The following is a 115,343-nucleotide window of genomic DNA, read 5'->3' on the forward strand; positions in this document are numbered from 1 at the left end:
CTTCAAATGCGGCAAGGTCATCCTTTCCATCGTTAGCCACCGCACCAAAATCGGTTACAGAAACAGCGTTGGCCGGACGCGAGATTGCAGCAGGTACAGATTCAATTTCAAGAAAATCAACGCCATATTCAAGGCTATCCCCATTGGTCTTTTGAATACGAATCGTGTCTCCAGCTTTCAGAGGTGTATCCAGTTTCCAGTGAACTTCGTCAAAACGGAACAATGGACGTCCTGCGCTTGGCGTATCTCCCGGATGATCACTAGAGAAATACTGCCAGTTGTAATAAGAGGTCAGGGGAACGGTTTTGACCTTGCTGTCATTTACATACACATCCAGCGATCCATCCAGTCCCATACCGTCTGCCGAATCCGGCATCGTAAATCGCATGGTAACTCCGGCGCCGCCTTCGCCTTGTCTGACCGTCCATTGTGCGTAGGAATCATTGGTTGGCAGGGCAATATACTTCTGCCCCGAGGCTTCCGACGCCGTTAATGCCTGGTCAAAAGTTGGTGCTGACTTCAGCGTTGCACTACCTCCACGAGTAGCATCATCCGTATCGTACCTTGTGTACGGCATGCTTGCTCCGCGGGCAGAATATACAGTCAGCGCAGTTGTCGATACGTTGTTCGATTGTTTTACCTGGGCTTCATTACTATCAGCGGCAACGGTCGTTGTCACATTATAGTTTCCGTTTGCAGCTGTCCAGCTGCCGACATTGACATTGACGGATGCACCCGGAGCCAACACACCGTTATACGAGCCAGAGTACGTCTGAATCGTTGCTCCGGCAGCATTTTTGAGTCCAACTGTAACACCGTGCGCACCGCCTGCTGAAGGCTGATTTCCCTGATTTTTCAGATTAACAGTAAAAGCTACCGTGCTGTTTGCGGTAGGATTGCTCGGACTCCAAGAGACTGTTCCTACCAGATCCGAGCTTGTAATTGGTGCAATGATCAGAGCAGATGAATGCGTATAGTGGTTGTTACTTTCATTCTCTTCGATGATCTGATTTTTCTCATCCACCTTCGCGCTTAGCGTATATGATGCGGCGGTCCGGTTGCCGGCGTTAAGCGATACTGTTGTTGAAGCCCCGGCCTGAAGAGCATTTACAGATGCAGAACCAGCCAGCTCATTATTCAGATAAAAGTTGACGATAGATGCCGGAGATGCAGCAGAGCCCATGTTTTTAACTATGGCATTCAGCGTGATTGGACTGTTCTCCACAGGTGAAGAAGGCGTCCAGGACATGCCTGTAATCGTCAAGTCGGGATTCGGTGCAGCGGTGCCAAATACCTGAAATTCAGCAATTTGACCAGCTGGTGCGCCCGAGTTCGCTGTAATGTTTAATTGCAGACGTTTCACTGTTGCTGGAACGGGAATCTTCACGTTGTTACCTGAAGCTGGATTAAACGTGTACGATTGGGCAGACACCAAATTGCTGAAAGTGGTTGTGTCCTGGTTATGTCCAAGTACTTGAATCGTCTGCGTTCGTGTACTCCAAATCGGATCCGGGTTTAGTCTCAGTACAATGGCTGTAATCTGATGATTGGAACCAAGGTCCAGCGTCAGCGTGCTCGGATTGCTGCCTCCCTCCCAGTACGTATAGATATTATTATCGTTTGCATTCGCAGCGACATAAGACTGACTGCTGGAAGATGCCGTGATTACTTTACCGATTGCAATATTCGTTCCTTCCACAGGCGCTCCGGGTTCAGTCGGTTCAGGATTGGGTACCTGCGAAGGTGGACCGTAAATTTCAAATTCAGACAATTGAGCAGCGGGCCATTCAGTATTTCCGGTCACCATGAGACGAACATATCGTGTTTCTTTTGCTTCAAAATTAATCGTAGTCGTATTCTCTGCCAGGGATGGATCAAATATATAGTCCTTGGAAGCAACGATATCTGTGAACGTTGAACCGTTACTGCTTCCTTGGATGGTGATCGTCTGTGAGCGAGTTTCCCAAGCTGAAGGCAGCTTCAAGTTGATTTGTTCAATAGTCGTATTTGCTCCAAGATCCACTTGAATCCATTGCGGAAAGGCGTTGTTTGCACTCTCCCAATACGTCGTCTGATTATTATCAATCACATGGGCCGGGCTGTACGTTTGGTTATAGCTGCTTGCGGTAACCTGTTTACCCAGTGCAAGATTCTCCCCACCAGCAGCCGAAACTTTGGCAGGAAATCCTACATTCAGGAATACGTTGGAGACCAGCATCGTTAATACGAGTGACCATACAATGTATTTGCTGCGCATTTAATTCCTCCTCAGGATGCTATATAAACCGCTACTTAAAACATTCTCTGGGTCATTACGAGCGCAGTACCATCTTCGATCGCTGATATCCCCGGATTTTTTGAATCCCCTTCTCAAAGGGAATATCCGGTGAAGCTTATGCTTCCGATGCAGCATTCTTTCAGAAAGCTTTTAAGCGAGCACTCCGTTTCATAAGATCAGTCGGCTCTGCCTCACCTTTAACGCATGGAAGTTCCTGCGGGTTATATAGCATAATTTTTTTCAAAAAAAGGTGAAACTAAATTTCAGCTTATTTAACGTTCATATAACGCTCGTAAGCATCATTACGGATGGTCACCAACCGTTCAAGACCCATGTCATTCAGCTTTTTGACATAAGCATCCCACCCCTCTTCAATGCCACCTTTCGTTACCCATTGGGCACGCATCGTTGCCACATAACCATCAATATCCGTTGTCAGCGTTGGCAGCTCCTGAAACTCTTCTGCATTGTACATGACCTTAGGATAAGGCGTTGTCACATCTGCGCTGCCCAACTGATCGATTTGCAGTTTGAGTCCGTCTCCCGCCTCTGGATTGAGCTTGATGTTTTTTTCAAAGGGAGGGCTTACATATTTAGGCCCAAAATCGCGCAGCGATTGATCCCAGTACCAGGCATCGGCGCTTGTGCCTGCAGGAGGATCCATAAGTGTGTAGGTGCCATCATCATTTTTCTCAATAACAGTTCCGATCGCACCCCAGAAATTCTGAATGCTAGCTTCATTCGTATAGAATTGATCGGCCCAGCGTGCTGCTACTTCCGGAACCGCACAAGAACTTGTAATGAGCAATTCATTACGTGCCAGATTCATGCCGCCAGGGTCACCTGGCTGATAACGTTTGCCATCAGGTCCGGCAATAGGCGCAATCGCTTCATACTGGTCGCTCCACTTGCCAAACACCGCATCAGGGGTCCATTGGTTACTGAAGCCGACAATGGGAATGTCTGCATTTTGCCATTTGGCTGAGGTCATGGTGTTGTCTTGGGTGAACAATTCCTGATCGATCAAACCTTCTGAATACAATTGGTGTGTGTAAATAAGAGCTTCTTTATAAGCGTCCGTTGTCGGAAAATAGACTGGTTTGCCATCCTGAATGATCATGCTGCTCGCATTAATATCCGTGATCCCGAACGGATTCAGAAAGTCCATATTCAGACCCGTTTCCGTGTATGGAATTTCATCCGGTTTCCCGTTTCCGTTTGGATCTTTCTCCTTAAACGCTTTCAATACCTGATACAGTTCTTCTGTGGTTGTAGGTGCCTTCAACCCTAGTTTATCGAGCCATGCCTTGTTGATTACAGGTTGATTCCTGCTCTTCGGACGGGAAGGTAATCGGGTAGGCATAGAGTAAATTTTGCCGTCAGGAAATGTGCTTAGTTTCTTCATGTCTGGCGTCTCTTCCATCGCCGCCTTCAAGTTAGGCATATACGAATCGATGTATTCATCCAGCGGACGGAAATAGCTCAGGTTATTGACAATGTCCGAATCGCTGAACACCTGATCCCCCAGAATAATATCCGGAAGCGTACCACTCGCAAGCATAATCGATTTCTGCTCACCCCAGTCATTAGAGGACATGACCTGCCACTCAATTTTCACGTTGGTCTCCTTCTCCAAATCCTTAAGCCATTGGTTCTGGGTGAAGGTGTCACCCATGTTCCCCCAGCGCACCGTTAGTACTTTGAGTGTTACCGGATTATTGACAATCGGCAGTCCTTCTTTATTAAAATCGCTTGATATTGGAGTCTCTGCAACCTCGCTGCTATTACCACTGCTGCATCCAACAACGCTTACCAGCATCACTGTAACAAGCAGCAAACTATTTATTTTGGTGAAAAACTTCTTACTTATCTTCTTCCCCATGTGGGACCCTCCTTGATTCGTAATGAATGACATCTGCCTTATTCCTTCACTGCGCCGATCATCACCCCCTGATTGAAATACTTTTGGATGAACGGATAGACACACATGATCGGAATCGTGGCGATAATAATCACGGAATACCTCATTAGATTTGCAAGACGCAAGGCGACTTGTGCTGCCTCCCCGGTTCCCATGCCCGACTGCATCTGATTCGTAATGAGAATGTTACGCAGAATCAATTGAAGCGGATACAGGTTAGGATCTTTCAGATAGATGAGGGCATTAAAATATGAATTCCAATACCCTACGGCAATCCACAGCCCCAAAACTGCGATGATTGCTTTGGACAACGGCAGTACAACCAGCACAAAATACCGCAGATTACCACAGCCATCGATCTGGGCTGCCTCCCATAGATCCCCAGGAATGCTGGTCTGAAAGAATGTCCGGGCGACGATCATATCGAACACCACAACAGAAAACGGAAGTACCATGACGAGAAACGTATTGTAAAGGTGAAAATCGCGAATGGTTAGGAAGGTTGGAATTAAACCGCCACTAAAAAACATCGTAAAAATAAAAAACAGAGAGAAAAATTTTCGTCCAACCAGATCTTTTCTTGATAAGGCATAAGCCGCCGAAATATTAACAACAAGTCCGATAAGCGTTCCTACCACCGTGTATAGAATGGTATTACGATATCCGATCCATATATTTTCGTGCCTCAGCAGTTCCTGGTACCCCTCAAGAGTAAAGCCTTTGGGAAAGACCCATACCTGTCCGTTAGCCACAGAAGAGGGATCACTGAAGGAGGCAATGACTATAAAATAGATTGGGTACATGATTGCAATCAGAAATAGAATAGCAAAAGCGTACATTATAGCTCCAGCCACCGTCATGCGTGATCGTCGCTTCACTCGGGGAGTTCTGGTGGTTGCTGCCGTCTCCATAACGCTCATTTGGTTTTTCTCCCCTTCACCATAGACTGTTCTCACTGTATTTCTTGGACAACTGATTCACCAGAATCAGCAAAATGAAATTAATCACCGTATTAAACAGGTTAATTGCCGAGGAGAAGCTGTATTGACTGCTCAGCAAACCGATTTTGTATACATACGTAGACAGAATCTCACTGGAAAGGATGTTCAAGTCGTTCTGCATAAGATAGACCTTCTCAAATCCAACACCCAGCAGTCCGCCCATCCTTAGTATGAGCAGCGTGATCGCCGTCGGCAGAAGCATCGGAATATCAATATAACGAATCTTGTGCCACCTGCTTGCCCCATCGACCGTTGCCGCTTCATAGAGGCTTGGATCTACGGCAGACAACGCGGCAATATAGATGATGCTGTCCCAACCGACGTGCTGCCACACATCAGACCATACATAGACACTGCTGAACAGAGCCGATGAGCCCATCAAGTCCGGCGCCTGTGCTCCAAACAGCTGATACATATTGCCAACCAGTCCAGTGCTAGGCGAGAACAGAATTAGCATTAATCCGACCATGACTACCGTTGAAATAAAGTGGGGCATATAGGAGACGGTCTGGAAAAATCGCTTGAATCTCCCTGCTCTCATCTGGTTCACCATTAATGCAAGCATAATCGGTAGAGGAAATGTAGCCAAACTGTACAGGCTGATTATAAGTGTGTTACGTATCGTATTCGTAAATTGATAGGAATGAAAAAACTTCTCAAAATACTTGAATCCCGCCCATGGACTGCCCCCGATTCCTGAGGCCGGACTATAATCCTTGAATGCGATAATAACGCCGTACATTGGCTTATAAGCAAAAAGTAGTGTTAACACGACAGCCGGTAAAAGTAAAACGTAAAGCCCCCAATTGCGCCTGATTCTTTCCATTGTCTTTCCAAAGAATAGTGGGTAAGTCCGCACAGTTCTTTCTTCCCTCCTTCCAATATACTGATGTTTTTTTCCCGTTTGAATCTTTCATCTCAGGAATAACCTCAGTATAAACGGCTTCCCACTCTCTTTATCGGACCCCTTCGTACGGTATTCGGACTTCTGATGTTCCTTTCTGGGGTTGCCAGCGAGTAACCTCAATCTTGCGTAAGAAAACATATTGCAATCCAGACCTTCATGTGTGTATTCCGGACTTTTGAACTCGAAAGAAGCAAATCTTTATGTTTTTTTCAAGCAAAGGTTTTATACTATTTCTGAGATATTAAAGCGTTTACATTATGAAGCATTCAAGAAAGGGTGTATTGTTCTGGCAAACCTGGGCGCCATTAAACCCTATCCGATTCGGCATTATATTCGCATGATGTTCGTCATTTCATTTGTCGTGTTTGTTCTGGATCTGATCATCAGTGTCGCTTCCATCTCCTTGGTCAGGCAGCAGTCCGCCCAATACTTGCAGGACACCACGGATCTGTACATTAATCGCATTAATCATGATTTTGCCTACATTAATCATTTCATGGGATGGACTCTTGCCAATGACGAAAATCTAGAAACGATGAATACGTATGGTGTGAATAGCATTCCTTTTCTGAAGTCCAACGAGAAATTACATAAGCTTTTTGCCGAATTACAACGAAACTATGGCCAGTCGTACAATTTCTTTTATTATTTGGAAAACAGTGAATACTTCCTCAACTGTGCGCCAATAAGCATCTCTTATTCGGATTATTCTGAAGTGAAAAGACAGATCATTACTCTTACTCGTGATAAAGCTGTATATGAGAAGTTCTATTCCCATTGGACACCTATTCACGTGAATGGCACTTCATATCTGATCAATATTGTGCCGTACTACAATAGGTATCTTATTGCGTTGATCTCCGCAGATGATCTCATCGCTCCGTTACAGCAAATGAATCTGGGTGCGAGCGGATACGCCTCTCTCGTGGATGTGAATGGCATGCAGCTTTCCGGACCTGCCAGAGGAGAAAACAGCGTTGAAGCGAAGCCTTCGTTCATGGATGTGCTCCAGTCAAATAGCGTTGTCAGCAGCGACTTTTCCAACGCGGATTTTAGTGCACGCATGGTTATCAAATTCGGTGCATTTGAGAAAATCATGGTGGCTCAGCTGCTCATCATGCTGCTTTTTTTGATTGTAACCTCCTCATTAAGCGCAATCCTTATGTTTTTCAGAAAGAATCTCCTTGTACCCATTCAGCGTTTTTCCAAAAATCTTGCTCGAATAAACGAGGGGGATGAGGCGACAGATCATAAGAGCAGCCGGATTATGGAACTGGAACAGGTTAATGCACAATTCAAGGAACTGGTCGGCCAGATTAAGCGTTTCAAGATTGATCGCTATGAGCAGGAATTGGAGAAACAGAAAATACGTTTGGATTATATGAAGTTACAGATCAAACCTCACTTTTTCCTTAATTGTCTGACAAGCATGTACAGTATGGCACAGATGCAAATGTTTGAGGAGATTGAAAGTATGGCACTCGCCACGTCCCGGTATTTCCGTTATATCTTTCAAAGCGGAGATAATTTCGTTCTGCTGGAGAACGAAATTGAACATGTGAGAACGTATCTGGACATCCAGAAATCACGTTACCGGGATGCGTTCTCCTATCGTATTGCAACGTGCGAAACGATCACAGGTATCGCTGTTCCACCACTGGTTATACAAACCTTCATCGAAAATGCTGTCAAATACGGAGTCTCACGGGAACGGGAATTATGTATTACGTTATCCGTAAATGTAGAACAACAGGAAAATGGTGATCGAGTGCTGATCCATATCTCTGATACGGGACCTGGATTCAAGACAGAAATTCTTGAAGCTCTCATCCGTGGAGAAGCACTGGAACAAACAGGAGGCAACCGGATTGGCATTATGAATACCATTCAACGTTTGGAGCTGTTATACGGGCATGAAGCTGCAATTACGTTTGCAAACGACACAATTGGCGCTCGAATCACGCTTTCCTTGCCTAAAATGGTATTGAATTCAGAGCGTACTGGAGAGGTGATAAATCATGAATGTATTGCTGGTTGATGATGATTACTTTGTTGTCATGGCATTGGAGAATAAAATTGACTGGGGAGCCCTGGGAATTAATACGATCTTCACTGCCTACAATATTGCGCAAGCCAAAGAGGTACTGCAAAATCATCCGGTTCAGATTCTTGTTTGTGATATTGAGATGCCTCAGGGAAGCGGACTCGAGCTGCTCGCCTGGGTCCGTGATGAATCGTATAACATACAAACGATCTTTCTTACCAATTATGCCGACTTCAACTATGCGCAAAAAGCCATCGAATTGCAAAGCTTTGATTATTTTCTAAAGCCCATCGAATTCGACAAGTTGACTCTGATTATTCAGAAGGCAGTTGCCAAAGCCCAGGATCAGCAGTTTATTCAGAAGGCTATTTATGAAGGTGAACTTTGGCAGAAAAATAGAAGCAAGCTTATTGAGGACAGCTGGCGCAGGCTCATCTCCAGTAAAGTCTATCTGTCCAACTCCGCTGATGTTTCTGCATTTTTGACTGAGCAGCATCTGCCTTATGAGGCAACGGATTTATTTCTTCCTATGCTGGTTAATCTGTTTCCGTATGATGGTACGCTGGGCAAAACCGACAAAAACCTGTTTGATTACGCTTGTTTGAACGTGATGGTTGAACGGTTTCAAAACCGTTTGTTCTCTATTGAAGCGATATCCGAGATCAAGGATCATAACTGGATGGTTATTATAAAATGGAACAGGTTACCGGATGTACAACTTATCGAATTGATGTGCAGCGCCTTCATTCCGGAGGTAAACAACTACCTGAAATCGGATGCCTGCTGTACGATCGGCTTCTCCCTGCCGCTCGGGCAAATCCGTCATACGGTGAATGAGCTATTGTTGATGAATGAAGAGCGAATCAAACACCGCAACCAAACCTACTTGCTGGAGAACTATAAAAAGCCCGAATTAGATTATATCCCGCCTGATCTGGGATTGCTGGAGCAATTGCTGAATGAGAATCGTTTCCAATCCTTTCTGGATGAAACCGGTCGTTATATGCATCAACTTGTCCATGAAGGCAACGTAGGTACCGCTGTTCTCAGTCTGCTTCGACTTGATCTGGTGCAGCTTGTTTATGCCCAATTGAAAAGTAAGGGAATTGAAGTCCACAAGCTGTACATGGGCAGTACGAATGATCAATTGTTCATGCAGTCTCTGCATTCGATTGAAGATATGCAATCATACATTGCCTATCTGGTCAATACGGCTGCGGAATATTTGAATGTTTCCGAGCAGCCGACGTCGGTTGTACACGAGATCTCCCATTATATACGCACCCACTATGGAGAAGATCTGACAAGAAATAGCCTTGGAGACAGGGTCTATATGAACCCTGATTATCTCGCAAGACTGTTCAAGAAAGAGATGGGCATGTCCCTCGGCAATTATGTTATTCACATCCGTCTTGTAGCTGCCAGGCATCTATTGGAGACCACCACACAATCGATTCATTCCATTGCCGGACATGTGGGGTATACCAACTACTCACACTTTACCAAACTGTTCAAACAGGATACAGGATACAGCCCCAATGAATATCGTAAAAAGTATAGAGAAACGAGCTCATCGATTACGACTTATCAGTAGGCGGCATCTGACGATGCCGTCTTTCACCTTGACAATCAAGGATTTTCAATAAAAATAAAAGGATTTTCCTTTTATCTCGCTTAATCCTCCTTTAATCATCCATGTAGAGAAATGTTTTATTTCTATATGCTTATACGAAAGCCAAAGATTTTTAATCGGCAAAACACAAACAAAGGAGATTTTTTCTTGAACTCAAACACTGCTCTTATAAGAAAAAACGATGCTAGCATGTCGTCTTCCAAACGTTTTCCCTGGGTCGGGCTGCTGGCCCTGGCTATGGCAGGATTTATCTGCATTCTTACAGAAAGCCTGCCTGCTGGATTACTTCCGCAAATTGCACAGGATCTTGGAGTCACAGAAGCACTCGCTGGACAATTGATTACTCTCTATGCGGTTGGATCTCTTCTAGCCGCCATACCTTTGACAACTGCCACCCGCGGCTGGAGACGTCGGCCGCTTCTTCTGCTGTGCATTATCGGCTTTCTTGTATTTAACACGATCACCGCATTATCTTCCAATTATGTGCTGACGCTTGTCGTGCGTTTCTTCGCAGGTGTCTCGGCAGGTGTTCTGTGGGGGATGACGGCCGGTTATGCACGTCGTATGGTGCCTGATTCGCTGAAAGGTAGAGCGATGGCCGTAGCCATGATTGGCACCCCGTTGGCACTCGCGTTGGGGGTTCCGGTTGGCACGTTTTTCGGTGCTTATACAGGGTGGCGTTTCATTTTCGGAGCAGTATCTTTACTAGCTGTAGTCCTTATAGGGTGGGTGCTCTGGAAGGTACCGGATTATGCAGGTGAACCTGCGGGGGACCAACTCCCTTCGCTCAAGGTTTTCCTGATTCCCGGTGTACGGCCGATTCTGTTTGTCGTGTTGGCGTGGGTATTAACCCATAATATTTTGTACACTTATATTGCACCCTATCTTGCGGAAACTGCGTTTGCTCAGCGTGTGGATTTGGTTCTTCTTATTTTCGGAATCACCTCGGTTGTTGGCATTTGGGTGATAGGCATGTTGATTGACCGTTTTCTAAGAATACTGGTTTTAATCAGCATCACAGGATTTGCTTTGGCTTCTGTAAGCTTGGGAATCGGAATGAATCAACCTGCAATCATCATTCTTGGTGTTTCGGTGTGGGGGCTCACGTTTGGCGGGGCAGCTACTTTACTGCAAACGGCAATCGCACAAGCTGGGGGAAGAAGCGCAGATATAGCCCAATCTATGCTGGTGACCGCATGGAATATCGCAATCGGCGGAGGGGGCATTATCGGCGGATTTCTCCTCGAGCTGTTTGGAGCTGGATTCCTTCCGGGATCATTAGTTATCCTCTTACTACCCTCTTTGCTTGTAGCTTGGCTAGCTAAAAAGCATGGTTTTCCTTCCTAAAAAAATCCATAAGCATGTATAAGATAAAAAAAATGAATCCGCTGTAGAGCGGATTCATTTTTGGAGTTTATAGAAATACATCTTATACAAGCAAATTCGTTTCTCCAATCAGATTTTTATAAGCGATCGGTGAAGACATCGCGATCAGAGTCGTATAGGTTCCGTATTGATCGCACCGATTTTCAAATTCCTCCAGCTCCTGAGTGGTTTCCGTGAGGATCTTCAATAAATAATTATGCTCTCCACTTATCCGGTAACATTCCGTGACCTCCGGTGAAGAACGACAAAAATCAAGAAAAGGATAGCAATTCCGAGTCCGAACAAGCATATAGGCTGTGCATTGCTTACCCAATTTTTGCGAAGAAATGACGGTTCGGTATTCCTCGATAGTACCCTTTTCTTCCATGCGTTTTACACGTTCAGTTACGGCTGGCTGAGACAGCCCTACCAACTTTCCTAAATCTGTCATTGATAATCTCGCCTGGTTCTGTAGATGGAGCAGGATGTTTTTATCGATTTCGTCCAAGAAAATTGCCTCCCTTTATTTTAAAAGTTATTTCATTTAAATACCTTTAGAATTATCGTAAAGTTCTTAGACTAACTTGTTTGCTATATGTAAGGTAACAGAAATTATTTATATAATAAACACACTTGCTATAAATAATCAAGTGAATTACATCAGGAAAGGATGAGAAACATGAGAAATATAGATTTGGAATTGGTGCATAAAAGCGTCAACGATGTAATTGAACGCACACTGGAGGAAAAAAGGATCGTGGGTACCGTCGTTCAAATTGCATTAGGCGGAAATCTCATTTACAGCAGGCCTGCTGGTTGGGCCGATCGCGAGCAGAAACGGCCGATGCAGGAAAATGCTTTGTTTAGATATGCTTCGGTAACTAAGCCGATCGTGTCAACGGCAGCCTTAGTATTAATTTCGCAAGGGAGATTGCACTTGAACGATCTGGTGGAAAAATGGTTGCCCACCTTTCGTCCAAAACTGCCAAACGGACAGTATGCTCCCATGACCGTACACCATCTGATGACACATACCGCAGGCTTAACTTACCGTTTCTTCCAGGAAAAAAAGGGAACTTATGAGCTTGCCGGGATATCGGACGGCATGGATCTTGCGGGCATTACACTAGAAGAGAATCTGCAAAGACTTGCTTCTGTCCCACTTCTATATGAGCCGGGGAAAATGTGGAGGTATTCCATAGCAACAGATGTGCTCGGAGCGGTCATCGAAAAGGTTACTGGAATGCCGTTAAGTGAAGCTGTACGGCTGCTTGTAACTCATCCGCTTTCCATGATGGATACAGATTTCAAGGCCGTGGACACGGACAGATTGACTGCGGCATATGCAGACAGCACTGGAGAGCCCCGTCGCTTGCATGATTTTGATACCGTTCCTTTCGTCGAGGGGACGGCAGGGTTCATCCTTTCACCCAATAGGTTTACTGATAAGACTGCTTACCCTTCTGGAGGAGCCGGCATGATTGGCAGCGCAGGAGACTTTCTTAAACTGCTGGAAGCTTTGCGACAGGGAGGGCATCCGATTCTGCCGAGGCCTCTTGTCACGGAAATGACAACCAATCAAATTGGTGACCTTGTGATGCCCTATTGGCCGGGGAGAGGTTTTGGACTTGGTTTCACGCTGCTAAAAGACTCAGCAGAAGCAAATACACCTGAATCGCCAGGTACGTGGCGGATGGGCGGTACCTATGGTCACTCCTGGTTTGTTGATCCGAGTGAAGAGCTTAGTGTTGTAGCGTTCACCAATACGGCGCTTGAAGGAATGTCAGGCAGGTTTACAACGGAGCTGTGCGAATCTGTCTACAAAGGTATTCGAGAAGGATGTAAAGAGTAAGAAAGTAATACAATCCGTAGTTAACTAAACGGAGAATGAATACATTAAAACAGCCGCAATCTAAGACTTTATTTCTCCAGTTCAAGACTGCGGCTGTTTTTATATTGCAGCGATTCTTCCAGTGAATCGTAGGAAAACGTCACGTACATGGACATGTTTTTCTTCGCATGAGGCATCTGCCTTGTTCGATGTGGCGCAAAATCCTCTACTTAAGAAAGCTGCAGTGGATCCTAGGATCTCCTGCAGCTTTTGTAATTAATAGGCTCCATGTAGTTTAAAGTGATTGCTCACTTTGAATAATATAATTAACTATTTTTTGAGCATCGTATCTAACCCAACCTAATAATGCAGAACCTCGTGAAGTTTGCCAAGGTAATCCAATAAAGTATAGCACTTTCACAGGAGACACCCCTTCTCTATGTATAATAGCGCATCCTGAATCAATGGCGTTAGCAATATCAATCCACTCATCATTTCGTTTGAAACCTTGCTATAATCTACTCTCTTCTTGCACCTTATTTATTTTAGTCTAAAACAAAATAAACACTTCTATTATAAAATAAAAGTCGCTCATTAATGTAATAGGGTAAAAGCAAACAGAGCACTCTCCAGGAGAGCGCTCCTAGTAATTCACTTATAGTTGATGCTGGAATTAACTTTTGTAACGGTATTCATTTTATTTAGGATGACCAATGCAAATATTGCAATCGCAATCCCTACAGCACCAATCCATGTAATCGACGTGAGAGAGATCGTTTCAATAGCTATCCCTCCCACTCCAGCACCTGCTGCCATAGCAAGCTGCATCATGGACTGATTAAGACCAAGCATAACTCCTGATGCTTCAGGTTCGATTGTCGTTAAATGATATTGCTGCGTTGGACCGGATGACCATGCTGAGAAGGACCACAACAAAAGTACGATCATTACACCAAGTAATGTATGGGTCACAACGGACAACAGGATCAGCATGACAATGTGGAGTGCCAATCCACCAGATAATGTTCGATGAACGCCCCAGCGGTCCGTACTGAAGCCGCCGATTTTGGAGCCAATCATGCTGGCTATACCAAATATAAGCAATGCGCCGCTGAGATATTTATCACCTAGTCCCGATACTTCAAGCAAATAGGGAGAGAGATACGTATAAGCGATGGAGTAACCTCCAAGCCAAAAGAAGGTAATCGATAATCCCAATGCAACTTTAGGCTTTTTCAATAAACTTAGCTGCTGTCTTAGCGGAATGGGCGCGTCCCCCTTAATACGCGGAATGGCGAAAGAGAGAATGATCATTGCAAGGATCCCCAAAAGTGCAATCCCCCCAAACACGGATTTCCAACCAAGAGTGTCGGCTGTGATTCGTCCAAGAGGTACACCAACGATTAATGATGCCGTGAAACCCATAACCACTGTGGCTATAGCACTTGCTTGTTTACCTGCAGGTGCTATTTTAGCTGCAATATTTAAAGCAGTGACCACAACAACTCCTGCACCAATCGCCATAATGATACGAGCAACTACAAACAGTCCATATCCTGGTAGGGTAAATGCGAGGATATTAGAAATCACAAATATTCCTAGGCCAATAGTGATTAATTTTCGTCTGTCCATACTCGCGGTTACTGCCATTAGAATTGGAGTGAATATAGCATAGACCAGAGAAAAAATGGTGATTAACTGACCAGCTGCAGCCAGTGAGACATCAAAAGACCCAGCTACCTTATCTAAAATGCCAGATAAAATATACTCAGAAGTCCCAACCAAAAAACTAACGATAGCTAAAATATAGACTTTCAAACTCGATGACATATATAATACAACTCCTTTAATAAAGTATAAAAAATGACATATAGATAAATGTGGATATGTATAATTACAAATAAACATATAACGAATTGTCGAAATGATTGGCGAAGAAAAAACTGAATTCTTGGTAAGAACTCAGTAATGACTTACATATCATTCATCATATAACGAGCCAACTGTTTTATGGCTTCCTCGTCTCTCTGATAATACGTAAATTTGCCTATCCGTTTTGTTGTAATCAACCCTGCCCGCTGTAATATCGTAAGATATTGAGAAGCCGTTGACTGTGTCATGTTAAGCTTGTCGGTTATTTGACTTACACAAACCCCTACTTCCTTCATATCCACTCCTTCATGGGGTTTGAAATGCACGTATGGTTCTTTGAGCCACTGTAAGATCTGTAACCTGGATTCATTCGAAATAGCTTTAAATACTTCAATTGGATTCATAACATTTATTATATCGATCATTTGCGATATGTCAATTTAATTTTCTTAAAACATATAAACCATGGAAAGTACCAATAAAATAACTGCGGTATAAAGTCTTTTGAGCTAAAATCCAGATTTTTTTAGACGTTGCTACAGTTCAACAAAAACTATCGGAACCTACGAAAAAAAGGTTCCGATAGTTTTGTTTTTTTCAGTCTTATTCAGATACCGGATAATCATGTCCGGCAAGATCAATAACAGAACGAGGCTGCTATACAAACCAAATGTATAACTACTCGCATAGTCCAAGCCGAAGCCTTCATTGAACGTAAACGTGATTAGATGAATCAACATATTCGTAAAACAGAAAGCATAACTTCGGATCATGTAATTCCGGTGTTTTACGATTCGTTTCTTTTTAATATGCACAATCGCCATAACTGTCATGACCGGCCAAATGATGTTGATTATGTTAAATGCGATGCTGTTGATTTTGCCGCCTGTGGAATAAGGAGCCATGTACCCGGATGTCAGCACAACCATCATCACAGAAACGACATAGACATACCCGTTGATCCGATGAATCTTCCGGTGTTTCTCCAGCATGAAGCGTGAAAAATTGACTAATCCTGCTGCCATTGCTAAACATGCAAATGCAACATGAATGTACATGATTTTCAGCCATACCGGAAGATTCAATTCACGCTTCAGCCCGGTCTTGTGACTGAGAAATACGGTTGCTTCCGGATCGAATACGTAGTGCCTAACTAGCGAATACAGAATGAAAATGATGCTGACCCCGACCAAAACGCGGTAGGCCATGTTTGTTTTTTTCATAAATGAACCTTTCCATTTCTAATTTCATCTGTCGTTACATTGAAGCTCAATCAATCTAAGCGATGCCCAGTCAGTTTCGATGCTGGCAAGAAGCCAGCCTTGGCAGTTCCAGTCATCACATCCCCTTGCACGATTACCTCAAAATAAAGCTGTAACTTCATCGGTTTGCTCACCCGAAGATCCCACACTAGTTTATCACCCTGAACCCGGGGATGAATGAGTTCCACAGTCTCACCATCTTGCGTAGCTGTGCCCCGAATGCTGCCGTTATCTGTATGAATCACTAACCTAGTTTCAAGTTTTCCAATTGGTGTTGAGATGATGACTTCCCATTTCCCTTCGTAAAGAGGCTCAGAGGCATGCACCTCATCTATGGCAACCGGCGCGAATTTTATTCCCTTTTCTTTTCCTGTCGCGTCCATGTCATCCGCCCGCACCACCCCTTCTGCTTTCCATACCGTTCCCCGCCGCTCAAATTCAAATAGCTGTTCCACAGCATGTGCAATGCGAGGGCCTAGTGTACGTTCCACTAAGTATAACGCAACATCAAGTCCAGAAGTCACACCACCTGCACTCACCAAATTACCGTCATCTACAATGCGTGCCTGAATAGGAAATGCTCCAGTAGCGCCCAAAACTCCCATGCCCATATGATGCGTAACTGCATGCCTGCCTTCAAGCAAACCAGCCATGGCAAGCAGAAGCGAACCGCCACACACCGTAGCAATTAGGACGTCTTCTCGCTCCAATGCTTGTCTAATTTGTACAGAAATTTCTGTACCAGCAGCACGGTTTAGAATAATTGGAATTGAATTAGCCTCCTCTCCAAAGACTTTACCGGATGAGCCTGGCACAAGGATCATGCCCCCACATTCAGGATCCAGTTTCCCTGTTGCCTCGATCTCCAGCCCTTGAATGCCACTTGTGACGTGCCGTGGCCCTTCCGCGGTGACTAATTCTACCCTCAGGGCTTCTTCGGCATACATCGATGCCGCAATAAATACTTCATAAGGCGCAATTGCATCCAATAGATCAAAACCATCAAACAACACAATTTGAACATTCAGCATAAATATGTCCTCCCTATGATTTCGATCTTGATGCAGGGGATTCTCCCTGTTCCTTTTAAAAGGATACCAACAAAACCTCTCGAAAGAAGGCGCACACTCGCCACAAAACCATCAACAAAATATCACAAAATTATAAACATTCATTGGTTTTCAATACGACCATGTTACACTAGGTTTTGAAGGTGGGATACGTATGAACGATTCAATTACTGTGCTTATTGTTGACGACGACATTAGCATTGTCGAATTATTAAAAGACTTTTTGGAACACGAACAATTCCGCGTCATCACGGCTTGCAACGCTACTGAGGCCTGGGATACCCTCCAGCATTGTGCCATTCAATGTATTGTTCTGGACATCATGATGCCTGGACAGAACGGCTTCGATTTGTGCCGCCAGATTCGCAAAGTAAGTCCTGTGCCGATTTTGTTCTTAAGCGCCAAAAGTGATGACGTGGATAAAATTAGAGGGCTTTCGCTGGGTGGAGATGACTACATTGTGAAAACGGCTTCGCCTGGCGAAATTGTCGCTAGAGTCAAGGCCGTATTAAGACGTACCTCTTCCCCAGCTCAGACCACGGTAGAATCTTTGCTGGAAAACGGTCATCTGCAATTAAACCTCGTATCAAGAGAAGTATTTGTAGAAGGCAACAAAGTCATGTTTACCCCCAAGGAATATGAATTGTTGCTGCTGTTTACCCAGCACCCCAAGCAAGTATTTACGTATGATCAATTGCTGGACAAGTATTGGGCTGGCATTGGCGATAGACATACGGTTCGTGTGCATGTAAGCCGCCTGCGTGAGAAGATCGAAATCGATCCGGCTAATCCGCAATATCTGGTGAACGTTTGGGGCGTGGGATATCGCTACGAAGGAGGTTCACGTGAGAACGTTACGGATTCGTAAACTCATGCTGCTTTTTCTGCTGTTCATCCTGCTGTTACCTTGGCTCCTCTTTTTGACCACTCATTATATCGAAACCGGAACCTTACGATTTTCCGCAGCTCCACTGGTGAATGAAGAACAACAAATGCAACAGAATGAGATCATTGGGCAGATCGAAGCGAATATGAACCGCTGGAGTGTACCCGAATGGCAGGTGCAGTTGAAAGGCCTGTTGGATGATACAAACATGAATGTTTCCCTGTTCTCCGCTGCCGGACAGGAGATTTATCGTACTAATGCGGACCATAACAATAGATATTCATCTGTTGAACGATATACATTGCTGGCAGATGGTCAAATAAAAGGGAAAATCGAACTTTACATTCCTAAAACAAACCAGCTCCAAGTGTTCTCCATCTTTATCGGATTTTTGCTTGCCTTGTTTGTCATCAGCATGGCGATGCGGCATTTTTTGATCAAACCGCTTGAGAGGCTTAGTACAACTGTGCGATTGCTTGCTTCTGGGGATTGGAATGTGCCTATTCCTGCTTCACACATCAAGGAGATTGCCGATGTCCGGGATGCTTTCGACGAGATGGTGCAAGGATTGCAAACGTCTCACTTGAAACAAACGAGCCTCGAAGAAGAACGTCGTTTCGTCATCGCCGCTGTGGCACACGATCTTAGAACCCCACTCTTTGCACTGCGTGGATACCTCGAAGGACTTGAGCTGGGGATAGCCCAATCACAAGAAAAAACAGCGAAGTACGTCGCCGTATGCAAAGAAAAAGCATTACAGTTGCACCGTTTGGTCGAGGATCTATTTACGTTTTCCAAAATGGATTATAGCGAAGTTATGCTTATCGAAGAAGTCGTAAACCTGCACACTGTTCTGCAGCAATCGGTAGAAAGTGTGGCGCCATCGGCTCAGCAAAAGAATATCTCAATAAACTTGCATTTAACAGGTACATGCATTGTTCGCGGCGACGCTCACCTCTTAGAACGCGCGATCAGCAATTTGTTAGATAATGCAGTCCGATACACGCCTGATTTCGGAAAAATTATAATAGAGTGCAACAGCATAACCGACCAAGTCAGGTTTACAATTCGGGATACGGGTTCAGGATTTGCAGAGAATGAACTGAAGCGGGTATTCGAACCTTTATTTCGAGGCGAATTGTCCCGGAACCGTTCTACTGGAGGCAGCGGTCTGGGCATGGCTATATCCGAACGCATCATTCGGCGACATGGAGGCGAACTTATGGCCGACAACGATACCCGCGGCGGAGCGCTCTTGTCGGGATGGCTTCCATCCGTGAAATAATAATGTAAGAGGCTGACAATTGATTGATAGAGAGCGGTCCATTAATCAAAAAATAGCAGCTGATCAAATAGATCAGCTGCTTGCTTAGTTTTATTAAGCTATCGTTTCTTCGTTAGTTGAATGACACACTCTCTCCAATTTGCGAAACTGAGTATCTTGTCCAAAGATCAATAATCTAAGTCTGTTATTATTCGATGCAATATAGTTTTGCCATCTTCATCCTTGGCTCGGGACAAGAACTTGTACCGAAAAATAAAAAAGCCGCTAAAATAGCGACTTCAATGGGACCATGTTCTTGTCCCTCAACATTTTTCTTTTCTCCTTAGCGGATTAAACGGATTAGAGAAGGTATTAGTTGTCGGATAATTAAAGGGTCTGTTTGGATATCGTCCCGAAGTATTCCACAACTACCTCACGGAATTCGAGAGCAGCCTGCGATATGTACCTACTCCTGTGCCATAACAAAGCAATCTCCCGTACCAACTCATGATTCTCTACTTTGAGATATTTGATATGTTCCCCAGAATACCTTGCTGTACTTGGTATAAAGGCTATGCCAATCCCCGCTTCCACTAGAGAACTTAGCCTTGCAGGTTCATCACCTTCGTACACATATGTAGGTGTAAATCCAGCCGATTTGCATATAGAATCCACCAGATCGCGAGTACCGTAGCCTCTTTTCACCCCAACAAAAGATTCATCCCTTAGCTCAGTCAAAGATATGCTGTTTCGGTCAGCAAGCCGATGCCCTTTGGGAACAGCTACAAGGATCGGGTCGATGAACATGATTTGACATTCAATGTCTTCCCCTCGTATAGGAGGTGAGGACAAGCAAAAATCAACCTCTCCTCTATGAAGAAGCGTAACCATTTCCTGCGTGGTGAGCATTTGCACATGAAATTGGATATCAGGTCGCTTGTTCCGAAACTCTCGAAGGATCTGAGGCAATGTACTTGCGGTGGTCACCGCCAATTCGAGTGTGCCATGTTCTGCGCTGGATAAATCGCTAATCTCCTGCTTCCCCTGTTCTAATTCAAACAATGCCCTTTCTGCACGGCGATAGAATCTGCTTCCAAACTCATTCAATCGCAGTTTCCTCCCTACTCGATCGAATAAGGGGACTCCCAAATCCTCTTCCAAGCGCCCAATCGTTTTGCTTAGTGATGATTGAGTGACATGCAGACTTCGTGCTGCTTCGGTCATATGTTCCAAACGAGCTACCTCGAGAAAATATTTCAGTTGTAGAAGTTCCATTTTTCACCCTCCGCTCATTCCCTTGAGTCAATGAAATTATAACATAAAATGCATTGGAATAAATAAATGATTTCAAGTACGATGATGACACTAATATACAGAGTGGGGGATTGAAATGAGTATTCGCAGTAGGTGGTTAATGATTTCCGTTGGACTAGGGATTCTTTTGAACCCTTTGAATTCATCAATGATTTCAGTTGCTATTCCAAGGCTGCAAAATGTGTTCCATCTCGACTTTACAGTGGTATCCTGGATTATTTTTTCGTTCTATATTGCGAGTGCTATCGCTCAACCGATCATGGGAAAAGCCAGCGATTTATTCGGTAGGAGGAGGATATTTCTTAGCGGACTTGTTGTATCCTTCGTTGCATCATTATTAGCTCCACTATCCCCAAACTTTGGATGGCTCATCGTGTTCCGTATTGTGCAATCCGTCGGAACAAGCATGATGGTTGCGGTTGGAATGGCCATTGTGCGAATTCATATTACGGAGAAACAAGCAACTGCACTGTCAATGTTGTCCATATTCCTATCCGGAGCGGCAGCGATTGGCCCCTTTATTGGCGGGGTCATCATTCACTTGTGGGGCTGGCCTGCTATCTTTTTGGTTAATATTCCTTTCGTGGTAACAAGCTTTTTAGTAGCTTGGAAGCATATTCCTAAGGATGATCCGTCCACGACATCAGTTTCTCGCAACATGTCCTTTCGCAAATGGTTTGAATTGATTGATGCATCAGGAGTTCTGCTATTCACCGTGGGTCTGGTTGCTCTGCTCGTTGGATTATTGTCCGCAAAATCATCTGGTCAAATTTCATTTAATAACGTTATCGTCGGACTGATTGGCTTCGTTGGACTGGGAGCTTTCGTGCGTCATGAGTTAAAAGCAAAGGCACCCTTTATACCTTTACGCACATTCGCTAAATATCCTGCAATGACTTGGATCAACGTCGAATTCATGATCGTTAACCTGCTTTTTTACTCTCTCTTTTTTGGGCTTCCCTCCTACTTGCAAATCGTACGTCATGTCAGCGAGTTTCATACAGGGATGCTCATGCTAAGCTTAGGCTTGTGCTCACTCATTGCTTCTCCAATAGCAGGAAGCTGGATCGATAAATCAGGACCCTGGCCAGCATTGCTTATGTCCGGAATGCTGATGACATTGGGGTCCGTGTGGATCGTAACACTGGATCAGACTTCACCGGTTATCAGCGTGTGTCTGGCTTTAGCTGCATTCGGTATTAGCAACGGGTTGAACAGTGTCGCTATGCAAGCAGCCTTATTTAGAAGTTCACCAAAAGAAATTATTGGTGTAGCATCTGGAATATTCAATACTTCAAGATACCTGGGAACCATTCTCTCTTCTTTGCTGATTAGCATTGTAATGGGAGATAACTTCAGCTTCGAAGGATTTCGAATACTTGGAATGATCCTCACGTTAATTGCATTGTCATTGGTATTCATGAATTGGCGGCACAAGGAGACAGGGCAGTTGCATGAGTCCTAGTTATCTGACAGATGTAAATTATCCTTTGTTACTCAACAGAAAGCGGCAGCTGATCGTGAAAATCGGCTGCCGTAATTTCTTGTTGAGCTCAAAGATACCCATTGTAATTTCCCGAGATGTTGAGCATAAGCCCATTCGTTTGGGTTGATCTGACTTATCAATGACAATTAAGTTACCAATTACAAAAGTTACTTCATGCACAATATATAAACCTGCTATTAATCTTCTGTCAGGACTTGAAATTAGTTCTCTCCAAATCCAAGGATCAGTAACTTCAGATACACAACTAATTAATACCTTCCATGCATCATTCGTTTTATATTTTCAAAAATAACGTTCGTAAAGAGAAGCAATGCAACGTATTTCATCTCGGAATTGCACTCTTTTTCTTCTCCAATTGGCTTCATAATCTTCAGGTGTTCCTTCTCTATTAGGGTAAGGAATATCTAAGTCGAATTCTTTTAAAGTAGGCAACTTGTGAATCTCCTTTCCCAGCTAGCCTGAACTAAATCATATGACGAATTTATTTACTAATCCTATTCTTAAGTTCTGAAAAAATAGGCGTCTTATGACCGACCGGCTCCTACACGACATTGAAGTAAAGTTCCCCTGTTAGTTGAATCATTTCATTGATTTTGCTAAGGCGATCATTTCCTCTCTAGTTAATTCTCCGCTGTCAATTTCAATAAAAGTATCATTGTGGACCCATCGTAGGTATCCACCTGGTACATGGTTGACCCATGGTTCATAACGCCCTTCAAATCCATTCATGTTAATTTTCTCACCACGTTCACTAAACTTAAAATCCTCGACTACAGTTCTGGTTGTACTTGTTTGTTTACGAACATCAATGGTAGTAATTACTCGGTTTATTTTATATTCAAACGCCTTATGTTCTTCAATTCCAAATAAATATGTCTTTCCTGATTCATCAAAGAAATGAAGTCTAACTTCTGAAACGGATTGACCTGGAATAAACGGATATGGTTCCTTAATTTCCAATCTATAGATTTGGTCTACGGAAGAAGGTGTGAATATTTTGAAGTCTGCAACAAGTTTCAGCCTGTCCAATTCAACATTTGATAACGCTAACGCAGGTTTAGCTGATGCAATGTATTGGTTAGTGTTGATCTCAACAGAAAATATAAAAATGAAAATCATTGAAATTATCCATTTAAACAAAGGCATTCCCTCCTCGTTGAGAATATTATGCCCTTGTTAAATTTAACTAACCTGCAATGGGACCATGTTCTTGTCCCTCGACACTCGCTGTATATTCTTCTATGGACATTTCTCAATACCACGACGATATTACAACAAAAAACCGTTAATATTAAAATTAACAGTTTTAAAGTTTCGATATTTTTACATATGAATAAATTATTTTGAGATTTCACACAATGTAGTTTATTTGCTTATTGATAACTATACTTAAGAGCTATTTTGGGGAACGATTGATATCTCATCTCAACGATTTCTTTCCCGAGAGGAACACTGATCTCCTTACTTCTCTACCCTGCTATTTTCCATAAGCGCAAAGAAAGACACGTACGCCTTCTGTGATTATATGTTTGGTTTGTTCTTCCTCCAATTCGCCTGCTTTTATCGGTTGATCAAATACCAACAAAAACGTTAAGGCAGCGAAGTGCTTTGTAGCCATTACAGGATCGGGTACATCAAGTAGTCCGGTTTGTCCAAACTCGGTAAACCTCCTGATAATCCCCTCTTCCGTTGCGTTATCCAGCTTTTCTAAAAACGAGTCTGGTAGGTTGGCGGCTTCCATAGTAACCAGACGGATCAAAGCGCTGTAATCGGACGAACCATTCGCAGAAGCTACGAATTGTTCGCAGAATAAGATGAGCGCCTGCTCCAGATCCTCGAAATCCCAGAGGTAGTCTGATATCCCTTGCTTGATCATGTCCAGAACCGCCTCACTGGTTTCTTCCACAACGGCAAGCAGTAGGTTCTGTTTGTCGCCATAATAATCATAAACGGTCCGTTTGGAAACTCCCGCTTTAGCTGCGACTGCATCGACGCTGGAACGATCAAACCCATCTGAGAGAAACAGATCTCGTGCTGCCGCAATAATTTTGGCTCGTTTGTCTGAAGAGCCTTTGCGGATTTTTTTGTTTTCCGTATTATCCATCCTTATGTTTCCCCCCTATAGGTATACTATCAAAAATGAGTTCCACTTTACAAACTACACTGCACGGTGTAGTATAATCGATGTAATTTATCATTATTAATGATCAAGGAGGAATTTATCCATGAAAAACGCTCAGTCTTTTGTTGATGTTCTCATTGTCGGGGCCGGACCAACAGGTCTTACACTTGCCTGCGACCTTGCCCGTCGAAACGTCGACCATCGTATTATTGAACGAAGCGCCTTATATAACGAAGCGTCTCGTGCCAAAGCAATCCAGCCCCGCTCGCTTGAGGTTGTTGATGATTTGGAGGCCGTTCGTTACATTATGGACACAGGTGTTGTGGATTTGCCTGTTCGTTACTATACCGAAGATGGCAGGAGTGTCGATAAGCCTGCTATTACCGTTGCAGCCAGCGCAGAATTGGAGACACCCTATCGTCATCCGGTCTGGATTGCTCAGTATGATGTGGAAAAAGCATTGCGCGACCGCTATGCGGCGCTTGGCGGTCAAGTCGAGTTGGGCGTGGAAGCTGTAGGGCTTGAACAGGATGTGGATAGTGTGACAGTAACCTTGAATACACCGCTAGGAGAAGAGCACATTAGCGCTCGTTATGTCGTCGGGGCTGACGGGGGCAAAAGCAATATACGCAAGTTTATTCACTTACCGCTGGTTGGGGAAACACACGATCAGGAGCGATGGTATCTTGGCGATGTACGATTGGAAGGGTTGGATCGCGATCATATTCATATCTGGACATCTTCGGAGGGGATGATTGGGGTGACACCACTGCCGAAATCCGATATTTGGCAGCTGCAGGCTACAATTCCGGCAGATATCGAAGAACCTGAGCAGCCATCACTAGTGGCATATCAAGCCATGTTTGACCGCCGGGCCGGGGCGGGACTTGTTCGGCTCACGGATGCTTCCTGGCTTTCCATCTACCGGGTCAACGTTCGCATGGTTGAATCTTACCGCAATGGCCGGGTCTTCCTCGCTGGCGATGCTGCTCATGTCCATTCGCCGGCGGGCGGTCAAGGCATGAATACGGGGATGCAGGACGCGTACAACCTCGGCTGGAAGCTGGCGACTGTCATACGCGGAGCGGACTCCGCCTTACTCGACACGTACGATGAGGAGCGCCGCCCAGTAGCTCAAGCCGTGCTTGAGGACAGCACGAAGAAGATGCAAGGGGTCATAGGAACAGCGACTGAAGGCGGAGGATTGTCCCAATCTTTGAGTACCATATCCGACGATCTGACGAGTGGACTTCTCATTTCCTACCGGTCAAGTCCTCTTACACGCCCGTCTGCTCGAACGAATGTTACCCGTTCATTGCCCGGCGATCGTGCACCTAATGCCGAGGGTCTGCAAGGTATTGGGTTTGCAGGAAGTGTATTTGACCTGCTGCGTGGCCCAAATTGGACGCTTTTGGCTTTTGTAAACCGCACAGATCATCTTACTTTGGAAAACTTCGCCTACGACGAACTCCTTGTGCATTACATCCTTCCATCTCATGTGGAAAAAGTGGAAGGCATAATAGATACCGCTGGGAATGCCTATCGGATTTACGATGTAGCAAGTAATGAATTCGTATTGATTCGTCCCGACGGTTACATCGCACTGCGGGCCTCCATTAATGATACCGCATCGATTTCGAATTACTTGAATTCCATTTATCGCGCGAATTGATTTGGTCAAGGCCAGCGGAATTCGTTCCAACATCTCATATGGCTGCCGGCTCTTATATTCGTTTAATTAAGGTTATGGAAGGACTGTTACTATGGAAGATATTATTCGAACCGTTAACTTTACAAAGCAATACGGAAATAAAGTCACTGTAGATCGCGTTTCGATTTCCGTTAAGAAAGGAGAAATCTATGGATTCTTGGCTTGAACGGTGCAGGGAAAACAATTCATAGACAAATTCATTGTGGCATGTCCAAGTGTAAACGGGGCGCATCCGTTCCCTGAAATCACGTATCAGCATGCTTTTATCTAGTCACATGATCTCCATCGTGACGCTACTTGGATAATTATCTAATCCGATATGACACCAAGTTCTTGTTCATTTCGGCAATGGTACAATGTTCTTGTCTTCAGCTTGGGACAAGAACTTGGTTCCTTAAAACAAAAAAGCCGCTATAATAGCGACTTGGAATAAAACAATGTTCTTGTCTCGCGACAAAAATCTCGTATAACTTAACAAAGGTTGCCACCAGATATATTCTTCTCCATTTGTTGCATCAGATTTCTTAATATCAGACGGTCTTCCTCAGGTATGGAGTGAAGCAATTTTTCTTGTTGCTCTCTCCACTTTTTATCAACTGGTTTTTCTAATTGTCTTCCTTTTTCCGTCAGATAAATACGCATGACTCGCGCATCTTGTACATCACGTTTACGATATATAAATCCGTTATGCTCCAGTGATTTAACCATATTTGTTACTGTTGGAGGCTCACATTTTAAGTGTTCACATAGCTGCATCTGTGTTACTCCGTCACCCATCCACAGACGATACAGCAAATTATCTTGCCCTACATAGAGATTAAGTTCCCTCAGTGATTCACTATAATTTCGACGCATTTGGGAGGAAATCCGATCTAAAGACTGTCGAATGTCACAGTCTACTGCATCTGTCATGTATTATCTCTCCCTTTATGCTAATTAATATTTAGTAAACTAAATGTATCACGACGTCATTTTAGGAGTCAATGTACTTTCAAGTTAAACTTATTCTAGTGCTAAAGACATCATTTATAGCAAATTTCTATGCTGGAAATCGTACTGTGTGTGACCAAAATTTTAAAAAAACGACAGATAGACATTATTGCGTGTCCCCATCTGCCGCTTCTTCTAAATTAGTATCAGAGTTATTGATTTAGGAATTATACATTTCTCTATTTAGGGTGATGATTTCTTTATGCGAATATCCAACAGAAGCCGTGATTAGCTTCTCCATAGCTTTGTCCCGTAGAAATGGGGCTTGTTCTTTATTTGCCTTTTGAAGTGCTTCATTTAATTCCTCTTTGGTTAGTTCTGTGCAATATGCTGGTGTTCCTGGCTGCTGTCTCCATGAATTATTTAAATTCCCACTATCGACCGTATCGAAACCTAATTCGCTGACGATGCTCATCATGGTTTGCTTTTGCTGAATGTCATCACCGGCAATAGCTACCGCAATGCGATGACTGCTACCTTCCGGTGTACCCTCATGTTCTAAAGTATAGGCTAACAAATTGTTAAAAGCTTTGATAATTGATCTGCCTAATTGTTTTGTAACCCAGACACTTTCAACCATCCCGTTCTCGATCTCATCAATTTTCACTCCCATTTGAGGATAATAATTGGAAGTGTCGACGACAATAACTTCATCCGCCGCTTTTTCAACTACACTACGAATAGTAGGTAGTGCATGAAGAGGAATAGATATGATGAGAACATCAATATTGGAAATGACATCTACTACCGTTACAGGTTTAGCGTTAATCGGTTTCCCTTTCAATCGTTCTATATCACGAGCATCTGCAATTTTCACGTCATGGTTATTATTCACCAACTTTTTTGAAATAGATAAAGCAATGGGGCCTGCCCCGATTATTCCGAATCTCATTTTTTTCGCTCCTTTTTGAAATTCTATTTTGTGAGTTTGATATTTGGGTAATACCTCATTTAGTTAGCAGACTAAGTAAATATGAATGTTAGTTTACTTTATAGTGGATTCATAAATGGTCAGCTATATGCTGTGCGGTGTTACTTTTTGGCAAATCCTTGTTTGTTCAAATAGTCCATCATTTGAGGTAGGATACTTCTTTGTAGATGATCCTGAATGTGGTCACTCCATCCTGTTACTTTTTTCACTGTGAAAGGAGCTCTTACCGGACGATTCTCATAGTACTTCAACATCGTTTCGTCATAGCTAGCCAATTTATCTTGATCGAGTGCTTGATACTGATTTTCAAGTAAAACCATAGATTGAGGCAGACGAGGTTTCAGTTCAGGTTTATTCCCCTTAGGGCTACCTATGCTTAATCCTACCAAGGGAATCACATACTTTGGTAAGCCCAACAACTCTGTTAATTCTTCAATATTAGCTCTAACTGCACCAATGAAAACACCGCCTAGTCCCATGGATTCAGCTGCAGTTAATGCATTTTGTGCCATGAGCCCGGTATCGAATGAACCAATCAAGAGGAATTCAATATATTCGATATCTACATCCGGAGCAATTTGATGGTTTCGATTAAAATCGGCACAGAAAATCCAAAACTCTGCCGCTTCTTCAATATAAGGTTGATCAACACAAAGCTTTCTCACCTTTTTTCGTAGAGCCGGATCCGTGATACGAATAATGGACACGGCTTGCAGAAGACTGAACGATGAAGTTTGACTGGCGGCCTTAAAGATCGCATCGACTTGTTCCTCAGCCAGGGGTTGCGATGTGTACGAACGAAACGATGTATGATTATGAAGCAGCTCCAGTGTGTGATTCATTAAAATCTCTCCTTTAATGGTTTATTCCAATTCCCGCATCCCATATTCATATGGAACGCCCATATTCTCTCGAAGGGTTTTCCCTTCGTAATCGGTGTGAAACAGACCACGTTCCTGTAAGATAGGTACAACCAGCTCTACAAAATCCGCAACACCATCAAAAGCTATATCGGGGACGACTGAGAAACCGTCACACGCTTCAGCCAGAAACCATTCTTCCAAAAAATCAGCAACTTGTGATGGTGTTCCTGCAACGACGGGATGATAATTAATGACACCATGAGCAAGAACATCGCGAACAGATAGCCCTTGCTGCAGTAATTTCAAGGCTTTTGGTGAACGTGGGTCCACTCGTTGAGCATATGCATTTTTTAACAAGTCAGGAGGTAGTGGTTTATCAATATCTACCGAGTTTACCGACAAAGGTAAACTGATCATTGAACCGAGATAACTTACCCGACTAGGAATCTCCTGAGGATTAAAGCTCATAAGCTGTTTTCGACGTGTCAAGGCTTCTTCTTCGGTTGAAGCTAGCGAAAACATAAAACCCGCAAACATCTTGATATCATCAGGTTTTCGCCCAAAATGAACGGCACTTTGCCGAATCGCTTGTCTTTGTTCACGAGCAGATTCGATATCATATGGATTCGCGTACACGCCCGAGGCATATCTCCCGGCTAATTCTAATCCCTCACCGCCTCCTCCCGCCTGAAAAATAACAGGTTGGCCTTGTTCAGAAGGGGGAATTGGCAAAGGACCACGAGAAGCATAATATTGACCTTGAAGGTTAATTGGCTTGATTTTGTCCATATCAGCGAATTGTCCTCCTTCGACATCAAGTGTCCAAGCATCCGACTCCCAACTCCCCCACAAAGCCTGAACAATTTGTATACTTTCATGTGCTTTGTCATACCGTTCTTTACGGTTGGCAACTTTTGCACCAAAATTTGCAGCCGCTGAGGGGTCGGATGTAGTAACCGCATTCCAACCTACACGTCCATGACTAATTACATCCAGTGCTTTGAACTGACGCGCAATGTTGTATGGATAGTTGAATGTCGTAGAGAGTGTAGCAACAAGTCCAATGTGTTTCGTTTCTCGGGCTACGGCCATTAGAGCCAACGTATTTAGCTTGCTAACTATGACATTAAAAAATATAATAATTACTTAGCATGCTAAATATAAAACCATAAAATTATTCTTCTTTCTTTTAGAACAATATTAAATGGATTCATTTTGGTTGTTGACTCAAGCATAAGTGCAATCGTTTCGTTTGCACAGAGGGCAATTTAAATGAACATAGTACATTTTTCTGTACCTATAGAATAGGAATGATGTCAATGCGGGTTTGTAATGAAGGATTTGAACAAGAGTTTATCAATGAAAATAGTGATATGTACGCGATAGCCTTTACGCAGAATCTTCTTTCCGGACGCTGGAAGTATTTTATATTATGGTATCTAAAAAATGAAACACGTCGTTATTCAGACATCAAAAAATTTCTTGGAGATCTCTCTCAAGGCTCGCTTACCAAGCAGCTTAAGGAATTAGAGAATGATGGCGTTATTCAACGTGATGTTTATCCGGTAGTTCCTCCACGAGTCGAGTACTCTTTGACAGAAAAGGGAATGAAGTTACTTCCAATCCTTGAAAAGATGAAGGACTTCGGTAAAGAATTCGGTGGAAACAGGTAATTTGAATGGACGTTGTTTCGAAGGTGACTTTTCTAGTTTTTATCGATATACAACGAACGTAAACAAATCAAAAAAACCGCCAGTAAAGTCTGGCGGGAAAAGTAAAAAGTGAACTCTTACACTAAGAAAGCCTTGGAGATAATGACCAATAAAATAAAGAGTACGAGTATTGCCCCAATGGACGTAAAGCCACCATAACCTCCACTTACTCCTCCTACATTACCGTTACCATATCCAACTTCACTCATGCTTCCATCCCCCTCTTTGTGGTATGGGATAGATTATTCAGGTATATCCATTTTGACAAGGCTCTATAAAAAAAAGGCGACCAACCAATTGGTAAGCCTTCTTCGATCAACTATGAATGGGAATCTTCTTTATCATACCTGCACACATAGTAGGTTGTTCTTCAAACTGACCATCCCATCGAATCACTCTGCAGTTATTTGACTGGTAATTGCCCTTTTTTAATTGATAGCCACTTCATCCATGCAATCTATCAGGTTTTACATATATTATGCTATGTCTACAACGTTAGGAGGTGAGTATCTCATGACAACATTTTTGGATGCTCGAACATCGCAAAACGCAAGTTTAGCTAACTCTATCTCTGTACCCATTCTAGTTATTAATACGCCTCAGTTATTCGGACAGATTGGTCTACTGACAGCAGGTGCTGGGACAAACCCACGTGTTCAGTTTAAAGGAACGGTTTCCGTTACACTTCCGTTAGCTCTTGCTGGAATAACGATTAGAGTCGTAAGAGGAACCCTTGCAACTGACCCTGCAGTCTATTCTGCCACGGCTACATTTGGGCTAAGCGTCTTAGCGCCACAGGTCATCACTTTTTCAGGAAACGACTTCAATCCACCTATCATTCCCCAATTGACGTACACGGCGTTTATCAGTTCCAACCTATTAGGCACCGTGCGTGTGGGGCCGGAAAACTTCGATGGATTTCTTGTATCCGATTAAAGAAAGTTTATTGATAGGAGGAATTGCCATGGTACGTACACTAGATGCTCGTACTTCTCTCGGATCCAACGGTGTTACTCCACTCAATGCTCCACTTGCATCCAATACGCCGACTCTTGTAGGTATCCTGGGACTCAATATCTTTAATCCAGGGCCACTAATTCGCACACAATTTAACGGCACATATCGCATTTCTGTTGCCAATTTGTCTTCTATTCCTTCTGCCGTTCGATTTGAAATTTATAGATCCGCTTCAAATTCAGGAACTCCAGTCTATGTCGTCCAACAACCTGTGTTTCCTTCGGAAGGAAGCATCTTAGCGAGCTTTGAAGGATCCGATTATAACATTCCAGCTCCCCCATCTGGCCAATTGATCTATTCATGTTATGTCACTTTTGTTCCAGTTTCATCATCCGAAGTAGCTACACGTGTGGGGCCGGAATGTTTCAATGCCGTTGCATATAGTGATGATTGAAGTCGATCCACTCCTAAATAAGAGAGGAGGACTACCATGGTCAAAACGCTAGATGCACGTACTTCTCAAGGCTCCAATGGACGAAACATTTTAACGCCTAGTTTTACAAATGGAGTTCCTTTACTCTTTGCTCAATTAGGATTACAAGTAAATAACCCAGGTGCATCGGTCCGTACCATTTTTTCCGGTATAGTCGAACTTACGGCCAATGATTTGCCTATTAACGGAAATCTTGTTATCGATGTATACCGGGGATTAGGAGCCTCACAGCAGCTGGTTTATCGTGCTGGTACGATAGTAATTGCTAACGAATTCTTTAGTCCGTGTGTATTCAGCTTTACGGGCTCAGAATACAATGTTCCCACTTCGGGAAGTGGACAAATCATCTATTCAGCTTACGCAGTATTCACTTACAATCCTTTATTTAGTGTAAATAACGTCAGATTGGGACCAGAAAGTTTTAATGCAACGATGTATTCAGATGATTAAGGTTACGAAAACGTATAGCTAAGTTACGTTAGTCTGTTGTGCCAAATTAGCTGTACAAGCTCTACAATAATATGATAAGTACCACTTCAGAATAAGTGCAAATTTAAATCAAAATAAAAATATTCTTCCTGTTAGTTTAACGAAAAGCAGCTGATCACATTGATCAGCTGCTTTCTAATCAGTATTGAGTTATCATTCCCCGTTAGTATTATCAATGCATCATCTCTGCAGTACAGAGGAGTTAATGAACAATGAGAACTGGGCAAATTGCCAGCTGTGAAACCTTGTGGCTGACACTTCCAAGCATTATTTCTTTTATGCCGCTTAGCCCACGGCTTCCAATAATAATGAGTTGCTGCTCAGTATCCCTTGCATATCTTAATATTTCATGTGCGGGGTTTCCCTTAAGATGAACTGTTTTCGGGTTAATTCCCGCAGATTCTAATTTGGATTTGCCTTGTTGTAATTGTTCCAAACTCGCTTTCTCTATTTCGTTCAATATTTCTTCCAAGAAATTCTCTGGTACATATGTCATGCCATTCGACACATATTCCTGGCTGACAATAATCAAGGTAACTTGAGTTGGTTTATTTCGGGCTATTTCAATGGTTGCATCGAGGATTTTGTTTGTTATTTCATCTTGATCAATGGCCACCATAATGTTCTCAAACATTTTTATCTTCCTTTCCGTGCAGCTCGTAGCTATATCGGTTACCTACAAAACGGTTTCTTGCGGCTCCTATACCAACTAAAAAGAGTAAGACCGAAGCACCAAGCAGAATGAAAAGTGGCTGTTTCCAACTGTTTGTCGCATCATGCAGATATCCTATAAGGGCAGGACCGACTGCGGCAAGAAGATATCCGATCGATTGCGCCATGCCTGACAGTTCGGCTGCTTGATGCGCATTTTCAGTACGTAATCCAAAAAACATCATGGACAAACTAAAGGCAAAGCCTCCCCCGATTCCGAGTATTATGATCCACAATAATATGATATCGGAACTTCCATAAAGAAGTCCGAGCGTTCCCGTCAAAAGCAAAGTGGTTGTGATGACCACTAACAAACGTTGGCTAGACATACGCCCAGCAATAACGGGGACAAGAAATGTAAATGGAAGCATGGCTAACTGCATGATTGAGAGGTACCATCCGGATTGGTTGGAGTCGATTCCTTGTTGCTTTAAAATTTCAGGCAACCACGCGATCAACACATAGAAAACCATAGATTGTATACCCATAAACAAGGTTACTTGCCAGGCAAGAGGGGAACGCCAAACATTCACATCGTTACGGTCCTTCTGTTGGCTCGTCGTCGCTGTTTGCCTTGTTTGATTTCTTAATTGGGGTAACCAACAAAGGATCGATAGGAAACTTAGAATCCCCCATATTCCCAATGCTCCCTGCCATTTTAAACCTGCGTTCACGGCTAGCGGTACACTGATTCCTGATGCAATTGCTCCACATAAACTCATTGAAATGGAGTAAAGCCCTGTCATGGAACCTATTTTATTTGGGAAATCCCTTTTGATAATACTGGGCAATAATACATTACATATCGCAATTGCGAACCCAAGAATTGCAGTCCCAATATACAGATTAGCTGCGCCAGATAAAGAACGTATTACAATACCAACCGTCAGAAATATGAGTGCAATCAAAATGATGCGTTCAACCCCATACATTCGTCCTAATTTGGGTACTACAGGCGATAATAAAGCAAAGGCAAGTAAGGGTAGCGTTGTTATGAGGCCGGCTAATGTATTTGAAATTTGAACGTCATCCCTTATGAGACTCACTAAAGGCCCGACCGAGGTTAAGGGAGTACGTAAATTAGCTGCAATCACAATAATGCCGAGAATGATAAATCCTATAGAGGATGGTATGGTTTTTTTATTTTGTGGGTTCGGCATTCTTCAATTCTCCTTTCTGTATTCATACGTATGGTTTGTTTCCTGCTGATTGAAAAAAGAGGCAATATCATCCGCGCGGACAACAAAAGTATATTATAATATATTGTTATTTACAATAAGTATTCTATAATATATTTTAAATCGTATAGAAACAAAAATACAACTCTGAATTCCCGTCATAGAATTCGGAGTTGTATGATAAGTAAAATTTTGATTTTTAGAAACCATACTTTAAGGAGATATGGAGCACTGTCTCGCTATTCGTATGATTGGTGTAAGAGTGAGGACTATCTGCACGAAAACTGATCGTATCATATTGATTCAATGTATGAATCTCTTCGTTGACTTGAATTTCAATGGAACCCGTCATTACTGTTGCAATTTCAGTTGTATTCACATGATGGCCTTCAGGGTGATACGAGCTCTTCGGCTGTAAGTAAGCCCGACACATTTCAATACCGTTGCTTTTAAAGACGGGTTCAATGATCCAATTTTTTTGATCATTAGAAAATCGCAGTCCTTCGCCTGCTCGATACAAACTCACAGGGTCTTCTGATTGGAACAACGCCAATAGCGGTAAAGATATACCTTTTGAAATTTTCCATATCATCGCCAAAGTGGGATTTGTTTCGCCACGTTCGATATTGCCCAGAGTAAGTTTGCTTACGCCTGTTAATTCCGCTAAGTCATCCAAGCTCATATTGTTTTCTTTTCTGTACTTTTTCAAGGCACTGCCCATTTGTAATACCATTTGTTTTGATTCATTGACTTCATCCATTAAATATTCACCTCAACAAAAACTGTTATAGCTAGTATATTGTTTATCTGAATGCTTTTCCATACTTCCCTCACGTTCCAAGGAAGAGGTGTTGCTGGATCGCTGGGATTCATCAATATGAAAAAACTCCCCTCACAGTATCAGGCTGGATTATTTCACCTGTCTACTGTATGGGGAGAATACAGATTACGGGAATAAGCTCTTCATGTTGTAATAACCAATTGGCTCAATGTGACATGAAAAGTTATCCGTATTGTTAAGCTAGGTACACTTTCATATCAGGCTTTACTGTGAAGGGTAACTAAGTAACCGTCTGGGTCTGCAAATGTAAAGGTTCGCCCGAATGGTCCATCGATTGGTGCAGATGTGATTTTTACGCCTGCTGCAACAAGCTTGTCGTGGATTTCTTGCGTATCAGGGGCTTGAAGCCACAGAGCGACACCAAGTCCAGGCTGACTACCTGAACCGAGCTCTACTCCTGGCATTAAGTCACGAAGGGCAAATGCAATAGGCTTTGTTTCAAAGACTACCGCATGAGGTGGTCCTGCCTGTGAGCGAACCAGTCCAAGATATTTTTGATAGAATTCTGCAGAGCTTTCAAGATTACTCACTTGAAGTGAAATGAAGTCGGGTCCAATTGCTGACATAATGTTTATGTCCTCCTTTGTTATTAGGGGTTGTTATGTTATTTGTTGTAATTTATTTCTCAATGGTACTCTTAACTCGCTCTCTCGTGGATCATTCGCCATCGCCTTGAAAAAGTGTAGGTCATCCTCCCTCTGTGCACCCTTCGTTTATTATAAAGTCATGTAAATAACCTCTCTCTCACTTTGTATGTCTCGATTATATAAACCCGTTACTGCCAACAGTATGTCAGTAGCACTTTTCAATTTTTGATTTCTTTTCTTACCTGGTCTTGGTAAGCTTCAGGTTGTCGGACACGAAAAGGCACAAGTTCTTCTTGTCCTTGTTACGGAACACGAACTTGTACCGATTTCTGTAGTGATTGATGAACGTTAATTCAAAGCTGCCGCTGAGCTTCGGCGCTGATAGTGTCAAAGACCAGAGAGGATTTGCCTGAACCCGAAACACCGGTGAAGACCGTGATTTTTCGTTTCGGAATGCGCACACTCACGTTTTTCAGGTTATTTTCGCGTGCTCCTTCAATGATGATTTCATTGACGTTCATAGCCTCACCTCGGATTTAATTTTCATCTAAATGATAAATTAGTTGTACAACACCCGAAGAGAACGTTCTCGTATTCACCATTTTTAAATTCAACCTCTGTTTTATATCAACAAACAGTGGTTTTCCTTCTCCCAAAACAACAGGGTGGACTGATAATCTAAATTCATCAACAAGCCCTAAATTGATAAAAGTTGTAATAAGACTTGCTCCACCATATAGCCAGATATCTTTACCAGGCATACTTTTTAATCTATTTACTTCTTCAGAAATACGATCGTTTATGAATATTGCTTTATGGTATTTCCCCATTTGTGTCCTAGAAAAGACATATTTCTCTTTACTATGAAATAATCCCCATAATTCTTTATCGGAATCCGTGGGTTCTTCTGGAGTGAAATTCCCCCATAAATCATAGCTTTTTCTCCCAAATAAAATGGTATCAATTTGATTTAAAAACTGATCGAACCCCATCTCTGCATCCATAATGCACCAATCAACTTCACCATTCTTGCCTTCAATAAAACCATCTAGCGTAACCGCCAAATCTAAAATTATTTTTCGTTTCATATTTTGCTGCTCCTTTCTTTAATGTAACACCATTATAAATCTTAATTACGTCAAATTATGTCGCATTTAAAGCAGATCTATTATTCTTTCGGTCATCACAGATTTTATTTCCTAAGGTGTCCTTCTCCATTAGAATACGATTCAGCTGATCATGGCAGTGGATCGGGGGGCTTTAGTTGAGTTTTACAACATTTTACTTTTTGTTTAAAATTGTTTGATACCGCGTTTTCCGAAGATATTGCTAAAAACAGGTTATGAAAGGTGGTTTAACAATGAAGATTCTCATCGTTGGCTATTTTAGCGAAACCTCAAAATCAACTATTTCAAGGTATTTTCCACAAGACTGGAACGTTGTTATTGTCCCGCCCGGACAAGAAATGCTGCATCATATTGAAGATTGCCAGGTAATCATCCCTGAACATATTAAAGTGGATCACAGCCTGCTTTCTGCCGCAAAAAAATTAAAATTGGTACAGACGGGTGCAGGATTTGATAATGTAGATATTCTTGCCTGCACACAGCTTGGCATTTGGGTCGCTAATGCTGCAGGGGTGAATGCACAGGCAGTGGCCGAGCACGTAATGGCAATGATAATGTCCTTTTATAAAAACATACCGTTTCTTGATTCGTTCATGAAAAACAAGATGGATGAAAATCAATTGGACTATACAGGGAGTGAATTAAAGGGCAAAACGATTGGGATTATCGGTTTGGGCGCTATCGGAAAAAAGGTAGCTGCGTTTTGCAGGGTTTTTGATATGAATGTGCTTGCTTATGCAAGAAATGCCAATGTACAATCGGGTGGTTTTGTAAAAATGACGGATTTCGATACTCTTGTAAGCACATCGGACATCGTCACTGTACATATTCCTTTGAATCAGCAAACCAAACAACTGATCAACAAAGCGGTGTTCAAGAAAATGAAGAATACTACACTTTTTATCAATACAGCCCGCGGCGGGATTGTCAACGAAAGAGACTTGATTGATGCATTAAAAAACGGGGACATTGCAGGTGCATGTTTGGATGTGTTTGAATCTGAACCGCTTCCTATGGACAGTGACCTCAGGAATCTGGGTAATGTAATACTCACCCCCCACACAGCAGGATTGCCTGATGGTCGGAAATTTCATAAAAATAGATATGATTTCTTTATAAAGAATATAAAACGTGTTGAAAATGGTGAAGAGCCTGAAAGCAAGCTTAATCAGATATTGTAGCTTTCGTGCAATAAAAATGGGCTATCGGACGCAGTTCGAGTAAATACTCGTGTTCTTGGCTTGGCATTTGCGAATTTCATCTTCTTCTTACCTCCACGATTCGAACTCATTGCTGACCTAACAATGTCCTCAATCTCAATGGGCAAGTGCAGATGTTGTTCTTTGAGATATAAGACTCTTTAGACGCTAGGATATCCTATTTGTTAGAGTTAGTTTAAAAAAAGCGCCCTACGAATCAGGGCGCTTTTTGTTCTTAGTCACTTGATTATAAAAGTTCAAGCATCGTTTTAATTTTGGAGTTTAACTTTAAAGTGTTAAGGATGAGTTGCAATGCTTCCGCTCTTGAGGCTGTGCCTTTAGCATTGATTTCCCCATTTCCATTCCCTTGAATAACACCCGCTTGGGCTACCATTTGAATTGGATTGGAATGATCAATCTTGTTTTGGGTTACCCCTTGGAAATCAACGATCTTAGATAGGATCATGGCCATCTCTTCGCGTGTAATTGCCTTATTTGGTTTGAATGTTCCATTGCCGTTTCCACTAATAATACCTGCTTGTGTAAACTGTACAATGGCGTCTTCTGCCCAATGATCTTTAATATCTTTTAAAGTAACCTGCTTCGTCCCACCAACATCGAAAATACGTGATAATATCCCTACGAACTCACCACGGGACATATCTTGATTAGGTCTAATCGTCTTGTCTTCATAACCTTTAATAATGTTCAACTTAGTGAAAATATCAATGGTCTGTTCAGCCCAATGGTTTTTAATATCAACCGGGCTAAATGGGTTGCCTTGATTTTCAAGAGCATTATTAATTTTTGATTCTAGAATCTGTGTTGCACTAGTTCCAGGTTTAAATATATCTTTCTTATAACCACCATCAGTTGCTGTCGGTGCCGGCGTTGGTTCCGATGCTGGCGTCGGTGACGGTGCTGGTGTCGGTGTCGGTGACTGCGCTGGTGTCGGTGTCGGTGACGGCGCTGGTGTCGGTGTCGGTGACGGCGCTGGTGTTGGTGTCGGTGACGGCGCTGGTGTTGGTGTCGGTGACGGCGCTGGTGTTGGCGTCGGTGACGGCACTGGTGTTGGTGTCGGTAACGGCACTGGTGTTGTAGATTCGCCTGCAAAAATCAACTTGTAGTGAACAGGGTTCAGCAATTCATCTGAAGCAGTAACACTGTAATTTTCAATGAAGAACGGATATATTTTGTATACGCCACTAGTCATCATAATACCATTATCGAGAACCTGTAATGCTTTTGCAGTATACGTAACAATCATGGATTGATCAGACGCACCCCTAGGTATATCGAACGTTATTGTCTTTTTATCTTCATCTATAACCCCAACATGGTTATCCAGCGAGAATGAAGTAATGATTTTATCTCTATTGATATATCTAACGTTTACGAAGAAATCACGAGTTTCAAACACACCATCCACATACACTCTTGCAGTCAATTTAACTACATGATCTATATCATCTAGCGTCCGATACACTCTACCACCGGAACTAATGATGGAAGGATCGCTTGATATCCAAGATATGGATGATCCATATTTCCCTCCTGTAGGCAAGCCTACCTCTGAACTTCTAACCCCATCGGCCGTGTCTCCATAATAATAAGTAATCTGTAACTCATCTAAGGCTTCACGAAGCTTGTCCTCTGGTGTAGGTTCTGCTTTGACAATGTTAAGGATAAACTCCTTCGTTACTGGCACTTCAGTTCCAGCTCGAAGTGTAGCCGTAAGTGTAACCTGCTTATCTCCACCAACATATGGAGGACGTTTAACGTTACCGTCGTTTGCAATAATCGTTGTATCAGATGAAGACCATGACAAAAATACATTCTCCATTTGAGTAGGCAAATTAATTCTTGAGGTTACTTTATCCTTAGTCTGACCACCGGTAAATGGTAGTTCTAATGAATCCTTAGTTTCTTGTAACTTTTGGTATGTTGCCCAAGTTACTGTGACAGGGAACGCACTCGAAACTTTCCCATCACGTGATGCAGTAATATTGGCTTTACCCTCCGTTCCCCCTGTCACAATTCCTCCGGGGGATACAGTTGCAACCGCTTCGTTATCTGAATTCCAAGTAGCTGTTGAACTGATATCTGTAATGGTGCCATTGTTCATCATGCCATTTGCCGTCAGTTGTAAGTCATGATTAGGCGAAAATTCAAATGGTCCTACAATATAGATTGAATTAGCCTGTGGTTCAGCGGCAAAGGCAATATTGCCTGCTCCATAAAAATTGTGGATACTAGCCGGTGGCAATACCATAGGCGATAACAGAAGAACCGAAAGAAATAATGACGTTTTTTTGTTCAGTTTCAAGCAGAAGACCTCCATAAGATGTTATATAATGACTCAGAAAAATGAAATAAATTCGCTTTAGTATAACAAGGCTCACTGAACAAATTCTGAACATTATAAGAGATCTAATACGAAAAATATATAAACGGTTTGTATCTGCTTAGTAATGATTTGGCAGAGATCCGATGTAGATATGAACATAAGTACGCCGTTTTTCGCTTTGAGCGGATGTGAGGCATAGTAAATTCTACCTTCATTAGATATCAGCATCTATCCAACGTATTGAAGAATTAGCTGGTACAGCGCTATGGAAAGTCCTAGAAGACTTGCTTTCATTTTAGATGGATGGTATCTTTTGCTGCTCGACAGGTATAATAAAATCAATAAAAATCCAATGGGTATCGATAACTTAAAAACACCTTCTGTTGTATTATGGGAATAAATTGGTGTAATGAACGTACTGATCCAAAAGTAAAAGAAAACGGTAAAACGTCTTGTTTCCAATTGTTTGCTCCACCTGATTAACAAGAATATAAAAACGATCCCGATAATCGTAATGTATAAAGGAGGAAGAAGAATAGCAACGTTCCCAAATCTTAATTCCAATTGGCATAGCCCTCCTCTTTAAAGTGATTTTCCACGTAGGATCCGGTGTGTTATAAAAGAAAGGTTTATTTTACCAAAATTAAGGTGTAATGTAAAAAACAATTTATAGTCTCTGTAGTTCTTATCTGTATATTTGTTTGTCTCTTTAATGTCTAAAAACGCTCTGAAACTAAGAGTAGCCCTATAAATGTTGTATTCCACTTGTTTCATAAATCTAAAAGAATATCGGCCACTACAACCTGAATAGTAGGAGTCCATACCACGGAAATCATTACCAATCACACATTTTTAATTACGAATTTAACTGCTTTCTTTATAATTCTTTGAAGCTGGTCTCTTGACCATAATCCATACTTTAGCCTGTTAGTCGTTTATAAGAGAGCACAAAAAAAGAGCGAGCCATCTTTTGGATGACCTGCTCTTTTTCTTCATGTAAAGCCTCCTCTTCATGACATTGCCAATGGGAGGTCTTCAAGTTATTAGTATTGGTTCGATTGTCCGCCATCAATAGGAATGACAGCACCATTAATAAATTCGGATTCGCCGGATAGCAGGAAGGCAACAAGACGGCCCACTTCTTCAGGTTTACCAAAACGTCTCTTAGGGTTTACGCTAACAAATTCTTTGCCGGCTTCTTCCCATCCTTCTTCGCCACCGATTTGTTTAAGGGAACCGACAACCATTGCAGTCATAATTGCCCCTGGAGCGATAGCGTTGATGCTCAGATTATATTGTCCGTACTCGATTGCTGCATTTTTGGTCATACCCGATACAGCGTGTTTACTTGCAACATACGCCGCCTGATTCAGAACTCCGCGAATCCCGCCAACAGAGGCAACATTGACAATGGAACCGGATTGTTGCTCTTTCATCACGGGAAGAACGTATTTCATGCCATAAAAGACACCTTTAAGGTTAATGTCAATGACTTTGTCAAACACTTTACTGTTATATTCAGCTGTAGGAGCCTGAGTACCTTCGATACCCGCATTGTTGTAGAACCCATCGATGCGACCGAACTTTTGAACCGTATCATCTACATATTTTTGAACAGCTTGCTCATCAGATACATCAGCAGTAAGAAGAAGAACTTCTGTCTCAGGTGCAATTTCCAGAATCAATTTCTTGGTCTCTTCAAGTGCAGGTTGATTAAGATCAACGAGAGAAAGCTTGGCACCCTCTTTTGCGATTTCAAGTGCCGCTGCTTGTCCAAGACCTGAGCCTGCTCCAGTAATTAAAACAACTTTTGATTCAAAACGTTTACTCATAATCCATACTCCTTTATTAAGTGAATTAACGAAATGTTCGTCTATTTTAGATGAGAATAGAATCCTCAATAAAAATACTTACATTGGAAATAATAAATCACAAAAAATTCACTTGCAATAATCAAACACCATCCCAAGTGTCCGCTAAACAACGTTTCATACTCATATGTTCACCCAAGTAAGCAAAAATAAACATTTGAAATATATTATGTTGAAACTGTCTCTGGATCCTCGCGAGTGCTCATCAAAAAAAGTCACTCAGGAACAAATCCTGAGTGACATTCGGCTATTCTGGCAACCACAATGCAAGGACTTCGGAAGGAGTCCAAGTATATATGGATGTGTGAGCTTGACGGCAAATATAAATGACCTCTTTGTAAAGAACACGATCCCCGATGTGGTATGGCGTATTCTCAGCCCAAGCCTTAGGTTCATCCGGTTCTACAACTGGAGGAGATGACTCAAGTGTAGTAACAGTAATCACGTTACTCGCTGCAGATACATTTCCAGCAGAATCCTTGGCTTTGATTGAAAATGTATACGTCGAGCTTGATTTCAGACCAGTTACCTCATAACTTGTCATTGTTCCATTTACAGTAGCAACCCGCTCTGATCCTTGGTAAATGTCGTAGCTGTTAACGGCCACATTATCCGTTGAACTGGACCACATCAGACTTACTGATGCTGCACTCACGGTATGTGCGTGAAGATTACTTGGAGCCGTTGGAGCAGAGGTGTCTGGTATGGTTGCAGAAGTTGTCTGCACCGTAATCTCCGAACTGAGAGGTGATTCATTACCTGCGGCATCAATCGCTTTTAATGCATAGATATAAGTTGTTCCTTGACTTAATCCACTTACATCATAGGATACAGACGTTCCTGGAATAGTCGTGATCTTATGTCCATTTTGATAAATTTCATAACTCATTACACTCACATTATCAGTCGAAGGATGCCAACGAAGTGTAAGTGATTTTGTCGTGATGTTGCTTGCTTTTAGATCGGTTGGAGCTGTTGGCGCTATTTCATCGGTGTTTGATCCATTTCCACTACCCGGTTTCGTTAAATTTACGTCAAGCGCTTGATAAAAGGCATTACCTGTATCAGCGATTTCCCAAACGCCGAGAATAACATGATAACCGGTACGATCTGCTGGTATTTCACATTGATGTGAGACCGATTTTTCTGGCAATTTACCGCCATCACTGTAGGTACAAAACAGTTCTAAATCCTTACGTTCAATCGGAGCATTAGGGTTCCAGTCTTTCTTGGTTATGTAATATTTCCACTCTTTTGTTGCATGTGCCGCTGTCAATTTCCAGGTAAATGTTTGGCTTCCTGTTTGCATGTCCAGCTTCGTCCAACGTTCTGCCGTTTGAGTATATAACTCCGGAAAAATACCTCCACCTGTAATTTCCCCATCTGATGGACCTCCTATCGGAAAGTTTCCTTTTGCTTCCACACTCTGTGGTTCATATTGAACCTGACCGCAGTTACTATTGAGATTCTGTTGGCATAAGTATGCACGACTGGCTGGTGACTCTAGGTAACCATGAGCTGAGATGACATTTGCATATACTAGCAAAAAAAATATACCAGTTGCAAATACCAGGATCGTTTTCGGTATAAAGGATGTTTTCCTTGCACCTGAGATCGAGACATAAGTTGACATAATAATCCTCCTGTAAAGTCTGATGATGTGAACAAGAAAATTTTATATAATTTTACATGGAGCTGTAAGAGAACAAAGTTCTAATTTCTTTTGGATAAAAAACCCTTGTATTGATATTTGTTTTGCTGAAAAACAGGAGAAAAGTCGTATTTTATATCTAACCATTTCAGTTTGTTCATTTATATTGAAGTCTCCCTTTATAGCTAATCTTGGCTAGTGATCTGATTAGGGTTATTTGAGTATAAAACCGCTGCATACCTTGCTTCGTTGACAAATAGAATTGCAATTGTTAGCATAACCTGAGTTACAGAGACAGGAGGTTATCCCTATTCAACCCCGAGAACGCCAGGAGAATGAGCGTAGCGTGCTGCGAGAAAAACGTCGTTTAAGCATCATTGAAGCTGCCATTTCTATTTTCACACATCAAGGATTCGAAAAGGCTACCATGCAGGAAATTGCCAAGGCGGCAAGCCTTGGCGTAGCTACTGTATTCCGCTATTTTCCCAAGAAAGAACATTTGATTGTTGCCGTTGCTTCACATATTGTTCAATCCGAAGTGGTTATCTTTGAAGAGATTGTGCATGGAGAAGGAACATGTTACGAAAAATTAAACGAAATATTCGATACCCTGATTTTCTTTCAGCAAGCTGAGCACCAACAAAACTCCAAGTTAATTGAAGCCTTTGAATGTTACGTAGCGCTTTCCAAAGAGCCTGTAGAGCATATAGAATTGTATCAAACGGAATATAGCAAAATTATTGCTCTGTTTACCGAATTGGCAGCACTGGGAGAACAGGATCATTCTGTCCGTGCCAGTTCAAATTCCGTCAACATTCTACTTACGATGATGAATGTATTCGGAACATTTTCCAAGAAAATGTCCATGCTAGAAGGTATCGATGCATTCAACACTCGTGTAGACCCATCCGAGCAATTCAACTTACTTAAATCTCTTTTTCTAGAGTCTTTGAAACCTTGAATTCAATTCGTATGAACGCTGTAAACTGATTCATGACATCCGACGGAGAAGGCGCTGCAGTTTTGGGCAGCCCCCTCATCCTCTACTTTTTACATCTGGTGAGTTCTTCCCAATAATAGTTTGATCAAAACCACTGGTGGCTTTATGGTTTTCTCTCATAACCGATTCGCCTTCTACATCGATGTTAGGCAATAAGCGATCAAGCCATGCCGGGATATACCAGGCGCTTTTACCAAGAAGGGTCATTATAGCTGGCACAAGTGTCATACGCACGATGAAAGCATCAACAAGTATGCCAAATGCCAGGGCTAATCCCATGGATTTGATAATGGTATCTTCGGCAAAAATAAAGCTGGCAAACACGGCAATCATAATCAAGCCAGCAGCAGTAACGACTGGCCCACTATGGATTATCCCGCTTTTTACCGATTGTCGTGCATCTCCAGTATGAGTGAAGTCTTCACGCATTCGGCTGACAAGGAATACCTCGTAGTCCATGGCAAGTCCAAACAGAATTCCAGTGACGAGAATGGGAAGGAAACTAAGCACCGGCCCAGGTTCAGGAATACCGAACATACTGGCCAGATAACCATCTTGAATGACCCAAACAATAAAGCCGAGTGTTGAACCTAGTGTAAACAGAAAACCAAGTACAGCCTTAATCGGTACAAGCAAAGATCGGAAAACGAGCATGAGCAGTACAAAGGCCAGACCAACAATCAATAAAGCGAACTTAGGTAATGCCTGTTGCAATTTCTCCGAAATATCAATGTTAACCGCAGTCCCACCGGTAACCATAATCTCGACCTGTTTATTGTTTTGTTGATCAGCTTTTTCACGTATAGTCTCCACAAGTTCAGTCGTTCGAATATCGTGCGGGCCTGTCTTGGGTAACACTGTAATGATGGCTGCATTTCCCGATGAACTCGGTATTGCGGGTGTTGCACTAGAGACATTCGGCAGATCGCTGATGTAAGCCGTTGCTTGAGCGATTGCTGCTTGAGGGTCGTCACTGTTATTAGCTTTAGCGACAATCACGAGTGGGCCATTGAACCCTTCACCGAATCCCTCAGCCATCAAATCATATCCACGGCGCTCTGTCGTTTCAGTTGATTTCAGGCCATTGTCCGGCAAGCCCAGCTGCATATGCAGAAAAGGCAAGGTACACATCGTTAAGACGGCAATACATAGAATGGTAGTAAGCCAAGGTTTTCTAGTGACAACTCGACTCCATGCGTTTTCGTTTGTTTTCTCTTTTTTGCTCCCTGACCATTTTCTCAGCCAACGATTTTCGCGAGACGGTCCAATGCGGTCTCCTGCTGCAGCTAATATGGCTGGTACGAGAATGATTGCAATGAGGACAGCTACAAATACGCTAATAGCAGCCGCTAGTCCCATCATTGTAATGAAGGGAATTTGTACGACGGATAAACCCACTAGCGCAATAATTACAGTCAGTCCTGCAAATACAACCGAGCCTCCTGCTGTTGCGTTAGCCTGGGCTATCGCTGTTTCTCTGTCATATCCTTCTGCCAATTGCTGACGGTATCGTGACATGATAAATAGTGCATAATCAATACCTACTGCTAAAGCAAGCATGACTGCTAACGTAATGGAGAATGATGACATCGATACGAAATTAGAACCAATAATGACAGTCATCAGTCCAATTCCGAGTCCTATGACCGCTGTAAGTATGGGTAGTCCTGCTGCTAGAAACGAAGTGAACGTGAACGCTAAAATCATGAAAGCAATAAGGATACCAATGACTTCGGATATGCCCCCAACTTCTATTTCAGAAAAGGCAACGCTGCCTCCTATCTCTGTTTGAATCCCTTCCTTACCGAGCCACTCTGCAATGTTCAACACATGCTCTTTCGAGGTCTCATCCACTTCACTGGCAGGTTTGGAATACGTAATGTCCGCATAACCAATCTTTTTATCTGCGCTGAGAGTCATTGACTCAAATGGGCTAGCTACAGATTTGACTGATAAATCCGTCTTTACATCTTTCAGGGCTTGCCGAATGTAATTTTTGTTAGCTTCGGAAGTCAATGTATCATCATTTTTCGTTTTGAAAATGAGCCTGATCTGACCACCGTCATCTGATGATGGAAATTCTGATTTTAGTACTTTCGCTGCCTGATCCGACTTCGTTCCTGGTATAGTCATTTCACCCGTAAACGAAGTACCCATACCAAGTCCTAAAGATGCAAGCACAATAAGAAGTGCTAGTCCCATCGTAATGACCATTTTCCGTTTTCTCGTTGACCAAACTCCGAGACGATATAACCATTTTGCCATAACTTATTTCTTCCCCTTTCACTTCCACAAAAATCCAAGAGCTATCTAAGGAAATGCTCTGTACCCTCATGTTAACGAAATAAAACCAAAAAAAAATCGTACGAAAGGGCAAGCCTTTCATGTACGATGGGGCATAGAAGGGATAGGTCATAACGGGCATACCATTTTTTATCTTTGATTACGAAAGGGTGCCTTACAAGTTATAGGTTTACAAGTGTAAGATCCCCTTTTCGACAGCTACTGCAACTGCTTCTGATCGCGAATTCACTCCGAGTTTGTTGTAAATGTTGGTGAGGTATGCTTTTACTGTTCTCTCGGCAATACCCATGTCAAAAGCAATATCTCTGCTGCGTAAACCACGAGCCACGGCTTGTAAAACGAGTAACTCTCTCTCACTAATCAGGGTTGACTCCTTGTCAATTAATAGTTGTGGCTGTGTTTTGGGTTCTTGAGCAGACTTCGTATGAAACGCAAAGACTCTTGACGTTATTTCAGGTTGAAGCAGTGTTTCTCCACGAATGGCAGAATCCAACGTTCGAAATAATTGTTCTCGGCTCGTATCCTTGAGCAAGTACCCTTTGGCTCCAAGAGAAAGTCCTTCGATCATCAAGTCATCTTCGTTGTAAGTCGTTAGAATAATCACAGGTATACGAATGTGTTGCTCGTTCATACGTTTCAAGGTATCCAAACCACTGAGTCCCCCCGGCATATTTAAGTCCAGGAGAATGACATCAGGCTGTTTGTCTAACATAATTCGGATAGCTTCTTCTCCTTCCTCAGCCTCTCCGACAATTAGATAGTTGTCACTGGTCTCCAATATTAATTTAAGTCCTTCGCGCACCACCCAATGATCATCGACGATGAGTATGTTATATTTCATTCAGATTTCTCCTTTTTCAAGTGGAACACGAAACAAAATAGTCGTTCCTTGTTTTCCGCTTTCAATCTCAATGCTGCCACCTATCAACCTGGCCCGTTCATTCATCCCGATCAAGCCATAGTGCCCGGATTGTTTTCCGATTCGGTCTACGCTAAAGCCCCTTCCGTTATCTCGTATAACAAGATGGAAATCTTCTTTCTCCATAGCCATGTGAATGGTTACGCTCGTTGCCCGAGCATGCCTGGCTATGTTCATTAGCGATTCACTTAAAATGTGCAATACGTGCTCCATTCCTACTTTGGATATGAAACTCGGCGCATTCCCGTCCAAAACAACTTCAATTCCGGTCGCCTGTTGGAAACGTAGCGTCTGTTCCTGTATTGCTTCTCCAAAGGTAATAGCCGGTGTGGCCTTGGTTCGAAGGTCATCAATGGCTTTGCGTGCATCAGCCAATGTTTGGCGTGCTTGGCCCATTGAACTGCGGATAATCTCGTGGGCGCGCGGAAAACTCCCTCGATTCATGTGCTCATCGACGGCCTCCAGCTGCATTATAATACCGGCGAGTCCTTGAGCCAATGTATCATGCAGATCTCTTGCCATACGTTGTCGCTCGCTTGTTAGCGTCAATTCCTCTACTTTTTGATGAGCCTTCTCCAGCTCATGCAGAAACGTTAATGTTCTAACACGGGCATTGACCTGACGATAGAAAAGCACCGCATAGGATACCACAACAACGATCATCATGAACAGTAATAGAATTAACAAGGCAACATCCATACCAGATCGTGTAAACAGGGTTACCGTGCAGAATAACAAATATAATACGAACGCAACTAACACAATTTTTGCCGTCTCATAGTATATGGCAAGGGTCTGTCCAATCAATACGGGAATTAAACCAATCAATACAGCAGGCATACCGTCTGGCATTAACATGGCACTTCCGTAAATCAACCCTGATTGAAGAAGTATGTAGAGTAATTTGGATCGTTGTATAAGTTTGTTTACTTCCCAGTACACCATGGTATGAATTAACATTGCAGCTACAAAGATAATACTGGGTACTAATATAGGGGCTGACATCGTTTGCAGGATCATAGTAGCCATGGCAACAAGCCAAAGCCAGATGATTATGGGAATACGTGAAGACGCAATCGGGTCCGTTTCTTCATTTATTCCGGCCGGATTCGTCTTCTTCCGTACTATTTTCATGGGATCACCTCTTGTATAAGTCATTATAGTCCAAATCACCACCTAAAAGATGTACGATCGTGCATGCCCTTTCGTACATCCCTTTTTATAATGAAAATCGTCCACAAGTTAGACTTATGGACGATAACTTTGAAGAATTATGCGAAACTTGCCAAAAGGGTCCTCCCTCCGGAAAGTTCCTATATTTATAGCAATTCAGAAGGTGAATTGAACCAATGATTAGAGTGTGATGCCACCATCTGCGAGGATGATTGATCCTGTCATATAACTGGAATAATCAGATGCAAGAAACGCAACGATCTGGGCGAGTTCTTCTGGCTCTGCATAACGCCCGATCCGCATATTCGGAAACTCTTCAGGCACGTAACCACTCTCCTGCAGCGATTGGGGAACCGCAGCCGTTAATGTTGTAGCTACCCCGCCTGGACAGATGGCATTGATACGAATACCTTTGCGTACATATTCAAGGGCCGCTGCTTTGGTCAAACCTGCAACGGCATGCTTGCTTGCGGTGTATGCAGCCAGACTGTGTTCAGCACGAATAGCCGTAGTGGACGCCGTATTAATGATATGCCCGTATCCCTGTTTATCCATAACCTGCAAGGCATATTTCATGCCTAAAAAGATCCCTTTCACATTCACATCCATGATCCGTGTAAATTCTTTCTCGGAGATATCCTGAAAACGTTGGAATTTCTGGAGTATGCCCGCGTTGTTGAATGCCACGTCAATTTTCCCATAGGCTTCTACTGCTTTTTGAATATAATTTTGAACATCGCTCTCTTTGGATACGTCAGCCTGTACAAAAGTAGCTTCGCCGCCATTTTCGCGAACCAGTGCTAACGTTTCTTCCCCTGTCTGCTCATTGAAATCAACCAGTACAAGCTTCGCTCCTCGAGATCCCATAATCACGGCGCTGGCTCTTCCAATTCCACTCCCAGCTCCCGTAACAACGATCACTTTACCTTCCAGAGAAATACCTTCTTTATTTCCTGTCGGTGCACCAATTTCTTGCTTCTGGACTGTTGCTTCAGTCGCAATGGCTGACAGTTCCTGCTTCAAAATCTGAAGTGTAGGCAAAGGAATATCTACCTGAGGCAATGCAGCTAGTTGATCCAACGTAAAGTTAGTGGCCATCTTGAACGTTGGTTCCTTCACGAATTCCGGCAAATGCTTTTCAAGTACAGCAAACGATTCTGCGTTGTTCAACAATTCACCAATTCGGATATTCTCGTCATAACTCATTAGGTTCATCTCTCCAATATATTGATAATTTAGGTTCGAACTATTATTTCGATTAGTATACGACTGGAAAAGCTTTGAGTCCCCGGATGATCATACCTGGCCTCCACTCCAGCAGTTTCGCATCCGTATTTAACCGAATCTCCGGCAGCCGTTGAAGTAAAGCGTTGATCGCAATCTCGCCTTCAAGTCTCGCAAGTGGAGCGCCAAGACAATAATGAATTCCTTTACCAAAAGCAATGTGGTCATTGACTTTACGAGTAATGTCAAACGTATCGGGGTTTTCATATCGACTGGAATCCCGATTCGCTGAGGATAAAGCGACCAGGATCATGTCTCCTTGGCGAATTTGGATTCCTTGAAAATCAACATTTTCCGCAGCCCATCGAACATTGCTAATTTCTGCCGGCCCATTAAATCGCAGCACTTCCTCAACCGCCGCTTGAATCAGATCCGGTTGATCCATAAGTAGTTGCTTTTGCTGCGGATGTTCCAGCAATGCCAGCATGCCGTTCCCTATCAGATTCACTGTTGTTTCATGCCCTGCTATGATGAGTACGAACACAAGTGCATATAATTCCTGCTCTGTTAGTTTGTCACCTTCTTCCTCTATACCGATGAGATCGCTGATGAGGTCCTGTTGAATATGATTGCGCCGCTGCGTGATAAGTTCTTGTAAGTAATTCACAAAAGCCTTCATCACTTCATCGCTCTCCTGGTTCATCTGCGGATTGCTGACACTCTCCATAATGGTATTGGACCAGGCTCTGAATTTGTCTTGATCCTTCAGCGGAACACCTAACATTTCACAAATAACGATAATGGGCAGCGGGAAAGCATAGTCCTCGATCAAATCAAACTCCCGAGTTTTTCCGGCCTGAATCTTGTCTAGCAATTCATCGCTTATTTCCACAATTCGTCCCCGCAGCCTCTCAATCATGCGGGGAGTAAATGCCTTCTGAATCAAGCGCCGCAGTCGACGATGATCTTCTGGACCAACACTGATCAGATTCCGTGAGATAATCGCCTGATGCGGAGGAAGGGACTCCTCCGTTTCATCGTTCCTGTTATCGAGAACCCCGGTTACAAAGCGGCCATCCTGCAAAATGTTGACGGCATCCTCATATCGGGTAACCATCCACGCAGCATGCCCACTTGGCAGTAATAGTCGATGGACAGGCTCTTCGGCACGCAGCTTTTCGTAGACTGGGAAAGGCTGCTGAATGAAAGAATGATCCATGAAGTCTACTTTGGACTTGGAACGACCTTGATTTTCATTGATAAACATCACATCACCCCTTAAAATGATAGTGTTAATATTACTAAAATATAAAGACTATCATATTTAACGATTCACTTTCAAATAAGTTCATTTGATCCCAGTAATACGCGATAACTTGCATCTTCCTAAGGTTTCAAGCGTTCTTCCAATTCTTTTACAATTTGAGGATACTTCTCATCCAAATCGTACTTGCGCAAGCAGAGATACGTAAGAACGAATATCACCAAAGGAAGATATACCGTCAGAACCAGGATGCTGGTAATCGCTGAATCCGCCTGTGTTACTAACGCTCCATCGTAGCTGCCCATGGCAAGAATCCAGCCGATCATCGCGGCAGCCAGGCCCGTACCAATTTTAACGCCAAAGCTGTTTGCGCTATTGACCATCCCAACTAAGCGTTTACCTGTCTTCCATTCACCGTATTCCACGGTGTTGTTCACCAACACCCCGCCGACAGCCATCATTGGAATGGTTGCCAGTGTCGCGATACCGCCAAGTACTATAGCTGCAATAAAGTTATATGGCATGAAGCAACGAATAAGTGATGAAACGATGCCAAGAATCATGCCTATCCGTGCAGTTCTGGTAAGTCCGAATTTCTTGATCATGGGTCCCACCATAACAAATCCCAAAAAAACCGGGACTAATCCAACTGCCCCCATGATTCCGATCAGGTTCTCATTCCCGAGAATATACTTGGTGTAATAGATTCCTGTTGAACCATTAAGCGTATACAGCATGTTGATCAATAACTGAGCAAATAGCATGATGACCCAGTATTTGTTCTGGAATAGGAGCTTGATGCTTTCCCAGAAGGGAATGTTATCGCTTTCAACAATACTTGCGCCAGCATTGTTTTCTTTGGATGCTAAGAAGGTCAGAATTAAGGAAATGAAAGATACAATACCCAGAACAACCGCAACGATAATCCATGCTTTTTGATCCCCACCAAGCATATTGGTTATTGGAATTAATGCGATAGCGATAATCATCCCGATAATATATCCAAAGATGGTTCGGGTAAGGCCCATTTTACCGCGTTCTTCTACACTTCTGGTACGGATCGCCATCAAGCTCCCGAAAGGGATCGCAATTCCCGTATACACAATGGCTGAAGCAAACGCTACTGTAGCTAAAGCATAGAAGGTTTTTACCGTTGATGATGCCTCGGTGGGCACTGTGAACAGTAATATGATAGATGCCAGGGTAGGTAGAGCCATCCATAGAATCCAAGGTCTAGCCTTTCCATATTTGGATTTTGTCGCATCCACGATTCTACCCATCAGCAAATCTGCTATTGCATTGATAAATTTGGTGATGAGCATGATCGTACCCACTGTGGCAGCTGCAATCCCTACCTTATCTGTATAAAAATAAGTTAACATCCCGATCAGTCCGTTGATGGAGTTTAAGGCAACTTGGGCTGCTCCGTCGCCTAAATAATGGTAAGGGCGCATTGTTTTCTGAATTCCTTGGGCATCAAGGCCTAATAGCCTGGACTTTTTATTTCCCTTTCCAACTGGTGGATTAAAAATATCCCGCTCTGCTTTCATTGCTGTTCCCCCTTATTCTTTCGCTTCATGGTACCGCTTTCAAACATTATTTTAGTCCTCCGCAAAACATAAATATGGTAACTTCATTATTTTTTTAGTAATTTTATGATGGAACTTCGCTTTTTTTATGCGCTATAATTTCGTTATTCAAAAACGAATTTCTGTAATACAAAATGGCGCTGCTCGTTTCCTGCAGCGCCTTCTATATTCTATCCTTTCCCCTTCACGCCTTGGAGGCATTCAGCATTTGAATGACGCTTCTAAATAACTGTTCAGTCTCCGGCGGAGTATTGGCCAGCATTTCGCTTACAGAAAAATCATAAGCATATTGGATCATTGGGTGATCCAGCATACCGGGAGCGTGCTCGTTTAACATTTGAACTGCTGTGGGCTCTTCCACAATCTCTTTGAGTGTGGAATCCATTGTAAACCTTTCTCTTTCGAGACTAGTTTCCGTCGGATATTCGAAACTGTATGATCCGGAACCAACCTCCAGAGGCACTGGTTTCTCAGGCAGTACGATAATTGCTGTTGTATTTGCTGGTATAGTTACATTTACAATTATTTTACCCGCCCTGCATGACCAAGAGCTTTTTATCTCTCCGTAGACCGATTCAAAAGCAGCATCTACCGAACTGATTCCTCGGATGAACTGAGGTTTTATTAGAATCTTCTTATAACCTGCTTCAATTGGATTAATTCCCGCGAGTTTTCTATACATCCATTCCCCAATGGATCCATAGGCGTAATGATTCAAGGAGTTCATACCTGATGTGTCGAAATCACCATTTGGCAGAATGGAATTCCAGCGTTCCCATATCGTGGTAGCCCCTTTTTTTACGGCATACAGCCAGGAGGGGAAATCCTCTTTTAAAAACAAGGTACCAGCAAGGTCATGCAGGTCATTGTCCGATAAGGCATGACACAGATATGGAGTACCAACAAATCCTGTCGTCAGATGGTTTTTATGTTTCGCAATATTGTTTTCCAGCGTCTTGAGGATCCGATCCTTGTATCTTTCCTCAGCAAGGTTGAAGTGTAAAGCTATCACGCAGGCCGTTTGAGTTTCGCTGACCAGTCTGCCAGTTGAAGAGATATATTCTGCATTGAAAGCCTGTTTGATCTGGCTATGCAATTCTTCGTAACGGACGGCATCTTCGGTTTTGTCCAGAAGCTTGGCTGTCTTTGCAACCAGTTCGGTCGAATACGCATAATAAGCGTTTGCTACCAGATAAACATCTGTAGCCCCTGTTCTTTCGTTACTGATCTCCTCTTTGTCTAACCCTAACCAGTCCCCATATTGATAACCAGTCTGCCATAATCCATTGGCTCCACAACGTGCAGTAATATAATCGATCCACCCCTTCATGCTGTCGTATTGTTCTCGCAGCAATCGAAGATCTCCATAGGTTTGGTACATGACCCAAGGGACAATAACAGCGGCATCGCTCCAGGCAGCGGCACCTTCCTGATTTCCAAGAATGTTAGGAATGACATGGGGAACCCCATATTCCTCCGTCTGTTCAGAGGCAAGGTCGCGCAGCCATTTCTTGAAAAAGGAAGCAACATTCATATTGAACGCGGCGGTCCCGGCAAATACTTGTGCATCTCCTGTCCACCCTAGACGCTCGTCTCTTTGAGGGCAATCCGTCGGTATATCCAAAAAGTTACCTCTTTGGCTCCACTGAATATTGCTTTGCAATTGGTTCACCATCGCATTGGAGGTCACGAAACTGCCTGTTTCCTCCAGACTTGTATGCAGCACGCAAGCTGTGAATTGATCGAGCTGGATCTCATCTACCCCTTCAATGGTGATATACCGAAATCCATGGAAAGTGAAATGAGGGCGGAAAATTTGATCTTTACCGTTACAGATCAATCGATCAATGGATACTGCCTGCCTTAACGTATCCGGATAGAAATTTCCTTCCTTATCAAGGACTTCAGCATGCCGTATGGTTATCATTTGACCTTTCCGTCCTTTTGTTCGAAGCTCTACAAACCCCGTAAGGATTTGCCCGAAATCAATGACGCATTCACCTTTAGAAGTAGTAATCAATTGAAGTGCAGGAAGCCTTTTTGTGATTTTGACAGGTTCACTTTCCTGAGCAACAAGGCGATTTTTATCGAAAGAAGCCGTTACCACTTGGAAGGACTGACTTTCATGAAAACAAGAATCATAAGTCTCGCCCATGTAAATTTCACTTGAACGGATGGGTCCGGTAGTCACCTTCCACGTTTTGTCAGTTACAATGATCTCTTTTGTTCCATCCGTATAGACAATGTGGATTTCCGCAAGTGCAGCAACTCTATCCCCGTAATGATTCGGAGTGCAAGTAAAACCAAATATGCCTTTATACCAGCCATTCCCCACCGTAATCTCTATTTTATTCTGACTCTCCAGCATTCCGTCCAAACGGTAAGTCTGATACTGCAATCGCTCGTTGTAATTCGTCCATCCAGGTGCAAAGTAGTTTTCTCCTACTCTTGTCCCATTGATCGCAATTTCATAAACACCGAGGGAAGTCGTATAGATTCGGGCTTGCTGAATATCCTTTTCGACAGAGAATTCTTTGTAGAAAACGGGTGGAGCACTTTCTTCGCTTGGGAATGGATGTGTAATCCACTCTGCCTGAAAGTTGCTGCCTTTCAGCAACCCGGTCTCAAAATGTCCTTCCATGGCAGCGTGATTACCTTGGTTATCCCAAACTTCGACTTGAACCTGATACAAAGTCGAGGCCAATAAACGAGGACCAGCGTATTCCACTAAAACGGAGACGTCTTCATCCCTCTTTCCAGAATCCCAGATTTTCTGCAAATCTTGTGTGACTATTATTCGGTAAGCGGATTGCATAACGTCCTGTTCAGTAGAACCTAATTTCCATGAGAATCTCGGGTTTATTGTGTCCAGTCCAACCGGATTTGGCATGTATTCAATCCGGAAATCTTTTAATTTCATGAGATAACCACCCTTCAACATAGATCGTGTACCAAAATGTTAACGCTTACTAAAATCATAAATAATTTTCCTTATACAATATGGTAATATCATTGTAATTTTGTAATTTTGATGTGATAAGATGATTAAAAAAAGGAGCCAAACACAAAATGGATCTAAAACGTCAATGTAAACTCATTGCAGAACTTTTTGATATGTCCATCTTCTTCGTAAGCTCCACCGGAGAGGTTCAATTCGAACTGTTGGGTAATCGAATACTTAATCCGCTGTATAAAAATGATAAACAATTCTTTTTTTCAGTGTTGGGCTTTGATCCATCCGTGTGTAAAGAAGATCCTTCGGTTGTAAGAACGATGTTTTTTGAGAACTACATTCTAATTCGTATTGGTAACGATCTGAACGATGAAGGAACCATCATTTTAGGACCTTCCCTTCCATTTAGCTTGATTGAACATAAAATCAATGGACTTATCAATGACACACATCTCTTTGCCAACCGGGAACAAGTATTTCATTATTATCAGTCTGTTCCTGTGATAACCCATGAGAGGCTAATCAACATCACGATCTTGGTTAATCAAATGTTTAATCATGAATTGATCGAAGCTGAGGATGTAGTACAGGACTATTTGCGCGGTATGTATATCAAGGAAAAAGAAATACAAGGTTCCATAAATTCTTCAAAAGGCTATGATGAGACGCTCCATCACAATCCACTGAATGAAAAGAAATTGTTAACGATCGTCAAGGAAGGTAAATTGGATATGCTTAAACACTTTACACAACTTGGTCATGAAAATACAGGAGTCCTGTCCAAATCAAGTCATATCCGTTCTAAAAAGAATCTTGGCATCATCGGTATAGCTCTTGCAGCCAGAGCAGCAATTGACGGGGGTCTCTATTCGGAGATTGCTTTTTCGGTAAGTGATGTTTACATACAGCGCCTTGAGGATCTACGGACCGATAAAGAGATCGATCAATGCTGCCTGGAAGCATTTTTTTCGTTAACCGAGAAAGTCTCTCAGGTGAAAGAATCGCAGCATTCTAAAATCGTAACACTTTGCAAAAATTATATATATAACCACCGTTATTCCAAAATTACACACGAGGAAATTGCTGAACATGCTGGTATCAGCCCAAACTATCTGTCTGTACTATTTAAAAAAGAAGTTGGGGTTCCCGTGAATGAATATATTCAACAGATCAAAATTGAGGAAGCAAAACATATGATTCAATATACAAGCACTCCCCTTTCTGAAATCGGGTCTCTTTTGAGTTTTACGGATCAGAGTTATTTCACCAAAATCTTCAAAAAACATTCAGGTAGAACCCCTAAACAGTATCAACAAACGCATCATATGATAGAGGAATAAGCCCGGGCTGGGCCGGGCTTATTCTAACGATCCATGTATTCAACGGTTAATCGCGGATAAGATGCTCTGTAGTGTTTCTTCTGTGAACTGACCGTTGCTCATGAGTGCTGCATTGTGCAATGTGGTACCCATAATTAATTCCTGCATTCCCTCACCCAGTCCTGCTTCATTCCCGTCATATTGCCCCATCGCACCCATAATTTCAGCTCCAACGGGATGTTGCAGCAATTCAGCGAATGTGGAATGCCTGGTAATTGGTTTGGTAACTATAACGCTCGATTCTACCTCTATCGTCTCAACGAGTTCAATCTCTCTTGAAGATTTTCCGACCATAATGTCGAATTTACCTGTCTCCACATGCCAGTCTTTCAGCTTAACATCGTAGTAAGCAAACGCTCTTTTGTCCAGTTCAAAATGTACGGTGGTCTCTTCACCAGGCTGAAGTGAAACTTTGGTGTACCCCTTCAATTCCTGAAGAGGTCGTGGGACCGTCGATTCCACATCACGTACATATAGCTGAACAGCATCTTTGCCCGCTGTTTCACCCGTGTTTTTAACTTTTACTGTAACCTTTACACTGCCGGTATCTTTGATCTGTTTATGACTAACCTGTAGATCACTATATTCAAATTGGGTGTAGCTCAAACCGAAGCCAAATGGAAACAAAGGCTCCACATCTCTTGTATCGTAATGACGGTAGCCCGTAAAAATACCTTCTCGATATTCGGCAGTCTCGCCGTCTCCGGGGAAATTCAAGTACGACGGATTGTGGATCAGTTTTTTAGGAAATGTCTCAGCCAGTTTTCCGCTTGGATTTACACTTCCAAAGAGAATATCAACGATCGCACCGCCCAAAGCCTGTCCTCCAAGGTATGCCTCCAATACAGCCTTAACTTTATCCAGCCAAGGCATTTCAATGGGACCTCCGTTGCTCAATACAACAACGATATTCTCTTGAACCTCTGCGACTGCTTCAATTAAAGCCCTGTGACTTTCCGGCAATTGAAGGTGTTTCCGGTCGAAACCTTCGGACTCATAACGTTCAGGCAGCCCGGCAAAAATCACTGCAACCTGTGCATTCTTTGCGGCAGCTACTGCTTCTTGAATCAGTTCTTCGTTTACACCGTCTTCGTCTAATCTATAACCAGCCGCATACGAGATGCTTGCACTGTCAGTGGCTGTTTTAAGGATTTCTTCATAGATGTTATCCAGCTTCGTCGGCATAATGTGTGAACTACCGCCGCCCTGGTAGCGCGGGTTCTGCGCGAATGCTCCGATAACTGCAATGGAATCTTCGGTGTTTAGAGGGAGAATGCTCTCCTCATTCTTGAGTAGGACCATGCATTCACTTGCCATTTTTCTGGCCAACTGGTGCTGTGCCTCTACATCAACCGATACGGACTTCCGCTGGCTATCTACAGCTTTGAATACAAGTGACAATAATCTCTCAACAGACTGATCCAGCACCTCTTCGCTCAGCTTTCCCGATTGAACAGCCTCAATCATTTTCTTGCATCCTATTCCGTTGCTGGAAGGCATCTCAAGGTCCAGACCGGCAGCTAGTCCCTGATCCCGTTCATTGACAGCCCCCCAATCCGACACCACTACGCCTGCAAATCCCCATTCTTCCCGGAGAATTTCAGTCAGTAACCGGCTGTTTTCGGAACAAAAGTCACCATTTACCCTGTTATAAGCGGCCATGACAGTCCATGGCTCTCCCTCTTTCACTGCATACTCAAAGCTAGCCAGATAAATTTCCCGCAATGTCCGTTCATCGACCACCGCATCGACAGACATTCGCTTATATTCCTGGTTGTTTACAGCAAAATGTTTGATGGAAGTACCCACGCCTTGGCTTTGTACGCCTTGAATATAGCTAGCTGCCAAAGTTCCCGATAAATAAGGATCTTCAGAAAAATATTCAAAATTTCGGCCGCACAGCGGGGAACGCTTGATATTCACACCAGGCCCCAAAACAATGGAAATATCCGCTGCCAATGCTTCTTGTCCGATTGCTTTCCCCATCGTATGGGCAAGTTCACGATTCCACGATGAAGCAACTCCACTTCCAGATGGGAAGCAGGTAGCCGGTACACTTTTGTTTAAGCCTAAGTGGTCCGCGCTCCCCTCTTGTTTTCTAAGTCCGTGAGGGCCATCTGTCATCATAATAGAGGGAATCCCCAGGCGGTCGATGGATATAGTGTTCCAGAAATCTTTACCTGAGCAGAGTTCTGCCTTTTCTTCCAATGTCATTTGACTGATCAATTCTTTCAAATTAGGACTCATTCGCTCTCCTCCATTGGTAAACATAAATAATGAAATCGGTTACTTCATAAGAGTAGATGATATGACCCTAAATATATGGTAAAATGGTTTCCTTTTTGGAAAAATGATATGTTATTTATGTTGTGTGAACTCCGTAAGTACTAACCTTAGCTCTGCTTCATAAACCAATTCATGATTACTCCATAGATTAACGGAATAGAGTGAGTCCATATTACAATTTGACAAAAAACTGCACCTCCGATCTGTTAGATGTTGTCTAACAATTGGGGTGCAGTCACACATTGGTCAGCAGCTTTCTTGTTTGTATTCAGTTAACGTTCTCGTCGTCTAACTTATGCAATAGGAGTACCGTTAGGGATTTCAGTATCCGGCGTTAATAGAATAACATCTCCTTTTTCCGGGACTCCGCCCAAAACTAATACCTCCGATTTGAATCCAGCAATGCGCCGAGGAGGAAAATTGACGATTCCTACAATTTGTCTTCCTATAATGTCCTCAGCCTTGTAACGGTTAGTTATTTGTGCACTTGAGGATTTCATCCCGATCTCCGGTCCAAAATCAATCTTAAGCTTAATCGCAGGGATCTTTGCTTCTTCAAAAAACTCCGCTTCCTTAATCGTTCCGACACGAATATCTAGTGCTGCGAAATCATCGATCGTTGCCAATGCTTGACCTCCCCAGTGTTGTATTTTAATGCGCTGGACGAAACGGTTTCAGGAGTCGAATCCCTTCCTCAATGGATCCCTCCATCAGTTCTAAGAGCTGAGGCACCAGTTCCTGCATGCGTGGGGCGCTCAGGTGTCGATCAAGGGCATCCCGGTTTTCCCAGCGCTCATAGATGATGAATGTACCAGGCTGGCCTTCTACCTCGTGAGCCTCATAGTCAATGTTACCCTGGTCGTTGCGTGACGGGGTGACAGCTGCAGTCATAAACGCCTTCATCTCGGCTTCTCTCCCTGCCTTGGCTCTCGCCTCCCAGATTACAGTAACGTAACGGTTATTTGTATCGTTCATGCTAATTCCTCCTAATTTATAAATAGAATAGTCACTGCATACCCAGAACGGGATAACGCTAGCCCCATCATTAGACCACCGAAAGATCCCCCTACAATAATGGCATGTTCAAACGGTTGTTGTGACATCAGTCATACTCCCGTTACTGCAGCTTCATCTGGCTGCGGAGCATCCGGTCGAGAAGTTTATCCGGGAGAATACGAACCAGTCGGGTCAGCAGTGCCGAATCGCGGCCAGCCGTATAGCGAGTGCGCGGATTACTCGCGTGGATCGCTCGTGAAACCACTTCTGCCACTTTCTTAGGAGGAATACCGCTCGTTGCCCACGATTCAGCCTGCGCCTTCACGGCGTCAAAAAGCCGATCATGGCGTCTGTGCTGATCAGGCGTCATCAACTTGGACAGCCGATCGGCTGTTGTAACCCCTTTCTCCGACAGGCTGGTGCTGACACCGCCCGGAGTAATCATGATAACTTTGAGTCCGAACGAGGACATCTCTCTGCGGAGGCTGTCATTGATCGCTTCCATCGCGTACTTTGCAGCTGAATAAATTCCGAAACCGGGCATTGAGATTTTGCCGCCAACGGATCCGATATTAACTACGCGTCCGCCGCTCTTCAGCAAGGCCGGAGTAAGCGCCTGAATAACCGCAACTTGCCCGATCACGCTGACTTCGATCTGACGACGAAACTCATCCAGCGGAACCATCTCAAGAGGTGCATTAACAGCAATGCCGGCATTGTTGACCACGGCGCGCAGCGGGCGACCAAGCGGATCTTGCTCCACTCGTTCGGCCAGCGCCCGTAGTGTGTCGATAGTGGTAATATCGAGAATCACCGGTTCGATATTTTTTTGTTTGATTTTGTCGGCATCTTCCTGACGGCGAACCCCCGCTAAAACGTGAAATCCTTCAGCCGCGAGCTGCTCCGCGGTAGCTCTGCCGATTCCACTTGAAGTACCTGTGACGACAACCATTTCTTGAGTTTTATATGGCATTGTAAACCTCCCGAGTTTGATAAGTTATGAATCACTGTATAGCACTGTTATACGGTCATTATAGCACCGCTATATAGAACTGTCTATAGCGGTGCTATATATTTTTCATATTGTAATCCTCCTGCGACCTGAACATCATTAATGACAAGCGCAGTGTGATATACTTCGACGCTCGCGACATAACGTAGCCTGAGGAATGAGCTCATCGAAACCTTTGAAAATGAAAAAGATCGCCATCCTGCTTGGATAGGCGATCTCTCTTATGTGCTACCATTTGTGGTTCTTCATCTTTACCATGAAACAAAACAAAGCCCACATAGGGGCTTTGTCTGGAGTCTCCAGGCTCCTTCATCGATCCCTCATTTTGAAGCAGAATCCGGCATTGGGATCAAGATAATCTGCATCACGCTTTCTCGAATGAGATCAACGACATCGGGCTGGGGTGGGGGGGCCTTGCGAATTTGGGACGTCACATACAGCCAAGAGGCCGTATTGGCAGAAGCCCAGACCAGATCTGCCGCAGCTTCGGCTGAAACAGCTAATTTTCCTGCGGCAGCAACTCTTTGAACATTTTGCACCAGTGCTTGGTGCGACTGATCTGCCGCCTCGATATGGGCGCCCTCAAGCAGCCGCCCCATCATTGCCGCATATATTCGAGGACGGGCTGCCGCGAAGCGGACATAGTCATCCCACCCTTGACGAAGCGCCATCTCTGGAATAGGTGACTCCACTGCGGCAATTTTGCTTTCGAATAACTGTTTGAACGCTTCCACTATAGCTGCACTCAGGAGTCCATCGGCATTACCGAAATGGTGGTAGAGTGTAGGAGCCGTAACCTGCGCGATCGAAGTGACTGCTCGCGTCGAAAATTGGGCTCCGCCCTCTTCTTCCAATACCTTAAGAGCAGCTGCTAATATTTTGTCATATGTGTTCATAACCTCTATTATAGCAGTGCTATATACGTATGTCCATGACAAGGCTGTACCGTATGACCATGTTCATCCTGTTTGAGATCACAACATATTGAAACACTGCCTCTTTTTGTTTTAATGGGTTCTAATTATCAAAAAGTAGGTGCAGGTAATTCTTCAATTTTCAAACGTAGTAAACTATACGGTTTTTGTCGCAGATCTTTTCCATAATGAAATCTTGCCTGTCTATGTAATTGGTTCACAATTACATATAAGTATTGATCCGGACCAATAGAAAACGTATCTGGCCATAAAATTCGGGGATCATGGGCGATGGTTTCCATAATTCCATTCGGCAATATCTTTCGAATACTATCGTTTTCATAATCTCCAGCATACACGTTTCCTTTGGCGTCCGTGACCATCCCATCCGATGCACCCTTCTCTCCCCAATAGTGCACAAGATCACTTAACTTGAAATCCGGTATCGTTCTGTCTCTTAATGATTCTGTTGAGATCGAGTATAGCTGGCGACTGGTTAACGGACAATAGAATAACATTTTTCCATCAGGGGAAATGGCTATACCATCAGAGGCCAACTGAAAGGGAGATGTCGAGCCATCTGCGTTTCGATTCATCAAAATTTTACCTTCCACTTTCGGTACAAAATACGGATCGGGTGAGGTCGAGCTTACTCCATGCAACCGCCTATACGCATTTCCGTTTTCTAAATTTACGACGATAATAGCGCCTGGACCATTGGAAGAAGAATCCGTTATATAGGCGAAACCTGCGTTACCTACACGAAAGTCAAACCGAACATCATTCAGATACGTTGTTGGCAGGACCACATCATCTGCAAATGTATATACTTTTGTTATTGTATTTGTTTCTAAATCTACTGCGACTAGTTTTGCCCCTCCTATAATTGGCTCAGAAAAATTTGGTGCAGCTGTGTCCAGTACCCACAGGGTTCCCCTTCCATCTGCAACAACACTTTGAACACTGATAAAGGAGATCGCGAGATTCAATGGGTTGATCAAATTCGTTTCTACATTAGGATAAGGCTGCAGCTGACCCTCAACAATTTCCGCTACCGTAAATCTAACGTCATCTCCCCATTTCGGAAAGCAAATAAAGATACGACCGCTTTCAGATACACTAACGCCTGTAGGCATAGCCCCGTAAAAGGAATGAACGAGTTCTAACTTACCAAAATATTCTTCCATAGGTAACATAGGCTGTATGATGTCCTCCTCAAACATAGTTGAATAGATATTACCTATAATTATGATCAAGACTTTTTCTAATGCCTGGCCCTTTAATCATTCTTTTTCAACCTCGATTTTGAAATTATCCGATTCCTATAAACACAAAAAACTTCGGCGTAAGCCGAAGCATGTTGACCGTAACTATGTGTGTTCTAGGAAAATTGCTTCCTCCGATCGTCAACGCAGCGTAAATTCTCATGCAGAGAGTATCGAAGAAAATACGGAATAGAAGTAAAAACTCTGCCAAGCTTATCAGTACTAGGACCGTTTTATTGTTGGTCCGGGAGACGTAATGCGTTTGCGGAAGTTTGCGCTTGATCTAAAAACTCATCTGCTCGGGTCAATTGCTGCCGGGCTTTTTCCAACGCTTGTGAATTTGTTGCATTAGATTCATTTAACGAGCTTATTGCCTGATTTAAAGCCGTAAACAGAAATAAGTATCGGATTAAGATTTTGTTTATATTCCTGCAACGGTCTGGGAATATATTGATCTTCCTCTTCCGCAATCCATTTTAGTATAAGATCAGATCCGTTGGAAAATCTAACGTTAATGAAAAAGGAGGTGATCATTTCTCCATGAACAAACCTACACTAGCGCCGCACGAATCGATGGAACTGCATGAAGCTTTAAACTTTAAAACGCTATGCATCGCTAAGTCAAAACTGATGCAAGGCCTGGTCTTTGACCAAGAGCTAAAAGCTTTAATGCAGAAAGACGTCACTGAGTCCATACAACAGATCGCCGAGCTGCAAGCCATTTACGCGAAAGCTCCTTTCCAAGCGTCTGTCCCGAGTAGTCCGACACCTATAATACATTAAGGGGAGCTCAAATGAATACCGATTATTTAGACCCGATTAACTCATTAAATATGCCGGAAATGGCAGATATGACTTTTGCCATGGACTTCCTTATTCGTGCCAAGGAAGGTGTGCGTAATTTGTCCATCGCCCTGACGGAAACGGCTTCACCAGATGTAAGAGCCCTGCTGCACACTCAGCTTAAACAAGGGATTGCTATGCACCAGGAAATCTCGGAGCTCATGATTCGCAAAAAGTGGTTCCATCCTTACGAGCTGAATGAACAGTACCAACTCGACCAGCTATCGGCGAATAATACGGTAATGATCGGGCAGATGAATCTGTTCCCGGGAGATACGTCGCGTAAAGGGATGTTTGATCGGACCCCAGATGAACATATTGGAGGACATAAAGCATGAAGGCGGTAACGTATCAAGGGGTTAAAAATGTCGTGGTCAAAGAGGTTCCGGATGCGAAGATTGAGAAACCGGACGATATGATCGTAAAGATCACCAGTACCGCCATTTGCGGTTCTGACCTTCATCTGATTCACGGGATGATCCCTAACCTTCAGGAGAACTATGTCATCGGACATGAGCCGATGGGGATCGTAGAAGAAGTAGGCCCTGGCGTGACCAACCTAAAAAAAGGCGACCGTGTAATCATCCCGTTTAACATCGCATGTGGAGAATGCTTTTATTGCAAAAATCAGCTGGAAAGCCAATGTGACAATTCCAACGAGAACGGAGATATGGGCGCATATTTCGGCTACTCGGGAACGACCGGCGGATATTCTGGCGGGCAAGCTGAGTATTTACGGGTTCCGTTTGCCAATTTCACCCACTTCAAAATTCCTGAGAACTGCGAACAACCGGACGAAAAGCTAAGCTTGATCGCTGATGCCATGACCACGGCATTCTGGAGTGTGGATAATGCCGGCGTAAAAAATGGAGATACGGTCATCGTTCTCGGATGTGGCCCAGTCGGACTCCTGGCCCAGAAATTCTGCTGGCTGAAAGGAGCAAAGCGGGTCATAGCCGTTGACTATGTCGATTACCGCTTGCAGCATGCGAAACGAACGAACAACGTCGAAATCGTAAACTTCGAACAAGATAAGAACATCGGCAATACTCTCAAGGAAATGACCAAAGGCGGAGCCGATGTTGTGATTGATGCAGTTGGCATGGACGGCAAGATGAGTGATCTTGAATTTTTAGCCAGCGGTTTGAAACTGCAAGGCGGCACTATGAGCGCATTTATCATTGCTTCACAGGCTGTCCGCAAAGGCGGCACCATCCAAGTCACTGGGGTATACGGTGGTCGTTATAACGGCTTCCCGCTCGGTGACATCATGCAGCGAAACGTGAATATCCGTTCCGGACAAGCTCCAGTTATTCACTATATGCCGTATATGTACGAGTTGGTTACGTCTGGCAAAGTGGACCCCGGCGACATTGTTACGCACGTCATTCCGCTCAGCGATGCCAAGCGGGGCTATGAAGTGTTCGATACAAAAACGGACAATTGTATTAAAGTCATCTTAAAGCCTTAAATATGGATAGATACTTGGGAGGACAATCCGAATGAATTCCAAATACGCATTGCATGAGGTGCTTGAGGTACATGAAATAGCTACATTCAAGACAGTTTGCCTGACTAAATCCCAGACCATGCAAGCTCTGGTAACCGATCCGGAACTCATGCAAATTCTGCAACAAGATGTGACAATATCACAACAGCAGCTTCAGGAGCTCGGTGAAGTGCTGTCTAAAGCGACTGTATAGGAGATAAAAAAATGAACCCAATATTAGAACGCATGTCAGGCCTTCATACGCTTACTGATGACGTAATCGCAATGGATTTATTGATAAACGCCAAGAGCGGAGTCAGAAATTACGCCATGGCTGTGACCGAATGTGCCACCCCCGAAATCAAGCAGATTTTGATGAAACAGCTCGATGAAGCTATAGTCTCTCACGAAAAGATATCAAATTACATGGTACAGCAAGGCTTATACCACCCCTACCATATTCCAGAGCAAATTCAGCTTGATCTGAAAAACATTCAAACGGCTATGAACATTCTGCCCTGACACCGTTTAACCACTGCCGGAGACTTCAGAGTGCATAGTGTACTGTGTCCATAATCCAGCAATGAAACAAGGGCGGATGTACTCCGCCCTTGTTTCTGCTGCGTCACGAAGCAAAACTTAAACTAGCGTTTCGTTCCTTTTCCTTCGTCGAACGCTTCGATTCAATTTTAAAGCAACTTAATTAACTCTTCTAACTCATCAACCAAAACTTTGGCAAGTTCAAAATTAGTCTCTTTTAAAGCCAATTCTATTTTCATTTCAACTGATTTTTTCTGTTGTTCCGTTTCCAGATAGTTTTCATCGAAATGACTCGTATATATCATCTCTCTAAATTCTTCAATACTCATTTTAGTAATCGTTTTGTCCTCAATAATCAAAACATAATCCATACCATTCACAACAGAATAGAAATCATGAGAAATCATGAGAATCGCACCTTTGTAGTCCTCAATAGCTTTTTCCAATGCGATTTGTGAATAGATGTCTAAATGGCTTGTCGGTTCATCAAGAAGCAACACGCCCGCTTGACTGGCAGCAACTTTAGCCAGTTGAAGCATGTTTTTTTCTCCACCAGATAAGGATTCTATCTTCTGATCAAGGATTTCTCCTTCGAAGCCATAGTCCAAAAGATGCGATCTAATCTCATCATACGTTTGAAACCCGGCATCAATAAAGTCGTTTAGTATGGTATTCGAATCCTTGAGCATTTCGCCTTGAAACTGAGATAAATAAGCCATTGTAGCATCAGCATGTATTCCAATGGAATCCTGATTATTTTGGAAGATTTCTCGGAGTAACGTCGTCTTCCCGGTACCATTTGGACCGATCAGGGCTACTTTATCAGTTGATTTGATCTCGAAATTCACATTTTCCAAAAGCAGCTCGTCAAATGAAACGCTATAATTATTGACTTTAACGACAACGGTGTCTTCGATTTCCTTATCGATACCAAAACGGATATTCGGCTGCTTAATATCGACAAACGGCTCTTTTATTCGACGTGCTTCCAATCTCTCTTGAAACTTGACTCTGGCTTTTAAAGCTCTGCCTCTTGAGGCTTCGGAATTATACGTGGCAATCTCTCTGAGATTGTCGATGATGTGATCGTATCTCTCAATCTCTTCAGCTTCAGCAACCGCGATTTCTTGCAGCTCGATCTTCGTCTGAAGTAGCGAGAAGTTGTACTCGATATATCGCCCGTCAAATTCTTGGATTTCCGTATTTTCAAGGTGTATAATTTTGTTGAAACAATGATTCAATAGATATCGGTTGTGCGTAACAACCAGCAGCATGCCCTTGTAGGAATTAATTAATTTTTTAAGCGAATTTAGGTTTTCAAAGTCCAAAAATACATCGGGTTCATCCATAATCATTAAGTCTGGACGATTAAGCATTTCCTTCATCACTTGGATAAGTTTGAATTCCCCACCACTCACGTCGGATATATTAAGATCTTTGAGCTTCATGAGGTTGGCCAGGTTTAGCTGCTTATTAATGGTGTTTTCGAAATTATCCCCATCCATCGCTTCGAATGCATCCAAAGCCGATTGAACCTTCTCCATCAGCGAATCCATGTCAGACGTGGTGGACATCTCCGCATACAGTGCTGTGATTTCATCTTGTATCTTAATAAATTCTTCTCCGATATATTCAAATACGGTTGTTTCTTTCGTTTTGTCGACTTGCGAGAACTGACTGACATACCCTATTCTGCATTCCGGGTCTATCTCTAACTTGCCCTCGAACAAATATCTTTCCGGATCTATCAGTATATCGACGAGTGTACTTTTCCCACTGCCACTTGTGCCTATAAAAGCGCAATGTTGTGCCTCTTCTAACGTAAATGAAACGTTGTTATATAGTTCTTTTTGGGGAAATGAGAAGGATAAGTTATCAACTTTTATCATAGTGTTACCTTTCTTTATAACCTTAATGGTGACTGTTATTAAATATATTATTGAACATAGACTTTCAGAGTAACACTGTTTACCAACTAGTTCAATCTATTTAACGATGTTCAGGAGTTGTTGCTCTTGAACCATAAGTTTTTTTTCATTTTAACTTCAGCAATAACGGGACCAAAATAGATACAAAAAGACTCCGCTCTCGAAGAGGAAGTCTTCACAAAATTCACCCATATTCATAAAAAGCTAATTTCATCTGTTTCCCAGTCACGTTTTTAAAATGTAATGACAATTTTACCTACAGCGTGGTGTGTTTCACTCAAAGCATGTGCATCATAAATCCCCTGTCTACTAAACGGGAATGTTGCCCCTACAATGGACTTTAACTTTTTGTCTTCCATCAGGTTAGCTATTTTCTGTAATTGCTCACCATCTGGCTGCAGCCAGATTCCCTTTGCTGATACGTGGTAAGACTTAGCCATATCATGATCGGGTTCACCAACAATAGTAATCAGTCTTCCGGTATTTGGTTTAAGCACTTTATAGCTGTTCTCAGCTACTACTCCACCCATCGTGTCAAATACTAAATCGATCTCTTTTAGAATCTCCTCAAATTTTTCCTTTTTGTAATCAATGACTTGATCTGCACCCAATGAATAGAGAAGCTCATGGTTTTTTTCACTTGCTGTTGTAATAACCTGAGCCCCGGCATACTTTGCTAATTGAATGGCATACATCCCTACTCCACCCGCACCAGCGTGAATAAGTACAGTTTCCCCTTCTTTTAAATGGCCATGAGTAAACAATGCCTGCCATGCCGTTAAACCAGCTAAAGGTACAGCAGCAGCCTCCTCATATGAGATGGAATCAGGTATCTTTGCCAGAAGATGCTCATCAACAGCTGTATATTCAGCATATGTACCGAAACGAGTGGTTTCAGGACGACTGAATACTCGATCCCCCACTTTCCACTTCGACACATTCGAACCAATTTCAGTAATGACTCCAGCCGCATCCCAACCTAAAATAATAGGGAATTCCCAATCAAACATTTGTTTTAAGTAACCCTCTCTTAATTTCCAATCAATTGGATTAATCGATGTAGCCTCAAGTTTTACAACCACTTGATTAGCTTCTGCCCTTGGTTTATCCACTTCCTGCTCAACTAACGCATCTTTATTTCCATATTGATTAATCACAACTGCTTTCATTTTTTGAACACTCCTCTAAGCTAATAGCATATTACGTACATTCCCGTTTATTTATTTGTATCCAATCACTACCTATTCATAAATATTGATCTTTGGTCTTGCTTATTCTTCAACAACCAATACAAAATTATACAAATAATCCAATTGAATGTTTAACTAAGGATCGAGCTTCGATACTGAAGCGAGAAGGAAAACAGGCTGTAAGATTTTAGTCAGTCTATTCCAAATACGGATCACCCACTCTGAAAAGTGGAAAAATCCAACCTAACTGCTTTTCTACCATTCTAGAAACATGTCTACAAACGAAAAAATACCTGCCCCCTCCCGGGCAGGTATTAAAGGTGAATCGTATGAATGGCTTACCAATGTCGAGCACTATATCTTAGTCCAGAAGGCTGTAGATCTGAATGCTCTCTACCTTGGCATCCTTGATATGAAACGACATCACATCCACATAGTTGGACGGCTCGTAACGGAAGTCATCCTCCTCATCAGGGGCTCCATCACCAAGCAGTTTCCCCTCAGGGTAGGCGTTTTTGAGTGTATCCAGGCTATCTCCTGCTTTGATGTTACGTACTGTTGCGTACTTAGGATCTGTAATTTCGATATGAAAAATGGAGTCTTGTTTTCCCTCCGGTATACTGATTGTTTTAATTTCCAGACCAGGATACGTATAAACTTTTTCTGTAAAACCGATTAACGTATCCATGTTTGTTCCATCGTCGGCAGTGTACGTATGGGATTTCAGGTTATCCGGTTTGCCCAGCATCTGTTCCATCTGATCTTCATTCGCTGTGTCCGAAATTGCGATGGTGTGCTCATTATAGACAAAAGCAAGTTCCTTCAGCACCACATTGCCATCCTTCTCCATCGAACCTTCCTTAATCGCTTCACCACTCTGTTCTTCGGAATTTTCTGAAGCAGGCGCAGTAGAATTCGATGCTCCTTCACCTTTGGCCTGTTCGTTCTGCGTCGCCTCTGGCGACTTGGCACCACTAGACTGACAGCCCGTCATTGCTAATGCTACCGTTAGTAAAATACTCAGCAGGGTAACAGCTCCAGCTTTGTTTATCATTTTCATCATGATCCCTCCATAAATGTGTGATTTGTTCTTATGAAGTGATTATAAAAAAAGCATTTGTTAGTCTCATAACAGAAATGTACCAATCTTGTAACGTTACCTAAATAGGCTTGGGTTTAGATGCAGGTCTACACACGAGGCAAAACAATCGTAACGGTCGTTCCTTCCCCGATCCGACTTTCCATGTCGATATATCCATTAAACCGCTCTACAATCTCCTTGCAAATCGAGAGTCCAAGACCTGAACCGTTCGCTGTGCTTGCATTTTTCGCCCGGTAAAAGCGTTCCTGCACTCTCTCCAGCTCATCGCTCGCGATGCCGATTCCTTGATCACGTATCCGAATAACGATCTCGCTTGGCATCTGTTCCATCTCTACATTAATCTGTGAGTGATTGCCTGAGTATTTGATAGCGTTGTCCACAAGGTTGGCGATTGCATGGGACATTAACATAGGATTGATGTTGGCATAAACTTTTGTTGTACCCTCATCATCCGGTTCTCCCTGTGCTTTACTAACCATAATCTTGATCCCTTTATCCTTAGCCTTCGCTTCCATATTCATTACCACTTGCTGAATCAGTTCGTTCATTTCCGTTTTCCGGGCTTCCAGTTCGTTAGAACCAGCCTTGTCGAAGCGGGATAGCAGCAACAGTTCATTAATCAAGCGTGTCAACCGATCCGATTCCTGCAGCAGATGACCATAGATTTTTTGCAGCTCCTTGTTCTCATTCTCCCCTTCAACCAAGTATTGAGAGAAACCACGAATGGCTGCCAAGGGTGTTTTTAACTCGTGAGATACGTTAGAGACAAATTGTTTCTGGTACTGAATGTAATCATGAAGCTGACGCCCCATGGAATCCAGCCCATCTGCCAGCATACCCAGTTCATCCTTCCGGTTTAGATGAACTGTTCGAAAATCTTGTCTAGAGAAACTTTGCACTGCGCCAAGCAGCAGCTTAATCGGCTTGGTTGTGTTTCGGGCAATCCACAGACTGGCTAACGTAATCAGCACAATGAAACCGCCCGCACCAGCAAATAGGATATAACGGATTTGATCCATAATCGCATAAAAGTACGAAATGTCGTCCACGAACTCATACACATAAGCGTTTTCGTAATATTGATTCTGAATGGGCGTGGCAAAATAAAGCTGATGATTCTCTGTTACGGTGTAGGCATAACTGCCGCTTAGCGCTTTCTCAATATTTTTTTCAAAAATAAGAGGTTTGCCATCATTTATGATGATGCCATCCACAGCGAGGCCCAGCAGCTGCTTGGTGCTATCATAGATCCGTACTTCCTTGCCTGAAGCTTTCAGCTTCTCCAGAGCAAGTCTGACGATTTCCTTTGTCTGCGGCTCTCCTGACGATGATCTATGCTCTGCCAACACCTCACGGAAGGACAACTCGGACAGATCCGCCTTCTCCATCATCTGTTTTTCAATAGTAATGAAACTGTAATAATCAATGGCTTTATTCACCGCAAAAATGATGATGCCAAAGGACAATACGGAAAAAAATAAATAATTCAGCAATAGCCGGGTTGCATATTTCAGGCCTCGCCACCTCCAAGTTGATAGCCAAATCCATAGATCGTCCTGACATACTTCGGTTCGTCCGCGTTATCCTCCAGCTTCTTCCGTAATCGCATGATGGTCATATCCACACTGCGACTGTCTCCCATAAAATCATATCCCCAGCCGATCTGCAGCAGCTCATCCCGGGTAAAGATTTTGTCCGGCCTTTTGAGTAACGTTTCCAGAATTTTAAACTCTTTGGCCGTTAAAGACACGGGTACACCGTTCTTCAGCACCCTTCGGCTTTCCAGATCAAATGTCAGCTCTTCATGAATGATGCGTGTAGATTTCACCTCAGTTCCTTCACTGGATTCCTCCTTGCTCTCGTTTCTTCTCAGAATCACCTTGATCCGAGCGAGCAATTCACGATTGTCAAAGGGCTTGGTCATGTAATCTTCCGCCCCCAGCTCAAGTCCGAGCACCTTGTCGATTACCTCATTTTTGGCCGAGAGCATGATCACAGGAACGGCACGTTTCCCGGTAATTTCCTTGCACAGGTCATATCCGGAGCAGTCAGGCAGCATCAAGTCAAGCACCACCAGGTCCGGCTCAAAAGAATCCAGCAGCTGCAGGGCTATCTTTCCGTTTTCTGCCGTTTGAACTACGTAGTTTTCTCTTCTTAGTACGAGCTCAATTAAATCTCTGATGGCAACTTCATCGTCAATGACAAGTATTTTCTTCAATGTGCACCCCTTCTAGCCTTGTTCCCAGCTTGAATCATCATTTACCCTCATCTTAGCACAGACACTTTAGATTCCTCCACCAACTGGAAGATGAGGTATATTCCACTGAGCCCAACATAACTTGTAACAAACCCGAAGAAAGGAGAACAACACAATGGATCTGCTCTGGGTACTCATTGTTGGTGGACTTATTGGCTGGTTAAGCGGCAACTTGATTGGGCGTGACGTACCGGGCGGTGTACTTGGGAACATCATTGCGGGTTTTATCGGTTCCTGGTTAGGAACAGAATTGCTGGGACCAAGGGGTCCGGTGATTGGCGGATTTCATATTATTCCAGCCATCGTTGGCTCGATTATTGCCCTGCTCATCTTCTTCGCTCTGGCACGCGGCGGAGCCTTCCGAAGACGTTAACGAAGAGCGACGAAAACCGATACCGTCGTTTATTAGAATTTATTAATATGCTGCCACGGCATATAGGTACAAGATCAATATTAAAGGACCGAAAGCATTCATCGATGGAAGATGAATATTTTCGGTCTTTTTTTGGAGCCAAATTGCACTCGTTCGTCTCTGAATAAGTTCAGCGAAACGTTCAAATAATGAATCCAATACATAAATTAAACGCGAAACCATCGTCGGAACCTCAAGTTTCCTCCAGAAATAGATGACAAAAGCCCAAGCTTTGGCTTGGGCTTTTGCATTTGGATGTGAAGACAAACTATATTACAACATCTAGGTTTGTTTATTCTGATATGCATGCATTACCGTTCGGAATTGATCTAACGCTTCCTGATATTTCAGCCTATCCTTATCATTGGAGGCAAGCTCTTTTCGCATCATTAGATCATCCTGTAGTCGTTTCACTAACTCTGTAATTTGATCTTTCGGACTTGAATTGGCAGGTTTAGGGAAAGATTCTGTACCCGTCTGTACTGAAAGTTCTCCCTTACTATCGATCTGACCAATATACACTTGGTCCAATGTCAAATTAAGTTTGCGGAGTTCCTTTCGTACCCATTCTTCTTTCAGTTCTGCTGTTTTTAACACATCTGACAAGATATGTCCGTCCATAATGATTGTTTTCGGTTCTTCTTCAGATGAGATATGGTAACCTAATATATCTGCGGTGAGTGGTTGATACTCCTTTTTTAGCATGACACTGATATCTCCGCTCTGTTCCATGACTGCAAACTCAACATCAGCAACTCGAAACACATCTTTCTTACGAAGCTGCTCCAGAAATTCATCGATCGTCAATCGCTCTTTCTCTAATGCTTTTTCATTTACAGTCCCATCTTCGATGAGAATCGTTGATCTCCCATCCAAGATGTCCCGGACCTTTTTACTTTTCATCGTTAAATATTCCGCTCCCGTAGACACGACTACCCATACGGATAATGCGATGAAACCTAAGTACCAAGTGGTATCCGTGTCCAATGATATATACCCTACCAGGTTCCCTAAAGTAATCCCTGTTATATACTCAAACAAGGATAATTGAGAAATTTGACGCTTGCCTAAAATTTTTGTGATTATAAACAGAATTGTAACGGCAGATAACGTTCGAAATACAACCTCTAACCATTCTGGCACGCTGATGTTCCTTTCCTGTAAACGTTGTGTAATAAGTCTTTCTCTAAAGGTTAGAATTACCACGATTATCATACGGTATACAAGCAAGTCCTTAGGCTTCTCTTTATACATTAATTATTAAGTTTGTTTAATCGCATGTTTACTCGCTTGCGAACTGTATTAATTCCCATATAAAGTCTCTGTTCGTCGTTTTTATATCACCGTGTGCCATATGCTACTTTCATAAATTAGTATTTAAGGTAGATAGAATGCTTGAGAAGATTTTGAAAATCAGGACACATGTGCAGTCATAGGACATGTTGGTTGCGATATTTACAAAAATCCTGTGCAAATGATTAAACCTGTCAAATAATAATCATCATTTACCTTTAAATTAAAGAGGAGCTTTTTCTAACAAAAGCTCCTCTACTTTTTCTGCCTAAAACACGAGTTGAATAACTACAAATTTGCTTGCATTAATAAATCCTCAAGCGTCAATCTTCCAATAACCTCATACCCTCTGTTATTTCCCAGCGGTTTAATTACTACCGTCCCCATACATGGGATGTCACCTAGCCCAATACCGGATGGAAAAGAGTGAGCTATTATAACCCTATTTGAATGATTAGGTGGTACTTGTTCAACTTCATTGGTAAAGGCCTGAAGTATTTTTTGTTTATCTTCAGCACCCATGTTCTTGCTAAGATCATATATTTTCAACCAAAATGGTTTAACAGTTACAACTTGTGTACCGAATGCAGCTTCGGCAGTTTGAACAGTTCTACATAGTGGACCTGATTCTACCGGAAGCGTAACTGGTATATTGAGTTTTCGAATGGCTTCACCATATTTATTTGCTTGCTCTTTACCTCTAACACTCAAGTTCCTTTGGGTGGAACAATCCATCAGACTAAATCCGGGTTGATCCTCTCCTACATTCGCCTCACCATGACGAACATAAAGAATATACCCTCCTGTACGGAGTTCATTTATAAGTGAACTTGCATCTTCAGAGGAGGGGGAAGCATACGCTGGTGAAACCAACATACATAGACAGAGTAACGATATAAACAAACGATACATTTCTTATCCACCTTTTTCTTCATACCGTCTCCATTCCTAGTTCAATTTATACAAAATAAAAGAAAGATTTGGTTTGGACTTCCTTATGGAATATACAAGGATACTGTTTGGGGAATTATTCTTGACGAACAAAAACATGCAGATAAATACAATAATTTGATAACTTTTAACTTGTCGAGATGAAACACATCAACAAATCATAAAGATAAAGAAATAAAATAGATTTTTGTGGAAAAAGCAAGAAGAGCAGCTTTTTTGGTCTAAAGCTGCCCTTCATGTTCTCCTGGTGAGATCACAACCTCCTGGAGGGGACTGCAAAGTCATATACCCCTTATAAGGAGACCCACATAACTGTTTTTTTAAGCTTTGTTAAGCTCCAGACTACTTAAAAATTGTTTAACAAAAACATCACCATATATCTTCTTCATATGTAACGTATTGAAAATATACTGTTCCATATGCTCAAGCTTGCGCAGACTGCGTACCAATACTTTCCGTTCATCGTCAGAAAGATTGGCGTCATTGTCAATTTTCGTCATCGCTTTTTTCACACGTGAGGCTACCTGTTCAACATACAGATGATCTCGGGATTTTGGCGCAATACATTGCGTCAGATCATAGTTCACAAAACGAACACCGTCGAGGATGCACAATGATCAATCGTACTACCTGCGAAAAATCTCGCATTGGTAAGATCGCAGGAATCAAACACAAGCTGATTCAGATTACAGTTCCAAAATATAGGTGAACCAACATTTGAGTTTTTTATGGTCGCTCCGCTTATCATTACTTGCTCATACCTGACAATATCAGAAAATACTTCGTTGTCTATTGATATACCAGACTCGAGTCTCCTCATCCCTCTCACCCTTTCATTGTTTCCTTCAGAATCTCTTATCATTAAAAATACACTATACTTTCAAATGTTTCTCCTAAAAGTGATGATTCCCTCATAGATTTTTCAAGTTATATCTATATAACTAAAACACGAAATTCTCAATCCACCCACTCAGTTTAACAGGCAATTATCGATAATATATTATTTTGGCAGGATCAAAACAAACCGACGGGTGTTTCAACATAAGGCGATTTGTTTTATTTTATCAACAGCTGGCATTCCGAAATATTACATGCTGGACTAGTACATACTAAGGAAAAGTTGGATGAAGCTTACATAACGGAGGTCTCTTCATGGTATTTACAATCACAATTATCATCGTTGCCCTATTTGCAATATGGGGAGCCGTCGCTCCTGATCAGCTGGCTGATGCGGCTAACGTAGCCTACAACTTCTCTATTCAGAATTTTGGCTGGTTTTATTTGCTGGCGACACTGTTTTTCCTGATCTTCGCTTTTTATCTGGCATTCAGCCGATTTGGCAGTATTAGGCTGGGGGATGACGATGATGAACCGGAATATTCTACGGTTTCATGGCTGTCCATGCTGTTTAGCGCTGGTATGGGTATCGGGCTGGTTTTCTGGGGAGTTGCTGAACCGCTGTCCCACTATTTATCTGCACCGGAAGGAGCGGTACCCGAAACAACGCAAGCCGCAAGACTTTCCATGCGTTATTCCTTTTTCCACTGGGGTTTGCATCCTTGGGCTATCTATACCGTTATCGGCTTAGCACTCGCCTATTTCCAGTTTCGGAAAGGCTACAAGGGGCTGATCAGTTCTACCTTTATTCCTTTGATCGGTGAGCGTCTTGCTGCAGGCTGGCTTGGCAAGGTCATTGATATTCTGGCCGTCATTTCCACCATCTTCGGAGTTGCAACCTCGCTTGGTTTGGGTGCACTTCAGATCGGTGGGGGGCTAAATTACTTATTCGGTATTCCCAACTCAACGCTGTCCCAGGTTGTCATCATCGCCATTGTAACGGTATTGTTTTTAATCTCGGCAACCTCCGGTCTGGATAAAGGAATTAAGATTTTGAGCAACACCAACCTCGTTATAGCTGTGCTATTAATGTTGTTTGTTTTGGTGACTGGGCCGACTTCTTTTATATTTGACACATTCACGACCACCTTGGGCAGTTACCTGCAGAATATTATTAACATGAGTTTGAGACTAACGCCGTTCTCCAGAGAAACCTGGATTGGAACCTGGACGTTATTCTACTGGGCATGGTGGATCTCGTGGGCTCCTTTTGTTGGCACGTTTATCGCAAGGGTATCCAAAGGAAGAACCATTAAGGAATTTGTAATTTACGTTATGGTTATTCCAAGCCTTTTCGGATTTATCTGGTTCTCTGTCTTTGGGGGAACAGGACTTCAGTTGGAATTGTTCAACGCCACTCATCTGGCGGAAGCAGTCAAAGAAGATACAACAACCGCTCTATTCCTTATGCTGGAGCAGTTGCCTTTAGGCACGATTACAGCATTCGTTGCTACTCTTTTGATCATGATCTTCTTTATTACGTCTGCGGATTCGGCTACCTTTGTGCTCGGCATGCTGACTTCAGATGGCAAGTTGGACCCGAGTACAAGAGTGAAATTAACCTGGGGAATCTTGCAATCCGCCATCGCGGTAGTCCTGCTAATCAGCGGGGGATTAAACGGCCTCCAGACGGCCTCCATTGTGGCCGCATTGCCGTTCGCTGTTGTCCTTATCGGCATGTGTGTCTCCCTACTTAAAGCTCTGCAAGCTGAGGACAGAGAACGCCGCCAAAAGGAAAAACGACAGCGCCATAAACTGAAACGATTACTGGAGGAACAGGAACTCGCAAAATGAAATTCCCTGCAGATAATCATTACTTGATCTATATTGAGAAGGCACCTGCCTATAGGCGGGTGCCTTTTGTTTTGCCTGCCTACATTTACATCATCAACCTTCTATTGGTTATCAACGAATGTATAGAATACATAACGATTCATGAGCTCGATTTGGGTAGAGTTTATATCATAGTAAGCTAATTGGTGCATTCTTCCCGAATATTTCAATATGATTTGACATGTGAATCAATTATCGATATCGTGTGAATGAGTTCACACTTCATATTAAGGAGTACTCTATGCCAAAAAAATCTTTCTTTCGTTTAGATGAAGCAAGGCGCGAAGAGATATCTAATAGCGCTATGCATCTTTTTGTTGATAATCTTTACGAGGATATAACGATGAAGATGGTTTTGGATCGTTTGTCCATGCACCCCGGAACATTCTATCGATATTTTGAAGACAAAGATGACCTTTATTGTCACTTAATACGTAATGTGACCCAGAAAAGAGCTTTGTATTTTAATAACACGAATGAAGACTCCCTTTACCGGTTTTTCCTTACTGGCTTACTTGATAATGTTAATGGCATGATGACCGAGCCATTGAATGAGTTGGAAATCAAGCTCACTGAAACAGTACTCTACATTCCCCAGGACATTTTGCTTAAAGTCTATCTGGACGTGCTAAAGGGAGAGTCATTCCCCATCATCAAGAACATTTTACGCCGAATGAGGGTTGATGGGTCTCTCCGACCTGATATTGACGACGACCTAATTTCTTTTATGTTTGAGTCCATGCAGTTTAATCTTGTCATGTTTTTTCGAGAGTTCGATATTAAGGACTCTAAGCTGCAACTTAAGATTAGCAAGTACTTTGCTGACTTTATGGGTCATGGGTTGCTCGAAGATCAGAAATATTCTGAAATGGTTAGCGATCTCAAGGAAGCCAAGGAATAGAACTGTATCACTCGAAGATAGGATGTATCGCTCACCGTTTTGATAAGTACTTATAGCGCAATATATGTATTTCACATTCACCACTTTATTAATTAAGGGGGAATACGAAAATGAAAACGTATGACGCATTTCCAGAACCCATTGGCAGCTATACTGTCGGTCGAACCCAGATGGATTTTGAGTACACAGCATCCGACCACTCAAAAAGAGAACTGACGGCGTTTGTGTACTATCCGTCCGATAGTAACGAAGGTAAGACGACATCAACGTACATGTTTCCTGAAGTATACGAGATGTTGAATGAGCAGCCCCTTCTCGTTGCGTTGAAGGATGCTTACTCTATCGATATCCAGACCCAGTGTTACGACGACATTGCTCTCTCCGGGAAGGAAAAGCGCTATCCGGTATTATTCTATGTTTGCGGCGGGGGAGGTTCTCCAGAATGGGGTACCGTGATCTGTACAGACTTGGCAAGCATGGGATATGTAGTGGTAAGCATCGGCCATCAGAATAGCACGATGTATAAGTGTAAAGATGGGCGCCTGTTTAATGTATCAAAGGATTTTTCGGATGTCATTATGGCGTTTTCTGAAGATCCGGAGATGGTGGAGTTGGCTGGTAAAATGGAGATGCGGCCTGACGATGAAACTGCCATTGAGATGTGCCAAAACGTGCTTACACTACCGATACTATCCAAGTTAACAGAGTATAGCGAATTACAGGCAGAAGATATAAGGTATGTAGCCGATTATCTTTACAAACTGGACGCTGGAGAGCTGAATTCCATCTTTAAGGGCAGATTATGGCTTAACATCGGCATGGGCATAGTCGGACATTCTTATGGAGGGCCTACAACGGCGATTGTTTGCCGGGACGACGAACGGTTCGCCTGCGGAATTGGCTTGGATAGCGGTGCGTTTGGCCTTCAGGGCAGCGACCTTAAGAAACCCTTCTTGCTACTATTTTGTGAACCTAACTATAATATGAACGCGATAATTGGCGCTAACAATAGCATGGAAACCTATTATTTCTCTGTTGATCATGCTTCTCATTTAGATTACTGCGACATCGTGTTTACCAGTGTTAATGAGGAACTCAGAGGTGAACGGGATGTTATGGAGATGCGAAATCTTGTAACAGACTATACGAAGAACTTTTTTGATCATTACATACTGCAGAAGGCTGCAAGTGTGGAAAGCCTGGCATACGATGGCGTGGACTTGGTCAAGAAGACCAGCAACAAGTGATATAACCGAGGGGCAGCTAACAAACGCATGACAGAGAACTAGCCCTACACACACAGAGCCAATAACCTAATTACACGGTTATCGGCTCTCTCATATTTCGGGCATTGTTTTCAATTTGAGTTCTATCTCTATCTTAGCTTGGTATCATCCCTTTTATGTCCTTCGCTACCTCATTGCCTTCAGCCGAAATATTAAACATCTTCTGTCTGTGGATCTTGGGATTGGTGTGGTAATGGGTCCTTGAATCATGCTCAACTTGTACTGTCTTAAAAATGACTATGTAATTCCTTAAAAACAACCTGTTGATAGCGAAGTGGGCAGCCCCCAAATGGCTGTAAATCATTTTCCAGTAAAATACAATTAGACGAGATAAAGCAAGGTCATGTATGGTGATTACACAACTAAAAATACTGAGGAGTAATTTCACACTATGATCAATCGATTCGTTAGCCTATTTTCCATTCCTTCGTATGCCTTACTCTTTATGTGTATGGCATTACAGGGAATGGGCATTTCGCTCAGCACCCCCTTTTTATCAATTTATTTCACAGAAAAGCTTGGCGTATCTATTGGCATGTTTGGTCTTTATCTAGCCGTTACACTAATTGCAGGAATATGGATCAGTACGCTAATCGGGAGACGTTCTGACCTTGGCTTGAATCGAAAGGGCGTTTATCTTTTCTCTACACTCGCTAATGTCCTGGCCTTTAGTGGATATTTGTTCATTCATGATTTTCCGATTTTGTTCATTTACATGACTGTGTTTACTGCCCTTGGTGCACCAGGGATGCCCCAGTTGTTCGCTATTTCCAGAGAAGCAGTGATAAAGAGTCAATTTACGGAGCGTGCGTTTGCTAATTCTACCTTGCGTTCTGCTTTCTCTCTCGGCTTTATTACAGGTCCTTTAATCGGCACATTATTGCTCGCTGCTATTGGATTTAAGGGGATCTTTTTAGGTACGATCGGAGCCTTCCTACTTGTTGCTCTGCTTGTTTTCCTGTTTCTCAAATCAAACACAGAAATGAAGAGCAATCATGCTGAAGTGAAAATAAAAAGTTTCCGGCTGGCTCAAAACCCAGATATTTTACTTCCTTTTCTAATTCTGATACTCATGTATACCGCTCATTGGATGAGCAGCATAAACACGGCTCTCTTTATTACAAACAATCTTGGGGGAACGACAAGGGATGTCGGTTTAGTCAGCAGTATATGTGCTGCGCTGGAAATTCCTTTTATGATTGTACTCGGTCTACTTAGTGCAAAATATAGTAACCGAATTTTGGTGTTTTGCGGGGCTATTTTCGGAGGAGCTTATTATTTCGTTATCCTTATTTCGAACGCGATGTGGCATATGCTTGCAGCACAAATTTTGCTCGCTGTTTTTGTCGCCGTCATCTCTGCGATTGGAATTAGCTACATTCAGGACCTGCTGCCCAAAATGCCAGGATATGCTTCCACGCTATATTCCAATTCATCCACAATCGGCAGACTGCTTGGTAGTCTTGTTGGTGGTGGAGTAGCCAGCATTGTGGGTTACCGATACTCATTTATCTTCTGCTTTATACTTATCATCATTGCTGTAATTATGCTTGCGATAAGTGGACGACACCCTGCAGATGAACCGCAAATTTCAACCTAACTACTACGCCGATTCAACGGGGTAATTTAGATATTTGAGTTTTTCACCCATAATAGTAGTGAGTATTCAAACCTAAATACCTCCTCTGTAAAATTAACTGGCTTAATGTAAATAGTAGAAAGGCTTGGGCAATTTTCACCCAAGCCTTTCTTCATTTCTTTTTTTATAAGGATTCTAGCAGTTCTTTAATCTCTGAATGCAAATTTAGCGTGTTGAGGATGATTTGAAGTGCTTCAGTCCGAGTAGCCTTACCTTTAGGATCAAACACCCCGAATTCCTTACCTTCAATGATACCAATCTCAGCGGCTTTTTTAATTTCGTTAGCTGCATAGGATACATCAATATCTTTAAATTCTACAGAAGATGGGTTACTTTTAACCAAACTCATGTTTACGACACGAGACAAAATGACCACCATCTCTTGACGTGAGATTGTATTGTTTGGTCTAAACGTATCATCTCCATATCCTTTCAATACACCTGCAGAAGTTAATTTATGAATATTTTCTGATCCCCAATATCCATTAAGATCTTTCAAGTGTTCTGTATTTGTTCCTGCTGTTACTACAAAGATTCGATCGATTAGTGCAGCAAACTCGCCGCGAGTAATGCTATTGTTTGGTTTTGATGTACCATCTTCGTAACCTTTCAATACTCCTAATTTAGAGAAGATCGTAAGTGTTTTTTCACCCCAATGACCTTGAATATCCACCATACCGGATTTCCCTTCTGGATGTGTAGCGTACTTTTGGACCATTGAACTGATGTTCGACACCACATTACTGTCTGCCTCTACCACTTCAGGTCTAAATATATCATTATTATTTGACGCTGGACTCGTGGTCCCTGGATCTTCTGTTACTGGTGTTGTAGGAACAGGAGTACTTGGTTTCGTATTCCCGCTACTAGTACTACCACCACTGCTATTTCCACCTGTGTTCCCAGGATTGGTTGGAGTTGTTGCTACCTGCCGAGTTATCGTTAATGTATAAGTCTTTGTCAAACCACCATGGGTCGTGACTACAACAGTTACGGTGTTTTTACCTACACTAAGTTCCACTGGTTTTGCAACACCAGAGTTCACTATCTGCCCGTCAATCGTCAAGGTTGCATGTGTATCTTCAAGCGCAGCTGTAATAGGTAAAGTCGACACATTATTGTTGACAGTTATACTGTAGTTTTCTTCTGCAGATGAGAAAGATGGACTGAGATTTTTTGTACCTGCCTTAAGCTCAGTTAAATAATTGGATACAACATATATGGTACGTGTTTTTTCTTGAGAAGCGCGGTTCTCAGAATCAGAAACGTTATACTTGATTTGGTATGTTCCATATTCTGTTTCTGCCTCGGTACGTGTTACGATCACATTCTCAGTGAGATCTTGACCTTCCACATTTGCTGCGCTATATCCAGGTTCAATGAACTGCTGGCCTTTGAGCAGATATATTGTTGTGTCTCCCAATAGACTAATGGATGGAGAAAGATCATTAATCTCAAAAGTAACTTCAGCTGTTGCACTATTAAATCCATCTGAAACGGTATACTTGAACTTAGCTAAACCTGTAAAACCAGGGTCAGGAATAAATTCAATATATCCTTCTCTAATGGAAGCTGTTCCACCCACTAGTTCACTTACATTAGTAATAGTAAGGGTCTGTGTAACCTGTTCGTTTGGACTTCCAACGGAATCATTACCTGTAAGATCTGTAAATAATATGGTGACCTTATCTTTCCCTTTCGGTATAGAAGGCAGGACATCATCTGTAGCGATAGGCAAATGATTGTCTTCTGGAGCAGTTAGAGCAGAGATCGTGACCTTGATAGGACGACTGGTTGCTGTTGAAGTCTTATTACCTGTTTGACTATCGTCTGTATTCGTTACAGTGACGTAATAATATGATGTACTGGGTTGTTCGGTCGAAACAGTGTAGTTATCTTGAGTTGCCCCGAAAATTGGAGTTCCCTCAACGGTACTATTTGAATCATTTTCATACCACTGATAGCTGAGCAGCCCAGTCCCGTTAGCATTCACCATTAGGTTGACTGGATCATTAACATTGACGTTTTGATCGCTAGATTCAAGAAGAATAAGTGGTGCTGGTGCGTTGCTTAGTTCATTAACGACTACTTTTGCAACACGGCTAGTCACGCTAGATGCATTCATTCCCGTTTTTGAAGAGTCAACGTTGGTGACTACTACGTAGTAGTATGTCGTTCCAAGTTCAAATGTGGGGACTACAAGCGTGCTTCCCGTTTCACCCGTTAGAGCCATCCCACCTATTTCGGAAGAATCTTCGCTTTGGTACCACTGATAACTTATTGAACCGCTTCCTACCGCATCTACTTTCAATACTACAGGCTCATTGATGCTTACCGTTTGATCCGTTGGCTCTGTGTTAAGCGTGGGTGCCTCTGCATCTGTCAAATCATCAACCGTTACCTTGGCGATAGAGCTCGTCTGTGTTGCCACGATCTGCCCCGTTTTGGTGCTATCCGTATTGGTTACCACGGCGAAGTAATACGTAGTTCCAGCCATCATCGTCGGTACTGTAAGCGTGTTACTTGTCTCGCCTACCAGCATCGTTGCACCATGAGTAAGGTTTGTATCATTGCTGTACCACTGGTAACTCACCGTACCACTTGCATTCGCTGAGATGTTTAATTCTGCCGAATCTCCAACATTTACTGTCCGGTCTATTGGTTGTGTGGTTATTGAAGGTGCCTCAGCATTGGTGAGTGCTGCGTTGATGGTCACTTTTCCGTCAATAACCGTTTTCTTCATTTCTTCCAGTTGCACATTAGTAAAAGTGAGATGTCCAGGATCCTCTTGATTGCTTACTGTAATAGGCACATCGCCTGCAGCGGCATTCTCTTTAATCTTAAAAGAGATCTTGAACAAAGTGTCCCCTTCTTTTAAAGCATGATCACCACCCTCTGCATCAACCCAGCAAACCTTTAACCAGCCTTCCAGGTCGTTCTGTAAAGTGGAGAACGTATCTCCAGACAAGCCGGTGATTTTCTCGACCGCAAGTGCATTGGAATCAAAATCAAGCTGCATCCCATAAGCTGCGGTTGATCCATTAGCTTCGAGAATGGAAACTGGCACTTCAACGGTCTCACCCGGTGCTCCAGTTACCGTGCCAACTTTAACATGAATAACTTCCTGAACCCTTACGCTCCCAGAGGTTAGCGATGCAAAATCCGTCCAAGTTTGATCGTCATCACTATAATGACCGGATTCGATCTGTATTTTGGCGTCACCTGATCCCGCTTTTTCTTTTATCTTAAATTGAATATCAAACACTTCTTGCTTACTTGAGATGAAGGAAAGATCTCCAAAGTAGGCTGCAGAAACAATAATCCGTCCCAATGAACTATCATCTTTAGTAAATTTTAGAGCTCTCGCTTTATCTGTTACGGTAACGAGCTGAAGACGGTTTTCATCGTAATTTACATTAGTATCATATGCAATCAAATCTTCATCACCAGGATCTACCGTTACCCTGACTGTAACCATATCGCCAGGAGCATAAGAAGTTCCGTCCACCTCAACAGCTAGCGAAGGGGTAGTTGAAGCAGCGGCTTCAACAACAGATCGGAAAGGAACGAGAAGTAAGCATACGATCGTAAATAACGAAACTATCTTACCTAACGCGCTACCATGAAGGCGCTGTATCATTTTCCGGTTCCTCCTAAGTAAATCGCCATAATCATTTGTACATCCACATTATCCAAAATCCCGTTATTGTCCATGTCTAACGCTTTGAATTGATCAGCTGTCAAGGTAATCTTTCCTTTCATATGTTGCGTAATCATCAGAGCATCTGCGGGAGTGATTAGGCCATCACCGTTTGCGTCACCTTTTAGTATCTGTTTAGCATTCACCGTTTGTTTAACCATAAAGGTGGTATCGGCCATGTGATCTGCACTAACGGTAACTGTTCCACTGTACGTTCCAGATGGCAAATGATCTTTTACCCTTACTGTAAACGAGGTCGCGAGCGTTCCGTCATCCAGCGTTGTTACAGATGGCCCAGTGATTACGAAATGAATAGCTTGATCTCCACTTATTAACACAGTTACATTCGTCAAATCTCCTGTACCTGTACGGGTAATGGGAATCGTCTTCGTTTCTTGGGTACCAGGTAAGTATCCTTCTAATAAGTTCGAAAGTGTTTCATCTTCCATTGAGCTGATCTTATAGGTCAATGCAGCCCACTGTGCATAAAGTTTCACTTCAGCAGTGCCCATGATGAAGGTATCTGCCCCTTTGTAAACACCGCCATTACCTAGTGCATCGGTACTCCAACCCATAAATCGATAGCCTTCACGCTCCATATTCCCCGTATTATGTAATACAGTGACAACATGGCCTTCCGGATAACGATTACTGTCGACAGGAACAGTGCCCATCGTTCCTCCATTACTATCATATAAGACGGAGTAGGACTTCACATATGGACGAAGTCGCGGATAATCGTCACCTTCATTAATCATCCATATCGAATTAAAGTCCCAATCAACAAAGGTTGTTTTGCTTTTCATCTCTGCTGTAGTCTTCGGTTCGCCCTTTCCAGTGTCGGATTGATTAGCTACTTCTGTGTCGTAGTAACTGTTCGTGATGATCCCGTAGCCTTCGGTACCCAACAGTCCGCCATTATTACTTCCGGTTGTGGGCACTTGAACAGCTGCATAACTATTCACTATATCGCCTTGATAAAAACTACCTACTAAACCACCAAATAGCGTGCTATTCGCGTTTCCTGTTATTTGTCCAGTGGCGTAACTATTTAAAATTTTTCCAAAGTCAGATCTACCGACTAATCCACCAATTTCAGGAAAGCGCCCTCCTTCAGAAGTGATATTTCCCGTGGCATAACTCTGCTCGATATTTCCGCCTCCAGAGCCAATAAGACCACCGAGGTTTGTCCCTTCTATTGAGAACACATTGCCCGTTGCATAACTGTACTCTATAAGGTTCGAATTACTTCCACCAATCAAACCGCCAAGAGAAGAGCTATTCAGATTGGTGCCTCGTATATCACCGCTAGCATGGCTGTTCGTGACACCGCCGCCCCAATCGATATAACCAATTAAGCCTCCAAGATTGCCACCAGTACCTGTGACATTACCGCTAGAAGAGTTGTCAGCCATGGCTGTCCAGCTGCTGTATTTACCAATTAAACCGCCCAAGTTCTGGTATCCGTCAACCGTTACGTTTGCCGAACTCCCATTAACAACAGCTGAGGAGTAAGCCACTTCCCCTACCAGCCCTCCGGTTTGGCGATATCCTTTTACTGTGCCGCTTGCACTACTATTTTCTATTTTTCCAAAATTGATTCTACCTACTAAACTACCAACATAATCATATCCAACTATGTTTACTCCAGTTAGATGGACATTGCGAATTTGAGCAGATTCAACATATCCAAACAAGCCGACATCGGATAGATAAGAACGATTAATGGTTAATCCATTGATCGTATGACCATCTCCATCTAATCCACCGCTAAAAACAGCACTTTTTGTTCCAATCGGTGTCCAATCGGAATAGCTTGATAGGTCAATATCTTTACCCAGTTTATAGTAAGATCTCATCGATTTACGTATATCATTGAGTTGTGTAGCCGTTGTAATGATATAAGGGTCTGATGCTGTACCGGAACCTGAAGATGCTGCCTCCACTTCATTCGACAACCACACGAAGGAAGAAAGCATTACACCCATTACAAGTACAACAGTAAGAAAAATGGATATTTTTCTTGTGATTTTTCTAATCATTCATATTGCTCTCCTCTTTGCTCTTCATTTACCACACAAAATTGGTATCCTTTTGCAAGATACCCAAGCCACCTCCGCTCAAATTGCTGACTACATGCTAGAATGAGAACCTGATTTTTACCATCTGTTAACATTCCATCCATGTTTATCGGTAGGAAAGTCAGTTAATATGAGCACATATTATATATTTCAATAATAAAGTTTATACAGTTTTTTATATTAACATTGGGCTCCGCATCATGCTTGAAGCATTACCTGAAAAAGAAACCGACCTTGGTCCTGCATAAAACAGGATCAAGGTCGGTTTCTTTAATTATAATTGCAAGAAAATCTTATACAGAACCTGAGCAGCTTCTGCTCTGGTTGTCGTTCCAGCAGGACTCAAGATGACATTGCTTCGCCCGTTTATGAAACCCATTTTAACCATTGCAGCCATGTCATCAACTGCGTACTTTGCTACATTTGCCGCATCTGTGAATCTCTTGAGATCCTCAGCTGTGCGGGTCTGCTCGGATTTGCCCACTGCCCGCAAAGCCCGCATGGTCAGCACAGCCAAATCTTGTCTAGCAATTTCCGTTTCCGGATAGAAGCTGCCGTTCGAGCCCAGGGCGATCCCGAGTGCTTTGGCGATTCCGATTTCCTCATAATAGAGGTCTGTTTGCTTCATATCACTGAAGGTGGTGTTGAACTCTGCTTTGAGATCCAGTGTCCTTACCAACCAAGCTAGATACTCACCTCTTGTAACCTTTTGCCCGGGACTAAAGCTTATTGCTGATGTCCCGTCGATGAATCCTTTGGACGCCATGGTTTCAACCGCTGGTGCGTACCACGAATCCTTGATGACATCATTGAAGAACTTCTTCGTATAAACAACTGCATATTGACCTGTGTTTGCCGCTGGAAAAACCATGGCTTGTAGAGCACTGTCGTATTTGCCGTTCAGTAGCTGAACAAATGTACTATTTGCAGCCACGTACGAAACGGTAAGGTATTTTGAATTGGCCAATTCTTCAACATCAGGAGTATAAGGCAGTCTGATTTCGGCCGGTTCATTCAAGGCTACCACCTCTTCGCCATCTAATAGAACAGTGAATGCAATAATAGGTCTGCTGGTTGTTACGGATTTTACATCTGAATGAAGCTTTACAGTATCTAACCGGCTCAGTGACAGTTCCACATTTTTGGCACCTGATACATACTTCAGCAAATTAGAAGGTACTGCAACGGTTCCAAATTCCGTATTAATCTCGATCATGATGTTGGCCTGCTCTGCGGTTAGTGCAGTTGCAGGAAGCTCAACCGCATAGGAATTGGCTCCCTCTGCTTTCGGAATGTCCACCATGATTGTTTTAATATTACTGCTATTCGCCTTTACATGCTCCAGAGCCTTATTTAGATCTTCCTGCCGGATGGGTGCTCCTTTAGCTTTACCGGTTTTGGGATCCGTCTTTGGTGCCACAATCTTAATTAAATTCCCTTCGACTTTGATGTTTTCAGGAGCCGGTGAAGGTGTGGTCACTGACACAGGTGCATCCGTTGACGGCGGTGTTTCAGTAGGCTTCGGATTGATGACTGGATTGCTGATAACGACAGTAAGGGATTGGCTCGCATAATGAGTTGCCGTTTCTTTATATCTTACTTCGTAGATTCCGTTACCAAGACCTATAACCTCTGTGCCTGTGATCGCATTCCAGCTGCCAGCGTCCACTCCCACTTGCCGGTATTCCATTACAGGACTTACACCAGTGATCTTACCATCCTTGGCCCCAGCCGCACTAACATTTACAGCCTTAACCTCTGCACTGGACGGCGGACTTTGCACCTGCTTGGTTCCGTCAGGCACAACGATCAGGATAGCAGGACTTGGATTGCTCAAATCCGTTCCGGCGTACCGGAGCTCGTAGCTGCCGGCCTCGAGGTCTTCAATGCTGGTTCCACTAACCGGCATGTAACTACCATGATCCGCTTTCCGGTACTCCATTTCGGCAGTCACATTTTCAATTCTGCCATCATTCCCGCCTGCTGCTGTAGGCGGTGTAATGACAAGTCCTTCCGCTGTTGGTGCCTCTCTGTCTGCCTTGGCTTCATTGCGAATGTCCACGGTTACCGGCGGACTTGCCTTTAGGCTGTCTGTGGCTGCATACCGGATCTGATAGCTGCCAGGCTCCAGATCGTTGATACTTGAACCTGTAACAGGCGTGTAGTCCTCTTCGCCCAGCTTCCGGTATTCCATCGTATCATTCAAGCCCTCAATTATGCCTTTTATGTCGGTATCCGAATTGGCGTGTGAGATTACCCACCCACTCGCATCGGGTGCAGCCTGCTCCTGGGCCTGCCCTTCCGGAATAACGACTTCCTTATCCAGGCTGGCGCTCAGGGAACCGGTCTTCATATACCGGACATAATATTTACCGGCGGTGAGACCTGTGACCTCAATTCCTGCAATTGCAATATATTCTTCTTCGCCTTCCTTCTTATACTCCATTTCTGTTGTCACACCGATCAGTTTGCCGTCATCTCCATCAGGAATGGACGGTGCCACACCAGCCGGTGTTACTGGAGCCTCACGATCAGGACTGGATATGGCCTGGTGGACTTCCCATTCCCATAGGCCTACACCGTTATCTCCTGCCCGCGATTGCTTGGTCAGGGTTACTCGCACTGCCTTTACATTCAGCACCGAGTCAAACGTGTACGGATTGGAGGATTCCGCTGGAGTATGTTCAACCACTTTGATTCCCTCCGTAACCGTTCCCGCTGTTACCCATTCATCAGTTGCGCTATCCGCCGGGATGTAGGAATATACAATTTGGGTAGGCTTCTTGATTCCGCCGCCATCTGACCACAGCACCAGATTGGAACTCCGGATAGATGCACCCTGCGGCCATTCATATTGTACCCACTCCTCTGCGCCCTCATGGCCCCAGGTTCCCCAGTGCGAGATGTTGTTGCTATCCTTCCTTCCGTCATTCACTGCCGCCAGACTCTCCCAAGGTGAGGTGTAGCTGGAAGAAGCATTCGCGAGGAAAGCCATATTGCCGTCATTCGGACTCAGCAGACGCAAATCCGTCAGCAACTTCTCGAGCGCCAGAGCAATTTCCTCGTCTGTGGCATTCATATTCTTGATCACAGCAGATGCTTCTGTCTTCGCCGCTTCGATTGGCGCAAGACCTGAATCTGCAAGGTTCGAAGCATTTAATGTATTTACATAGTTATAGACCTTGACCAGTTCTGTCTTATCTACCGCTCCGGTATAGCCGTATACCTTCCATTCCAGAATACCACTGCCATTAACGGAAGGCTTCATGTCCATACGAACACCTGTAATATAGGCGGGCTCAAAGGTCGTTGTATTGTATTTATTAAGTTCATTGCCCAATCCCTTAATGTCCCGCGGGGTGTACCATTTCCCATCTTCGCCGCGAAGCATAAGCTGCATATCCTTCGGACGGAAGTTCCCGCCGTTGTCTTGAAATACATATACATCCATGGATGAGGCCAGGAATGGCTGATCCCATTCATACGTCACCCATGCAGGATCTCCTTCTCTACCCCAGTTATGCCATGCACTGTTGGGGGCACCTCGGTTCGGAGAGAAATCTGCCGAGCTTTTAGGTTCAATGCCGTTATTCATCGCTTCCGGATAACCGTCGCCACCAGAGAAGCTAGCGGAAGCCTTGGCTGTCAGCGCCGCATTTTGCAGCTCAGTATTCACGACATGTACGGTAGCCCATACTTCCAAAGCACTACCATTGACTTTTCCTCTGGCTTCAAATTGACCTACGCTAGCATAGAAGCTTGGATCAATAGCATCCCAAGTGATTTCCTGCTCTAGATACCCTTCCTCTGACAAAATATAGATTTGACTAGGAAGTTCTGGTTCAATATCCTTCTTGGTGACAACGCTGAGTGCCCGGTAAACGTCAACGGTATCTTCCTTGATCTCTATCGTTACATCTTTGCTGGACTTCTTATCTCCATCTGCCGCACTGAAGGTAAACGTGTAGGCGCCTGCCATGCTAACACGCGCATAGGCCACTGCTTTGTCATCATCCACAAATGAAATGTCCGCTGAACCTTCAGGCTTATGCTTGACGGCCCAAGTGTACTTCAACTGGGGTTCTTCTGCCTCGCTATGCACAGGGTCAGGAATGGCTTCCCCGGACAATACCACGATACTGTTATTGGCAACATCCTGAACCGCAGTCACTTGACCAATAGCTGGAGGCTGTTTCTCCGGTGGTGAAGCAAGCTCGAAAGTCGCCTGGCTGGAGCCAGTCAGTTGTCCATCACTTGCACTAAGCTTAACCGTATATGAGCCTGCTTTGGTACCCGCAGCCTGTGTAATGCTTGCTTTCGGATGAGTAAAAGTTAGCTTGCCGCCTTCCGGGGCGCTGACCACTTCCCATTGGTAAGACAGAGTCCCTTCCGGCGCGCCATCATCGGTTACAATCCCATTCAGCATCAATGGAATCAACGCCTGTGGATGTTGTGTCGCCAGCTCAACAGTAATTTGCGGAGCTTCATTTTCACCGCCGGCTGACTTTTCAATGATCAATTCAGCACGCTGTACGCTACCCATCTGAAACATGGCAACGCCTTCATTGTTCTGAACATAGAACTGTCCGGCAGCTGCACCATTCAGCTTCATGGTATAGTATCCATTCTCCATCCCCACTCCATCGAACAATATCCGTGAAGTATGCTCTTTCCCTGATGGATTCAGGAGCTGAAGTGCAAAACCCTTACCATCTTTTTGAATTTGCGCGCTTTCTACTTTATCGCTTTCTAGCTCCAAATAGATTTTCTCATCGATCAGATTGATCCGTTTGCCGAAACCGTCTTTCGGCGTGATGTTGTAGCTATCTCCTTCGTCAGTTACCAACGCTCCATAACCGAACAGCCCGAATATCGGATCTGTAGCTATATCGGAGCTGATGCTGAGAAGGGAACCATAGAGGCCTTCTTCCGATTCGCCCGAAAAATCATTCCAGCCGTTACTCATGACGCGTGAGCCGCCATCGTATACGTCCTTCGTACCTGTGCCTCCTTTATACATCGAATATCTCCAAGAGGTGCTGCCAACTGAATTAGCCGAAATCTGTCCCATATTGACGGCGTTAAAGTTCGAAATCTTCGCGGCATAATTGCGCTGCTGTGCAATTGCCTTCTGCTCCACCGATCTGCCATCATTCTCATACCTAAGCCAGTCATCCATAATGTATCCTGCTAAAGACGCAGTATATTGGAAATTCCACCAGCCTTCACCGCCGCGGAAAACGGGCACGGAATAATGGAACCAGGTAGGCTGAATTCCGCGCATGGCACGTGTTTTCCAATCGGCCATTTCCATACTTCTCTCAGCTGCACCTGTAAGTGCGTCTGTAGGATAGTAGGTGCGCAGCGCCTTCGCTGCGGCATAAGCCCCTTCTTCGCCAGTATTATCATATTCAAATTCCGAGCCGTAAGGATAAGATGCTCTTGTCATATTCCGTCCCTTGTCGAGAGCGAATTTCTTCTGCAGATTGGCTGACTCGGTCTGCATTCCCTCTTCCTTCAGTGCTTCAATCATATCCGGGATTTGCTGCTCGCCATAGAACCCAATGGCTTCGGTGGAAACACGCTTATCGTAGATGTTATATGCTTTTTCCAGATAAAACTGAGGCGATTCCCGGTACTCGATCAGATTAGGATAAGCCTTCTGAATCCGGTACATGTTGAAAAATCCGGTAGCTTCCATGATTTCGGAGAAGGTACGTGTATAAGGTTTATCTTTGTCGGTGTACGCTCCAGAGTCTTTTAGCCAGTTCGCAAGGATGTAGCTATCCTGAGTATTCTTCATGTATCGTTCCCACATGAAGTCGATCAGGTATGTCTCGATAGAGCGAATTTCATCGGGACTTGGAGCCAGATAGTTCTTCATCGTCATGAAGTTGATGTTGTCATGGCTCCAGTCATCCCCCCAATGGCTTGTGTTGAGATCCATGCCGCTTGTAAGATACCAGTCGAAATAGTTACCATAAGTTGGACTTTCCGGATTCTTATCCTGAGTTTGCTGGACCATGAATTCAGAATGGGCATCCGAGATTGCATCCAGCTCGGCCAGAACATTGAATTCAAATTGAGTAAATTTATCCACCCATTCGTTGCCGTCCTTCAGCTTATATTCGATACGCACACTGTTATTGCCGATCGAATCAAACTGAAGCGAATAGATATGATGCTGTTCACCATTTACGATCTTGGTCTCCACAAACTCAACCGATTCGTTGTAGCCAGGGTTCCCGTCAGGCAGTCCACGTCCGGCCCGTGAGTTGTCAACCATTTCCTTTCTGCTCTTCCCAGGCTTGATATCCGGAATATGCGCTTCGTCGAACGGATCATTCTCTGCCACATTTTGAATATCGATGGATTGTACATCAACGATACTGTCGTCGTAGTGCAAGCCTAGCTTGACAGGCATATTGATCGCTGTCTGGAAGCCCGGCACCGCTACGGCATCAATCATGCCTGATTTATATAGGATGGACCGGAGATTGGCTTCACGGTCTTCCATCGAGGTCGAACTGTTATTTGGGCTTTCGGCACTTTCCTGCGACGTGTTGTCTCCTCCACGGACTGCTGAGAATTTGAACTTATACGTCTTGGACTCATCCGGTCCTAATACGAGGCTGGAAGCATCGGTAAAGTATCCGCGTCCCGTTTTTTGGATATCTTTGGAATGGATATAGAGTACGTTCAGCCCCGGATACCAGCCGCCACTGTCCCCTGTCCAGTTCTTAAAAGTATCTGCAGCACGCACCTCTCCTGCTTCATGCATCCAATAATCCACATACTCGATTCGAGCGCCGCTCTCCGGCACCGGAGTGAAGAGCATAAAGTTCCCCTCACCACTGGTGCGGATGGCATAAGAATATCCACTGTCAGCACCTGCGAAATTATGCACCGTCACACGGTCATCATAGGTATCGGATAAGGTCTGGTATTTGTTGTTCCAAGGCATCGGTAAGCCGATATCCCCGAATTCGATATACTGATTACTTTTGTTCTTCACCGTAATTTCCCAAAGCATTGAACCGTCATCGGTCTCCATATCAAAAACGGATTTCACATCGAAGCCCTTCATTACCCGCGGGTCTGTAGAATTTAGGTTCTGTCCAATAAAGTTGACTTCTACCTTCTTGCCGTCTGCTGATGAGGTCTTGTTCATATAAGGGTTATCCGGATTAATGGTCGAAACTTGTGTAGATCCCCCGGCAGCCAATGTTTTATTGGTATCAACTTCTACAAAGCCGTCCCTGTTGTCAGGGAATTGTCCATTGGCGCCTGTACGGTAAGAGAAAATCATTTCACCCATCCACTGGTGCTCGGTACCATTCTGCGGCGATGTCGTGTTAGGTAGGACGAAATTAATTGGCTTCCCTTGTTTATTCGTAGGATTGTTGTTGATAAAGAGCTCTTCAATCTGGCCTAAATCACCGACTTTGGCCGACAGGCTGGCATTGGAGATATCGGTTCCTACTGCAGCCGCCGTGACCTCAGGCAATGCGCTAACCTGCAACGGTAGACTTGGGATAGCCAGGAGCAGCGCGATCATCAGCGGCTTCCACTTCTTCGAAATCATTGTCATTATAACCTCCTGTATACATGTGTTCATATCCATTAAAGGTTTAATTCTCTTATACCGGTAAGTATAGTTTCTTCTACGAAATACCTTTGACCGATCCATCGAAAATGACGTTCATTCTTTCGTCTAAAGTAGAATGTCTAAGTCGATTGTTAAGATAATCTAATCCTATAACCGTTACTCCACTTTCGTGGAGCTTACTTCATGTAGACATACAGGGGCAGGATAATAATTTCCATTGGAATCATCATCACAACCAGCACGAGAGTGAAGATTAGGATGTAAACCTGAATCCGTTCAGAGTAAAAAAACTGAACTTCGTAAGCGCTTTATTTTCTATGTTACTTGCTGTATCATAAAAAATAAATGCTTGATGCCAACATGAATTTTAAATATTTCAACCTGTTCGGAGGTGCCGAATTGGACTCGCCCATCCTTCATTTCATCACCCCGCCCATTCCCTATTTTATTGATTGCGGACGTGCTTGTTACGAAGCCGGTGAATATCACATTAGCCGCAGTGACATCGGTGTCTTTGATCTAATTGTCGTTACACGCGGTTCGCTTGCCATTAACGAGAACGGGACAGAATGGCTTCTGAACCAAGGAGAAGCACTGATCCTTAAGCCGGATGGACACCACTACGGCAGCGCAGCCTGTAAGGCGGAAACGGAAATGATCTGGATTCATTTTCAAACCTATGGCAGCTGGAGAGAGTCTGCCAACATGGACGAATGCCTCGCCAATCAAGCCGAATTAATTGAGACACATAAGGTGAGCGCATATCTGAACCACTGTGATGTCTGTTCCATTTTCATTCCCAAACATTTGCACATTGCATCCAAAGATATGGAACTGCTGGAGCATTTCTCTCAGCTTGATCAGGAGCCTCAGTCCATGCGCAATTGGAAACGACAGGCGACCTTCCAGCAATTTATGCAGCATCTGGACCTTGGGCTGTCTTCACTGTCCGACGTTGCTGCCATCCGGATTGCCGAGAAAGTTGAACTCTACATCCGCCACAATTACCCGCTACCGATCTCCAATCCGATGCTGCAAAAGGAACTCAACTACCATCCAAACTATCTCGCACGCAGCATGCTGAAAGTGTATGGCATGACCCCCATGGAATATCTGCTGCATTACAGAATTGAACAGGCCAAAAAGCTGCTGCTGCAAACCGCTTGGTCCATTGCTCGCATCGCCGAAGAGATCGGCTTCAATCATGTATCCTACTTCTCTTCCTGTTTCTCGAGAAAAGAGGGCATCTCTCCTTCCAACTTCCGCAGCAAGTTTACCAACTCAGATAAATAAACTGACTCATTCAGAACTGATGCCATGAAAAATAAGAAGTGTCCGCTCACCAAAGTTCGCGTTATCCTGCAGCGCGCATTCTGGGTCTATCGGGCGCTTTCCTTTTTGCCTACCTTTTTACAGCAGCACTAGTAGACTTCTTCTTATTAGCTCTCCCGAATCCAAACGCTCATTTCTCCTTCATCCCGATTGGCCCAAGTGAAGTAAGGAATGAACCGAAGCTCGGCAGGCTGTGTATCCCAGTGGACATCACTGCGATACAGATGAATTCCCCAGTCTTCTTGGGATACGATTCGCTGCGCGATGGTTGTAAGTGCCGGAACCCCCAGAGGCATCCGTTCCCCGCTACCGATATGAAACTCGGCATCCCGGGGCAGCTGAATGCGATGCAATCCGCGGCCATTGTCGACTTCTTCGAGACAGTACATAAACGGTCCCCGCTGGATGGCTACTTTTCCAAAAGTGGCTTTGATGTGATCATGCCCTTTCATCCGAAGCAACTCCATAGGGAAGTGAAGCTTGATCTCATCACCAGCTCTCCACGTACGGGTCACCTTTATGTAACCGCACTCATAAAAGAACCCATCCTGCTCTGTCTTCTCCCCATTAATCCACAGCTCGGGAATCTTGCACCAGTCCGGCTTTCTCAGAGCTATCGTAAATTGCATTCCCTCCGGGGAATCGGGTCGAACGATCAGCTTCACTTCTCCGGTGGAGGTATAGTCAGAGGCCATGGATAGAGCTGCTCTCCTACCCTCAAGTGTGAATTCCCCTTCCCCGCCGATGTACAATTGCACATACAACGTAGCCTGTTCCACTGCCGGGGTATATACATATTGATTCAATGAGGCAATTAGTCGCGCAATGTTCGGCGGACAGCAGGCACAACCAAACCACCCTTGCCGGCGTGTTCGCACGTGGGCATAATTAGGATTCACACGTTGAATATCCGGATCGACTTCAAGCGGATTCACATAGAAGAAACGTTGACCATCCAGGGACATTCCACTAATCACCGTATTGTACAGGGCCCGCTCCATAACATCTGCGTACCGGCTATCCTGCTCCATCTGCAGCATGCGCTTCGCCCAAAAGATCAGGCCAATTGAGGCACAGGTCTCTGCGTAAGCGGTATCTCCCGGCAGATCATAATCGCCTGTAAATGCTTCTTCCTTGGCTGATGAACCAATGCTTCCCGTAATGTACATTCGCTTGCTTACAATGTTGCTCCACAACTTTTCACAGGCTTCTTTCAGCGGTTTATCCTCCGTCTTCGCAGCTACATCAGCCATAGCCGCGCACATGTAAACCAGTCGAACCGCATGGCCTTCTGCTGTCGACTGCTCTCTAATGGGCAGATGGGACTGGGAGTACGTGTGGCGGTGAACCATGTCCAACTCGCCAAAATGTATGGTATGACCCCTTTGCTCCCATTCTTCTACAAAAAAATGCGGACTCGCTCCCCGCTGATCCAGAAAATAACGGCTCAGTTCCAGATATTTCTCTTCCTTTGTCGTCTCATACAATTTGAAGAGTGCAAGTTCAATCTCCTGATGTCCATCATAACCTGGCAATTGTCCCGGCTCTGTACCAAACACGGTGCCTATATGATCCGCCAGGCGAATAACCACATCCAGCAGCGTGCGCTTGCCCGTGGCATGATAGTACGCCACACCAGCCTCAATCATATGTCCTGCACAATAGAGTTCATGACACTCGGCGAGGTTCGTCCAGCGCGCCCCAGGTTCACGCAGGGTAAAGTACGTGTTCAAATAACCATCGGCTTGCTGTGCCCGAGCTATGGTCTCAATAACGGAATCTACGAGGACTTCCAGTTCCGGGTCGGGCTTCGCGGAGAGCAGGTACGAAGCTGCTTCAATCCATTTCGCAACATCACTATCCTGAAATACCATGCCATAATGAACGCCCTCTTCATCCCCTGCAGCAATGCGGAAATTCCGAATAGCCCGGCTTGGTTCAGCTCCTTCGATACGGTCATTGAGCGCTTCCCATTGATAAGGAACAACCACGTTGCGGACAAGTTCAATATAATGCGACCAGAATGGATCATTGATTTTATGGCTATAACCTGATGTCTGCGGATGGTGCGGGACGTCTGGCTTTGTCATGTGAACCTCTCCTTGTTCTTTAATAAGCCTATTTTACAAATCATTACATCAGGGTGAAATCATCGATTCCAACCGAATTTTACATAATTACAACCTCGTACGACTGCCTTCCTAGTTCAGACTTTTCTCCTCAAGATGGTACTCGGCAAGGAAAAGGAACAATGAGGTCAGGTGCTTAAAGATAGCTCAGTCGAGCCATTACCCTCCTCATCCCTTTCAATTAATATAGATCTGTTAGGTCTACAAATATTGAAAATAAAAAATAAGAGGAGACGTTATGAGCAATCAAAACACATTTAATCCATTCCGCAGACTTCATTTTTATGCCGCCTGGCTAATTACGCCCTTGCTTATTACCTTAACCCTATCAGGTATCGGGTACCTTTTCTTTACCAATGTAGAAGCAAATATCTATGAACATGAATTTTATGGAGAGAGCAACTTAAGTACGAAACAAAGCTTAGATGAAGCTGTTCAACAAATCAGTTCCGATTATGCTGGGTTCAATATTGGAAAAATTAGCATTATGGAAGAGCCATACAATAATAGGGTGACCATCAGCAATGAAGATAGCGATAGTCGTTACATTTTTCTGGATCATAACAATCAGGTCGTTGCCGAACAAGATGCCAAATTCACCTATGCCAATGTCATGAGAAATTTCCATAGCTCTCTTTTTACAGGCAGTACATTTATACGTTATTTAGTTGAGCTAACAGCCTGCTGGACCATATTTCTAATTGTGTCAGGCGTCTATATGACATTTAAAAAGAAACTGCTGTCCCAAAGAAAAAGTAAGAGAAACCATTCCTTCAAACTTCAAAAAGTACATGCTCTCTTGGGGTTAGTTACGGCAATTCCCTTGTTCATCATCATACTGACAGGCATACCTTGGTCCGTGTTCATGGGCAACCATATTAGTACGTTTGCTCAAGAGCATCCGGAATTAGGGAGAACAGAGTTGCGGCTTAATCCACCTCAATCCGATGTGAACGAGATTCCCTGGGCGACCAGAAGCATGAATCAACCAACTTCCGAACATGATCCCCATTCTGAACATCACTCGGCAGGTACTGTTGTAATCAATAGTTCTAATCAGCAAAGTTTAAAATCGATTATCCACAATGCGCAAAAAGAAAACATTAGCCGACCCTTCTCGATTGTATATCCTTCGAATGAGCAAGGTGTATTCACGGTTTCCAAAGGTAGTAATACTGGGGTTACAGGTCTTGATGTCAGCCCTTCTGAGGAGACCACGGCTTACTTTGATCAATATTCAGGTAAACTGATCGCCCAAATTGATTACGCAGACTACGGGATCATTGGAAAGTGGTTTACGTGGGGCATCCCGCTACACGAAGGCCATTTATTCGGAACAGCCAATAAAATTCTCAACCTGCTTGTATGTCTTGCTTTTCTCGCTGCAATAACCATGGGATTCCTATCTTGGATGAAAAGAATTAAACCCGGCGATTTCAATCGACCTAAGAGAATCAATAAGAAGTGGTCTCTTGGTGCAGTGCTCACGTTACTCATTATGGGTATTCTTATGCCTCTTTTCGGCCTTTCTGTACTCATTATCTTTATCATTGAAACCGTTATCTACTTCTCGACTAGAAAACAAATAAGAACCACATTATAAAGTGCTTGAAGCTTGTGTTTCTCTACATAACTAAGGAGAGGCCTATCGGCCCCTCCTTTTAAAGTAATTAGTAGTTAATAAAGAGAAGTCATCCTTAGCTTCTTCTCTTTTTGAGGCCAGAAAAATATGTACTGCCTCTTTAGCTGCACCCACCTTGAAATTGTCCTTTTAAACATTCTGTGAAAAAGGAATGCTTATTTAGGACGGCGACTCATGTCTTGAACAAGCCCTTGTTCCAACGCATAGCGAGTGAGTTGAACCCGATTTTGCAGCTGCAACTTTTGCAAAATGTTTTTCATATGATTTTTTACTGTATACTCAGAAATGTCATATTGACTGGCGATTTCTTTGTTCGTCCATCCGGCTGCTACACCATACAAAATATCTAACTCTCTCGTTGTCAGTCTGTCTTCTGTCTGTCTACGCTCGGATACATTAACCTCTTTAAGGATTTGGTATGCCACGTCACGAGATAGTGGTGCTTCTTCATTGATAATGGAGTGTAAGTACTCTAGCCAGGTCGAAGGTTCCAAGTTCTTGAGCAAATACCCTTGAGCTCCTCGTTTGAGCGCCTCCAATAAATGCAGCATGTCATCAGATACCGTAATCATGACAATCTTGACATATGGGAACATTAGCTTGATTCGACTTGTTGCTTCAAGCCCGTCCATAACCGGCATCTGGATATCCATTAAAATAAGGTCTGGGAGCCATTTTTCCATAAAATCCACGGCCTCTTGACCATTGGTGACGACCCCAATGACTTCAAAACATTCATCCATACTTAAGATTACATCAATGGCTTCTCGCGCATGCTCATGATCATCCACGATGAGTACCCTTGTTTTCGCTAAAGTCACGCGTAAGCCCCCTTGCGAATCTCAATGATCGTGTATGCTTCTTGTCGGTACATGTTCATCACCCAACCCATTTCCTCACAGCGTTCCTTCATAATGCGAAGGCCAAACTTGTTTACCTTTTCAAATGGATCACCAGTAAACCCTGTTCCATTGTCTTTAATTACTACCTTCCAGCTATTGCTCATTCCAGCGGCCCTGATGGATGCAGCTGTTGCGGAAGCATGCTTGTCCATGTTTGTGAGCGCCTCGCGAATGCAAGCAATCAGTTCAACCTTTTCCTTATCATCCAGTTGCTGATCTTTTAGATCCCATTGAAGTTCCATTGGAGTGCGTAAGTCTCTGGCCATGAATTGAATCTGCTTAAGTAAGGAAGAAGGATTGGACTTCACCATCTGACTCTCCTCCCGTTCCAGTCGGAGACTGGTAATCGCCTGTCTCACATAGCGGTTCACCTCGTGAATCGTTTTACGAATGGATCGTACATTTTGCTGGTGTTGTTCAGACGAACGTTCACTCTCGAGTTTCTCAGCTTTAACGGACAGTAGGAAAAGGGATTGCGCTATCCCGTCATGAAGCTCTCGTGCCAGTTGTTCTCTCGCCTCAAGTTGAACTTTGGCAGAACGCTCCTGCTCTAATTCTTTCTGGATTCGTTCCAGGATACGAAATAACTGGGTTAATAACGTAATACTAACGAGATACACGAGAACAGGTGTAAGCCAGTTTCCCAAGTTCATGGAGATATACGGCAGGAAAAATTGGTGTCTTACATATTCCCACAGGGCAACCGTTATGGTAGGTATTAATAAAATCATCCATTTAATCTGTTTATATGACATCAGATATTCCTCACGATCCTCAATTTAGCTCTCCATCTAATTTGGTGAAATCATAACCTTAATCATGAAATAACAGAATGGCTCAGTAGGGCTATGTCCAGATCAGATTCCTTACAAATGTATACAAATGATGAACATGTAGAGAGACTTTTAAAAATCAACAAACCGCATTGCTTTATAGAAGAAATTAAAAAAAACCGTCAACATTGCCGACGGTCTTAAGTTAGTGATCCATTCTTTTAGATGAATATACGTTTACAGCTCTTCTAACCACTGTTTGATAGGCATATCTTCACTGAGTTCTCCCCAGAGTATTCGATTGAAGTTCCCTTCACGATCAATAATCATGGTTGCAGGCAGACCCGTTACTTTAAACATTCCCGATAGCTTGCCAGTAGCATCGACAACCACGTTAAAGTCCAATTGATGCTGCTCCATAAACTCCCTAATGGTCCCCTTGGATTCTCCTACATTGATGAAAATGGCTTGTACATCCTTAGCATACAGTTGCGTTATGTCATTTAATAAAGGCATTTCTCTTACGCACGGTGCACACCATGATGCCCAAAAATTAAGAAGAACGACTTTCCCCCTATACTGGTTGAGCGATATGGGATTACCTGTTAGTTCTGTGGCAGTAAATTCGGGTGCCGGCCTTCCCTCTTCAATGTTTGTTCCCCGTTTCTGCTGAGGATCGGCTGTTTGATAGAGAATGACTCCAATCGTTACCATGATCGCGGTGATGGCAATAAGTGCGGTAAGCCACTGCCGCAAGGTCAACTTCTTGAATGACATGTAAACAAAAACCTCACTTTATTCCCAAACTATGATGAAATGCATGATATAAACTTCCAAATTGCTCCCTGAATGTTGCGGTCAGTCCAGTTCCTACATTTACTCCTTCATTCATGAACACGACTTCGTCGGCAACTTCCTCTGCAATCTCCAATTGATGCGTTGAAAATATGACCATTTGGCCATCCCGTTTGAACTCTTTCAGTAGATGAACGAGTTCACGCATCCAAAATGGATCCAGTCCATTGGTGGGTTCGTCCAGAACAAGTAAAGCAGGCTTGGCCAGCAGGGATTGTGCAAGAAGCAATCGTTGCCGCATGCCTTTAGAGAAGGTCGTGACGCGTTGTTTTCTATGGGTATCGAGCCCAACAGTAGCAAGAACATCATCCACTCTAGTAGATGGTACCCTTTTCAGATCGGCCCAAAATTGTAGGGTTTCTTGTGCAGATAATCCCTGATTGAACTGGAAATCGTCCGGCATGTAACCAACCTGTTCAGCATACGATTTTCGTTCAGCCCAGGGTCGTAGACTATTAACCACGATATCGCCCAAAGTTGGGCGCATAATACCAACAATCATGCGAAGAACGGTACTTTTACCAGCACCGTTTCCTCCACATATAGCAACGGTTTGCCCCGAGTGAATCTGGAAGGAGATATCTTTAACAAGTTGTTTTCCCTTTATGATTTTGGATACATCTGTCACTAGCGCAAACCCTTCTCTACGATTCTCATCCACGATAACGTCTCCTTTCCCATATCCAGTGAATCACCAACAGGGATACCGTGATCCAAACGATGGTAAGCGCCATTAGAATCCAAGTACCGACGGGTTGCTGAATCCATAGCACCCAGCGATAGTACTCTGGCCCAAGAACAGATCCGCCCCCGAGTTTAATAATGACGAATAATCGAACGAGTTCTGCCGGATTCAATAAAGTGAATATCGATAGCATCGGCTGAACCCATGTGTAGGGAACGAAACTCAATCCTGCAATTAGTAGAGTTGGCCAAGCAATGACAGAGAAAAACCAAACCGAAACTGAAATTGTGAGTGCTTGCCAGCGGTTTTTGCATACGGAACCGATGAATAGAGCGATGGTCAAGAACATGAACACAAGACCACATGAAAATAGAATAAACAGTCCATACGTCAACAAGTTAAACGAATTACCCATAAATCCACTAATAAGGACCATCAATCCATATCCAAACGAGACAATCGTAAGCAGGACGCATGATAGCCCTAAGTATTTCCCGAGTATAAACGAAGATGTGGCCAGTGGGTACGTGGATAACAACTGCCAACTTCCATCCTCCCCCTCGGATGTGAGCGAGAATGAACCGATGAATAACGTCATTAGTGGTAATAGATATAAGATTAAATTGACCAGTGAACTTGTCGTTCCGGAGTAACCTTCTACCACATTAAGCGAATTGATGACAAGAAGACTCATGCTGAATACGCAAAATAATATTAGGAAGGAATACGACCAGGGGTTGCGAAATCCCAGCTTCACTTCACGATTGGCTACATCGATCATATGGGATATCATAACGTCTCACCCACTTCTGTATTAATGATGGCCGGTTTCCCCCTATGTGTTTTCAGAGCCGTGCGTTCCTGCATCCTCCTGTTCATGTTCATGGGTGTGTCCCTCATCTCCCATCATATCCACCCCCTCGGTATTCTGCTTCCAATCATGGGATGTCAGATCTGCCGCTGTCATAATTACACCTACACCCTGTTCCTGAATGAAGTTTTCGGCAGACTCTTGGTCTTTGAAGCTGACAAGTCCATAGGCCATAGGTGTCCGAATAGAGGCGTCGTACACATACGTGGCTTTATTGAATTCGATCCATTCTTTATCGTTGTAGTCACGAACAAAATCCATACCGATCTGCTCGGTCCCATTTCTCTCTTTCCACTCATTCATACAACCAATGTCATCGAATTTGAAGGTTTGTCCATCTTTCGTAGTCAATTGTGTTGCATAGGCATCATCCTTAACTTGCATGTTACAGATAACGCAAACATCAACGTCCTCATTAATAGGCAGCGCTGCATATTTGGGTCCACACCCTGCCAATAGAAAGATCGACCACAGCGTAACCAATACCACTTTCCAATGTCTCATTTTTGTTTTCCTCCTAAATAGATCATACTGCAGGCAGACAATAGCATCAGCAAAACACCCAACCATGGCACAATTCGATGACTTGGATTCGATTTTCCCATCGCAATCGAATTTGTATCCAGCCTCATTAGAGGTGAAGTATCTGTCATCCAGTCGTCTCGTCCTTCTGTATGCAGTTCACTTAAAAACAACATGCCTGGTGACTGGAAAAAGAGCTGGAATGGTGCCTTTCGTCTGACCAGTTCTTGATAAAATGGATTAATGGCATATGCCATTTCACTTGCTCCATCCCGATTCAAATCAAGTCCTTGAAAGGTATCCCAGTAGTTGTTCCTGATGATGTTATTTTGACTTTCGACCGCTTGCGCTTCGATCACGTTCGACACAAAACGATTGGAATGCAGTTCATTTCCTTCCGCATCGAGCAGTTGCACACCGACAAAATTTCGAACCACATCGTTTTGGCTTATTTCGTTGCCGGAAGATTCTTGAATATACAAACCCACACGATTTCCTTCTAGCGCATTATGACTAATCTTTGAATTCTGCACGTCATACATCATGATTCCTTGTGAATGTACATTGGTACTTTGTTTACGGAAAGAATTGTTCATAACGGTGGCTTCTTGAACACCCATGATCATCGCACCAGTAATATTGAGTTCACCCGTGTTATTCATAATTTTCGAACGAACTAAATACATACAGTGAATGGCATATCTTGATCGCGTTAAAGTATTATCCATGACTTCGGTATCCCAACTATTCTCCATATAAATTCCGTCTCTCATGCCAGTGATTATATTATCCGTTATGCGAATATCCTGTGAGGCGTATAGATCGATCCCATTTCCTTTTTGAGCACTGGATACCTGTTCCGGTCCTGACCAGATCACTTCATTATTCTGTATGACCCCGTCTAAGGCTTTTCGAAGTACAATACCGTAACCTTGGGTGTGGATCCTTAGACCAGACAAGGTGACATTATTCCCCGAAACTTGAATTGCACCAAACTCAGCCACATACTCCTGTTTTACAGTGAAGCTGCCCAAGCTCACCCCGTCTGCCTGAATCGAGATAGCCGGCGCGGCCTCCTTATTGACCAGCGTAACTGTAGAATCCCCTTGAAGGATAACGCTTTTGTTAATTATGACAGGACCCTCATATGTACCAGAGGATAGAACGACGACCTCACCTTCTGAAGCCTGATCAATTAAGGGCTGCAAAGGAATTGATTGATTATTGGGCGTGGAATAGACATCATTCTCGATTAGGCATACACTCAGCAAGAAGAGGGTGCAGAAACAAATAACTAATCTCTTTATAAAACGAAGCAGCCTCGATTTCAGAAGGATTACTTTTACTATTTCAATACCATTTCCTCCTTCTATAAATGGATTTTCTTTTACGGCTAAAATGCCGCTTGAAGGTGCAATAGCAAACTGCTTTTAGTGTACAAACATTAAATATTTTTCTATATAGCTCCAACTGGCTAATGGATATGGGAAATATGTCTATTTTGTGGCTTGATTTGATTGGCATTAACATCTTTGGTCAGTGTGCTAAGAACAGGAAGCTCATACCGCAGAAAAGGATTGTAACTCAGAGTATGTGTTTGAAATTCGATGCTTTAATCGCTAATAAGAACATGTTCGTGATTCCGATCATCCGCAACAAGTTCTCGGCTCAGGTATAGACTTCTACCGACAAAATAAAAAAAGCCGCTATACTAGCGACTCGGTGAAACGTGTTCTTGTTCTTATCCCTCGACAAACAACCTCTACCTTGAACATAAACTCTAGTTAATCAAGTTTCTTAGCCTGCTCCTGTCCTTTTTGGGGTGGGTTGGTTCGAACTTAGAAGATAATAAACGACCGTTCCCCAGTAGGCTAACGGGAAACGGTCGCAGCTTAGTTGTGTCTTATGTAAGAATAAAGGCCTGGGCGGTATGCACACAGACCTTTCACCTGGTTCTGTTTTACCATCCAATAGCCGCACCATCACAGCGGGGGTCTGTGCCCCCGAGCAGGAACCCATTGTCATCGATCATAATGGCATGCGCATGTCCCATGACTCTAGCAAAATCTTCAACTGTGTGTACCTCGTGTCCGGCTAACCTTAAACGCTGCTGTACTTCTGCCTCGATTCGGCCCTCCACTCTCAATTCTTGCGTTGCATCTCCCCATGTTCTTCCCCACACCCACCGGGGTTCACGCACAGCGGTCTGGGGGGTCATACCATAATCCACCATGCGGGTCAGCAGCGCGGTCTGTGTCTGGGGCTGACCTTCTCCTCCCTGGGTACCGTACAAAATATATGGCTTCCCATCGCGGCAAGCCATCGCCGGCATCAGCGTATGAAAGGTTCTTTTGTCCGGTTCCAGCCTGTTCACATGCGACGGATCAAGGGAGAAGAACGAGCCTCGGTTCTGCAGCAATATACCAGTGTCTCCCCCAACCACTGCCGAACCGAACTCAAAATAGAGACTTTGGATAAATGACACAGCATTGCCCTCGCTGTCTACTACCGCCGCATATGCCGTATCGTGGCCTACCGGCTGGGTATTCATTGGCAGAGCTCGCTCCATATCGATGCAGGCTGCCAGCTTCGCAGCATAGGATTTGGATAGCAGCCGGTCTATGGGAATGGAGGAAAATTGTGGGTCTGTCAAGTAACGATCGCGGTCACGGAAGCTCAGCTTCAGCGCCTCCACGAGCAGGTGATAGTACTCATAGGAACCATGCTCTATACTCTCAAAATCAAACTGTTCTAGTATTTGAAGCGCCATTATACCGGTAAAGCCCTGTGAATTCGGCGGGACCTGATAAAGATCAAGCCCTCGGTAACTCCCTTTGACCGGCTCCACCCATTCACCTCTGTGTCTCGCAAAGTCCTCCAGTGTCAGTAGACCTCCCTGCTCCTTAAGTGAGCGAACAATCTCCTGACCAACACTGCCTGAATAAAATACGTCTCGGCCCTGGTCCGCAACCTGGAGCAGGCTGCTTCCCAAAGCAGACTGCACAAAGCGGCTGCCTTGCTCCGGAACTTTGCCTCCAGGCAGATAGATGGCGGCAGTCTGTGGATAAGCTGCCAGCACATCGAAACGCTCGGCCGTATTGACATGCTGGTCCGGCGACAGCGGGAAGCCTTCCAGCGCATAACGGATCGCGGGCTCAAGCACTTCTGCCAGCGTCTTCGAGCCATATTCCTGTAATATGGCATCCCAGCCGTCCACCATACCCGGCACAGTAATGACGCTACGGGGTCCCCGCTGCGGGATGGCTGATTCGCCGGCAAAGCAGGCCGCGGTAATCCGACTGCCCGAACGTCCACTCGCGTTATATGCCCTGACCTTTCTCTCGTCGGTGCTATAGGTCAGCCAGAAGGAATCGCCTCCCAGTCCCGTCATATGGGGGTATACGACGGCAAGACAGGCGCTCACCGCCACGGCGGCATCAAAGGCGTTACCTCCCTGCTGCAAAATACGCGATCCTGCCGCGCTGGCCAAAGAATGAGGGCTGACTACCATCGTCTGTGTGCCTGTGACTTGTGGAACCATCTTGCCACCTTCTTTCTCTTCTATGTTCAACTGAGGGTAATTCCTGTTTGTTGCTAATCATGTTACCCATTCAGACGCTAATGACCGAGAAGTATGCAAAGCAGACTGCCATCTGCCGGAGGCATACACCCAGCGACTCATTTTTGTACCTGATAGCAGCTGTGTGACATCCGAAGCATCCGTGACAACAAAGTTGCAGTCATGCCCTTCTTCTATTCCATACTCGTCGCGGCCCGTGATTTCAGCAGGTATATCCGTGATCATCCGCAGCAGCTGTACGAAATCCCGTTCACTGCCCATATGGGCCGCATATGATGTGATTTGGGCGATCTGTATCAAATCCCCGCGGCCGAATGGATGGAACGGGTCTTGAATATTGTCGGAGGCCGCAGCAAGCGGAATGCCTTCTGCAAGCAGCTCGCGAATGCGTGTTGTGCCCCGTCTTACCAGGCCGCGATCTTCCCGTCCCTGAAGATACAGGTTCACCGCAGGCAGCGTTACCGCGTTCAGACCAGCTTCCTTCATCTTCGCCATCACATGCTGTGCATCTTTTTCCGTCATTGCAGACAATGAGCACAGATGATCTGCCGTCACTCTGCCCTGATAACCGTAGCGAATCGTATGCTCTGCGATGTTCAGCACGGTTTTTTTTCCGGGATTATCACTTTCATCTGCATGCAGATCAATGGGTACGCCAAAACGTTCTGCTAACCGAAAAATCCTGCCAATCTCTCTTTCAGAGTCGTCTGCCAGATGAGGGGCTCCCCCCAGCACATCAATTCCCATCCGCAGTGCTTCCTCGATGGCCTCATCCGCAACTTCATGATTGCCGCGGAACGGTACCATAAGCGCATATTGGATAGCCATACGTCCCTTCAACTTCTCCCGTACTTCCAAGGCTGCCTCAATCGTCCGAAAGGCCACCTCTCTCCCCAAATGAACTGGGAAGTCGAGGTGGCTCCTTATGGTTGTGGTCCCGTAGCTCAGTGCCATTCTGGCAGCCGTCAGCATGCGTTCCGCTAGCTGCTCCTTGCTGAATGTCTGTACAGCCTGGCTGTAATTAAGAATGGCTTCATGAAGCGTGCCGGATCGGTTCGACACCTGCTCAAGCGAGAAGGCCTTATCCAGATGCATATGACAGTCAACCAGGCCAGGAAGCATCATGCCGCCCTGCAGATCGATGCAATCCGCGTCTGCGAGCCGTTTCAGATCCGATCCGGCCTGATGCGGGACCATCAGTCGGGAAGAAGCACTTTCCCGTGCATCAAGGAAACAATCTTGCCGACGGATACTAACCCATTTTCCAACCTCCGCCTTTAGTTCATAAAGACCAAGGTCTTCCCGGTGCGGAAGGCGTACATTAATGAAACGCAGCCCCGCACTCATTGTGCGGTAGCCAGCGCCTGAAGCACGGCCAGATCCTCCTCGTCAAGCTCGGTGGCCGGACCCGCTTTGATCATATCCGAGAACATTTCGTCCGGTACCATGGTCGTCAGACAATACAGACGTGTGCTGCCCGTGTTAATAATATCGTGATGGTTGCCCGGTGGAATAATAATGAATGAGCCTTGGCGGATTGGAGTCTCATACTCGTTGCCAACTTTGGCTAGCCCCTCCCCTTTTAACACATAAAAATATTCATAAGCTTCCCGGTGTTCATTCGATGGAGTTCTGCCTCCAACCTCGAAGATCTCCACAAATGAAGTGAAAGGAACCTGCTCCCTATCGCACAGCAGGATGAACTTATTCGTATCCTGTGCGGAAATTTTGTGGACGGGACAATTCTCAAAGTTACCAGCAACCAGACCAGGAATGTTCACCATATACATTCAACCTCACTTTGATTGATTTTAATTTATGCTTCGCTTTTTATCTTTTTACCGGCAGCCTCAAACAGGATATGTCCTGTTCTGTACTGCGAACAGCCGTGGTGGCAATCTTCAACCCACCTGTTCCCGTGCAGTTCATCTCGTCCCTAACACCGTTTGGATGGCGGGCGAATAACGGGAAGGCACTGCCTGTCAACTCAAGCCGGACATACGAGCCAGCCGGAAGGGTTGCCGCCAAGGGACGCAGCCGGATCTGCGCTGTTCTCCATTCATTGGAAGCATCTTCTCCTTCACTGCAGATTTCCGTGCGACCCACACTCAGTAGACGGGCCGTCCCTTTCTCGGATACGGTGGTGAGGATGGCTACCAGATCCGTCGGACCTCCCAATGTTTGGTACTGCACGGATAACTCCGGGGACCCAAAAATCGGGATATCCTCTGCAAGCGGCCCTCCCGTATATACCAGAATCTCTTGCCGTTCCTGAATGGAAGCTCGGTCGGACGGCAGGTAAGAGTCCAGACGCATCGGCAGACGTGAGTCGTACACGAACACGTCCGGCACAGCCTCCTCCACATCTTCCTTATGCTTTTCGAGTCTCCCCCCTCCTGCCGCACCATTCGCCGGGGTCTGTGACCCCGACAGATAAAACCATTCGGACGGAGAGGCCCCATCCTCAAATTGCGAAGGTAGCTGTTCCGCTGTATGCCATCCATGACTCAATTGGTCAAAATATCGGATCGGCAGTTCACCAGACAGTTCCATGTCTTCCTTGCCCTTCAGCCAATAATCAAACCAGCGCAGCTGCTCCAGATGATGACCACCATCCGCCTGCTCGCCATGATCGATTCCGCCCGCTCTTCGCCCCCATGGAATATGGGCCCACGGGCCGACAATGAGCCGATGAAAGCAATCCGGCGTGGCCGTAGCTTGCAGAGCTTCGAACGACTGTAACGTGCCCATGAGGAAACCGTCATACCATCCCCCAATATGAAGCGCCGGCACGGGTTCCTTTACGATATCGTTGATCCAGTTCATCTGCTCCCAGTACTCATCGTACGCTTGATGATCGATCCAATCATAAAATGCGGGAAAGTATTGCTCCAGAATCGGATGTCTTTCATTCAATGGCATTTTCCAAAGCATCTCATCGGGGCTGCGCATGAGTCGTGAGCATTGCTCTGCCGTTTCGAAGTCACCCGCTCTTTGTGCCGTGTCACGAGCCAGTTGGAAAGCCCACGGCAAATGATTGCCAAGTGCGAAGGAGCCATGTGGATAAAATAAGCCATGATACATGTCTGCCGGACACATGCTCGGTGCAATCGCCTTGAGCGCAGGGGGGTGAAGGGAAGCTGCTGCCCATTGTGTTAGGCCTTGATAAGAGAAACCGTACATGCCTACGATCCCGGTCGAGCCGGAGAGACCGGCTGCCCATTCAATGGTATCAAATCCGTCCTCTGCTTCTTGAACAAACGGATTAAATTCGCCTTCCGACTCTCCCCGCCCCCTGACATCCTGGATTACCACGATATATCCCTTACTTGCATACCAGACGGGGTGGGCATGAGTAACGGTAGAAGCAATCGACCGTCCGTAGGGCTGGCGCATCAGCAGCACAGGATATTCTCCCGTCTCGTCCGGCAGGTATATATCTGAATACAACGTTATGCCGTCGCGCATCGTGCAAGGGACCTTTCGCCGGATGACCACATTTCCAAATTTCATGCAACTCGCTCCTTTGCTGTAGATACGGATTGACTATAAAAATCCGCATGGCACTTTAACTGCTGCAGGTTGCGCCATTCTTCCGTCACCCGTTGATCAGATACCGCTAACTGCTGAACGCTTTAATTTCTCCTGATTCAAAATTCCCTTCGGGTCATTGCGATGTTTGATTTCCCACAATCGATCATGGGCGTATGATCGTCCGCCATCCTTCAAATCCCATGTATGCGGATTGTTAACTATAACGCGGTTTTTCTCGTAACATTCCATCAGCTGATTCAGGTTTTCCTCCGTTGTGAAGGGAACCAGCGGCAAGCCGGAGATCAGCAAATTCCCGTTTTGCCGGGCAAACTCGATATGATTCATCACTTCCGGATATTCCTTTTTCATAGAGGAGATTTGCTCAAGGGCACTGGATGGTTCAAAATTCAACTGTAGGTAGGTCAAGCCAGGATCTGCCTTGCGCGCCCACAATGTTGTATGGTTCCATGTGAAATCGGAGACACCTACACCTTTGTGATACTGTTCGGCAGAGACCTTCATAGCCAAGTGACCTCCATACTCCGATAGGATACGTTCAAGCTGGGATTCGTTGGCCGTATCCACTTCCAACAATGCGACAGCATGGTCAGCAGGGAGATCAAGCGGAAGAAAATAGGATGGTACCGGCCATTCATGGATGGAGATTAGCCTTTTCACCAAGGAAGTGTCCTCAGCAACCGACTGCCCGAAGCGAAAAGCCTGTTCAAAACGGTCGAAGGTTACGGCCCACTGCATCCATTCCACTCGGGGAGCCAGATTTATTTCCACTTCGGACAAAATGCCGATTGTACCGTAAGTATGCAGGTAAGGCAACACTTCGTCCCCCTGGAGCTCAATGGTACGGGGGTGAACCTCAACGGTCTTGATTTTTAGTGAACGTACCAGCCCATCCCAGATTGTTCCCCAGCTGATCGAACCGATGCCGCCAAAACCGCCGCATAAAAAACCGCCGATCGTCGCGGATTGAAAGGTGGAAGGCATCGTACGCAGCTCGTAACCTGCCTTGCGGGCAGTGGATTCCATTTTGCCGAGTCTGGCCCCGGCCTGGATCCGCATCGTGCCTTCTCCCATTTCGAGCACTTTGTTGTATTTGGCCAGATTCAGGACGATTCCGCCTGTGACCGGAACGCATTGGCCATAGTTGCCGGTGCCGTTCCCCCTGATGGTCAGCGGAACTCCCAGCTCTGCTGCTATGGAGAGCAGATCGTCAAGTTCTTCCTCGGTGCGCGGACTGGCGATGCACTCGGCGACCTTACCCTGCAGCTGACTGGCCAGCACAGGAGAGAAGTGATGATAATCCATCGAATATCTGGCAAGGGCTGCCTCCTCCCACTGCAGCAATTCCGGATCCATACGTTCTTTCAATACGGCTATCCAATGTTCATTCATTCGGTTCCCCTCCCGTATGTTGTAATACTGATCTCATTAAAGGAATCTCTTAGGAATTCGGCAAGAACTCATCCGTAAATACTTTGCTGACATCAGGCTCCTCTTTCAAGGCCCCAATCTCCTTTAGCTGCTTTCCGAGCTCCGTCCAGCGTTCCTCTGTCATGTAACCAACGCCGTGTTCCGCCGCATCCCCTTCGTATACGAACGGGATAAGCGCTTCTGCGGCATAGTTCAGCTTTTCTTTCGTAAAATCAGGGTTTTCCTTTAAAATGACGTCATTCACGGTATCATAATTGGTCTTGTAATAATCCCAGCCCTTCATCGAAGCCTCGACATAACCGCGCACAATATCAGGATGATCCTGGATATACTGCTCCGTGGTGAACAGCACATTGGAATACGGGTTATAACCGGCATCCGCCAGTAGCAGGAAATCAATGTCTACATTCTGCTGCTTCATCTCGTACGGCTCACTGGTTACATATCCCTGAATGGCAACCGTTTCATCGGCTACAAAAGGAGCCAAAGAACCGGTATAAGCCAATTCCTTCACGTTACCCAATTGGTATTTACTCTTCACAAAATCCCAAAACACCGAGCCTGTCCCCACGTATACGGAGCGGTTGTTCAAATCGGCCAGGGAGGACATGTTCTGATTGGCATGAACCATAAGTCCCTGCGGGCTTTTCTGGAATATCGTTGCAATCGCTACAAGAGGGATCCCTTCTTCACGAGCGACCAGCAATTGATCCGCTGTAGCAAGTCCGAACTGCGCCTTACCAGAAGCCACGATCTGTGTTGGAGACACCTGCGGCCCACCTGCCTGGATGGTCATATCGAGACCAGCCTCATTGTAATATCCTTGTTCCTTTGCCGCATACAGACCCCCGTGCTCTGCTTGTGCAAACCAGTTCGTCACCTGTGTAATTGCCGTGAGTTCCTCG

Annotated in this window: 92 protein-coding genes (2 of these 92 cut by a window edge); 27 read left to right on the top strand and 65 right to left on the bottom strand. The window is 44.0% G+C overall.

Annotation, left to right across the window (positions count from 1 at the left end; all coding sequences use genetic code 11):
• The 4 genes from MHB82_RS15820 to MHB82_RS15835 form a co-directional block, all read right to left on the bottom strand.
• Window positions 1-2,257, bottom strand: the 5' portion of a protein-coding gene (locus MHB82_RS15820) for a discoidin domain-containing protein (protein WP_341175231.1). Its footprint begins 1,115 nt before the window's first position; 2,257 of the gene's 3,372 nt are visible here — the first part of the coding sequence; its start codon is at window positions 2,255-2,257; its stop codon lies beyond the left edge, outside the window.
• Window positions 2,258-2,546: 289 nt separating this feature from the next.
• Window positions 2,547-4,160 (bottom strand): extracellular solute-binding protein, encoded by a 1,614-nt coding sequence (locus MHB82_RS15825; RefSeq protein WP_341175232.1) that lies wholly within the window; start codon window positions 4,158-4,160, stop codon window positions 2,547-2,549.
• Between the two features lie 38 nt (window positions 4,161-4,198).
• Window positions 4,199-5,059, bottom strand: coding sequence for a carbohydrate ABC transporter permease (locus MHB82_RS15830; protein WP_255247813.1), 861 nt, complete (start codon window positions 5,057-5,059; stop codon window positions 4,199-4,201).
• Window positions 5,060-5,135: 76 nt separating this feature from the next.
• The gene (locus MHB82_RS15835; protein WP_095357948.1) at window positions 5,136-6,026 is read right to left on the bottom strand and encodes an ABC transporter permease; all 891 of its coding nucleotides are present in this window, start codon (window positions 6,024-6,026) and stop codon (window positions 5,136-5,138) included.
• Between the two features lie 418 nt (window positions 6,027-6,444).
• Between MHB82_RS15835 and MHB82_RS15840 the strand changes: the two genes are divergently transcribed.
• The 3 genes from MHB82_RS15840 (at window position 6,445) to MHB82_RS15850 (ending at window position 11,131) form a co-directional block, all read left to right on the top strand.
• Entirely contained in the window at window positions 6,445-8,145 is a 1,701-nt protein-coding gene (locus tag MHB82_RS15840) for a sensor histidine kinase (RefSeq protein WP_341175233.1), read from the top strand.
• On the top strand, window positions 8,126-9,745 hold the full coding sequence (locus MHB82_RS15845; RefSeq protein ID WP_095357878.1) for a response regulator: 1,620 nt from the start codon (window positions 8,126-8,128) through the stop codon (window positions 9,743-9,745). Before MHB82_RS15840 ends, MHB82_RS15845 begins: the two co-directional genes overlap by 20 nt.
• A gap of 186 nt (window positions 9,746-9,931) precedes the next feature.
• Window positions 9,932-11,131 carry an MFS transporter gene (locus MHB82_RS15850; protein ID WP_441339377.1) on the top strand — a complete coding sequence of 400 codons (1,200 nt, stop codon included), beginning with the start codon at window positions 9,932-9,934 and terminating at the stop codon, window positions 11,129-11,131.
• Window positions 11,132-11,213: 82 nt separating this feature from the next.
• Here the strand turns inward: MHB82_RS15850 and MHB82_RS15855 are convergent, their stop codons facing one another.
• Window positions 11,214-11,657: an Lrp/AsnC family transcriptional regulator gene (locus MHB82_RS15855; RefSeq protein WP_095357877.1), complete on the bottom strand. Its 444-nt coding sequence runs from the start codon at window positions 11,655-11,657 to the stop codon at window positions 11,214-11,216.
• A gap of 171 nt (window positions 11,658-11,828) precedes the next feature.
• On the opposite strand from MHB82_RS15855, the gene MHB82_RS15860 reads away from it, so the two are divergent.
• Window positions 11,829-13,001 (top strand): serine hydrolase domain-containing protein, encoded by a 1,173-nt coding sequence (locus MHB82_RS15860; protein ID WP_095357876.1) that lies wholly within the window; start codon window positions 11,829-11,831, stop codon window positions 12,999-13,001.
• A 630-nt stretch (window positions 13,002-13,631) separates the two neighbouring features.
• Here the strand turns inward: MHB82_RS15860 and MHB82_RS15865 are convergent.
• From MHB82_RS15865 to MHB82_RS15880, 4 genes are all read right to left on the bottom strand, one after another.
• Window positions 13,632-14,810: an MFS transporter gene (locus MHB82_RS15865; protein WP_095357875.1), complete on the bottom strand. Its 1,179-nt coding sequence runs from the start codon at window positions 14,808-14,810 to the stop codon at window positions 13,632-13,634.
• Between the two features lie 143 nt (window positions 14,811-14,953).
• Entirely contained in the window at window positions 14,954-15,256 is a 303-nt protein-coding gene (locus MHB82_RS15870; protein WP_095357945.1) for an ArsR/SmtB family transcription factor, read from the bottom strand.
• Between the two features lie 159 nt (window positions 15,257-15,415).
• The gene (locus tag MHB82_RS15875) at window positions 15,416-16,075 is read right to left on the bottom strand and encodes a DUF2306 domain-containing protein (RefSeq protein ID WP_341175234.1); all 660 of its coding nucleotides are present in this window, start codon (window positions 16,073-16,075) and stop codon (window positions 15,416-15,418) included.
• Window positions 16,076-16,125: 50 nt separating this feature from the next.
• Window positions 16,126-17,145, bottom strand: a complete 1,020-nt coding sequence (locus MHB82_RS15880) for a DJ-1/PfpI family protein (protein ID WP_341175235.1) — start codon at window positions 17,143-17,145, stop codon at window positions 16,126-16,128.
• Window positions 17,146-17,338: 193 nt separating this feature from the next.
• Between MHB82_RS15880 and MHB82_RS15885 the strand changes: the two genes are divergently transcribed.
• Together MHB82_RS15885 and MHB82_RS15890 are read left to right on the top strand one after the other, a co-directional pair.
• Window positions 17,339-18,052, top strand: a complete 714-nt coding sequence (locus tag MHB82_RS15885; protein ID WP_095357872.1) for a response regulator transcription factor — start codon at window positions 17,339-17,341, stop codon at window positions 18,050-18,052.
• The gene (locus MHB82_RS15890; protein WP_341175236.1) at window positions 18,030-19,355 is read left to right on the top strand and encodes a sensor histidine kinase; all 1,326 of its coding nucleotides are present in this window, start codon (window positions 18,030-18,032) and stop codon (window positions 19,353-19,355) included. Before MHB82_RS15885 ends, MHB82_RS15890 begins: the two co-directional genes overlap by 23 nt.
• Window positions 19,356-19,721: 366 nt before the next feature.
• Here MHB82_RS15890 and MHB82_RS15895 read toward each other — a convergent pair whose 3' ends face one another.
• Window positions 19,722-20,609 (bottom strand): LysR family transcriptional regulator, encoded by an 888-nt coding sequence (locus MHB82_RS15895; RefSeq protein ID WP_341175237.1) that lies wholly within the window; start codon window positions 20,607-20,609, stop codon window positions 19,722-19,724.
• 115 nt (window positions 20,610-20,724) lie between these two features.
• Here MHB82_RS15895 and MHB82_RS15900 point away from each other — a divergent pair, with 115 nt between their 5' ends.
• Window positions 20,725-22,113 (top strand): MFS transporter, encoded by a 1,389-nt coding sequence (locus tag MHB82_RS15900; protein WP_341175238.1) that lies wholly within the window; start codon window positions 20,725-20,727, stop codon window positions 22,111-22,113.
• A gap of 324 nt (window positions 22,114-22,437) precedes the next feature.
• On the opposite strand, the gene MHB82_RS15905 is transcribed toward MHB82_RS15900, so the two are convergent.
• From MHB82_RS15905 to MHB82_RS15915, 3 genes are all read right to left on the bottom strand, one after another.
• Entirely contained in the window at window positions 22,438-22,587 is a 150-nt protein-coding gene (locus MHB82_RS15905; protein ID WP_341175239.1) for a hypothetical protein, read from the bottom strand.
• A gap of 147 nt (window positions 22,588-22,734) precedes the next feature.
• Window positions 22,735-23,295, bottom strand: coding sequence for a hypothetical protein (locus MHB82_RS15910; RefSeq protein WP_341175240.1), 561 nt, complete (start codon window positions 23,293-23,295; stop codon window positions 22,735-22,737).
• A gap of 337 nt (window positions 23,296-23,632) precedes the next feature.
• Window positions 23,633-24,259 carry a TetR/AcrR family transcriptional regulator gene (locus MHB82_RS15915; RefSeq protein ID WP_110757685.1) on the bottom strand — a complete coding sequence of 209 codons (627 nt, stop codon included), beginning with the start codon at window positions 24,257-24,259 and terminating at the stop codon, window positions 23,633-23,635.
• Window positions 24,260-24,380: 121 nt separating this feature from the next.
• On the opposite strand from MHB82_RS15915, the gene MHB82_RS15920 reads away from it, so the two are divergent.
• Window positions 24,381-25,949 carry an FAD-dependent monooxygenase gene (locus MHB82_RS15920; RefSeq protein WP_341175241.1) on the top strand — a complete coding sequence of 523 codons (1,569 nt, stop codon included), beginning with the start codon at window positions 24,381-24,383 and terminating at the stop codon, window positions 25,947-25,949.
• A gap of 510 nt (window positions 25,950-26,459) precedes the next feature.
• Here MHB82_RS15920 and MHB82_RS15925 read toward each other — a convergent pair.
• The 4 genes from MHB82_RS15925 to MHB82_RS15940 all read right to left on the bottom strand — a co-directional run bounded on the left by MHB82_RS15925 (window position 26,460) and on the right by MHB82_RS15940 (window position 29,864).
• Window positions 26,460-26,900 carry a MarR family winged helix-turn-helix transcriptional regulator gene (locus MHB82_RS15925; protein ID WP_341175242.1) on the bottom strand — a complete coding sequence of 147 codons (441 nt, stop codon included), beginning with the start codon at window positions 26,898-26,900 and terminating at the stop codon, window positions 26,460-26,462.
• Window positions 26,901-27,138: 238 nt separating this feature from the next.
• Complete coding sequence (locus tag MHB82_RS15930; RefSeq protein ID WP_341175243.1) at window positions 27,139-27,870, bottom strand: NADPH-dependent F420 reductase; 732 nt, start codon at window positions 27,868-27,870, stop codon at window positions 27,139-27,141.
• A 140-nt stretch (window positions 27,871-28,010) separates the two neighbouring features.
• On the bottom strand, window positions 28,011-28,751 hold the full coding sequence (gene nfsA / locus MHB82_RS15935; protein ID WP_341175244.1) for an oxygen-insensitive NADPH nitroreductase: 741 nt from the start codon (window positions 28,749-28,751) through the stop codon (window positions 28,011-28,013).
• A gap of 21 nt (window positions 28,752-28,772) precedes the next feature.
• Window positions 28,773-29,864 (bottom strand): NtaA/DmoA family FMN-dependent monooxygenase, encoded by a 1,092-nt coding sequence (locus MHB82_RS15940; RefSeq protein ID WP_341176645.1) that lies wholly within the window; start codon window positions 29,862-29,864, stop codon window positions 28,773-28,775.
• A gap of 227 nt (window positions 29,865-30,091) precedes the next feature.
• Between MHB82_RS15940 and MHB82_RS15945 the strand changes: the two genes are divergently transcribed.
• Window positions 30,092-30,445 (top strand): winged helix-turn-helix transcriptional regulator, encoded by a 354-nt coding sequence (locus tag MHB82_RS15945; protein WP_341176646.1) that lies wholly within the window; start codon window positions 30,092-30,094, stop codon window positions 30,443-30,445.
• A gap of 116 nt (window positions 30,446-30,561) precedes the next feature.
• On the opposite strand, the gene MHB82_RS15950 is transcribed toward MHB82_RS15945, so the two are convergent.
• Window positions 30,562-30,693 (bottom strand): sporulation protein YjcZ, encoded by a 132-nt coding sequence (locus MHB82_RS15950; RefSeq protein WP_095357864.1) that lies wholly within the window; start codon window positions 30,691-30,693, stop codon window positions 30,562-30,564.
• 304 nt (window positions 30,694-30,997) lie between these two features.
• On the opposite strand from MHB82_RS15950, the gene MHB82_RS15955 reads away from it, so the two are divergent.
• From MHB82_RS15955 to MHB82_RS15965, 3 genes are read left to right on the top strand one after another with little or no spacing between them, the layout of a single operon-like run.
• Window positions 30,998-31,420 (top strand): hypothetical protein, encoded by a 423-nt coding sequence (locus tag MHB82_RS15955; RefSeq protein ID WP_095357863.1) that lies wholly within the window; start codon window positions 30,998-31,000, stop codon window positions 31,418-31,420.
• A gap of 28 nt (window positions 31,421-31,448) precedes the next feature.
• Window positions 31,449-31,895, top strand: a complete 447-nt coding sequence (locus MHB82_RS15960; protein ID WP_095357862.1) for a hypothetical protein — start codon at window positions 31,449-31,451, stop codon at window positions 31,893-31,895.
• 36 nt (window positions 31,896-31,931) lie between these two features.
• On the top strand, window positions 31,932-32,384 hold the full coding sequence (locus tag MHB82_RS15965; RefSeq protein ID WP_341175245.1) for a hypothetical protein: 453 nt from the start codon (window positions 31,932-31,934) through the stop codon (window positions 32,382-32,384).
• 241 nt (window positions 32,385-32,625) lie between these two features.
• Here MHB82_RS15965 and MHB82_RS15970 read toward each other — a convergent pair whose 3' ends face one another.
• From MHB82_RS15970 to MHB82_RS15995, 6 genes are all read right to left on the bottom strand, one after another.
• On the bottom strand, window positions 32,626-33,057 hold the full coding sequence (locus MHB82_RS15970) for a universal stress protein (protein ID WP_341175246.1): 432 nt from the start codon (window positions 33,055-33,057) through the stop codon (window positions 32,626-32,628).
• Window positions 33,050-34,294: a CynX/NimT family MFS transporter gene (locus MHB82_RS15975; protein ID WP_341175247.1), complete on the bottom strand. Its 1,245-nt coding sequence runs from the start codon at window positions 34,292-34,294 to the stop codon at window positions 33,050-33,052. The genes MHB82_RS15970 and MHB82_RS15975 overlap by 8 nt, the downstream gene beginning before the upstream one ends.
• Window positions 34,295-34,511: 217 nt before the next feature.
• Entirely contained in the window at window positions 34,512-35,072 is a 561-nt protein-coding gene (locus MHB82_RS15980) for an XRE family transcriptional regulator (RefSeq protein WP_341175248.1), read from the bottom strand.
• Between the two features lie 278 nt (window positions 35,073-35,350).
• Window positions 35,351-35,719, bottom strand: a complete 369-nt coding sequence (locus tag MHB82_RS15985) for a VOC family protein (RefSeq protein WP_095357857.1) — start codon at window positions 35,717-35,719, stop codon at window positions 35,351-35,353.
• Between the two features lie 374 nt (window positions 35,720-36,093).
• The gene (locus MHB82_RS15990) at window positions 36,094-36,261 is read right to left on the bottom strand and encodes a hypothetical protein (RefSeq protein WP_176475940.1); all 168 of its coding nucleotides are present in this window, start codon (window positions 36,259-36,261) and stop codon (window positions 36,094-36,096) included.
• 15 nt (window positions 36,262-36,276) lie between these two features.
• Entirely contained in the window at window positions 36,277-36,828 is a 552-nt protein-coding gene (locus MHB82_RS15995) for a dihydrofolate reductase family protein (protein ID WP_110757710.1), read from the bottom strand.
• Window positions 36,829-37,100: 272 nt separating this feature from the next.
• Between MHB82_RS15995 and MHB82_RS16000 the strand changes: the two genes are divergently transcribed.
• Window positions 37,101-38,048: an NAD(P)-dependent oxidoreductase gene (locus MHB82_RS16000; protein ID WP_341175249.1), complete on the top strand. Its 948-nt coding sequence runs from the start codon at window positions 37,101-37,103 to the stop codon at window positions 38,046-38,048.
• A gap of 265 nt (window positions 38,049-38,313) precedes the next feature.
• Here the strand turns inward: MHB82_RS16000 and MHB82_RS16005 are convergent, their stop codons facing one another.
• From MHB82_RS16005 to MHB82_RS16015, 3 genes are all read right to left on the bottom strand, one after another.
• Complete coding sequence (locus tag MHB82_RS16005) at window positions 38,314-40,392, bottom strand: immunoglobulin-like domain-containing protein (RefSeq protein WP_341175250.1); 2,079 nt, start codon at window positions 40,390-40,392, stop codon at window positions 38,314-38,316.
• Window positions 40,393-41,456: 1,064 nt separating this feature from the next.
• Complete coding sequence (locus MHB82_RS16010; protein ID WP_095357853.1) at window positions 41,457-42,245, bottom strand: glucose 1-dehydrogenase; 789 nt, start codon at window positions 42,243-42,245, stop codon at window positions 41,457-41,459.
• A 286-nt stretch (window positions 42,246-42,531) separates the two neighbouring features.
• The gene (locus MHB82_RS16015) at window positions 42,532-43,917 is read right to left on the bottom strand and encodes a lytic polysaccharide monooxygenase (RefSeq protein ID WP_095357852.1); all 1,386 of its coding nucleotides are present in this window, start codon (window positions 43,915-43,917) and stop codon (window positions 42,532-42,534) included.
• Between the two features lie 364 nt (window positions 43,918-44,281).
• On the opposite strand from MHB82_RS16015, the gene MHB82_RS16020 reads away from it, so the two are divergent.
• A complete protein-coding gene (locus MHB82_RS16020) occupies window positions 44,282-44,896 on the top strand; it encodes a TetR/AcrR family transcriptional regulator (RefSeq protein ID WP_176475957.1) in 615 nt (204 codons plus the stop codon).
• Between the two features lie 75 nt (window positions 44,897-44,971).
• On the opposite strand, the gene MHB82_RS16025 is transcribed toward MHB82_RS16020, so the two are convergent.
• From MHB82_RS16025 to MHB82_RS16055, 7 genes are all read right to left on the bottom strand, one after another.
• Window positions 44,972-47,200 carry an MMPL family transporter gene (locus tag MHB82_RS16025; protein ID WP_341175251.1) on the bottom strand — a complete coding sequence of 743 codons (2,229 nt, stop codon included), beginning with the start codon at window positions 47,198-47,200 and terminating at the stop codon, window positions 44,972-44,974.
• Window positions 47,201-47,408: 208 nt separating this feature from the next.
• Entirely contained in the window at window positions 47,409-48,080 is a 672-nt protein-coding gene (locus MHB82_RS16030; protein ID WP_095357849.1) for a response regulator, read from the bottom strand.
• Window positions 48,081-49,292 carry a sensor histidine kinase gene (locus tag MHB82_RS16035; RefSeq protein WP_341175252.1) on the bottom strand — a complete coding sequence of 404 codons (1,212 nt, stop codon included), beginning with the start codon at window positions 49,290-49,292 and terminating at the stop codon, window positions 48,081-48,083. It abuts the gene before it with no gap.
• A gap of 219 nt (window positions 49,293-49,511) precedes the next feature.
• Window positions 49,512-50,270: an SDR family NAD(P)-dependent oxidoreductase gene (locus tag MHB82_RS16040; protein WP_110757788.1), complete on the bottom strand. Its 759-nt coding sequence runs from the start codon at window positions 50,268-50,270 to the stop codon at window positions 49,512-49,514.
• 319 nt (window positions 50,271-50,589) lie between these two features.
• Window positions 50,590-51,822, bottom strand: coding sequence for a cytochrome P450 family protein (locus tag MHB82_RS16045; protein WP_341175253.1), 1,233 nt, complete (start codon window positions 51,820-51,822; stop codon window positions 50,590-50,592).
• A gap of 119 nt (window positions 51,823-51,941) precedes the next feature.
• A complete protein-coding gene (locus MHB82_RS16050) occupies window positions 51,942-53,369 on the bottom strand; it encodes an MFS transporter (RefSeq protein ID WP_341175254.1) in 1,428 nt (475 codons plus the stop codon).
• Window positions 53,370-53,592: 223 nt separating this feature from the next.
• The gene (locus MHB82_RS16055; protein WP_341175255.1) at window positions 53,593-56,328 is read right to left on the bottom strand and encodes a glycoside hydrolase family 78 protein; all 2,736 of its coding nucleotides are present in this window, start codon (window positions 56,326-56,328) and stop codon (window positions 53,593-53,595) included.
• Window positions 56,329-56,477: 149 nt separating this feature from the next.
• On the opposite strand from MHB82_RS16055, the gene MHB82_RS16060 reads away from it, so the two are divergent.
• A complete protein-coding gene (locus MHB82_RS16060) occupies window positions 56,478-57,701 on the top strand; it encodes a helix-turn-helix domain-containing protein (protein ID WP_341175256.1) in 1,224 nt (407 codons plus the stop codon).
• 39 nt (window positions 57,702-57,740) lie between these two features.
• Here the strand turns inward: MHB82_RS16060 and MHB82_RS16065 are convergent, their stop codons facing one another.
• The 6 genes from MHB82_RS16065 to MHB82_RS16090 all read right to left on the bottom strand — a co-directional run bounded on the left by MHB82_RS16065 (window position 57,741) and on the right by MHB82_RS16090 (window position 64,171).
• A complete protein-coding gene (locus MHB82_RS16065) occupies window positions 57,741-59,987 on the bottom strand; it encodes a glycoside hydrolase family 3 C-terminal domain-containing protein (protein ID WP_341175257.1) in 2,247 nt (748 codons plus the stop codon).
• A 332-nt stretch (window positions 59,988-60,319) separates the two neighbouring features.
• Complete coding sequence (gene csaA / locus MHB82_RS16070; protein WP_110757731.1) at window positions 60,320-60,652, bottom strand: chaperone CsaA; 333 nt, start codon at window positions 60,650-60,652, stop codon at window positions 60,320-60,322.
• Window positions 60,653-60,677: 25 nt separating this feature from the next.
• Window positions 60,678-61,001: a putative quinol monooxygenase gene (locus MHB82_RS16075; RefSeq protein WP_336781627.1), complete on the bottom strand. Its 324-nt coding sequence runs from the start codon at window positions 60,999-61,001 to the stop codon at window positions 60,678-60,680.
• Between the two features lie 142 nt (window positions 61,002-61,143).
• Complete coding sequence (locus tag MHB82_RS16080; protein ID WP_095357841.1) at window positions 61,144-61,995, bottom strand: SDR family NAD(P)-dependent oxidoreductase; 852 nt, start codon at window positions 61,993-61,995, stop codon at window positions 61,144-61,146.
• A 359-nt stretch (window positions 61,996-62,354) separates the two neighbouring features.
• On the bottom strand, window positions 62,355-62,930 hold the full coding sequence (locus MHB82_RS16085; RefSeq protein WP_341175258.1) for a TetR/AcrR family transcriptional regulator: 576 nt from the start codon (window positions 62,928-62,930) through the stop codon (window positions 62,355-62,357).
• Window positions 62,931-63,058: 128 nt separating this feature from the next.
• A complete protein-coding gene (locus MHB82_RS16090) occupies window positions 63,059-64,171 on the bottom strand; it encodes an L-dopachrome tautomerase-related protein (protein ID WP_341175259.1) in 1,113 nt (370 codons plus the stop codon).
• A 582-nt stretch (window positions 64,172-64,753) separates the two neighbouring features.
• Between MHB82_RS16090 and MHB82_RS16095 the strand changes: the two genes are divergently transcribed.
• Genes MHB82_RS16095 through MHB82_RS16115 form a run of 5 tightly spaced genes read left to right on the top strand, consistent with a single transcriptional unit; the run spans window position 64,754 to window position 67,067 of the window.
• Window positions 64,754-64,996 (top strand): spore gernimation protein GerQ, encoded by a 243-nt coding sequence (locus MHB82_RS16095; protein ID WP_341175260.1) that lies wholly within the window; start codon window positions 64,754-64,756, stop codon window positions 64,994-64,996.
• An 11-nt stretch (window positions 64,997-65,007) separates the two neighbouring features.
• The gene (locus tag MHB82_RS16100) at window positions 65,008-65,394 is read left to right on the top strand and encodes a spore coat protein (protein ID WP_095357838.1); all 387 of its coding nucleotides are present in this window, start codon (window positions 65,008-65,010) and stop codon (window positions 65,392-65,394) included.
• The gene (locus MHB82_RS16105) at window positions 65,391-66,527 is read left to right on the top strand and encodes a zinc-dependent alcohol dehydrogenase (RefSeq protein WP_341175261.1); all 1,137 of its coding nucleotides are present in this window, start codon (window positions 65,391-65,393) and stop codon (window positions 66,525-66,527) included. The genes MHB82_RS16100 and MHB82_RS16105 overlap by 4 nt, the downstream gene beginning before the upstream one ends.
• A gap of 31 nt (window positions 66,528-66,558) precedes the next feature.
• Complete coding sequence (locus MHB82_RS16110) at window positions 66,559-66,759, top strand: hypothetical protein (RefSeq protein ID WP_095357836.1); 201 nt, start codon at window positions 66,559-66,561, stop codon at window positions 66,757-66,759.
• An 11-nt stretch (window positions 66,760-66,770) separates the two neighbouring features.
• A complete protein-coding gene (locus tag MHB82_RS16115) occupies window positions 66,771-67,067 on the top strand; it encodes a spore coat protein (RefSeq protein ID WP_341175262.1) in 297 nt (98 codons plus the stop codon).
• A gap of 167 nt (window positions 67,068-67,234) precedes the next feature.
• On the opposite strand, the gene MHB82_RS16120 is transcribed toward MHB82_RS16115, so the two are convergent.
• The 5 genes from MHB82_RS16120 to MHB82_RS16140 all read right to left on the bottom strand — a co-directional run bounded on the left by MHB82_RS16120 (window position 67,235) and on the right by MHB82_RS16140 (window position 73,523).
• Entirely contained in the window at window positions 67,235-68,974 is a 1,740-nt protein-coding gene (locus tag MHB82_RS16120) for an ABC-F family ATP-binding cassette domain-containing protein (RefSeq protein ID WP_110757746.1), read from the bottom strand.
• Between the two features lie 272 nt (window positions 68,975-69,246).
• Entirely contained in the window at window positions 69,247-70,182 is a 936-nt protein-coding gene (locus MHB82_RS16125) for an NADP-dependent oxidoreductase (protein ID WP_341175263.1), read from the bottom strand.
• A 382-nt stretch (window positions 70,183-70,564) separates the two neighbouring features.
• A complete protein-coding gene (locus tag MHB82_RS16130; RefSeq protein WP_095357832.1) occupies window positions 70,565-71,263 on the bottom strand; it encodes a hypothetical protein in 699 nt (232 codons plus the stop codon).
• A 128-nt stretch (window positions 71,264-71,391) separates the two neighbouring features.
• Window positions 71,392-72,798, bottom strand: a complete 1,407-nt coding sequence (locus MHB82_RS16135) for a sensor histidine kinase (RefSeq protein ID WP_341175264.1) — start codon at window positions 72,796-72,798, stop codon at window positions 71,392-71,394.
• Window positions 72,799-72,815: 17 nt separating this feature from the next.
• Complete coding sequence (locus tag MHB82_RS16140; protein WP_110757756.1) at window positions 72,816-73,523, bottom strand: response regulator transcription factor; 708 nt, start codon at window positions 73,521-73,523, stop codon at window positions 72,816-72,818.
• Between the two features lie 154 nt (window positions 73,524-73,677).
• Here MHB82_RS16140 and MHB82_RS16145 point away from each other — a divergent pair, with 154 nt between their 5' ends.
• Window positions 73,678-73,935, top strand: a complete 258-nt coding sequence (locus MHB82_RS16145; protein ID WP_024630063.1) for a GlsB/YeaQ/YmgE family stress response membrane protein — start codon at window positions 73,678-73,680, stop codon at window positions 73,933-73,935.
• Between the two features lie 321 nt (window positions 73,936-74,256).
• Here MHB82_RS16145 and MHB82_RS16150 read toward each other — a convergent pair whose 3' ends face one another.
• From MHB82_RS16150 to MHB82_RS16160, 3 genes are all read right to left on the bottom strand, one after another.
• Window positions 74,257-75,189 (bottom strand): DUF421 domain-containing protein, encoded by a 933-nt coding sequence (locus MHB82_RS16150; RefSeq protein ID WP_341175265.1) that lies wholly within the window; start codon window positions 75,187-75,189, stop codon window positions 74,257-74,259.
• Window positions 75,190-75,555: 366 nt separating this feature from the next.
• Window positions 75,556-76,179 carry a histidine phosphatase family protein gene (locus MHB82_RS16155; RefSeq protein WP_341175266.1) on the bottom strand — a complete coding sequence of 208 codons (624 nt, stop codon included), beginning with the start codon at window positions 76,177-76,179 and terminating at the stop codon, window positions 75,556-75,558.
• A gap of 359 nt (window positions 76,180-76,538) precedes the next feature.
• The gene (locus MHB82_RS16160) at window positions 76,539-76,805 is read right to left on the bottom strand and encodes a hypothetical protein (protein ID WP_341175267.1); all 267 of its coding nucleotides are present in this window, start codon (window positions 76,803-76,805) and stop codon (window positions 76,539-76,541) included.
• 565 nt (window positions 76,806-77,370) lie between these two features.
• Here MHB82_RS16160 and MHB82_RS16165 point away from each other — a divergent pair.
• The 4 genes from MHB82_RS16165 to MHB82_RS16180 all read left to right on the top strand — a co-directional run bounded on the left by MHB82_RS16165 (window position 77,371) and on the right by MHB82_RS16180 (window position 82,735).
• Entirely contained in the window at window positions 77,371-78,909 is a 1,539-nt protein-coding gene (locus MHB82_RS16165; RefSeq protein WP_341175268.1) for a glycine betaine uptake BCCT transporter, read from the top strand.
• A gap of 280 nt (window positions 78,910-79,189) precedes the next feature.
• On the top strand, window positions 79,190-79,849 hold the full coding sequence (locus MHB82_RS16170; RefSeq protein ID WP_341175269.1) for a TetR/AcrR family transcriptional regulator: 660 nt from the start codon (window positions 79,190-79,192) through the stop codon (window positions 79,847-79,849).
• Between the two features lie 110 nt (window positions 79,850-79,959).
• Window positions 79,960-81,096, top strand: coding sequence for an alpha/beta hydrolase (locus MHB82_RS16175; RefSeq protein ID WP_341175270.1), 1,137 nt, complete (start codon window positions 79,960-79,962; stop codon window positions 81,094-81,096).
• 430 nt (window positions 81,097-81,526) lie between these two features.
• Window positions 81,527-82,735: a sugar efflux transporter gene (locus MHB82_RS16180; RefSeq protein ID WP_341175271.1), complete on the top strand. Its 1,209-nt coding sequence runs from the start codon at window positions 81,527-81,529 to the stop codon at window positions 82,733-82,735.
• Window positions 82,736-82,898: 163 nt separating this feature from the next.
• On the opposite strand, the gene MHB82_RS16185 is transcribed toward MHB82_RS16180, so the two are convergent.
• The 3 genes from MHB82_RS16185 to MHB82_RS16195 form a co-directional block, all read right to left on the bottom strand.
• Entirely contained in the window at window positions 82,899-86,414 is a 3,516-nt protein-coding gene (locus MHB82_RS16185) for an S-layer homology domain-containing protein (protein WP_341175272.1), read from the bottom strand.
• On the bottom strand, window positions 86,411-88,516 hold the full coding sequence (locus MHB82_RS16190; protein WP_341175273.1) for a GLUG motif-containing protein: 2,106 nt from the start codon (window positions 88,514-88,516) through the stop codon (window positions 86,411-86,413). Before MHB82_RS16190 ends, MHB82_RS16185 begins: the two co-directional genes overlap by 4 nt.
• 313 nt (window positions 88,517-88,829) lie before the next feature.
• Window positions 88,830-96,146, bottom strand: coding sequence for a DUF5695 domain-containing protein (locus MHB82_RS16195; RefSeq protein ID WP_341175274.1), 7,317 nt, complete (start codon window positions 96,144-96,146; stop codon window positions 88,830-88,832).
• Between the two features lie 378 nt (window positions 96,147-96,524).
• On the opposite strand from MHB82_RS16195, the gene MHB82_RS16200 reads away from it, so the two are divergent.
• Window positions 96,525-97,457, top strand: coding sequence for a helix-turn-helix transcriptional regulator (locus MHB82_RS16200; protein ID WP_341175275.1), 933 nt, complete (start codon window positions 96,525-96,527; stop codon window positions 97,455-97,457).
• Between the two features lie 146 nt (window positions 97,458-97,603).
• Here MHB82_RS16200 and MHB82_RS16205 read toward each other — a convergent pair whose 3' ends face one another.
• Window positions 97,604-99,586: a glycoside hydrolase family 127 protein gene (locus MHB82_RS16205; protein WP_341175276.1), complete on the bottom strand. Its 1,983-nt coding sequence runs from the start codon at window positions 99,584-99,586 to the stop codon at window positions 97,604-97,606.
• Between the two features lie 277 nt (window positions 99,587-99,863).
• Between MHB82_RS16205 and MHB82_RS16210 the strand changes: the two genes are divergently transcribed.
• A complete protein-coding gene (locus tag MHB82_RS16210; RefSeq protein WP_341175277.1) occupies window positions 99,864-101,228 on the top strand; it encodes a PepSY-associated TM helix domain-containing protein in 1,365 nt (454 codons plus the stop codon).
• A 194-nt stretch (window positions 101,229-101,422) separates the two neighbouring features.
• On the opposite strand, the gene MHB82_RS16215 is transcribed toward MHB82_RS16210, so the two are convergent.
• The 13 genes from MHB82_RS16215 to MHB82_RS16275 form a co-directional block, all read right to left on the bottom strand.
• Entirely contained in the window at window positions 101,423-102,088 is a 666-nt protein-coding gene (locus MHB82_RS16215) for a response regulator transcription factor (RefSeq protein WP_341175278.1), read from the bottom strand.
• Window positions 102,085-102,924: a sensor histidine kinase gene (locus tag MHB82_RS16220; protein WP_341175279.1), complete on the bottom strand. Its 840-nt coding sequence runs from the start codon at window positions 102,922-102,924 to the stop codon at window positions 102,085-102,087. Before MHB82_RS16220 ends, MHB82_RS16215 begins: the two co-directional genes overlap by 4 nt.
• 255 nt (window positions 102,925-103,179) lie before the next feature.
• Window positions 103,180-103,719: a TlpA family protein disulfide reductase gene (locus MHB82_RS16225; protein ID WP_341175280.1), complete on the bottom strand. Its 540-nt coding sequence runs from the start codon at window positions 103,717-103,719 to the stop codon at window positions 103,180-103,182.
• Window positions 103,720-103,732: 13 nt separating this feature from the next.
• A complete protein-coding gene (locus MHB82_RS16230) occupies window positions 103,733-104,458 on the bottom strand; it encodes an ABC transporter ATP-binding protein (RefSeq protein WP_341175281.1) in 726 nt (241 codons plus the stop codon).
• Complete coding sequence (locus MHB82_RS16235) at window positions 104,451-105,272, bottom strand: ABC transporter permease (RefSeq protein ID WP_341176647.1); 822 nt, start codon at window positions 105,270-105,272, stop codon at window positions 104,451-104,453. Before MHB82_RS16235 ends, MHB82_RS16230 begins: the two co-directional genes overlap by 8 nt.
• A gap of 45 nt (window positions 105,273-105,317) precedes the next feature.
• A complete protein-coding gene (locus MHB82_RS16240) occupies window positions 105,318-105,857 on the bottom strand; it encodes a nitrous oxide reductase accessory protein NosL (protein WP_341175282.1) in 540 nt (179 codons plus the stop codon).
• Window positions 105,854-107,083 carry a right-handed parallel beta-helix repeat-containing protein gene (locus tag MHB82_RS16245; protein WP_341175283.1) on the bottom strand — a complete coding sequence of 410 codons (1,230 nt, stop codon included), beginning with the start codon at window positions 107,081-107,083 and terminating at the stop codon, window positions 105,854-105,856. Before MHB82_RS16245 ends, MHB82_RS16240 begins: the two co-directional genes overlap by 4 nt.
• 752 nt (window positions 107,084-107,835) lie before the next feature.
• Window positions 107,836-109,416: a gamma-glutamyltransferase gene (ggt, locus tag MHB82_RS16250; RefSeq protein ID WP_341176648.1), complete on the bottom strand. Its 1,581-nt coding sequence runs from the start codon at window positions 109,414-109,416 to the stop codon at window positions 107,836-107,838.
• Between the two features lie 57 nt (window positions 109,417-109,473).
• On the bottom strand, window positions 109,474-110,802 hold the full coding sequence (locus MHB82_RS16255; RefSeq protein ID WP_341175284.1) for an amidohydrolase family protein: 1,329 nt from the start codon (window positions 110,800-110,802) through the stop codon (window positions 109,474-109,476).
• Window positions 110,799-111,239: a cupin domain-containing protein gene (locus tag MHB82_RS16260; RefSeq protein WP_090898515.1), complete on the bottom strand. Its 441-nt coding sequence runs from the start codon at window positions 111,237-111,239 to the stop codon at window positions 110,799-110,801. The genes MHB82_RS16255 and MHB82_RS16260 overlap by 4 nt, the downstream gene beginning before the upstream one ends.
• Before the next feature lie 46 nt (window positions 111,240-111,285).
• Window positions 111,286-112,968, bottom strand: coding sequence for a CocE/NonD family hydrolase (locus tag MHB82_RS16265; protein WP_341175285.1), 1,683 nt, complete (start codon window positions 112,966-112,968; stop codon window positions 111,286-111,288).
• A 96-nt stretch (window positions 112,969-113,064) separates the two neighbouring features.
• A complete protein-coding gene (locus MHB82_RS16270) occupies window positions 113,065-114,399 on the bottom strand; it encodes an FAD-binding oxidoreductase (RefSeq protein WP_341175286.1) in 1,335 nt (444 codons plus the stop codon).
• 49 nt (window positions 114,400-114,448) lie between these two features.
• A protein-coding gene (locus MHB82_RS16275; protein WP_341175287.1) for an ABC transporter substrate-binding protein crosses the window boundary here: on the bottom strand, window positions 114,449-115,343 show its 3' portion. It continues 122 nt past the right edge of the window; only the last 895 of its 1,017 coding nucleotides appear in the window; its start codon lies beyond the right edge, outside the window; it ends in the stop codon at window positions 114,449-114,451.

Source organism: Paenibacillus sp. FSL K6-2862 (assembly GCF_038005125.1).
In the GTDB taxonomy this organism is placed as follows: Bacteria; Bacillota; Bacilli; order Paenibacillales; family Paenibacillaceae; genus Paenibacillus; species Paenibacillus illinoisensis_A.

Coding starts and splice junctions, on each gene's coding strand:
- MHB82_RS16065 (WP_341175257.1), bottom strand. CDS start 59,987: ATGAGTCCTAATTTGAAAGAATTGATCAGTCAAATGACATTGGAAGAA.
- ggt (WP_341176648.1), bottom strand. CDS start 109,416: ATGGTTCCACAAGTCACAGGCACACAGACGATGGTAGTCAGCCCTCAT.
- MHB82_RS15995 (WP_110757710.1), bottom strand. CDS start 36,828: ATGAAACGAAAAATAATTTTAGATTTGGCGGTTACGCTAGATGGTTTT.
- MHB82_RS15920 (WP_341175241.1), top strand. CDS start 24,381: ATGAAAAACGCTCAGTCTTTTGTTGATGTTCTCATTGTCGGGGCCGGA.
- MHB82_RS15945 (WP_341176646.1), top strand. CDS start 30,092: ATGCGGGTTTGTAATGAAGGATTTGAACAAGAGTTTATCAATGAAAAT.
- MHB82_RS16055 (WP_341175255.1), bottom strand. CDS start 56,328: ATGAAATTAAAAGATTTCCGGATTGAATACATGCCAAATCCGGTTGGA.
- MHB82_RS15965 (WP_341175245.1), top strand. CDS start 31,932: ATGGTCAAAACGCTAGATGCACGTACTTCTCAAGGCTCCAATGGACGA.
- MHB82_RS16200 (WP_341175275.1), top strand. CDS start 96,525: ATGAATTTTAAATATTTCAACCTGTTCGGAGGTGCCGAATTGGACTCG.
- MHB82_RS16255 (WP_341175284.1), bottom strand. CDS start 110,802: ATGAGTGCGGGGCTGCGTTTCATTAATGTACGCCTTCCGCACCGGGAA.
- MHB82_RS16105 (WP_341175261.1), top strand. CDS start 65,391: ATGAAGGCGGTAACGTATCAAGGGGTTAAAAATGTCGTGGTCAAAGAG.
- MHB82_RS15980 (WP_341175248.1), bottom strand. CDS start 35,072: ATGGATGAAGTCAATGAATCAAAACAAATGGTATTACAAATGGGCAGT.
- MHB82_RS16180 (WP_341175271.1), top strand. CDS start 81,527: ATGATCAATCGATTCGTTAGCCTATTTTCCATTCCTTCGTATGCCTTA.
- MHB82_RS15955 (WP_095357863.1), top strand. CDS start 30,998: ATGACAACATTTTTGGATGCTCGAACATCGCAAAACGCAAGTTTAGCT.
- MHB82_RS16110 (WP_095357836.1), top strand. CDS start 66,559: ATGAATTCCAAATACGCATTGCATGAGGTGCTTGAGGTACATGAAATA.
- MHB82_RS15930 (WP_341175243.1), bottom strand. CDS start 27,870: ATGAGATTCGGAATAATCGGGGCAGGCCCCATTGCTTTATCTATTTCA.
- nfsA (WP_341175244.1), bottom strand. CDS start 28,751: ATGAATCACACACTGGAGCTGCTTCATAATCATACATCGTTTCGTTCG.
- MHB82_RS15840 (WP_341175233.1), top strand. CDS start 6,445: ATGATGTTCGTCATTTCATTTGTCGTGTTTGTTCTGGATCTGATCATC.
- MHB82_RS16080 (WP_095357841.1), bottom strand. CDS start 61,995: ATGCCATATAAAACTCAAGAAATGGTTGTCGTCACAGGTACTTCAAGT.
- MHB82_RS16175 (WP_341175270.1), top strand. CDS start 79,960: ATGAAAACGTATGACGCATTTCCAGAACCCATTGGCAGCTATACTGTC.
- MHB82_RS16030 (WP_095357849.1), bottom strand. CDS start 48,080: ATGAAATATAACATACTCATCGTCGATGATCATTGGGTGGTGCGCGAA.
- MHB82_RS15885 (WP_095357872.1), top strand. CDS start 17,339: ATGAACGATTCAATTACTGTGCTTATTGTTGACGACGACATTAGCATT.
- MHB82_RS16085 (WP_341175258.1), bottom strand. CDS start 62,930: ATGAACACATATGACAAAATATTAGCAGCTGCTCTTAAGGTATTGGAA.
- MHB82_RS16145 (WP_024630063.1), top strand. CDS start 73,678: ATGGATCTGCTCTGGGTACTCATTGTTGGTGGACTTATTGGCTGGTTA.
- MHB82_RS15835 (WP_095357948.1), bottom strand. CDS start 6,026: ATGGAAAGAATCAGGCGCAATTGGGGGCTTTACGTTTTACTTTTACCG.
- MHB82_RS15865 (WP_095357875.1), bottom strand. CDS start 14,810: ATGTCATCGAGTTTGAAAGTCTATATTTTAGCTATCGTTAGTTTTTTG.
- MHB82_RS15970 (WP_341175246.1), bottom strand. CDS start 33,057: ATGTTTGAGAACATTATGGTGGCCATTGATCAAGATGAAATAACAAAC.
- MHB82_RS16155 (WP_341175266.1), bottom strand. CDS start 76,179: ATGTATCGTTTGTTTATATCGTTACTCTGTCTATGTATGTTGGTTTCA.
- MHB82_RS16185 (WP_341175272.1), bottom strand. CDS start 86,414: ATGATACAGCGCCTTCATGGTAGCGCGTTAGGTAAGATAGTTTCGTTA.
- MHB82_RS16075 (WP_336781627.1), bottom strand. CDS start 61,001: ATGAACGATACAAATAACCGTTACGTTACTGTAATCTGGGAGGCGAGA.
- MHB82_RS15915 (WP_110757685.1), bottom strand. CDS start 24,259: ATGGATAATACGGAAAACAAAAAAATCCGCAAAGGCTCTTCAGACAAA.
- MHB82_RS16150 (WP_341175265.1), bottom strand. CDS start 75,189: ATGATAATCGTGGTAATTCTAACCTTTAGAGAAAGACTTATTACACAA.
- MHB82_RS16025 (WP_341175251.1), bottom strand. CDS start 47,200: ATGGCAAAATGGTTATATCGTCTCGGAGTTTGGTCAACGAGAAAACGG.
- MHB82_RS15825 (WP_341175232.1), bottom strand. CDS start 4,160: ATGGGGAAGAAGATAAGTAAGAAGTTTTTCACCAAAATAAATAGTTTG.
- MHB82_RS15895 (WP_341175237.1), bottom strand. CDS start 20,609: ATGGAACTTCTACAACTGAAATATTTTCTCGAGGTAGCTCGTTTGGAA.
- MHB82_RS16240 (WP_341175282.1), bottom strand. CDS start 105,857: ATGAGACATTGGAAAGTGGTATTGGTTACGCTGTGGTCGATCTTTCTA.
- MHB82_RS15875 (WP_341175234.1), bottom strand. CDS start 16,075: ATGAAAAAAACAAACATGGCCTACCGCGTTTTGGTCGGGGTCAGCATC.
- MHB82_RS15975 (WP_341175247.1), bottom strand. CDS start 34,294: ATGCCGAACCCACAAAATAAAAAAACCATACCATCCTCTATAGGATTT.
- MHB82_RS15845 (WP_095357878.1), top strand. CDS start 8,126: ATGAATGTATTGCTGGTTGATGATGATTACTTTGTTGTCATGGCATTG.
- MHB82_RS15950 (WP_095357864.1), bottom strand. CDS start 30,693: ATGAGTGAAGTTGGATATGGTAACGGTAATGTAGGAGGAGTAAGTGGA.
- MHB82_RS16165 (WP_341175268.1), top strand. CDS start 77,371: ATGGTATTTACAATCACAATTATCATCGTTGCCCTATTTGCAATATGG.
- MHB82_RS15990 (WP_176475940.1), bottom strand. CDS start 36,261: ATGAACGTCAATGAAATCATCATTGAAGGAGCACGCGAAAATAACCTG.
- MHB82_RS16205 (WP_341175276.1), bottom strand. CDS start 99,586: ATGACAAAGCCAGACGTCCCGCACCATCCGCAGACATCAGGTTATAGC.
- MHB82_RS16265 (WP_341175285.1), bottom strand. CDS start 112,968: ATGAAATTTGGAAATGTGGTCATCCGGCGAAAGGTCCCTTGCACGATG.
- MHB82_RS15880 (WP_341175235.1), bottom strand. CDS start 17,145: ATGCTGAATGTTCAAATTGTGTTGTTTGATGGTTTTGATCTATTGGAT.
- MHB82_RS16130 (WP_095357832.1), bottom strand. CDS start 71,263: ATGAAAATGATAAACAAAGCTGGAGCTGTTACCCTGCTGAGTATTTTA.
- MHB82_RS15925 (WP_341175242.1), bottom strand. CDS start 26,900: ATGACAGATGCAGTAGACTGTGACATTCGACAGTCTTTAGATCGGATT.
- MHB82_RS16115 (WP_341175262.1), top strand. CDS start 66,771: ATGAACCCAATATTAGAACGCATGTCAGGCCTTCATACGCTTACTGAT.
- MHB82_RS16170 (WP_341175269.1), top strand. CDS start 79,190: ATGCCAAAAAAATCTTTCTTTCGTTTAGATGAAGCAAGGCGCGAAGAG.
- MHB82_RS15960 (WP_095357862.1), top strand. CDS start 31,449: ATGGTACGTACACTAGATGCTCGTACTTCTCTCGGATCCAACGGTGTT.
- MHB82_RS16190 (WP_341175273.1), bottom strand. CDS start 88,516: ATGATTAGAAAAATCACAAGAAAAATATCCATTTTTCTTACTGTTGTA.
- MHB82_RS16195 (WP_341175274.1), bottom strand. CDS start 96,146: ATGACAATGATTTCGAAGAAGTGGAAGCCGCTGATGATCGCGCTGCTC.
- MHB82_RS16270 (WP_341175286.1), bottom strand. CDS start 114,399: ATGAATGAACATTGGATAGCCGTATTGAAAGAACGTATGGATCCGGAA.
- MHB82_RS16010 (WP_095357853.1), bottom strand. CDS start 42,245: ATGAGTAAACGTTTTGAATCAAAAGTTGTTTTAATTACTGGAGCAGGC.
- MHB82_RS16060 (WP_341175256.1), top strand. CDS start 56,478: ATGGATCTAAAACGTCAATGTAAACTCATTGCAGAACTTTTTGATATG.
- MHB82_RS16050 (WP_341175254.1), bottom strand. CDS start 53,369: ATGAAAGCAGAGCGGGATATTTTTAATCCACCAGTTGGAAAGGGAAAT.
- MHB82_RS16045 (WP_341175253.1), bottom strand. CDS start 51,822: ATGTTTATCAATGAAAATCAAGGTCGTTCCAAGTCCAAAGTAGACTTC.
- MHB82_RS16225 (WP_341175280.1), bottom strand. CDS start 103,719: ATGTCATTCAAGAAGTTGACCTTGCGGCAGTGGCTTACCGCACTTATT.
- MHB82_RS16125 (WP_341175263.1), bottom strand. CDS start 70,182: ATGAAAGCAGTTGTGATTAATCAATATGGAAATAAAGATGCGTTAGTT.
- MHB82_RS16000 (WP_341175249.1), top strand. CDS start 37,101: ATGAAGATTCTCATCGTTGGCTATTTTAGCGAAACCTCAAAATCAACT.
- MHB82_RS16260 (WP_090898515.1), bottom strand. CDS start 111,239: ATGGTGAACATTCCTGGTCTGGTTGCTGGTAACTTTGAGAATTGTCCC.
- MHB82_RS16035 (WP_341175252.1), bottom strand. CDS start 49,292: ATGAAAATAGTACGGAAGAAGACGAATCCGGCCGGAATAAATGAAGAA.
- MHB82_RS16095 (WP_341175260.1), top strand. CDS start 64,754: ATGAACAAACCTACACTAGCGCCGCACGAATCGATGGAACTGCATGAA.
- MHB82_RS15870 (WP_095357945.1), bottom strand. CDS start 15,256: ATGAATCCAATTGAAGTATTTAAAGCTATTTCGAATGAATCCAGGTTA.
- MHB82_RS15985 (WP_095357857.1), bottom strand. CDS start 35,719: ATGTCAGCAATTGGACCCGACTTCATTTCACTTCAAGTGAGTAATCTT.
- MHB82_RS15900 (WP_341175238.1), top strand. CDS start 20,725: ATGAGTATTCGCAGTAGGTGGTTAATGATTTCCGTTGGACTAGGGATT.
- MHB82_RS15940 (WP_341176645.1), bottom strand. CDS start 29,864: ATGGCCGTAGCCCGAGAAACGAAACACATTGGACTTGTTGCTACACTC.
- MHB82_RS16090 (WP_341175259.1), bottom strand. CDS start 64,171: ATGTTTGAGGAGGACATCATACAGCCTATGTTACCTATGGAAGAATAT.
- MHB82_RS15830 (WP_255247813.1), bottom strand. CDS start 5,059: ATGACGGTGGCTGGAGCTATAATGTACGCTTTTGCTATTCTATTTCTG.
- MHB82_RS16120 (WP_110757746.1), bottom strand. CDS start 68,974: ATGATAAAAGTTGATAACTTATCCTTCTCATTTCCCCAAAAAGAACTA.
- MHB82_RS16210 (WP_341175277.1), top strand. CDS start 99,864: ATGAGCAATCAAAACACATTTAATCCATTCCGCAGACTTCATTTTTAT.
- MHB82_RS16015 (WP_095357852.1), bottom strand. CDS start 43,917: ATGTCAACTTATGTCTCGATCTCAGGTGCAAGGAAAACATCCTTTATA.
- MHB82_RS16100 (WP_095357838.1), top strand. CDS start 65,008: ATGAATACCGATTATTTAGACCCGATTAACTCATTAAATATGCCGGAA.
- MHB82_RS16220 (WP_341175279.1), bottom strand. CDS start 102,924: ATGTCATATAAACAGATTAAATGGATGATTTTATTAATACCTACCATA.
- MHB82_RS15860 (WP_095357876.1), top strand. CDS start 11,829: ATGAGAAATATAGATTTGGAATTGGTGCATAAAAGCGTCAACGATGTA.